The organism is Thauera sp. (assembly GCF_047601425.1).
GTDB lineage: Bacteria > Pseudomonadota > Gammaproteobacteria > Burkholderiales > Rhodocyclaceae > Thauera.
The window spans coordinates 727643-841898 of the sequence record NZ_JASGJL010000001.1; the positions used below are offsets into that span (position 1 = coordinate 727643).

The following is a 114256-nucleotide window of genomic DNA, read 5'->3' on the forward strand; positions in this document are numbered from 1 at the left end:
TACCGGGGCATCGAATTCCACCACTTCGGCCAGGCTCATCGGCCGCGGCGGCGGTGCGGTTTCGCGCTCGGGAACGATGAAGTGGCGGAAGCGCTCGCGCTCGCCCAGCGCCCAGGCGGCGTGGCGGTCGGCTTCGCGTTCGAGCAGGATCAGATGGCGGTAGGGGCGCAGGATGGCTTCAAGCGCGGCCTGCCAGGCTGGGTCGGTGACTTCGACCACTTCGGCCAGGCTGCGGTGGGCGATGCCTTCGGCGCTGAGGCGGACGCGGAAGCGGGAGACTTCGGCGTCGCCCGGCGGGCCGCCGCGGTTGCGCTCGTGGCGCAGGGTTTCGGTCCTTTCCTCGAAGGCGGCGACGAGTTCGCGCTCCCTGGTGCGCAGGCGGGTGCGGCTGGCGTCGGCTTCTTCGTGCTCCTTTTCCAGCGCGACGGCGTCGGCCCCATGTTCGCTGGCGAGCTGGGCGCGCAGGGTGTCGCGCTCGGCGAGCAGCTTTTCCAGGTCGCGCACGCGGTCGTGGGCGGCGAGGTAGGCTTGTTCGGTGCTCGTGTCGCTGTCCTTCAGGCGGGCGCGTTCGGCCTTGCCAGCCTCCTGTTCGGCCAGTACGGCGTCGAGCCGCAGGCGAGCGTCGCGCTGTTCGGCGAGCTTGTCGCTGCGTTCGCTGCCGACGCGGCGCAGGGCCTCGCGCTCGGCGGCGATGTCACGTGCGAGTTCGGCCACTTCCAGCCGCGGCACGATCTCGGCCTGCAGGGCCTGGGCTTCGTCGGCGAGCTGCTTCCATTCTAGGAAGCGGTTGGCTTCGGCCTTCTTTTCCTCGGCCTGGGTCTTCAGGCGGTCGAGGTCGATGCCGAGTTCGTCGAGTTCGCGTTCGGCGGATTTCTGCTCCTCGCGTGCGGCCTGGTAGTTGTCCAGCACTTCCTTGTCGCCGAAGACGTCGAAGACGAGTTCCAGCAGCGCCTTGGGCGAGTATTCGCACAGCTTGTCGGTATCGCCCTGTTCCAGCGCCAGCACCTTGGTGATCGCCGGCGTCAGGCCGCCCCAGGCGAGGCGGTGCTGGTAGTCGCGCAGGCCGATCCAGTCGTTGCTGGCTTCCAGCGCCTCGATGTCCTGGTTGCCGTCGACGATGGTGTAGTCGCGGATCCAGTCGCCGCCGGCCTTGCGGATGCGGCAGGCGAGGGTGACTTCGTCCGACAGGCAGGGGAAGAAGGGGCGCTTGCCGCTGCTGCCCGGCAGGTTGGCGACGATGGCGCGGATCCAGGCAAAGCTGCGGTCGGCGCGGCGCACGTAGCGGCGGAAGTCGCGCTTGCCCGAGCAGCGCAGCGCGAACAGTGTGCGCAGGGCGTCGAGCAGCGTGGTCTTGCCCGAGCCGTTGGGGCCGACGATGGTGATGATCTGGGCATCCAGCGGCAGCGAGAAGCGGCGCCAGAAGTCCCAGTGGACGAGTTCCAGGGTCTTGATGTGAAACATGTCGGGTGTTCGGCCGAAAGGGTTTGCGGCCCGGCTGCGGAGGGCGCGGGCAGGATGCGAGGCGGGGAGTGTAGCGGCGGCCCCGGGCGGCGGCAAACGCAGCGGCCATGCCGGAAGCTGCACTGGGATGGTGCGGGGCGCGAAATGAGCTGCATCAATGCCGTGCATGGCCGGCTCCGCAACACTGGGCGCCCGTGCATCGCTATACCGAGGCAGATCCGATGAGCTTTCCCGAATTCTTCCAGCGCGTGCCGCGCATTCGTGTGCATGACCCCTTGGCCGATTTCCTCGGTGCCGCCGAAGGTGGCGTGCTCGACTACGGCTACGAGGATGCCGTGAAACTGGCCGGGCATTCCTGCCCGACGGTGGCGTCGGCCTATGTGCTGGCCTGCCGTTCGATGAGCCTGCTTTACCCGGATGGCTTGCCCGAACGCGGCGGCGTCCGCGTCGATTTCGCCGAGCCGCTGGAGCAGGGCGTGATCGGCGTCGTCGCCAGCGTGCTGACGCTGATCACTGGTGCCACGCAGCAGGGTGGTTTCAAGGGCATCGCCGGCCGTTTCGTGCGCCGTGGGCTGCAGCGTTTCGAGGCCGACGCGCCGCTCGGTTTGCGGCTGACGCGCATCGATACCGGTGCCTTCGTCGATGCCGCGTCGGATCTGTCGCAGGTGCCGGCCGAGGCCGAGACGTCGGCGCTGATGGGGAAATGCCTGCATGGCGAGGCGAACGATGAAGAGCGCCGCCGCTTCGGCCAATTGTGGCAGCAACGGGTGGAACGCATTTTGCTGGATTGCTGGCATGACGACGCGGCGTTCCAGTTCCGCGTTTCCCCAACTCCTGGATGAGAAGAACGGACTCCCGATCCATGTACGCACACATCCTGCAGCACGTCGCTTTCGAGGGGCCGGGCAGCATCGGCCCCTGGCTGGAAAACGCCGGCTACGACATCGGCACTACCCGTTTCTTCGAGAAGGATGCGCTGCTGCCGGAACCCGAGTCGGTCGATCTGCTGGTGGTGATGGGCGGGCCGATGAGCGTCAACGACGAGGCCGAGCTGCCGTGGCTGGTGGCGGAAAAGCGCTTCATCGCCGACATCATCCGTCTCGGCCGGCCGGTGCTGGGTGTGTGCCTGGGGGCTCAACTGATCGCCTGCGCGCTGGGTGGGCGGGTATTCGCCAACCGCGAGCGCGAGATCGGCTGGTTTCCGGTCGAGGCGGTGGCGCAGGGCGACCTGACGCTGTTCCGCTTTCCGTCAACGGTAGAGGTCTTCCACTGGCATGGGGAGACCTTCAGCCTGCCGGATGGTGCTGCCCGCCTCGCGCGCAGCGCGGCTTGCGGCAACCAGGCGTTCCAGTTCGGCAAGGCGGTGATCGGGCTGCAGTTCCATCTGGAGACCACGCCCGAGTCGGCGCGGCAGATCGTCGAGCATTGCCGGGACGAGCTGCAGCCTGCAGCCTGGGTGCAATCCGAAGCCGAGATCCTGGCTGCGGATGAAAGCAAATACGCCGCGATCAACGGCCTGATGGCCGAGCTGCTTGCCTACCTGCATGCGGCCGGCGGCCGCTGAAGCGGAACAGGGAGAATAGGTTTGATCAGCCGTCCAGGTTTCAGCCGGTAGTGACGGCTTCGTCGTCGGCGGCTGTCTCGTCATCGTCGGCCGCTTCCGCGCCCGGCAGGTGGCGGCCGATTGCGGCCAGCACTTCACCCAGCGTGCCGTGGATGATGCGGTCGGCCATCACGCGGTAGTCGAGCGCGACGTCGAGCAGCGGCCCTTCGCCGATGATGCCGGCGCGGCGCTCGATGAAGCCCAGGCGGCTCAGCTTGCCGAGCGCGATCGCCATGCGCGTCTTGCCGCCGAGGCGGGGGCCGAAGTCGGCCAGCAGCGAGCTTTCGGTCAGGCTGCCGGAGACGGCCTCGCCGTGGGCGACCGGCTTCTCGCCGCCGAACAGGTCGGCCTGGCCGTCGTCGACGAGTTCGCGCCGGGTGACCTGGCGCTCGCGCTTGGGCAGGACGATCAGCGACCAGATCACCACTAGCAGCGCGATTTCGTCGCGGGTCAGGCCCAGGTTGCTGGCGGCGTATTCGCGGCCGGCGCCGAACACCGGCTCGGCCATGTCGGCCTGCAGCGCGACGCCGACGTGGGCGGCGTAGGGGTTGTCGAGCAGCTGCAGGCCGACGTCGGCCAGGCGGCGGTCGAGTTCGAGACGAAAGCTCTCATCGACCAGCGCGCGCCGCACCATGCGGTCGCTGCGCGGCAGCCAGCGCTGGGCGAGCAGGCGGGCGGTGAGCGTCTTCAGTTCGTGTTCCATGGGCGCACCGTTCAGGAGTGGGCTGGCGAAGCAGGGGCGTGCGGCAGGCGCGGGCTGACTTCGCCGCTGTTGATGGCCGCGATCTCGTCTTCGCCGACCGTGGTCAGTTCGTCGCCGAAACGGACGTCCAGCGGCAGGCGCATGAAGGCGCCGACCGGTCCGTCGACCGGGCTGGCGTGTTCGCCGTCGGCCAGCAGTGCGAGCAGCGACAGGCGGTAGCTGGCCGGTGCGAAGCCGCCGCCGGCGACGACCTGATGCAGCGGCTGCGCGCCGGACAGGGCGTCGAGGCGATGGGTGAAGTGCTCCAGCATCGCCAGGTCTTCAGTCTCGGGCGCGGCGTCAACTTGCGCGGCATCAGGCGGTGGCAGTGTGGTATCGGCCGCGTCCTGTGCAGCCTCGCCGCCGAGCGCGCTTTCGGCACGGTCCAGCAGTTCGTGCCCGCCAGCCAGCAGCGGCAGTTCGGGTACGGCGGCAATGCCGCCGCTGGCGAGGCCGGCCAGCGTGCTGCCGTCCAGCCGGCGCAGCCAGGCGGCGACGTCCGACGAGGAGATGCCCGAGCCGCCCAGCGTCACGCGCTGGGCTTCGATCTTGTTCAGCGCGCGCTGGAAGGACGCATCCACGCGGGCGAGCTTCGACTGCGCCAGGCCGATGCGCTGGGCGATGCGGGCGAGCTCGAAATCGGCATCGGGCTCGGCCAGCAGCTTGTTGAGGACGTCGGTGCCGCGCTCCAACCAGCGGCCGTTGGCCGACAAGCGGCGGCGGGCGTCGAGGATGCGGAATTCGGAACCGGAGGCGATCGCCTCCTCGAAGTGCCAGGTGAGGTCGGTGAGCTTGGACAGCAGGTGGCCGAGCGATTCGGCGGTGACGCCGCCCACCGCCTGCAGGCCGGCGAGTTGGGCGGTGAGGAAGCCGAGTTCGGCGTCCTCGTCGTCGCCGAAGCGCAGCAGCATGGCGATGGCCGCCACCGCGTTGCGGCCGATGTCCGACAGCGCGTACTGGCCGTCCTCGCCGATGCTCAGCAGGGCGTTGTCGCGCAGGCGCTTCAGCACCGTTTCGAGCTTCACCGGGTCGAGATAGGCGAAGCGCGCGCGCAGCGCGTCGGGCGACCAGCGCGGCACTTCGGCTTCCTGGCCGATCTCGCGTAGCACCAGCAGGCGCATCAGGACTTCGGCTTCGGTGCCGCGGAACAGCGTGATGAAGGCGTCGAGCAGCGGCCGCGCCGAGGCCAGCGCCGCCAGCTCGGGCACTTCGCCGGCATCGACGCCTGGGGCGAGGAAATCGGACAGGAAGGGATCGGTCATTTATGAGATGTCAGACCGGGTGGCTCTGGTGCAGAACTGGGTAGGAGAGGGGCGGGGTGTTCGTGGAACCGGCGAGGACTGTCCGAGCCCGCAGGGCGAGTTCCGCAGCCGGTGGAACGAATACCTCGCCCCTCTCCTGGTGAGCGCAGCCGGGGATCAAACGCCCTGCTTCAGGCTCGCCGCGATGAAGTCCGCCAGGTCGCCGTCGAGCACCGCCTGGGTGTTGCCCACTTCATAGTTGGTGCGCAGATCCTTGATGCGCGACTGGTCGAGCACGTAGCTGCGGATCTGGTGGCCCCAGCCGATGTCGCTCTTGCTGTCTTCCAGCTTCTGCTGCTCGGACTGGCGCTTGCGCAGTTCGGCCTCGTACAGCCGCGCCTTCAGCATCGACATCGCCTCGGCCTTGTTCTTGTGCTGCGAACGGTCGTTCTGGCACTGCACGACGATGCCGGTCGGCTCGTGCGTGATCCGCACCGCGGAGTCGGTCTTGTTGATGTGCTGGCCGCCGGCGCCGGAGGCGCGGTAGGTGTCGATGCGCAGGTCGGCCGGGTTGATCTCGATCTCGATCGAATCGTCAACTTCCGGGAATACGAACACCGAGGTGAAGCTGGTGTGGCGGCGGGCGTTGGAGTCGAACGGCGACTTGCGCACCAGGCGGTGGATGCCGGTTTCGGTGCGCAGGTAGCCGTAGGCGTAGTCGCCGCTGACCTTGATCGTGCAGTTCTTGATGCCGGCGACTTCGCCTTCGGTCTCTTCCATCAGCTCGACGCTGAAGCCGTTCTTCTCGGCGTAGCGCAGGTACATGCGCTCGAGCATGCCCGCCCAGTCCTGCGCCTCGGTGCCGCCGGCGCCGGCCTGGATTTCGATGAAGCAGTTGTTCGGGTCCATCGGGTTATTGAACATGCGGCGGAATTCGAGCTTCTCGATTTCCGCCGCCAGCCCGCCGAGGTCGGCCTCGACCGCTTCGAAGGTGTCGTCGTCGTCCTCGGCTTCGGCGAGATCGTACAGATCCTTCAGGTCGCGCGACTGGGCATCGATGTGCTGCAGCGTCAGCACCACGTCCTCGAGCGCGCGTTTTTCCTTGCCCAGTTCCTGCGCGCGTTTGGCGTTGTTCCAGACGGCCGGGTCTTCCAGCGCGCGATTGACTTCTTCGAGCTTCGATGCTTTCACATCGTAGTCAAAGATACCTCCGTAGTTCGCGACCCCGGGCGGCGAGGTCGGCGAGTTTCTCGGCGATGGCGTTCTGGCGTTCGGCTTCCATGCAAGGCTCCGGCTGAATCTGGAAAACCGGGAATTATACATACCGGCGACAGCTCTCTGACCCAGGCCGGGGTACTGGCCGCTGCTGGCGCGCCGGCCGTGTGTTTTTTGCCGGCGGAAGGCAGAATATGCATGAAGAATCTCTTCCGCCGAAAAGCGGTTAGCATTGCGGCGGCCCGTTCATTTCCGAGGACCCATGCATCAGAGCAAGAACACCCTCCTGCTGGCCTTGATTGCTACAGTCGTGGTGTTGAACCTGTTCGTGGGCATGGTGCTGCTGCATGCGCTGGAGGGGTCGAAGGCAAGCAAGGAGGCCGAGGTTCGCACCTCCGTCGAGAACCTGGCTCTGCTGATCGACCAGAACGTCACCTCGTCCGTGAGGGAGATCGACCTCACGCTGCAGCTGATCGGGGAGCATCTCGAGCGAGATCTGCGGCACGGCGTGCCGCTGAACGCAAACGACACGATGGCGAAGATTTCGCTGCAGCGGCGCTGGCTGGGTGAGATCGCCGAACTGCGCGTCATCGACAGGGATGGCCGGGTCATGCCGGATTCGGAGGTCGCCTCGCCCCCCTGCGCTAGCTGCACAGGCATGTCCTTTTTCGAAGAACACCGCGAACAGCCCGATCGCGGCCTGATCGTCAGCAAGCTGCTGCCCGGGAAGACGGTGCCCGGCGCGTGGGCGATGGTCTTTGCGCGGCGCTACAACCAGCCGGATGGCAGCTTCGCGGGCGTGACCCTGGCCATCGTGTATGCCCGGCACTTCGAGCGCCTGCTGTCCGGGCTCAAGCTCGGCCAGCGCGGAATCGCGCTGATGCGGGACATGGACACGAAGCTCATCGCCCGTTTCCCGCCGTCGCCCCTGGCGGCGGCACAGACGGGTGCGATTGGCGGCTCCCCCGAGCTGATCGGCATCCTCGCCTCGGGCAGCGAAGCGCAGTCCTTCTTCAGCCGCAGCACGGCGGACGGGGTCGAGCGCATCAACGCATTTCGCCGCCTCTCCCTGCTGCCTGCCTTCGTGATCGTCGGCCACGGCAAGGAGGATTACCTAGCCCCATGGTGGATCGAGGTGCGCAAGGCGGGCGAGCAGTCGGTGCTCTTCCTGCTCGTCACCACGCTGGGGGCCTGGCTGCTCTGGCGCCTGGTGAGCGCCAACCAGCTCGCCAACGAGCGCAGCCGCATCCTGCTGCAGAATGCCAGCGACGGCATCCACATCACCGATCTCGACGGCAACGTGATCGAGGCCAGCGACGCCTTCTGCCGCATGCTGGGCTATCCGCGGCAGGCGGTCATCGGCATGAACATGGCCAGATGGGAGGCATCGGAGGCGGGCAAGCAGGCCGTGGAGACGCTCAGGCGGATACATGCCGCGGGCCGGATCTTCGCTTTCGAGACGCTGCATCGGCGAGCGGATGGCGAGATCGTCCCGGTCGAGATCACTGCCTTTCCGCTCGAACTGGACGGCCAGCCGGTGGTGTTCCACTCGGCGCGGGACATCACCGCGCGCAAGATGTCGGAGGCCCAGGTCAAGCGGCTGGCCTTCTTCGATCCGCTCACAGGCCTGCCCAACCGCCGGCTCCTGATCGAGCGGCTGGAAACGGCGCTGCGCACCTGCGCCTACCACAAGGGCTGGGGGGCCCTGCTGTTCATCGATCTCGACAACTTCAAGACCGTCAATGACATCAATGGTCACCACGAGGGCGACCACCTGCTGCAGCAGGTCGCCGAAATCCTGCTGGCCTGCGTGCGCAAGGACGACAGCGTCGCGCGCCTGGGGGGCGACGAGTTCGTGATCATGCTGGAAGGCCTGGCGGGTGGGCACGCCGGGGCTGCGCGAGAGGCAGAGGCGGTCGCCAGCAAGGTGCTGCAGGCATTGTGCAGGCCGTTTCCGCTCGGCAGCACCGAATACCGCGGGTCGGCGAGCATCGGCGTGACCCTGTTCGGCGACGATCCGCAGGAAAACATCGAGGAGCCGCTGCGGCGCGCCGATCTGGCGATGTACCAGGCCAAGCTGTCGGGGCGCAACGCCGTCCGTTTCTTCGATCCGCAGATGCAGATCGAGGCCAGCCGCCGTGCCGAGCTCGATGCGGGGCTGTGGATGGCGCTCGAGCAGCAGCAGTTCGTGCTGCATTACCAGCCGCAGGTACTGGCCGAGGGCGTCGTCGTCGCCGTCGAGGCGCTGGTGCGCTGGCATCATCCCGAGCGCGGCATCGTGCCGCCGGCCGAGTTCATCGCCCTGGCCGAGGAAAACGGACTCATCGTGCCGCTGGGCCGGTGGGTGCTGGAAGAGGCCTGTGCGCAGCTTGCGCGCTGGGCGTCGGAGCCTTCGCGGGCGGGCATCGCGATCGCGGTCAATGTCAGCGCACGCCAGTTCCGGCACGAGCACTTCGTCGATGAGCTGATCGCGATCCTGGACCGCAGCGGCGTGCGGCCCTCGCTGCTGAAGATCGAGCTGACCGAAAGCATGCTGCTGACCGACGTGGAAAACGTGATCGCGCGGATGGATGTGCTGAAGGCCAGGGGCGTACGCTTCTCGCTCGACGATTTCGGCACGGGCTATTCGTCGCTGGCCTATCTCAAGCGTTTGCCGCTGGACCAGTTGAAGATCGACAAGAGCTTCGTGCGGGACATTCTCGACGATACCAACGATGCCGCCATTGCCCGGATGGTCGTCGTCCTTGCAGAAAGCCTCGGGCTGCAGGTGCTGGCCGAAGGGGTGGAGACCGAGGCCCAGCGCGAATGCCTGGCGAGGCAGGGCTGCGACGCCTACCAGGGCTATCTGTTCAGCCGTCCGCTGCCGCTGGCGGCGCTGGAGAGCTACCTCGACCGCTACCAGTCCGGCGGCTAGCATCTGCGCATGACGCTCTATCAGGACATTGCCGACAGCACCGCAAGGCTGATCGCCGGCGGCGTGCTGCGTCCCGGCGAGCGCCTGCCGTCGGTGAGGCAGGCCTGCCGCAGTCATGAAGTCAGTCCGATCACCGTCATGCAGGCCTACCAGCTGCTCGAAAGCCGGGGGCTGATCGAGGCACGGCCGAAGTCGGGCTACTTCGTCCGCGCGCAACTCGGCCGCAAGCTGCCCGAACCGGCCATGAGCCATCCGGCCGGCGGGGCGACGGCGCTGCGGGTCAGCGACTTCATCTTCCAGATCCTCGACAGCGTGCGCGATCCAGCGATCGTGCCGCTCGGCTCCAGCTTTCCAGGCCCGGAGCTGTATCCGCTGGACAAGCTGGGGCGCTTTCTCGCCGGAGCGGGGCGCAAGCTGGCGCCGCTGTCGACGGTGACCGACCTGCCGCCGGGCAACGAGGAACTGCGGCGGCAGATTGCCTTGCGCTACCTCGCCCGGGGTGCCGCGGTGTCGCCGCAGGAGATCATCGTCACCTCGGGCGCGCTGGAAGGCATCAACCTGTGCCTGCAGGCCCTGACCCGGCCGGGGGACCTGATCGCGGTGGAGTCGCCCACCTTCTATGCCGGGCTGCAGGCCAGCGAGCGGCTGGGGCTGAAGGTGGTGGAGATTCCGAGCCATCCGCGCGAGGGCGTGAGCCTGGACGCGCTGGCCGATGCGCTGCGCCGCCATCCGGTCAAGGCCTGCCTGTTCATGCTCAATTTCTCCAATCCCACCGGCAGCCGGGTATCGGACGAAAACAAGGGGAAACTGGTCGAGCTGCTGCGCAGGCACCAGGTGCCGCTGATCGAGGACGACGTCTATGCCGAACTGTATTTCGGCCGTGATGCGCCGGCCGCGACCAAGGCGCTGGATGCGGACGGCCTGGTGCTGCACGTGTCCTCGTTCTCGAAGTGCCTCGCGCCGGGCTACCGGGTGGGCTGGGTGGCGGCCGGACGCTACGCCAGGGAAGTGCAGCGGCAGAAGTTCTCCACCAGCTTGGCGACGGCGGTGCCGCTGCAGATCGCCTTGGCGGGCTACATGAAGCGCGGCGGTTTCGACGCCCATCTGCGCAACTTGCGCCGCCATCTGGCGGAGCAGGAGGCGGTGCTGGTGGCGGGCATCGAGCGGCACTTTCCGCCCGGCATCCGGCTGGCACGCCCCGACGGCGGCTATTTCCTGTGGCTGGAGCTGCCGCCGCAGGTCGATACCCTGCGCCTGCATCAGCAGGCACTGGCGTGCGGCATCAGCATCGCCCCCGGGCCGATCTTTTCGGCGATGCGCGCGTTCGGCAATTACCTGCGGCTGAACTTCGGCCATCCCCCCGGGGCCCGGCAGGATCAGGCCTTGCGCACGCTCGGTACGCTGATCGGGCAGCAGCTCGACTGATCTGTTCCTATCGGAAATCGCATCGTCTGAATCTGTTCCGGTTGCCGGCCGAGTGATGTACTGCGCTCATCGCAAGAACCGGAGTTCACCGATGAGCAAGGCCGTCAGCAAGGTGCGCGAAGCCAGGCTTGAGCTTTACCGCAGCAAGGGCACGATCCATGCCAAGGCTGTCGCGGGGCGCTTCAACACCGCGCGCTGGATCATGGTGTGGCTGACCCAGATCATCTTCTATGGCGGCTGTTGGCTGCGCTGGGATACGGGCGAAGGGGTCAGGCAGGCGATCCTGTTCGACATCGTGCATGAAAAGCTCTATCTCTTCGGTCTGGTGCTGTGGCCGCAGGACGCGCTGCTGCTGGCCTTCATGCTGATCCTGGCGGCGACCGCGCTGTTCTTCGTCACCGCCCTGGCCGGGCGGCTGTTCTGCGGCTTTGCCTGTCCGCAGACGGTGTATACCTCGATCTTCGTCTGGATCGAGGCCAGGGTCGAAGGCGACCACCTGGCGCGCCTGAAGCTGGACCGGAGCCCGATGTCGGCGCGCAAGCTGGCAACCAAGGCGGTCAAGCACGGCATCTGGGCGCTGGTGGCAATCTGGACCGCGATCACCTTCGTCGGCTATTTCACGCCGATCCGCGAGCTGCTGCCGTCGGTCGCGGCGCTGCAGACCGGTCCGTGGGAAAGCTTCTGGCTGATCTTCTACGCGTCCTTCACCTATGTGCAGGCCGGGCTGGCGCGCGAGGCGGTATGCCAGCACATGTGCCCGTATTCCCGTTTCCAGGGCGTGATGATCGATGGCGCAACGGCCAGCGTGGGCTATGAGCATCGCCGCGGCGAGCCGCGCGGGGCGCTGCGGCACGCGGGCAGTACAGGCGACTGCATCGACTGCGGCATCTGCGTGCAGGTCTGCCCGACCGGCATCGACATCCGCGACGGCCTGCAATACCAGTGCATCAACTGCGGCCTGTGTGTCAACGGCTGCAACCAGGTGATGGACAAGCTCGGCGCGCCGCGCGGGCTGATCCGCCTTGCCTCCGAGAACGAACTCGCCGGCGCGCCGAAGCGGGCCGGCGAGGGGAAGGGGCGACGGGGGCCGGGGCCGCGGGTGCTCGTTTACGCCGGCTTGCTGCTGCTGTTCTCGGTGCTCAGCGTATGGACCCTGAGCCAGCGTTCGACGCTGCGGGTCAACGTGCTCCGCGACCGCGGCCTGCTGTCGCGCGAGACCGCCGAAGGCCGCATCGAAAACGACTACACGCTGAAGCTGATCAACATGGAAGAGGCCGTGCGCACCTTCAGGGTCGAGGTCGTCGGCCTGCCGGACCTGAAGATCGAAGGCGGCAGCGAATTCACCGTCGGGCCGGGCAGCATCCACACCGTGCCGCTCGTCGTGTCGTCTCCCGCCGAAGCGGCGCCCGCGGGGGCGAGGCCGATCGAATTCCATACCGCAGCGGTGCATGATGCCGGCACGGCGAGCCGGGAGAAGAGCCGCTTCATCCTGCCTTGAGTGCCGCCTTCGGTGCATCGGGGCGATGCGTGTCACACTGCCGGGCCGCTGCGCAGGGGCGGCCCAATAAAAAAACATGGAAATGAGGTCCACTTGAGCGGCAATCACCACATGGGGCTTTCCGATACGGCCAAGGGCTTGCTGGCCGCGCTGGTCGTGGTCATCTGCTGGTCCGGCTTCAACATCGTGTCGCGCTTCGGCAGCACCGCGAGCTTCACGCCTTTCGATCTTGCGGCGCTGCGCTACGGCGTGTCCGGGGTGCTGGCGCTGCCGTTCTTCGTCCGCCTGGTGCCGCCACGCGAGTGGCCGCGCTACATGGCCCTGGCGCTGTTCGGCGGCCTGGGCTACGGGATTCTGGTCTATTCGGGTTTCGCCTTCGCGCCGAGCGCGCACGCCGGCGTGTTCGTCAATGGCGGCATTCCGTTCTGGACCGTGGCCATCGTCGCCGTCGCGGCAGGCTTCCACATTGCGCGCCAGACCGTGCTGGCACTGGTCCTGTCGACCGCCGGGCTGGTGCTGATCGGCTTCCAGAGCCTGTTCTCGCCGGCGGCTGCCGACGAGTGGGTCGGCGACTTGCTCTTTCTTGCTGCCGCGCTGTGCTGGGCCATCTTCGGGCTGCTGATGCGCCGCTGGCAGATCCGGCCTCAACTGGGCATCCTCGGCATCGCGACTTTCTCGATGCTGTCCTACATGCCGGTGTATTTCCTCTGGCTGCCGGGCCGCATCGCCCAGGCAGGCTGGGGCGAGATCGGCCTGCAGGCGGTCTATCAGGGCCTCGTCGCCGCGATGCTGGCGGCCGGCATGTACAGCTACGCCAACCAGAAAATCGGCGCCTGCCAGGCCTCGATGATGCTGGCGCTGGTCCCGGCCTTCTCGGCGGTCGGCGGTTTCCTGATCCTGGACGAGGCGCTGGGTGCCCTGACCGTGCTCGGCATCCTGGTGGTGTCGCTGGGGGCCGCACTGGGCGCTTTGCCGGCCGGAGCCTTGGGCCGCTGGCGAATTTTCGATCCGGCCGGGCGCAAGTAGCCACGCGGGTTTCGGGCTTCCGGCATGGTTGTGGGTGCCGACGCGGCTGCTCCCCAGCGTGCCGCTTTGGTGTAGCCTTCGCCCTTTTTCGCCCATCGGGCGCCGGGTCGGGGGATGACGCAGGGCTTGCCGCGTACGCGGTTCAACAGTGCAGGGCTGGTGCGGACGCTGGCTGAACTGGCGGTGGCGGATGCTGCGGAGCCTCGGCAATCGTTTGCCGAGCGCCTGGGGGCATGGCTCGACTTCAAGGAGGCGCTGGCGCTGTACGCGGCGCTGAATTCGACTGCGGCAGGTGCGCCGGAGGGACGCTCCGCAAAGGCTGCTCCGCCTGCTGCCGTGGCCATGCGCGAAGAGCTGGCCCGCGTGCGCGGCGATCTGGCGCAGTCCATCGCGGCTGTGGACGCCGCACCGGCGAGCGGGACGAGTCTTGCGGCGGATTCGGCGGCGGGGCTGCCATCCGTGCCCGATGCCTTGGCGCATGCCGCGGCTGACGCTGTGGCCAATCCCGCCGAGCCGGATTTCGCGCCGCTTCATCGCCATTACATGACGCAGCAGCGCAGGCTGGCGGCTGTCGTCGGGCCGCTGCGCGCGCGGATGCGTGCCGAACTGGGGCGGCAGTCCGCCGCGCTGAAGCAGCTTGCGGCGCTGGACGCGGTGATGGAGCAGGCCCTGGCAGCGCGCGAAGCCGGTCTGCTGGCCCAGGTGCCGGTGCTGCTGGGCGGGCGCTTCGCACGCCTGTTCGAGGCCCATGGTGGTGCGGCGGACGGCGATGCCGCCGGCTGGCTGCAGCCGGGCGGATGGCTGGCGCGCTTTTGCGCGGAGATGCAGCAGGTGCTGCTGGCCGAACTGGACCTGCGGCTGATGCCGGTGGCCGGGCTGGTGGCGGCACTGGATACGGAATCGACGGAACGCGAATGAACAGAAGCATGAGTGTGGTGGCCGGCCTGCTGGGGCTGGCCGTGGTGCTGTGGGTGGGCATGGGCTACGTCGGCCGCAGCCCGCTGGCCCTGGGCATGACCGCCCTGATCGGCGTGGTGTATCTGGTCGGCGTGGTCGAGCTGTTCCGTTTCGAGCGCGCCACGTCGTCGCTGCGCCGCGCGCTGGATGCCATCCCGGCTCCGGCTGCCGCAGGCGGGGCGATGGATGCCGCCGCCTGCAGCCGCTGGCTGTCCGGCCTGCCTGCTTCGCTGCAGAACGCGGTGCGCTTGCGCATCGACGGCGAACGTATCGGCCTGCCCGGGCCGGCGCTGACGCCTTATCTGGTGGGCATGCTGGTGCTGCTGGGCATGCTGGGCACCTTCCTCGGCATGGTGATGACGCTGGACGGCGCGGTGATCGCGCTCGAGACCACCACCGACCTGCAGACCATCCGCTCCTCGCTGGCGGCGCCGGTGAAGGGGCTGGGCGTGGCCTTCGGCACTTCGGTGGCGGGGGTGGCGGCGTCGGCCATGCTGGGCCTGATGTCGGCGCTGTGCCGCCGCGAGCGCCTGCGGGCCTCGCAGCTGCTGGACGGCCGCATCGCCGGCGAACTGCGCGGCGCTTCGCTGGCGCAGCTGCGGCAGGAGGCCTTCGTCGCCATGAAGGAGCAGGCGCGGCTGCTGCCGGCGCTGGTCGATACCCTGCAGACGATGATGGCGCAGATGGAGCGTCAGGGTAGGGACTTGAACGAACATCTGACCGGCGGGCAGCAGCGCTTCCACGACGAGGCGCGCGGCGCCTATGCGGCGCTGGCCGCATCGGTCGATGCCTCGCTGAAGGACAGCCTGAGCGAAAGCGCGCGCCTGGCGGGACAGACCATCCAGCCGGTGGTGGCCGAGACCATGGCCGGCATCGCGCGCGAGACGGCCGCGCTGCAGCAGCAGGTCGCCGATGGCGTGCAGGCCCAGCTCGACGGCGTGTCGCAGCGCCTGGATGCCGCCACGGCCAGCGTGGCCGATACCTGGACGACCGCGCTGGCCCGCCATGAGGCCGGCAGCGCGGCGCTGGGGCGCAAGCTGGAGGAATCGCTCGCCAGCTGGAACGGGGATTTCGAGCGCCGCGCGGCAAGCCTGCTGGCGACGGTCGGTGACGCGCATGCCAGCCTGCGCGACGATCTCGCGGCGACCGCCGCAGGCATCGCACGCCAGACCACCGAACTGCACACGCAGGTGGCCGGTGCGCTGGAAACCCGTTTCGACGGCCTGGCAACACGTTTCGAAGCCAGCGCCGGCCAGGTGGCCGAAGCCTGGGCTGAAGCGCTGGCGAGCCATGCGCAGGGCAGCAGGACCGCGACGGACGAGCTTCAATTGGCCCTGCGTGCCTTCGCCGACACTTTCGCGCAGCGTTCCGCCGCGCTGGTCGAGCAGGTGGAGACGCGGCTGTCCGCGCTGCAGGCCGACCTCGCCGCGCAGGATGCCGCCCGGCAGGCGGCCCAGGCACAGGCGCTGGATGCGATGGCTGCGTCGCTGCGTGAAGCCTGGGGGTTGGCGGGCGAGCAGGCCGGCCGCCGGCAGGAGGAAGTCCTCGTCCGCCTGGACGAAACCGCGCGCAGCCTGGCCAGCGCCACCCACGAACAGGCGGCCCGCACCATCGAGCAGGTCGGCGGCCTGCTGCAGACCGCTGCCGAAGCGCCCCGCGCCGCGGCCGAAGTGGTCGGCGAGCTGCGCCACGAGCTGTCGGCCAGCATCGCGCGCGACAACGCGTCGCTGGCCGAGCGCAGCCGCATCATGGAAACCCTGGGCGGCCTGCTGGATGCGATCAACCACGCATCGACCGAACAGCGCCAGGCGATCGACGCCCTGGTCGCCTCGTCGGCGTCGGCGCTGGAGCGCGCCAGCGCCGGCTTCAGCGAGCGCATCGAGGCCGAATCCACGCGGCTCACCGACACCGCCGGCCAGCTTGCCGGTGGTGCGGTCGAGGTGGCGAGCCTGGCCGAAGCCTTTGGCCTGGCGGTGCAGCTGTTCAGCGAATCGAACGACAGGCTGATGGCGAGCCTGCAGCGCATCGAAGGCGCGCTGGAAAAATCGATGGCACGCAGTGATGAGCAGCTCGCCTACTACGTGGCGCAGGCACGCGAGATCATCGACCTCAGCCTGATGTCGCAGCAGCGCATGGTCGAGGGCCTGCAGCCTCAGCCCGGTCGCGCCGCCGAGGTGTGAGCATGGAGGATATCCACGGCGGCATCGAGGATTCCGCACCGGCCTGGGGCGTGTTCGGCGACCTGATGTCAGGGCTGCTGGGTGCCTTCGTGCTGATCCTGGTCGGTGTGCTCGGTGTGCAGCTCGAACTCGCCACCACGCTGGAAGCCGAGGTGCAGAAGCGCCAGATCGAGGAGCAGCGCCGCGAGGCGCTGGAAAAGGCCCTCGCAGTGCCGCTGGCCGCAGGGCGGGTGACGCTGGAGGGCGGGCGCATCGGCATCAGCGGCAGCGTGCTGTTCGCCCACAACTCGGCCGAACTGCAGGCCGAAGGCCATCAACTGCTTCAAAGCCTGGCGGCGCCCTTGACGGCCTATCTCGGTGCGCACGAGGAAATGCTGATGGTCAGCGGCTTCACCGACGACCGGCCGGTGCTCGACAGCAACCGCCGCTTCGCCGACAACTGGGATCTGTCGGCGCAGCGCGCGCTGACGGTGACGCGGGTGCTGATCGAGGAGGGCGTGCCGTCCGCATCGGTGTTCGCCGCGGCATTCGGTTCGGAGCAGCCGGTGGCCTCGAACGACGACGCCGACGGCCGTTCGCGCAACCGGCGGGTGGAGATTGCGCCGGTGCCGAGGTCGCCGCAGAAGCCGGCCGGGAAGGCGGCTGCAGGCAATGGCTGAATCCCTGTTCTCCGGGGCGGCTGAATCGGAAGCAGACGTGGTCGCGCTCATCGATGCCATGCGCGGCAGAGGCGCAGCAAGCTTCGATCCGGTGGGCTTTTGCGTCATCGAAGCGATGTGGCGGCGGCGTGAAAGCCTGCAAGGTGCGGCGCGCGTGGCGGTGATGCGCAAGCTGGTGCGACGGCTGGCCACGCTCCGGGAGCGTTTTGAGCGCGCCGGGGGGAGAAAACCCCAAGAGCGGAACCGCAATTGGCTGCACCGAGTCTGCTTGCCGAATTGCTCGCCCATGCCGCCCGCCAGAACAGTGCTGCGCCGTCCGCCAAGGCCACGCCCGGGGCCGCCGGTGGCGAACTTAAGTCGATGCACTACTTCGGCAGCATCTGGTCGCGGCTCAGCCTGGAGCAGCAGCTTTCGCAGGCGCTGGCGCAGGCGCCGGAAAACGCCGGGCCGCTCAATTCGCATTTCCTCGTGCTGCAGGCCCTGATCCGCATGCGCGACATCGCGCCGCAGTACCTGGAAAACTTCATGTCCTACGCGGACGCGCTGCTATGGCTGGATCTGCTCGACACCGGCAAAGGGGCAGGGCAGAAGGCTGGCGCGCAAAAGGCAGCCACGCGAAAGCCGGCGACGCGCAAAGCGGGACCGAGGAAGACGCGTACCTGACGGCACCACCTGTGGGCGCTCGCCTGCCTTCCGTGGCGCCGTTTTTGCATGGCCCGCCCCGCGGCGCGCGGGCATTCAGCGCGCTGGGTTTCATGAAAAATGACACCGGATTCGTAAACCCAACATCATGCTCGCTAATCCGCTATCTCCGTGCAAAGCCATTTGTTCCAATGCCGGGGCTTGAGAGATGCGCGGGATCGCGCTGTTGAATAACAGGGGACTCAAATGAATCGTACCTATCGTCTGGTGTGGAGCTGCCGGCTCGGCGGCCTGGTGGCGGTGTCGGAAGCGACGCGCGGCCAGGGCAAGAATGGCGGCAAGGCGAAGGCAGTGCTTGTGGCGGTGGCCGGTGCGCTGCTGGCGCTGGCTGGGGGGCAGGCGCTGGCGGCGGACTGCGGCGGATCGGTGACGACGGCCGTCACGACTGCCTGCGAGGTGCCCGATAACGGCAGCCTGAGCGTCAGCGGCAGCGGTTCGATCACTTACACCGGCTCGTCCTCCAATGCGGGCGGCGCCATCTTCGACGCCATCGTAAATGTCGGCAGCGTGTTCGGGAGCATCGTCAACTCCGGCACTCTGGATGTGTCCAATCCGGGCGATCAAATGGTACACAGCGGCATCCGCCTGGTTAACGCCAGCGGCCAGTCGATACTCAACCAGGGCTTGATCAACGCCGCCGACACCGGCGGCGGCGGTTACGGGATCCAGCTGGAAGACTCGACCCTGAGCGGCGGGATTGCGAACTCGGGGTCGATCACGGGTACCCACGGGATCACCATGGGCGGTGGCCGGGTCGGCAATGTCCAGAATACGGGGGACATTACTGTCTCGGTGCAAGGGATCAACGTGGGTGTCACCTCGTCCAGCGCGGTAACTGCCGATACAACGGTGACGGGCGGCATCACCAACACGGGGCGCATCGAGTCGACGACCGACATCGGGGTCCATGTCGGATCGTATATCAGTAATACGACGGTCGGTGGGGAGGTGTTCAATTCGGGAACCATCGTTTCGGCCGGCGACGATATGAAAGAACATACCGTCCAAATCGGGACGAGCAATCCCAATATGACCATCACCGTCGGTGGCGGCGTCAGGAACGAGGGCCGGATTACCTACAACGGTACGGCTAATTTCGTGGCTGCTTTATCGCTGACTAATTTGGCGCTCAACGGCAACCTGATCAACGGCGGCATCATCGAAAATGAAAGAGGCCAGGCGGATGCGTTCGGGGTGAGGGTATTCAAATCGTCCATGTCCGGTTCGATCGTAAACGGAGGGACGATTGCCGTCGGCGGGTCTGCGGCATTGAGCCAGCGTAGGGCTTTTGGCATCTATCTGGCCGGGTCGACGGTATCGGGCGGGGTGAGCAACAGCGGTCTGATCCGCGGCGGCAGTCAGAGCTACGAAAAGGGCTACGGCATCGATGCAGGAAACGTCGTGGTGGTCAACGGCATCACCAATTCGGGCACCGTGATCGGAGAGGGAACCGCTACGGCGATCGGGATTCGCGTGGCCTCCGCTGCGCAGGTCAGCGGCGGTATTACCAATTCGGGCACCGTGATCGGAAAAACGGCTTCCATGGCGGCCGGGATTGCCGTTATCGCCGCCGGCGAACAGGGCAGCGCGACGGTCAACGGCAGCATCCACAATAGCGCCAGCGGGAAGATCGTCGGCGACCACTACGGCGTGTACCTGAAAGACAGCACGGTCAACGGCGACATCGTCAACGCCGGCAGCATTTCCGTCGTCATTGGTGGTACCTACTCTTCCGGCCCGGTCGTTGGCGGCATCATGGCATCCGGCGCGGACACGACCGTGAGTGGGCGGATTGCCAATAGCGGGACGATCAGTGCCAGCAGAGCACAGGGTATCGGGGTCATCAACGGCGCATCGGTTGCATCGGGAATAAGCAATAGCAGCACGGGCTTGATTGACGCCAGTATTTTCGGCGCAGGCGTGTTTATTCGTACCAGTGGCACGGTGGACGGCGGTTTGACCAACCACGGGACGATCAACGGCGGCGTTCCCAGCGGCACTGGCGTCGAGGTGCGGTGGGGGAGCACGCTCACGGGTGGGGTGAGCAATACAGGCGTGATCAGCGGTAATTACGGCCTTGGCGTGTTCACGTCGAGCACGCTTGCCGGCGGGCTGACCAATGCCAACGGCGGAACTATTTCCGGCAACGCGGTCGGGATCAGTCTGTATGACAGCAAATTGTTCGGCGGCATCACTAACAGCGGAGAGATCAGCACTGGCAATGATGGCATTGGTGTTGGTGTGTTCAGCGGCACATTGTTTGACGGCATCGCTAACAGCGGAGAGATCAGCGCTGGCAATAATGGCGTTGGTATTGGTGTGTTTAGCGGCACACTGTCCGGCGGCATCGCCAACAGCGGGACGATTGTCGGTGGTTCTGGAGCCAACGCCGTCGGTGTCGGTTTGATTGCTGCCAGCACCCTGACTGGCGGCATCGTCAATAGCGAGGTCATCAGCGGCGGTTCGGGTTCTTATGCTGTTGGTATCGCGCTGTGGACGCGGAGCAGGCTTGCCGGCGGCTTGATCAATGCTGGGACGATCATCGGCGGTGCTGACGGTGTTCTTGTTGCGTTGACGGGTACGCTTGCTGGGGGCTTGGTCAACAGCGGCACGATCAGTTCCGGCAGGGACGGTGTTCATGTTTCGACGTCGAGCACGCTGACCGGCGGGCTGATGAACAGCGGCACGATCTCCGCTGCGGACGACGGCATCTATCTGGGCACCAGCAGCCAGATCGACAGCATCACCAACACCAACCTGGTTTCGGGCGGCAACTATTCGCTGCGTTTGAGGAATACCGCCAATCCCCTCGTTGTCGACAACAGCGGCACCTTGCAGGGTGATGCGATGATCGGCATCAACACCCTGAACCTGAACGGCGGCACGGCGCGGGTGATCGGTGATGTTTCGGGTACCGGCGCCGTGAATGTGAATGGCACCTTCAGCAGCGAAGGCACGATGAACGTCGGCCAGATCGGCATTGCCAGCGGGGCGGTGTTCAACCTCAACCACGATGTGGCGTCGTCGTCCGCGGCCTTCGGCAACGGCGGCACGCTGAACGTGGGCATGAACGCGCCGACGGTCACGGGCGACTACACGCAAGCGTCGAACGGCATCTTCAGCCTGTGGCTGGCTGGCGCCACGCCCGGCACCTATGGCCAGCTCAACGTCAGCGGCGCGGCGACGCTGGCCTCGGGCGCGGAAGTGAACGTGAACGTGCAGGGTCGTCCGGCGATCAGCATGAACACGGTCATCGAAGGCGTGATCGCGGCAAGTTCGCTCACCGTCACGCCGGGCGACCTGCGCGTCACCGACAACAGCGCGCTGTACAACTTCACGGCCTCGACTGCGCGCAATGCGAACGAACTCGACCTGATCACGGAAGTGGATCCGGAAGGGATCATCAACGCTGTCGCACCGGTCACGCCGGCCGGCATCGGCGCGGCGCGCGAATTGCAGCGCCAGCTCAACGAGGACGACGTCTCGCCCGGCATGGCACCGGTGTTCGACAAGCTGGGGACGATGGACGAACAGCAGATCGCCAACGCGGTCACGCAGATGCTGCCGTCGCTGCTCGGGGCCGGCCCGCAGGCGATGACCAACGCGCTGCACAGCATGAACAAGGTGATCCAGTCGCGGGTGGAATCGAACCAGGGCCTGTCCTCGGGCAACGGCGCGGCCGACCAGTACCTGTGGGTGCGGGCGTTCGGCAACGAAGGCAAGCAGGAGAACCATCGCCGCGTGTCCGGGTTCAAGTCCGACACGACCGGTCTGGTGATCGGGATCGATGCGCCGGTGAACGACCGTGTTCGCGCCGGCCTGGCCTTCACCTACGCGGACAGCGACGTGAAGAGCAACTCGCGCATCGCGCCGAGCAAGGTCGAAGTCGACACCTATGAAGTGGTCGGCTACGCCAGCTACAACGTGGCCCCGAATACCGACATCAACGTCCAGTTGGACGTCGGGCAGAACAAGCTCGAGAGCCGCCGGCACATCGGCTTCATGGGCAGCACGGCGAAGGCGGACTTCGACAGCCTGACCTGGCACGGCAGTGTGGGGATCGGGCATACGCTGGAGGCGGGCGCCAAGACGATGGTGACGCCGTCGGTGCGGGTGGACTACACGCGGATGCGCACGGAAGGCTACACGGAGAAGGGCGCCGGGCCGCTGAACCTGAAGGTGTCGGGCAATACCTACCGGGAGTTCCTGCTGTTCGGTGACGTGAAGTTCGTGCATCAGCTGACGGACAGCGTGAAGCTGCTGGGGAACGCCGGGGTGGGCTATGACTTCATCAACCAGCAGGCGAAGACGGCCTCGCTCTTCACGGGGGGCGGATCGTCGTTCGTGACGCGGGGGCTGGAGGTGTCGCCGTGGGTGTATCGCGCCGGGCTGGGCCTGACCAAGGAGGACCAGCGCGGGGTGGAATACTCGGTGCGCTATGATGGTGAGGGCCGCAGTTCGGGCTACACCAACCACACCCTGTCGGCCCGCGTCCGCTGGGCGTTCTGATCGACGGGAACCGGCCGGCGCCATGGATCACTCCGTGGCGCCGGACTCGTTTATGGATAACCGCGGTTCCGGTATCTGCGAGAGCCTCCGAATTCGGAGGCTCTTTTTCATCCAGCAACGGTGTCCGTTATCGGCCCGCTGCATCGAGGCCGCGCCGGGCATTGCCCGCGATGTGTGTTTGCGGCAGGTGCTTTCTACAGATGCCGCTCGGCATCCTGCCGCTGGTGCAGGATGCGGATGACGTCTAGGTGGTCGGCGTAGTCCAGGAAATACACGACATGCGAGCCACTGGGGTATTTCTGGACATCCGGCAGGACAGAGGGCCGGCCCTGCTTCGTGCCTGCGGCTAGCCCCTCGAAGGTCGCAACCAGGTTGCGGTGGTAGCTGTCGGCCTGTTCCATCGACCAGTGCCTGAGCGTGTAGAGCCAGATTTCTTCAAGATCGGCCTCGGCCAGCGGCGACAGCCGATAGGGCTTAACCATGCTGGGCGTGCATCCGGCTCAAAAAGGCCTCGCTGTCGAACGGGCGAGGTTCACCGGATTGACGGCCAGCATTCAGCGCTTCTTGTAAGGTCTTGAGCTTGGTTTCGTGTTCCTCCAGCAGTCGCAAACCGGCCCTGACGACATCGCTGGCGCTGCCGTAGCGTCCGGCCTGGACTTGGGCATCGATGAAGCTGGTGAAGTGCTGCCCGAGGGCAACGGATGTATTTCGGCGCATGGCGTTCTCCTTTCGATGTACCAATATATCGGAAAATATTGGTACATCGCCACTGCGACAGGCCGGTCGCGTCCTGCATGACTGACAACTCCCCCTACCTGTAGCGCCTGCGGCCGGGGGAGGCGTAGGCGGCGTCTTGTCCGGGAACGATAACGGGATATCAGTTCAGGGGGAGTGTCGATGCGATTGCCCTGAAAAACAGCACTGGGCTTCGTAAAACCGCCAGCATATTCGCGAATCATATATCCCCATGTGGTGCGGTTTGTGAAAATGCGACGGTTGAAAATGTGCTTCGGTGCGTACCGTAAAAATTTCAGGGGACTCAAATGAATCGTACCTATCGTCTGGTGTGGAGCTGCCGGCTCGGCGGCCTGGTGGCGGTGTCGGAAGCGACGCGCGGCCAGGGCAAGCATGGCGGCAAGGCGAAGGCAGTGCTTACGGCGGTGGCCGGTGCGCTGCTGGCGCTGGCTGGGGGGCAGGCGCTGGCGGCGGACTGCGGCGGATCGGTGACGACGGCCGTCACGACCGCCTGCGAGGTGCCCGATAACGGCAGCCTGAGCGTCAGCGGCAGCGGTTCGATCACTTACACCGGCTCGTCCTCCAATGCGGGCGGCGCCATCTTCGACGCCATCGTAAATGTCGGCAGCGTGTTCGGGAGCATCGTCAACTCCGGCACTCTGGATGTGTCCAATCCGGGCGATCAAATGGTACACAGCGGCATCCGCCTGGTTAACGCCAGCGGCCAGTCGATACTCAACCAGGGCTTGATCAACGCCGCCGACACCGGCGGCGGCGGTTACGGGATCCAGCTGGAAGACTCGACCCTGAGCGGCGGGATTGCGAACTCGGGGTCGATCACGGGTACCCACGGGATCACCATGGGCGGTGGCCAAGTTGCCAATATCCTCAATACCGGAGGTGTTTCCGTTTCGAGAATTGGGATCAACGTGGGTGCCACTTCGTCCAGTACGGTAACTGGCGATACAACGGTGACGGGTGGCATCACCAACACGGGGCGCATCGAATCGGGTTTGAGCGCGATAAGTATCGGTTCCGGGGTGACGATCGGCGGTGAGGTGCTCAATACGGGGAGCGTTTCTTCGACGGACGACAATGTCGTGACTGTCTTGTCGTCCGTGATCAACGGCAACATCAGGAACCAGGGCCGGATCAGCTACGAGGGGTCCAGCGAGCGCTTTTCCGGTCTTTTGCTTACCTACGCCACGGTTAACGGCAGCGTGATAAACGAGGGTCAGATCGAAAATACGCAAGGTTCGGCACATGCTTACGGGGTGTATCTGTTTAGCTCGACCATGTCCGGCGGAGTCGCGAATTCGGGCACGATTTCCGCGGCAGCGCAGGGCGGTTCGAGTGCTACGAGCGGCGTGGGTATCCGACTGGATAATTCGACGATATCGGGCGGGGTTATCAATAGCGGCCTGATCCGTGGGGGCAACCAGAGCAATACGGTGGGTTACGGCATCCATCTGTATAGCGCTGTGGTTGGCGGCATCACCAATTCGGGCACCGTGATCGGAGAAGGCTCTTCCGAGGGGGCCGGGGTTTTGGTCAATGACGGTTCGACGGTCAACGGCAACATTTACAACAGTGCTGCCGGGAAGATCGTCGGCGACCACTACGGCCTGTACCTCGATGGCAGCATACTGAACGGGGACATCGTCAACGCCGGCAGCATTTCCGTCGTCACCGGCGGTGGCGGCAGTAGCGATCACTATGGCGGCATCGTGGCGTATGGTACGGGCACGACTGTGAGCGGGCGGATCGTCAATAGCGGGACGATCACCGTCAGCGATGGGGCTGCCGGCATCATGGTCGAGTCCGCGTCGGTTACCTCGGGGATAAGCAATGCGGGCACGATCAGCGTGGGAAGCGGAGGCAGCAGCGGTGGTGCCGCTGGCATAGATATCGCAAAAGCCACGGTGGACGGCGGCTTGACCAACAGCGGTACGATCATTGCATCTGCTGGCTATGCCACCGGGGTATATATTCACAGCAGCTCAACTCTGAGCGGCGGCCTGAGCAATAGCGGCCTGATTCAAGGCAGTGGCTACGGCGTTGATGTTTACGGTGGTTCAGTTCTGAACGATGGGCTCCGCAATACCGGCACCATTACCGGCGGTAACTACGGAGTCTATGTATCCGGAACGATCACGGGCGGGTTGAGCAACAGCGGCGGCGGGATTATCAGTGGTGGTTCTGCTGGTGGTGCTGCTGGTGGTGTGGTGCTGACGAGTGGTGCGACGATTGTCGGTGGACTGACCAACGGCGGGACGATCATTGGTGCTGGTACTACCACTGCTGGTGTCGGCGTGCGGAATACCAGTATGATCACCGGCGGTTTGACCAATACGGGCTTGATCAGCGGTGGTTCCACCGGGGTTTTCGTTTATTATTCGAGCGAACTTGTTGGCGGTTTGACCAACAGCGGGACGATCGTCGGTGGTGATGACGGTATCCGTGTGGAGTCCTCTAGTTCGATTAGCGGTGGTCTGATCAATGCTGGGACGATCATCGGTGGTGATTACGGTATTCGTGTGGAGTCCGCCAGTTTGATTAGCGGCGGTCTGACCAACACTGGCAAGATCATCGGTGGTGATCACGGTATTCGTGTGGAGTCCTCCAGTTTGATCAGCGATGGTCTGATCAATGCTGGGACGATCATCGGCGGTGATGACGGTATTCTTGTTGAGTCAACGAGTACGCTTGCTGGGGGCTTGATCAACAGCGGCACGATCAGTTCCGGCAGGGACGGTGTTCATGTTTCGACGTCGAGCACGCTGACCGGCGGGCTGATGAACAGCGGCACGATCTCCGCTGCGGACGACGGCATCTATCTGGGCACCAGCAGCCAGATCGACAGCATCACCAACACCAACCTGGTTTCGGGCGGCAACTATTCGCTGCGTTTGAGGAATACCGCCAATCCCCTCGTTGTCGACAACAGCGGCACCTTGCAGGGTGATGCGATGATCGGCATCAACACCCTGAACCTGAACGGCGGCACGGCGCGGGTGATCGGTGATGTTTCGGGTACCGGCGCCGTGAATGTGAATGGCACCTTCAGCAGCGAAGGCACGATGAACGTCGGCCAGATCGGCATTGCCAGCGGGGCGGTGTTCAACCTCAACCACGATGTGGCGTCGTCGTCCGCGGCCTTCGGCAACGGCGGCACGCTGAACGTGGGCATGAACGCGCCGACGGTCACGGGCGACTACACGCAAGCGTCGAACGGCATCTTCAGCCTGTGGCTGGCTGGCGCCACGCCCGGCACCTATGGCCAGCTCAACGTCAGCGGCGCGGCGACGCTGGCCTCGGGCGCGGAAGTGAACGTGAACGTGCAGGGTCGTCCGGCGATCAGCATGAACACGGTCATCGAAGGCGTGATCGCGGCAAGTTCGCTCACCGTCACGCCGGGCGACCTGCGCGTCACCGACAACAGCGCGCTGTACAACTTCACGGCCTCGACTGCGCGCAATGCGAACGAACTCGACCTGATCACGGAAGTGGATCCGGAAGGGATCATCAACGCTGTCGCACCGGTCACGCCGGCCGGCATCGGCGCGGCGCGCGAATTGCAGCGCCAGCTCAACGAGGACGACGTCTCGCCCGGCATGGCACCGGTGTTCGACAAGCTGGGGACGATGGACGAACAGCAGATCGCCAACGCGGTCACGCAGATGCTGCCGTCGCTGCTCGGGGCCGGCCCGCAGGCGATGACCAACGCGCTGCACAGCATGAACAAGGTGATCCAGTCGCGGGTGGAATCGAACCAGGGCCTGTCCTCGGGCAACGGCGCGGCCGACCAGTACCTGTGGGTGCGGGCGTTCGGCAACGAAGGCAAGCAGGAGAACCATCGCCGCGTGTCCGGGTTCAAGTCCGACACGACCGGTCTGGTGATCGGGATCGATGCGCCGGTGAACGACCGTGTTCGCGCCGGCCTGGCCTTCACCTACGCGGACAGCGACGTGAAGAGCAACTCGCGCATCGCGCCGAGCAAGGTCGAAGTCAACACCTATGAAGTGGTCGGCTACGCCAGCTACAACGTGGCCCCGAATACCGACATCAACGTCCAGTTGGACGTCGGGCAGAACAAGCTCGAGAGCCGCCGGCACATCGGCTTCATGGGCAGCACGGCGAAGGCGGACTTCGACAGCCTGACCTGGCACGGCAGTGTGGGGATCGGGCATACGCTGGAGGCGGGCGCCAAGACGATGGTGACGCCGTCGGTGCGGGTGGACTACACGCGGATGCGCACGGAAGGCTACACGGAGAAGGGCGCCGGGCCGCTGAACCTGAAGGTGTCGGGCAATACCTACCGGGAGTTCCTGCTGTTCGGTGACGTGAAGTTCGTGCATCAGCTGACGGACAGCGTGAAGCTGCTGGGGAACGCCGGGGTGGGCTATGACTTCATCAACCAGCAGGCGAAGACGGCCTCGCTCTTCACGGGGGGCGGATCGTCGTTCGTGACGCGGGGGCTGGAGGTGTCGCCGTGGGTGTATCGCGCCGGGCTGGGCCTGACCAAGGAGGACCAGCGCGGGGTGGAATACTCGGTGCGCTATGATGGCGAGGGCCGCAGTTCGGGCTACACCAACCACACCCTGTCGGCCCGCGTCCGCTGGGCGTTCTGATCGACGGGAACCGGCCGGCGCCATGGATCACTCCGTGGCGCCGGACTCGTTTATGGATGTGAGTACGCTTTGAACGAACAAGCATTGCGGGCTGCCGTGCAGTCCAACCCCAATGACCACGCGGCCTGGCATGCCCTTGGGCTGCTGGCTTTCGAGCGCGGCGACCTGCCGCTGGCCGTGCAGTGCCTGGAAGCGGCCACCGCCATCGATGGCAGGATCGGACTTTACGTCAGGAATCTCGGCGAGATGCACCGCCGGGCCGGCGCTCTGGACAAGGCCGTGGCCGCCGGCCGCAAGGCGGTGAAGCTGCTGCCGGGGGATGTCGATGCCCTGTACAACCTGGCGCTGGCGCTCTCCGACGCCGGCCGGCAGGAAGAGGCGATCAAGACTTACCGGCGGGTATTGCAGATCAACGAGCGGCACAACCTTGCCTGGAACAACCTGGGCAGCGTGCTGGAGCAGCGCGAGGATAAGGCGGCCGCGCTGGCGGCCTATGAACGGGCCGTTGCCATCGCCCCGGGCCATGCCGAGGCGCAGAACAACACCGGGGCGATCTACAGCGAGCAGGGCCGGCTGGACGATGCGCGCGAGGCCTTCGGCAAGGCCATTGCGGCGCGCCCCGATTTCGTCGAGGCGCATTACAACCTGTCGTCCCTGAAGAAATACACCCAGGACGATCCGCACCTGGCGATGCTGGAGGAAATCTCCGGGCGCGCTTCGGCGCTGCCGGCCGCCATGCGTATCCGCCACGCTTTCGCCCTGGGCAAGGCGCTGGACGATATCGGCCAATTCGACCGGGCATTTGCCGCCTACGACACGGGGAACCGGCTGCAACACGCCATGCAGCCGATGGACGAAGCGGCGGCGGATGAGATGCTGCGCGCGATCATCTCCACCTTCGACGAAGAATTCTTCGCCGAACGGCAGACCTGGCAGGGAGCCGCCGATGCGCGGCGCACGCCGGTGTTCATCGTCGGCATGCCGCGCTCCGGGACGACCCTGCTCGAACAGATTCTGTGTAGCCATCCCGATGTCTACGGCGCGGGCGAGCTGACCGACCTGAACACGGCGGTCATGCAGGCGACTGGCAAGAAAAATGCAAAACCCTTTCCGGCCGGCGTCACCCTGCTCGGCGAGGAAGATTTGCGGGCGCTCGGCGAGGCTTATCTGGCCAGCGCCTGGCGGCATGCGCCGGAGCGGCGTTTCATCACCGACAAGATGCCGGCCAATTTCTTCTACCTCGGTCTGATCCATCTGGCGCTGCCGCACGCGAAGATCATCCACGCCATGCGCGATCCGATGGATTCGTGCTTTTCGTGTTTCTCGCGGCTGTTCAACGACACCATGGCCTTTGCCTACGATCAGGGCACGCTGGGCCGTTATTACGTGCGCTATATGACCCTGATGCGCCACTGGCGCCGGGTGCTGCCGGCCGGCACGATCCTCGATCTGCCTTACGAGGAGATGGTGGCCGACACGGAAGGGCAGGCGCGGCGCGTGCTCGAATTCGCCGGCTTGCCGTGGGATGACCGCTGCCTGCGCTTCCATGAGAATCAGCGTCTGGTGAAAACGGCCAGCGTGGCGCAGGTCAGACGGCCGATCTATACGAGTTCGCTGGCGCGCTGGAAGCATTTCGCCCGCCATCTGCGCCCCTTGTTCGAGATCGTCCGGGAATTCCGGCCGCAGGACGGCGCCGAGGCGTTGTTTACCCAGCCTGCGCCGGAAGCCCCGGAGCAACTGCATGACCTGGGGATCGCGCGCTATCGCGAGGAGCGGCTCGACGAGGCGCTGGCGCTCTACGACCGGGCGCTGGCGCTGCGTCCCGACTTTCCGGCGGCGTTGAACAGCCGCGGTTTCGTGCTGCAGGACATGGACCGGATGGACGAGGCCGCGCGCGATTTCGCGCGCGCCGTCGAGCTGGCGCCGGACATGGCGATGGCGCGCCTGAATCTGGGCATGGCCCAGCTCAAGCTGGGTGATTGGGCGGCTGGTTGGGAGAACTACGAAGCGCGCTGGACGGGATCGGCCGAGGCTGGTGCCGGCAAGTTCAAGCGGCTGCCATGCCCGCTGCCTGTCTGGCGCGGCGAGGCGGGCACGAAGAACAAGCGTTTGCTGCTCGTTACCGAACAGGGCTTCGGCGACACGTTCCAGATGCTTCGTTTCCTGCCCGTGCTGGCGGAACGTTTCGCCCGGATCGGTTTTGCCTGCTCACCGCCGACCCAGCGCCTGATCGAATGGAGCTTCCCCGAAATCCTGATGACGCTGACCCGGATGCCGCCTGTGGATGCCGCCGGGCAGGATTGGGATTTCCAGTGCGCGCTGATGTCCCTGCCCGGTGCCTTGCAGATTCGTCCCGACACGGTTCCGGCAGAGGTTCCCTACCTGAAGGTGCCGCCCAAGGTGGCGCAACACTGGCGGGAGCGGCTGGAATCCGCCGCCCCCGGCCGCCTGCGGGTGGGCATTGCCTGGGCTGGCCGCCGGGAGCATCAGAGCGACAAACGGCGCAGCGTGCCTTTCGAGCGCCTGATTCCGCTGTTGGCGGGCGATGCGCGGGTGACCTGGGTGTGCCTGCAAAAGTGGGCGCCGCAGGAGACGCCGCCGGCGATTCCCGCCGGAGTCGACTGGCTGGACTGGACGGCCGAGTTGAGCGATTTCGGCGATACGGCCGCATTGCTGGGCGAACTCGATCTGGTCATCAGCGTCGATTCGGCGCTGGTGCATCTGGCCGGTGCCCTGGGTCGTCCGGTGTGGATGCTCGACCGTTTCGACAACGAATGGCGCTGGCTGCGCCAGCGGACGGACAGTCCGTGGTATCCGAGCCTGCGGATTTTCCGGCAACGGGCTTTCGGCGACTGGGATTCAGCCTTGCAGCCTTTGCGCGAAGCCTTGTCCGCGCTCCCTATGCCGCGCCCGCTCGAGGCGCCGCGGCCACGCCGGGCGCCGGCTTTGTCCGCTGGCACGCCGGATGCCGCGCCGGCGGGTCAGGGAGGCCAGATGCTGACGCCGGAGCAGGCCATGCAGCGGGCGGCGCAGTTGCAGACGGCCGGGCGCCTGCCGGAGGCGGAGCAGTTGCTCCGGCAGATCCTGCAGGGGCAGCCGGAGCACCCGCATGCGCTGCATCTGCTGGGGGTCGTCGCCTATCAGGCGGGCCATGCCGCGCGCGGCATGGCATTGATCGACAAGGCCATCGGGCTGGCCCCGAACGTTCCGCTGTTTTTCAGCAATCTAGGCGAGATGTGCCGCCAGCAGGGACAGATCGAGCGTGCGCTTGCGCTGGCCGAGCGTGCCACCGAACAGGATGCTTCGGCGGCCGCCGCCTGGTCGAATCTCGGTCTGGCCTGTTTCGACGCCGGGCAGCACGCGCGGGCGGAAAGCTGCCACGCAAGGGCGCTGGCGCTGGCGCCCGGGCTGGTGCAGTCCTTGAACAACATGGGCAGCCTGCTGCGCGTGCGCAAGGACAAGCCGGCGGCCATCGAGTGGTATCGGAAGGCGCTGGCGGTGGACTCGAGCTATCTGGAAGCCTTGTCCAATCTCGGCGCGGTGCTGGTCGAGGACAGCCGGCACGACGAAGCCATCGAGCCGCTGGAGCGGGCGCTGACGCTGCGCCCGGATTACCCGGAGGCGCTGTGCAATCTGGGGCTGGCGCGTTTCCGGCAGGAGCGCAACGAGGAGGCGACGAGCCTGTTGCAACGCTCCCTGCAACTGCGCCCGGAGTACCCCGAGGCCCTGGTCGGGCTGGCCATGGTTCTTCATCAGGAAGGGCGCGTCGAGGAAGCCATCGGCCTGCTGCGAAAGGCCGCCGCGGTGGCGCCGGACAACGTCAATGCCTGGGTCTGGCTCGGGTCGTCGCTGGTTGAAACCGACCAGCCCGAAGCTGCCGAGGCCGCTTACATGGAGGCGCTGCGGTTGGACGAGGAGAACGTCGACGGCCTGGCCGGCCTGGGCAATCTGCGCGTCGAGCAGGGCCGGCTCGACGAGGCGGAAAGCTGGCTCAAGCGGGCGCTGTCGATCGATCCCGACAACCTCGGGGCGCATTTCCAGATGGTGCAGATGCGCCGGGTGCAGCCTGACAACGTGCACGTGGATTGGCTCCTGAACCATCTGCCGTCGGAAGAAGGCCATAACAAGCGCATCTCCCTGCATTACGCCCTGGGCAAGGCCTACGACGATTTGAAGTGCTGGGATCAGGCCTTCCCCCATTTTCTCGAAGGCGCCCGCCTGAAGCGGAGCAAGCTGGATTACGACCCGCTGCTCGATCAGGAGCGGGTCGAGCGGATCATGCGCTGTATCGACAAGGCTTTCATCGAGCGTCACTGGGGCGGCGGCCACGTTTCCGAGGTGCCGATCCTGGTGCTTGGCATGCCGCGCTCGGGAACCACGCTGACGGAACAGATTCTGGCCAGCCATCCCGATGTTTTCGGGGCCGGTGAATTGCGCGATTTGTTGAGCGTTTGCCAGTCGTCGTCGAACGATGTTCCCTTTCCTGAGAATCTCGCAGGTGTCGACGGCGAAGCGCTGAGCGGCTGGGGCAGGGAATACGTGGAAAGATTGCAAAGGCGCGCGCCAGACGCCCGCCGGATCACCGACAAGATGCCGGGGAATTATCTGGTGCTCGGCCTGATTCCCCTGATGCTGCCGAAGGCCAGGATCGTTCATGTCCGCCGCAATCCGGTGGATACGTGCGTGTCCTGCTTCACGCGCCTGTTCAACCGCCATCAGGAGGCAACCTACGATCTGGCTGAATTGGGCCGGCACTACGCCATGTACGCCCGCCTGATGGCGCATTGGCGGGCGGTTCTGCCGGCCGGCAGCTTCCTGGAGGTGCAGTACGAGGAGGTGGTGGCCGATCTTCCAGGGCAGGCACGCCGCCTGCTGGATTTCGCCGGACTGCCCTGGAACGATGCCTGCCTGGACTTCCACAAGACCGAAAGAAGCGTCAGGACGGCAAGCGTGACCCAGGTTCGCCAGCCGATCTACAAGAGTTCGGTGGCGCGCTGGAAGCACTACGAGCACTATCTTGGGCCTTTGCTCGAGGCGTTGGGAGAGTACGCCGACGTGTGAGGGTGATGGATGCCGGCATGATCGTCATGGCCGCGCCATCATCCCTTTCCGGGCCGAGCGGGAAATGGCGAGGGAATGGGTTAACCCGTCAATGAAAGGGGCCGCCCGTTTGCCTTGCGGGGACTCCGGCGCTCAGGCCGCCTCGAAGTGCTCCAGCATCAACTGCACGCTCGACACGCCGTTGTATTCGTTGACGCCCAGCCGGTAGGCGGCGTGGATCTGGCCGGCGGCGCCGTCGGCATGGTTGAAGCGGATCGCTTCGTAGCGGGTGCTGCCGCGCGACAGTTCGAGCTTGAGGTGTTTGTCCTTCAGCACGCGCTGGCGCTCGACGCGGAAGACGTCGTCGAAAACCGGTTGCGGGAAGCCCTGGCCCCAGATTTCGTTTTCGAGCATGCGCACCGCGTCGAGGGCGAAATAACCGGGCTCGAGGCTGCCGTCGGTGTCGATGCGGTGTTCGAGCTGGGCGGGGTCCAGCAGTCCGCCGACGACTTCCTCGAAGGCTTCGTCGAAGCGGCGCAGGTCGGCTTCGCGGATGGTGAGGCCGGCGGCCATGGCGTGGCCGCCGAAGCGCGCGATCAGGTCTGGGTGGCGCTTGGTGACGAGGTCGAGCGCGTCGCGCAGGTGCAGGCCGGGGATCGAGCGGCCGGAGCCTTTCAGTTCGCCGTTGCTGCTGCGGGCGAAGGCAATGGTCGGGCGGTGCAGTCTTTCCTTGATGCGGCTGGCGACGAGGCCGATCACGCCCTGGTGCCAGTCGGGTTCGAACAGCGCGATGGTGGCGCGGCTGCCGGCGCTGATCCCGCCGTTGCCGGCGAGGCGGGCGAGCGCTTCTTCCTGCATGCCGGCTTCGATGCTGCGGCGCTCGCGGTTGAGCCGGTCGAGCTCCTGGGCAATCTGCATGGCGCGGCCGGCGTCGTCGGTGATCAGGCATTCGATGCCCAGGCTCATGTCCGACAGCCGGCCGGCGGCGTTCAGGCGCGGACCGATCATGAAGCCGAGGTCGGTGGTGCTGGCGCGCGCCGGGTCGCGGCCGGCGAGCGAGAACAGTGCGCGGATGCCGGGCTGCAGGCGGCCGGCGCGCATGCGGGCGAGGCCCTGGGCGACGAGGATGCGGTTATTGCGGTCGAGCTTGACGACGTCGGCGACGGTGCCGAGGGCGACGAGGTCGAGCAGGTCGGCGAGGTTGGGTTCCTTGCCGCCGGCGAAGGCGCCGCGTTCGCGCAGCTCGGCGCGCAGCGCGAGCATGGTGTAGAACATGACGCCGACGCCAGCCAGCGCCTTGCTGGGGAAGTCGCAGCCGGGCTGGTTGGGATTGACGATGACGTCGGCGTCGGGCAGTTCGTCGCCCGGCAGGTGGTGGTCGGTGACCAGCGTCGCCATGCCGTGCGCACGCGCGGCGGCGATGCCTTCGACGCTGGCGATACCGTTGTCGACGGTGATCAGCATGTCGGGTTCGAGCCGCGCGGCGATCTCGACCATTGCCGGGGTCAGGCCGTAGCCGAGGGTGACGCGGTCCGGCACCAGGTAATGCACGTCGGCGCCGAAGGCGCGCAGCGCGCGCATGCCGACGGCACAGGCGGTGGCGCCGTCGCAGTCGTAGTCGGCGACGATGACCATGCGTGCGCCGGCTTCGATGGCGTCGGCCAGCAGTTGCGCGGCTTCGCCGGTGCCGGTGAGGGCTTCGGGCGGCAGCAGGTGCTTGAGGCTGGTGTCGAGCTCGTCGGCGCGGCTGATGCCGCGGGCGGCGTAGAGGCGGGCGAGCAGCGGGTGCAGGCCGGCGTCGGCGAGGCGGCCGAATGCCTGCTGCGGGATGGGGCGGGACTGGATGCGGGTCATCGGTCGGTCGGGGAAGACGTGGGCGGCGGCGCAGTCGGAAGATCCGGTGGCGGCGGCGCGATGGATTTCAGCAGGGCGTCGAAGGCGTAGGGTTTGCGCCAGAACTTCCAGCGCTCGGCGCTGCGCACCTCGACGTCCAGCGTGCCGCGGTCGCTCGGTGCGCAAAGGCGCAGGGTCTTCACGCGGCCGTCCTGCACCGCGGCGGCCAGCAGTGCGAACCAGTCGCGCTCGATAGCCTGCAAGCCTTTGCGCCAGGCGTCGAGGTCGAGCTGCTGCGAGGGCTTGCGCAGTGTATCGAGCACGACCAGGGTGTCCTGGCGCAAGGCCTGGGCGAGATCGGGGGCGCTTGCCGGTACGTTTGCCGCACGGGCGAGGCCGAGGCTGAGCGGATCGGTGGCCTGAACCGCCTTGGCGGGCGCGCGAGGGCTGGTCTGCGGGTCGCCGGCACCCCATAGCCACAGGCTGTTCGACGGCACGTCCGCCCGCATTTTCACGCGCGCGGCTGGAGGCATGGTTGTGCAGCACGATCTGGGCTTCGTTCATGGTGCGCTGCCACAGCCGGGCGTCCTCGCCTTCGGGCAGGAAGTGCTTCACCGGCCGGCCGACGACGTCGTCCAGCGGATAAAGCGTGCTGCGGGTGGGCTTGTCGAGCCGCAGGTACCAGCGCGTCGGTGTACAGGCCTCGAAGTGGCCGAGGTCGGCAAACACTTCGTTCAGTGCGGCGACCAGCCCGCGGGCTTCGTCCGTCGTGAGTTCGCCGTCGGCGAAGGCGTACAGCAGCAGGTGTTCGCGGGCAAAGGAGAGGTTGACCGGATCGGCGCACAGCCAGTGGCTGCCGGGCGCTGGCTCCGCGGCATCCGTTTCGCCCAGGCGGCGCAGCATGCCCAACGGCAGCGCATGACCGTCCAGGCCGAACAGGCGGGCGAGTTGCCGGTCGTAGGGTTCGAATTCGCGGACCTGGCGCCGTCCGCGGCCGAGCAGCGTGGAAAGACCGTCCAGTGCAAGCCCGGAGGCCGGACCGAGCAAGGTGGCAGCGGGCCACAACAGGCCGGGAATCAGGAGCTGGATCTGCATCGGAGGCGCATGGATGAAAGCCGCGCGAGTCTAGCATGAGGCCGTTCCACGGCGCGGGCGCAGGCGGTGAAACGGCTTGGTGTTGATGGGGCAGGCGTTGGAGAGACTTGACAATCGGGCATGATGGGTGTTCACTTGATCGAAATCAGTCGATCAAGTGATCAAAGGTGGGAGCCGTGAGCAAGTTGAAGACTCTGCATGCCGCCCGTGAGCCTGGCGCCGCGTATGCGCTGGCCCACACGCCCTCAGGCGCCAGTATCGAGCACTACCTGCATGCCAAGTCCGCGCTCGAACGCGACCACATGGTACGCGAAGGCTTCGAGGTCGGTTCGCTGGACAGTTTTGCCAATCGTTTCGGCCGCAGCGGCCGCAGCCTGGCGCAATTGCTCGGCGTGGCACCCGCCACCTATGACCGCCGTGTGCGCGAGGGCAAGCCGCTGTCGCAGGATGATTCCGACCGGGTGGCGCGGCTGATAGACGTCGAGCGTGCGGCTGCACGGGTGTTCGGCGATGAAGGTGCCGCACGGGAATGGCTCGCGGCACCGGTGCCGGTCCTCGGTGGTGCGGTGCCGATCGAACTGCTCGCCACCACGCCCGGCCATCAGGCAGTCATCAATGCGCTGCGCCGGATCATGGCGGGGACCGCGGCCTGATGGCCATTCTGTGGCGGCTGGCGCAGGACTGGATCGACTTCGACACCGGCATGGTGTTGTGTGCGGCGGAGGATTTCAACTGCGCCGGCAATGGCGCGGGAACGGTGGGAGGGCGCTGGAACAGTGTCGGCACGCCGGTGATCTATCTGGCGGACAGCCTGGCACTGGCGCAGCTCGAAAAGCGTGTCCATACGCCATACCAGCCGCCGTGCGGCATGGTCGCGGTGGAGGTGGGGCTGTCTGCAGCCTTGCTGGCGGCGGCGCATGTCGTTGAGCCCCCTGCGGGCTGGGACGCAACCAATGTGGATTGGTCGGTCGGCAGTACCGAAAGCCAGGCGCTGGGTGACGAGTGGGTGAAGGAGGGCGCCACGCTGCTCATGCGGGTACCTTCGGTGGTGGTGCCGGTGGGCTGGAACTACCTGCTGAATCCGGCCCACCCCGACATGCGCAAGGTGCGTACTCGACGCATCGCCCACAGGCCCGACCCCCGCCTCTGGTAACACTCGCGGACGAGCAGGCTCGGGCAGGCATCGATACAATGGCGCCCATCATGAGTCAAAAGCCAGTTTCCGAAGCCGGATCAACGGTTTCCTGTTCGCTGTCCAGTCCGGTTTCCAGCCTGCTCGACGGTGCTGTTCCCGGCTACCGTGCCGCCCCTTTCCTGCCGATGTCGCGCAAGGAGATGGACGCGCTCGGCTGGGATGCCTGTGACGTCATCCTCGTTACCGGTGACGCCTACATCGACCATCCCAGCTTCGGCATGGCGCTGGTCGGCCGCCTGCTCGAAGCCCACGGTTTCCGCGTCGGCATCATCAGCCAGCCGGACTGGCAGTCGGCCGAGCCTTTCCGCGCGCTGGGCAAGCCGGAGCTGTACTTCGGCATCACCGCCGGCAACATGGATTCGCTGGTCAATCGCTATACCGCCGACCGCAAGATCCGCTCCGACGACGCCTACACGCCGAATGCCGAAGCCGGCAGGCGCCCCGACCGCGCGGTGACGGTGTACGCCCAGCGCGCCCGCGAGGCCTTCCCCGACGCCAACATCGTCATCGGCAGCATCGAGGCCAGCCTGCGCCGCATCGCGCATTACGACTACTGGTCGGACAAGGTGCGGCGCTCGGTGCTGCCTGACTCCAAGGCCGACATCCTGCTGTTCGGCAATGCCGAGCGTGCACTGGTGGCGCTGACGAAGCGGCTGGCAGCGGGCGAGCCGATCGAGGACATCCACGACCTGCGCGGCACCGCCTTCATGGCCAAGCCGGGCTGGCGGCCGTCGGCGGCTTGGCACGAGACGGATTCGCTGGCGCTCGACCGCCCGGGCCGCATCGACGCCCATCCCGACCCCTATGCGATGGAACCGGCTGCCGCCGCGCCCAAACCCGCCGCCGATGGCGCCCAGCCGGTGCGCATCGTGCCGGCGGCCGAGCGTGTCGCCGCCCGCCGCGCCGACCGCGCACATACCGTGATCCGCCTGCCGTCCTTCGAGCAGGTCAAGGACGACGCGGTGCTGTACGCCCACGCTTCCCGGGTGTTCCACCTCGAATCGAACCCCGGTAATGCCCGCGCGCTGGTGCAGTGCCACGGCGAAGGCCCGGGCGCGCGCGACGTCTGGATCAACCCGCCGCCCCAGCCGCTGAGCACGCCCGAGATGGACTTCGTCTATGACCGGCCCTATGCCCGCGCGCCGCATCCGGCCTATGGCGGTGCGCGCATCCCGGCCTGGGACATGATCAAGTTCTCGATCAACATCATGCGCGGCTGTTTCGGCGGCTGTACCTTCTGCTCGATCACCGAGCACGAAGGCCGCATCATCCAGAGCCGCTCGCACGAGTCGATCCTGCGCGAGATCGAGGACATCCGCGACCATTCGCCCGACTTCAAGGGCCACATCACCGATCTCGGCGGCCCTACCGCCAACATGTACCGCATGGCCTGCAAGAGCAAGGCGATCGAGGAAAACTGCCGTCGTTTGTCCTGCGTGTATCCGGGCATCTGCGAGAACCTGAACACCGATCACTCCTCGCTGGTCGAGCTGTACCGCAAGGCGAGGGCGCTGCCCGGCGTCAAGCGCATCACCATCGGCTCCGGGCTGCGCTACGACCTCGCCGTGCGTTCGCCCGAGTACGTCAAGGAACTGGTCACGCACCACGTCAGCGGCCTGCTCAAGATCGCCCCCGAGCACACCGAGGAGAACACCCTCTCCAAGATGATGAAGCCGGGCATCGGCGCCTACGAGGAGTTCCGCCGCATGTTCGAGAAGTTCTCGGCGCAGGCGGGCAAGAAGCAGCATCTGGTGCCGTACTTCATCGCCGCCCACCCCGGCACCACCGACGAGGACATGCTGAACCTGGCGCTGTGGCTGAAGAAGAACAACTTCCGCCTCGACCAGGTGCAGACCTTCATGCCCACGCCGATGGCGCTGGCGACGACGATGTACCACTCGCGCAAGAACCCGCTGAAGAAGGTGTCGGCGGACTCGGAAACGGTCGAGACTGCGCGCGCGGGCAAGATCCGCAAGCTGCACAAGGCCTTCCTGCGCTGGCACGACCCCGAGAACTGGCCGATCCTGCGCGAGGGCCTGATGCGCATGGGGCGTGCCGACCTGATCGGCAACGGGCCGAACTGCCTGGTACCGCGCCAGCAGCCCGCGCAGGTGGTGGCGAAGGGCGCGCGACCGCCCGCTGCACCGCGCGCGCCGGCCGATGGCCGGGCGCCTGGTGCTCGCAAGAGCGGCATGCCGGCGGCGAAGCGTGCGCCGAGGCCAGCCCGCTGATCCGTTCATTGCGAACGGCGGCGCACCAGCAGCACGCCTGCAAGCGCCGCCAGCAGCAGCGCAGCCGTCGGCGGTTCGGGGACGGCGAGAGCGGCGAGGAAACGGTCCGCGAGCAGGCGGTGGCCCGTGGTGGTGGGGTGGACGCCGTCGAGGAACAGGGCGCCTTCGCAGCCAGCAGGCGAGAATATGCAAGGCGTGGTGACGTCGGTGAAGCCGAAGGCGCCGGGATCTGAAATGATTTCGTCGAAGGCGGCGGCGGTATCGAAGGACATCAAGCGCAATCCGCCGGGTATGCCCGGGACGGAGCCGCTGCGGGCGAGATCGAGCGTGCCGGCGAGGGCTTCGTTGAAGCTGCGCGAAAGCACGTCGAGCGCTGCCTGCTGCTGCAAGTTCAGGCTGAGTCCGAATGGGGTCCGTGACAGATTCGGCATGTTCGGCACGAGAATGTCCGTTGCTCCGGCACCGGTGAGCAGCCCGATCGAGGTGATCAGATTCGAGACTGCGGTGCGGGCCGCAGCGGCGAGATCGGTGCCGGTGCCGAGGGCGAGGAAGAAGTCGTTGGGTGCGGCCCACAGCATGAACAGCGAGCTTGCCGGATCGAAGGCTGGCGCACCACCGACGAAACCCGCGACCTGAGCCAGTGTTCCGCTCTGGCCAAGTGCGGGCGGCAGCGGCTGCGGAGACGAAATCTCGTAGTTGTAGTTCTGCGTTCCGGTGGTGGCACCGCCGACGGCGAAGTTGGTGCCGCCGGCCGCCGAGGGCTGCAGATCGATGCCGAGCCGGCCGGCGAGACGTTCGGCGGCGGTGGGGCCGTCGGAGAACCGTCCCGCATAAGGAGGAGAGGCAGGCCAGCTACCTCCGCTGAGGGCGTAGGCATTGCCGTTGTCGGACAGGCTGTCGCCGAACACGTACATCGAGGTGTAGGCGGCGTGGCCCAGCGGTGCGAACAGCAGGCTTGCAGCGAACAGCAGGATACGGATCATGGTCGTTCTCCTTGGCGAGGCGGTCGGATTCGATGCTTGGCTCGTGCCCCTTGAGCTTGGCTTCCTCGCGCTTGAAAGCAAGGGGCCGGGCCAGCGTAGGGGCATGCGGCATGCTTTGCCATCGTGTTTTTCCCTTGCTTTCGCCGGGCAGGGTGGGGAACGTGGCGGAAGCGAAGGGCGTGCTGCCGCCGTGCCTGCTTACAGTCCGACATCGATCGGACTGGTCACGAGCGCCCGCGCGCGGGCACAATACCGGGCTTGCCGGACTGACCTGCCGAACCTTTACCGATGCTCTACGAATTTCTCGTCGGATTGCGCTACACGCGCTCGCGCAAGCGGGCGCAGGGCCGCAACCGCTTCATTTCCTTCATTTCCCTGGTGTCGATGTTCGGCATCGCGCTGGGTGTCGCGGCGCTGATCGTGGTCCTGTCGGTGATGAACGGCTTCCAGGAGGAGCTGCGCTCGCGCATCCTCGGCGTGGCTTCGCACATACAGGTGCAGAGCTTCGATGGCGGCCTCCACGACTGGCAGCAGGTGGCCGATGAGTCCATGCGCCATCCCGCGGTGAAGGCCGCTGCGCCCTACGTGCAGGAACAGGGCATGCTGTCTTTCGACGAAGGGGTGCGGGGCACCGTGGTGCGCGGCGTCATCCCGAGCGAAGAGGACAAGGTGGCGGACTTCGGCCAGTACATGAAGGCAGGCAGCTTCGATGCGCTGCAGCCGGGCCGTTTCGGCATCGTCCTCGGCCGCGACCTGGCCCAGGCGCTGCGCGTCCAGCTCGGCGACAAGATCACCCTGATCGCGCCGCAAGGCCTGGTGACGCCGGCCGCGGTGTTGCCGCGGGTGAAGCAGTTCGAGCTGGTCGGCGTGTTCGACGCCGGCATGTACGAATACGACTCCGGCCTGGCGCTGGTGCATGTGGCCGATGCCCAGGCGCTGTACCGGATGGGTGACGCGGTGAGCGGCGTGCGCCTGAAGCTCGACGACCTCTTCGCGGCGCCGCGCGTGGCGCGCGAACTGGCGATGCAGATTTCCGTGCCGGGGCTGATGATCCACGACTGGACGCGCAGCCATGCGAACTTCTTCCGCGCCGTGGCGCTGGAAAAAACCATGATGACGCTGATCCTGTTCCTGATCGTCGCGGTGGCGGCATTCAACATCGTGTCGACGCTGGTGATGGCAGTGCAGGAAAAATATGCCGATATCGCCATCCTGCGCACGCTGGGCGCCAGCCCGGCTTCGATCATGGGCATCTTCGTGCTGCAGGGCTCGATCATCGGCCTGGTCGGGCTGCTGGCCGGCGTCATCGGCGGGCTGGCGATTGCCGGCAACCTCGACGTCGTCATTCCGGCGCTGGAGACGCTGACCGGGGCGACGCTGTGGAACAAGGAAATCTACTACATCAAGGAACTGCCCTCGAAAGTGCTGGCGGCAGACGTGATCAGCATCGTCTCGGTGTCCTTCGTGCTGACCCTGCTGGCGGCGCTGTACCCAAGCTGGCGGGCATCGAAGGTGAATCCGGCGGAGGCGCTGCGCTATGAGTGAAATCGCGAGCAAGCCGGGCGGGCCGGTGCTGGCCTGCGAGGGCCTGTCCAAGCATTTCCGCGAGGGCGCGGATGCGGTGGCGGTGCTGGACAACGTGAGCCTGTCGGTCGGGCGCGGCGAGCGGGTGGCGATCGTGGGCGCTTCCGGCTCGGGCAAGAGCACGCTGCTGCACCTGCTGGGCGGACTGGACGTGCCGAGTGCCGGTTCGGTGCGGCTGATGGGACGCGATTTCTCCACGCTGTCCGAAGGCGAGCGCGGGCGGCTGCGCAATGCGGCGCTCGGCTTCGTCTATCAGTTCCATCATCTGCTGCCCGAGTTCTCCGCGCTGGAGAACGTCGCCATGCCGCTCTACATCCGCCGCGTCGGCAAGGCCGAGGCAGACGAGCAGGCGGCGGCGATGCTGCGCGAGGTTGGCCTGGGGCACCGCCTCGACCATGCGCCTGGCGAACTCTCCGGCGGAGAGCGCCAGCGTGCCGCGATCGCGCGCGCGCTGGTGACGCAGCCTGCCTGCGTGCTGGCCGACGAGCCTACGGGAAACCTCGACCGGCGCACTGCCGAAGCGGTGTTCGAGCTGATGCTGTCGCTCAACGAGCGCCTGGCGACAAGCTTCGTCATCGTGACCCATGACGAGTCACTGGCTGCACGCGCCCAGCGCAGCCTGCGGCTCGATGACGGCAGGCTCAACTGAGAATTGCGTCACACTTATGGACCCATTGGCCGAATCCCGGGCGCCGGATTGATCGTCCTCATAAAGTTACCCAGATTGGGGCCGATAGTATGAGGACCCAATCAACGGAGCCCGTGCCAATGCGGGTAGAACAACAATGAAAGCGCTCTTCGTTCCGGCCATCCGCCTGCTCGACCGCATGAACTATCCCCTCAAGTTCATGCTGATCATGTTTGTCTGCTTTGCCACCGCATTGGCGCTGCTGGCCCAGGTCTACGTCAGCCTGCGTGAAAACATGGACGTGGCCGAACGCGAGATTGCCGGCCTCACCCTGTTCGACGCTGGTTTCAACGTGGTGCTGCTGACCCAGCAGCACCGTGGACTGAGTGCTGGCGTGCTTGGCGGCAGCAGTGAAATGGCGCCTCAGCGGGACGCGAAGGCGACGGAGCTGCAGGCCGCGCTGAGCAAGCTCGATGCTGCGATCGAAGCCGATCCTCTGTGGCAGCCGCTGCAGGCGCCCTGGACCCCGATCCGCAGCGAACTGGACCGCCTGGCACGGACCTCGATCCAGCTTGGCGGGCCGGAAAGCTTCCGCGCCCATACCGAAGTGATCGCCCGCTTGCTGCACTGGCTCGGCGACGTCGGCGATGCCTCGGGTCTCGCGCTCGATCCCGAAGCGGCAAGTGCGAATCTGATCACGCCCCTGCTGACCTCGCTGCCCGAACTGAGCGAACGGCTGGGCCAGCTCCGGGCGCGCGGCACCAACATCATCGCCCGCCACGAACTGGCCCGCAGCGACGAGCACGGCGTGATCGCGCTGCTGGCAGAAATCGGCCGTACCGAAGCGGATCTGCTCGAACGCCTGGGGCGTGCAGGCAAGGCAAATGCCGGGCTCGCGGGCGGGCTCGAACGCATGCGCGGCGAGATCACCGCGGCGGTGGGCGGCGTGCGTACCGCAGTGATGCGCGACATCGTCGATCAGAAATTCACCTTGTCGGCGCCGGCCTACTTCAGCCTCGTCACCGGCGCGATCGACACGGCGGTGCGCAGCTTCAACGAGGTATTGCGCCCTCAGACCGGCAAGCTGCTGCATGAGCGGCTCGATCGCCTGTCGGGGCAACTGCGGTTGCAGATCGTGCTGTCGGTCGTGGCGATGCTGGTTGCGGGCTATCTCTTCATCGGCATCTACTTCGCCATCCTGCGTTCGGTACGGGAATTGTCGGTGGGCGCGCAGCGTTTTGCCGCCGGGGACTACCGTGAGCGTGTCGAGTTCTCGGCGCGGGACGAACTGGCGGAAGTCGCCCAGCAGTTCAACAAGATGGCGGATGAGGTTGCAGTGCTGATCCGGGAAATTCAGCAGGGCGCTTCCCAGCTCGGTTCCTCGGCGGGCGGGCTTTCGGAATCGGCCCGGCGGGTTTCCGATGGTTCGGAAGCGCAGAGCGAGTCGGCCTCCGGAGTCGCCGTGGCGGTCGAGGAAATGACCGTCAGCGTGCAGGAAATCTCCCGTCACGCGGCAACTGCGCAGGAAATGGCCGAAACTTCCGGACGCCTGTCCGAAGAGGGTGGCACGGTGATGCGCCGCTCGGTCGAGGAAATGGAGCGCATCGCCGAGGCGGTCGACCGTTCCGGCGAGGCGATCAGCGAGCTGGGCGAGAAGTCGCGCCAGATCACCACGATCGTCGATTCGATCCGCGACATCGCGGATCAGACCAATCTGCTGGCACTCAACGCGGCGATCGAAGCTGCACGGGCGGGCGAGACCGGACGCGGCTTCGCCGTGGTGGCCGACGAAGTGCGCAAGCTGGCCGAACGCACCTCGCTTGCGACGCAGGAGATCGCCAGCATGGTGCAGGCCATCCAGCAGGGCACCGAGCGTGCGGTCGATACCATGCAGCAGGGCGTGCAACGCGTGCGCGACGGCGTCGCGCTGAGCAACCAGGCTGGCGAGTCGATTGCGCAGATCCACGGTGGTGCGCAGCAGGTGCTGGACGCGGTGCGCGAGATCACGGTGGCGCTCAACGAACAGAGCCTGGCGAGCAACGAGATCGCCCAGAACGTCGAGCGCATCGCAGCGATGGCGGGCGACAACAGCGTCGCCGCGCACCAGACCACGGCCACTGCCGAAGTGCTGGAAAACCTGGCCGCGACACTGCGTCAGCAGGTCGGGCGCTTCCAGGTCTGATCCAGTCGCCGCAGGGCATGGCCGTTTGCGCCATGCCCTTCATTGCTTGCGGTGCGCGCCCTTGCGCCTGCGCCACTGCCGGATCAGCCAGATCCGCCAGCCCCAGCGGACCGCCAGATAACCGCTGATCGACAGCGTGGCGGCGAGCATCACCAGGCCGAGCGCCAGCGGCTTGCCGAGCCCGGCCATCCAGTCGATGAGGGCGGGAATCCAGGGCGAAATGCTCATGCCGTCGAGTTCGGGCGGCGCAGTGAAGCCCGCTCCGTCCAGGCCCATCACCATGCTGCCGAAACCGTAGGCGAGCACGTACAGCGGCACGATCGTCAGCGGGTTGGTGTACAGCGTGGTCAGCAGGGCCAGCGGCAGATTGACGCGGAAGGCCACGCACATGACGGCCGCGCCGAGCATCTGCAGCGGCCCCGGAATCAAGCCGCAGAAGAGCCCCACCGCCACCGCGCCGGCCGCGGAGTGGCGGTTGAGGTGCCATAGCCGGGGATGCAGCAGCGTGGACGAGAACGGCCTCAGCCAGCGGTTCTGGCGAATGCTTTCGTGGTCCGGCAGGAAGCTCTTGAGTCGTTTGCGCATGGTCTTCGAGGCGCGGAAGTGTAGCAGCGGACCGCCGATGCCGTGAGGCGGCGCGGCCGCGATTCGGTAAGCAGATGCGAAGTGCTGGCGGTGTTTGCCATTGTCATGATGACGATGGCAATATCGGGCGCCATGAGAGTGCTTGCCCTGTCCTTTGCCGGAGGCGTCTTGCTGCTGCAGGGGCAGGCGCAGCTGCCGGATGCCGTGACGGTCGCCCTGGCCGGAGCAGGCTTCGGGCTGCTGTGGGCATTCGGCAGGCACCGTGCCGATGGCAAGGCTGGCGAAGCAGGCAGGGCGCATGTGTCATGGCGCTTCGTGCGTGGTTTTGCCGCAATCGGGCTTGCCTTCATGCTGGGCTTCGCCTGGGCGGCGCTGCGTGCAGACTGGCGGCTCGCGGATGAACTGCGCAACGATCTCGAAGGCGTCGACATCGAGCTGACGGGATACGTTGCCGATCTTCCGCAGGCACTGGATGAAGGCGTGCGCTTCCGCTTCGAGCTGGACAAGGGGGCCGAAGGCGTACCCGGCAATCTGCTGCTGTCATGGTACAGGCCGCGCGGCGCGGCCCAGCCGCTTCCACTGGTGAAGCCGGGAGAGCGATGGCGCTTCACCGTCCGGCTCAAGCGCCCCCACGGTTTTTACAACCCCGGCGGTTTCGACTACGAAGCCTGGCTGCTGGAACGCGAACTGCGTGCGACCGGCCATGTGCGCGCCGGTGAGCAGTTGCCGGAAGCGGGAGCAGCCAGGCCGATGGACGCAGTGCACCGGTTGCGGAATGCCGTACGCGAGCGCTTTGGCGCCGTGCTCGGGGATGCACCCTATGGCGGCATTCTGGTGGCGCTGGTGATCGGGGATCAGCGGGGTATTCCGCCGGAGCAGTGGGAGAGCTTCCGCCGCACCTCCGTTGCTCACCTGGTTGCCATCTCGGGTATGCATATAACATTGATCGCGACGGTCGCCGGCATGGCGCTTGGCGGTGTATGGCGCAGGCTGCCCTGGCTGGCGCTGCGCTGTCCGGTGCGCAGGGCCCAGGCGCTGGCGGCGGTGCTGGCCGGTACCGGCTACGCCCTGCTGGCAGGCATGGGGATTCCGGTGCAGCGGGCGCTGGTCATGCTGTTCGTGGTCGCCATCGCACTGTTCCGCGGCCGTTCCATCCTGCCTTCCAGGGTCCTGGCGCTGGCCTTGCTCGTAGTGCTGGTCGTCGATCCCTGGGCCTGCCTGTCGGCGGGTTTCTGGCTGTCCTTCGGTGCCGTGGCAGCGATCGGCTTCGTGCTGGGCGGACGCCAGCATGGGACGATCGGCTGGCGTGCGGCGGTGCGAGTCCAGCTTGGCATCAGCCTCGCGCTGGTGCCCCTGCTGGTGCTGCTGTTCCAGTCGCTGCCGCTGCTGTCGCCGGTGGCGAATGCGCTGGCGATTCCGCTGGTGAACTTCGTCATCACGCCACTCGCGCTGCTGGCGGCACTGCTGCCGCTGGATTTCCTGCTGCACTGGGGGCACATGGCAACGGCGCTGCTGATGGTCTGGGTCGAATGGCTGGCGGCCTTCGAGCCCGGCTACTGGCGCCAGCCTGCGCCGCCGATGTGGCTCGGGGTTCTGGCGATGCTTGCGGTGGCCGGAGCGATGCTGCCGCGTGGCGCGCCGGGCAGGCTGGCGGCGCTGGCCGTCGTCGTCGCCTTGCTCGCCTGGCCGCCGCCGCGCCCTGCGGCAGGCGGTTTTGTCGTGCGGGTGCTGGATGTGGGGCAGGGGCTGGCGGTACATGTGCAGACGGCCGGACACGATCTGCTGTTCGATACCGGCCCGCCTTATGGCGCACGTGCCGATGCGGGCGGCCGGGTCGTGCTGCCCTATCTGCAGGCCCTGGGAGTGGGGCGGCTCGATGGTGTGGTGCTGTCGCATGACGACAGCGACCATGTCGGCGGCGCGCGCAGCATCGCTGCGGCGCTGCCGGTGGAGCATTGGTGGTCGTCAGGGCATGCTGCGGCAATTGCCGATGACGCGCCATTGGTGTCTCCCTGCGTGTCGGGAATGCGCTGGAACTGGGACGGTGTGGAGTTCGCCTTCCTGCACCCTGACGGCGCCACGCCACGGCCTGCCGGCAGGCGGCACGACAACGACCGTTCGTGCGTGTTGCGCGTGGTCAACCCAGGGGCGTGCTGTTGTTGCTGGGCGATGTCGAATCCACGGGCGAACAGGCGCTGCTGATGCGCCACGGCGAGGCTGCGCTGGCGGCTGATGTGGTGGTGAGCGGGCATCACGGCAGCCGCTCATCCTCGTCCGCCGCGCTGGTGGATGCGACGCTGCCGCAGGCTGTGATCCATTCGGTGGGGCACCGCAACTCTTTCGGCCATCCGCATCCCCTGGTCTGGGCGCGCTGGGCAGATGCCGGTGCGCGCAACTGGCGCACCGACAGCCAGGGGGCGGTGGAGGCGGTGTTCGCAGCCGATGCCGAGGCGGGAGTAAGCCTGACGGCACAGCGTTTGCGCGAGCCGCGCTACTGGCATGGCCGGTAAGGTGCAACCTGCGAGGGCGACCGGTGAGGGCGGCCGGCGAGGATGGTCGATCCGCAGCACGATGCTAGACTGCCTTCCGAAGCGACTATCCGAGGAAGCCATCATGTCCCTGTTCTCCGATCTCAGCCGCGCATTCGAACCGCCGACTCCGCCACGCCGTCCCCGGCATGGCGTCCGCGAACGCCATGTGCAGTGCATCGGCCCGCACGGGCTGCACCGCATGGCCTATGCCGAATGGGGCGACGCCGACAATCCGCGCGTGCTGGTCTGCGTCCATGGGCTGACGCGCAACGGCCGCGACTTCGACGATCTGGCTCAGGCACTGGCTGACGATTACCGGGTCGTCTGCCCCGATGTGGTCGGCCGTGGCCGCAGCGACTGGCTGGGCGTGAAAGGGGACTACGGTTTTCCGCTCTACGTGTCGGACATGATCGCGCTGATCGCGCGGCTGAACGTGGAACAGGTCGATTGGGTCGGCACGTCGATGGGCGGCATCATCGGCATGCTGATCGCCAGCCTGCCCCACTCGCCGATCCGCCGGCTGGTGCTCAACGACGTCGGCCCTGTGATCACCGCGGTGTCGCTGCAGCGCATCGGCCCCTATGTCGGCACGGCGCCTCGCTTTGCCACGATGGAAGAGGCGGAGGCCTATATCCGTGAGGTCAGCGCGCCGTTCGGGCCGCTGACCGACGCACAGTGGCACCACCTGACCAGCTACTCGGTGCGGCCGGTCGGCGGGCCGGATGGCGGTTTTGTCATGATCTACGATCCGGCGATCGGCGAAGTCTTCCGCGCCACGCCCGCGACCGAGGACATCGACATGTGGCCGGTGTATGAGCGCATCGGCTGCCCGACACTGGCCATCCGCGGCGCCGAATCCGATCTGCTGGAACGAGCGACGCTGGAGGCGATGGCACGGCGCGGGCCGTGCGCGAAGATCGCCGAGTTCGAAGGCGTCGGCCATGCACCGATGCTGATGGAGCCGGAACAGATCCGCGTCGTCGTCGATTTCCTGAAGTCGAACTGACGGTGCTTGCGGCGCGCTCCTCCGCGCCTCACCAGCCGGGATTCAGGCGCTTCGCTTCGGCGATCTCGCTGCGGATCGTGCGGTAGTGCTCGAAGCGGCGCGGCGCGATGCGGCCGTCGGCCAGGGCTTCGAGCAGGGCGCAGCCCGGCTCGGCTTCGTGCCGGCAGTCGCGGAAGCGGCAGCGGCCCAGCAGCGGACGGAACTCGATGAAACTCTCGGCCAGTTCGTCGGCACTCACGTGAGCGAGGCCGAACACCTGCAGGCCGGGGCTGTCGATGAGCCAGCCCGTGCCTTCCCCGGATTGCTCCAGCGGGTACAGACGGGCAAAAGTGGTGGTGTGCTTGCCCGAATCCAGCGCCTCGGAAATCTCGCGGGTGGCGGCCTGGGCATCGGGGATCAGGGCATTGGTCAGCGTTGACTTGCCCATGCCGGACTGGCCGACGAGGATGGACTGCAGGCCCGCTAGGCGATCGAGCAGGCCGGTTGCGCCTTGCATCGCGGAGACTTCGATGACCTCGTAGCCGAGGGCGCGGAAGGGCGCGAGCTGGCTGCGCGCCGCATCCAGCCTTTCGCCGAGGTCGGCCTTGTTGAGGACGATGAGGGGCGTGATGTCCTGGCTTTCCGCCGCGACGATGCAGCGCGATACCAGCAGGTCGGAGAAGCCCGGTTCGGTGGCGACGACGATCAGGATGTGGCTGAGGTTGGCCGCGATCAGCTTTTCGCGGAAGGCGTCGGAACGCCACAGCAGGTTGCGGCGCGGAACCAGCGAGTCGATGACGCCCTGGCCGTCGCCGCCCGGCGTGAGCTGGACGCGGTCGCCGCAGGCGAAGCTGCTCTTCTTGCCGCGGGTGTAGCACTGCAGCCGGCCTTCCGGGGTGAGGACTTCGTAGTGCCGGCCGAAGGCGGCGACGATGAGGCCGTCGACCGAACCGCCGCCGCCTTTCTTGCGCTGCTGTTTTCCGTGGCTCACTGAAACTTGTAATAGTGCTGGTTGAGGTAGGCGGCGAGATGCTGCTCGTCCTCCGGGAAGAGATCGAGCTTGAGCATCGTCGTACAGGTGGTGAGCTGCTGCGACAGGGCGCTGGCAGTCTTCACGCGGCGGTCGGCGCGGGTGTAGATCGCGGAGCCGTCCTCGCCGCCGAACTGCCTGGCATGGCATTCGACACACTGTGCAGCGTGCATCTTCTCGCCTTCGACAGGATCGCCATCGGGGAAGGGGTTGGCGTTAACCGTCAGTGCTGCGCTTGCCAGCAGGCTGGCAACGACACTTCTCGGCAGAGTAGCGTGCAGCGGTGATCGGATATCCATTTTTTGTCTCCTCTGGTTTGGATCGTGCTACAGGGACTGCAAGCGCGCGATGCGTATTGCCGCCGGCGGGTGCGAGTCGAAGAAGCGCGAATACAGCGGATCGGGCGTCAGCGTCGAGGCGTTGTCGCGATAGAGCTTCACCAGCGCGCTGACGAGGTCCGCGGCCTGCGTCTGCTGTGCGGCGTAGGCGTCGGCCTCGAACTCGTGCACCCGCGACCAGTGGCTCATCAGCGGCCCGAGCGGAAAGGTGAACACCGGCAGCGCCAGGAAGAACAGCGCCAGCGCGGTGGCACTGTCGGTCGCCTCGGCGCCGAGGCCGGTGAAGAACCACGGCTGCCCGGCCAGCCAGCCGAGCAGGGCGAGCAGGGCGAGGCTGGCGGGGGCGATGAGGGCGAAGCGCTTGACGATGTGGCGGTGGCGGAAATGTCCCAGTTCGTGGGCCAGCACCGCCTCGACTTCATCGGCGTTCAGCTTGTCGAGCAGGGTGTCGAAGAACACGATCCGCTTCGAGGCGCCGAAGCCGGTGAAATAGGCATTGCCGTGGGCCGAGCGGCGCGAGCCGTCCATGACGAACAGGCCCTGCGACTTGAAGCCGCAGCGCGCCAGCAGGCCCTCGACCCTTGCCTTCAGCGCCTCGTCGCCCAGCGGCGTGAAGCGGTTGAACAGCGGCGCGATGAAGGTCGGCCACACCAGCATCACGAGCAGGTTGAAGCCCATCCAGAAAACCCACACCCACAGCCACCACAGGCTGCCCATCGCCGACGCCAGCCACAGCAGCACCGCCAGCAGCGGCAGGCCGATGACCGCGGCCAGCACCGCCTCGCGCGCGGAATCGGCGGCGAACAGCGCCGGCGTCATGCGGTTGAAGCCGAAGCGCTTCTCGATGACGAAGGTGCGCAGCAGCACGAAGGGCAGGTCGATCAGCCAGCCCAGCACGCCCAGCGTGGCGAGCAGGGCCACGCCATGGACGATGCCACCGGGTACGAACGCAGCCGACCAGGCATCATGGATCGCCTGCAGGCCGCCGCCCAGCGTCAGCAGCAGCACGAACAGCGCGCTGACGGCGATCTCGGCGACCTTCAGCCGCGTGCGTGCGGCGGTGTAGTCGGCGGCACGCTGATGGGAGCCCAGCGGAATGGATCCGGCGAAGGCCGGCGGAACGTGGTCGCGGTGGGCCTGCACGTGGCGGATCTGGCGCCGCATCAGGTTCATCCTGACGGCTAGGCTCAGCAGCAGCAAGGCGACGAAGAGGACGGCAAGGCCGGTGGCGAAGGAGGGAAGGGTTTCGGCTTGCATGGGGCGGTCGTCGGTGTGTATGGAGGGCGAGGCGGCAGGGCGCAGGCCCGTTCTATGACACAATCGCGCCCTCTGATTTTTCGCATGAACACGACAGGAAGGCGCACGGATTATGGCACAGGACCCGAATACGCTGATATGGCTGGACATGGAGATGACCGGCCTCGAGCCGGACCGCGATCGCATCATCGAGATCGCCATCGTCCTCACCAACGAAAAGCTCGAAACCATCGCCGAAGCGCCGGTGATCACCGTGCATCAGCCCGACTCGGTGCTCGACGCGATGGACGACTGGAACAAGAACACCCACGGCAAGTCCGGCCTGATCGAGCGCGTGCGGGCCTCGACCGTGTCGGAAGCCGAGGCCGAGGCGCAGATGCTGGCTTTCCTGAAGGAATGGGTGCCGGCGCGGACTTCGCCGATGTGCGGCAACTCGGTATGCCAGGACCGCCGCTTCCTCGCGCGCTGGATGCCGCAGTTCGAAGCCTGGTTCCACTACCGCAACCTCGACGTGTTGACATTGAAGGAGCTGGCCAAGCGCTGGCGGCCGGAAGTGTACGCCGGCGTCAAGAAGGCAGGCGCGCACACTGCGCTGGCCGACATCCAGGAATCGATCGCCGAGCTGCGCCACTACCGGGACACTTTCCTGCGGCTGGAATGAAAGCGATGCTGCCGGGTGCCAAGCGTGCTCGGCAAGTCCTTGAATAGCCACCTCTAGCGAATTTCTTGATTTTCATGCCCCAATCTTGACCCTGTCGTCCACCGCCGATCACCATGCCTGCGCGCGGCACGGACCGCAGCGAATAACAAACAACAGCCCCGCTCAAGGAGACAAGGCATGAAGCTGATTCACGGGCTCGCTCCCATCATTCTCGGTGTATCGGCGGCCTCGGTTGCCGCCGATGCGCCAAGCCTGCAGGTCGAGGAACAGGTCGTCATCGCCGCACCTGCGGACAAGGTCTGGGGCAAGGTCAGGAACTTCAACGACCTTGGCGCTTGGCATCCTGCAGCGCAACGCACGGAAATCGTCGAAGGCAGCAACAACGCCGCCGGCGCGGTGAGGGTGATCACCTTGCCGGACGGCGGCACGATCAAGGAAAAGCTGCTTTCCTACGATGATGCGGGCAAGACCTTCAAGTACATGATCCTGGAGGGTGTATTGCCGGTCAGCAGCTACGAATCCGTCGTTGCGGTGAAGTCGGAGGGCGCGAACCAGACCAAAGTGGTCTGGCGGGGTGAGTTCAAGCGCAAGGACACCAGCGCAAACCCCGCTGCGGGGGCGACGGATGAGGATGCGACGAAGACCATGACCGCTGTCTATCGTGGCGGCCTCGACAATCTGAAGAAGATATCGGAGTAAGTATTCCGAAGGGCCAGCCGGCCGCGGTCCGGCTGGCCCGCGGCCTTGAGCAGCCGCCCGTATCACCCTTGGCCGCGTGCTGTGGGATGATCGCGGTCTCGTTCAATGGCGCTTTCATCTTGATTGCATTCACTGCTTTGCCTGCATCGTCGTGGCCGGACATTCCGCCGCCAGTTGCACCCCGCGAAGAGCGGGAAATCCGCCAACTGGGGCGCAAGCGCATCGACGCCTATGCGTGGATGAAATCCATTCCACAGTCAGGGTCGCGCATTCTGGACCTGCTGCCCTCGCCATTGCGCGAGCACTTGAAAGCGGAAATGGACTACGCGCAGGGCATTCTGCGCCCGCTGGGCCCCGAGGCCGGGCGCTTCCATCGGCGCATGGTGGAGCGGGCGTCCGAGATCAACGAGCCCTTGCCCGCTTCGTCCAGAGGCTGGCGCTACGACTTCAAGCTGCCGGCCGGCTGCTCGCACCGCATCTTCTGCCGCATGGGGCCGGACGGCGAAGAGCAGCTTCTGTTCGACGAGGCCGGCCGCGCCAGCGGCCATGCCTACTATCGTGCCACCGGCCACCAGCACAGCCCGGACGACCGCTGGTTCGCCTGGGCGGAGGACGTGGTCGGCGCGGATCGCCACCGCATCTGCGTGCTCGACATGGTGTCCGGCATCATCCGCACCGTGGTGGAGGCCGATGCCTTCGGCTACGGCGGCTTCACCTTCTCGCCGTCGTCCCGCCAGCTGTTCTGGATCTGGCGCGACGGACACAGCCGGCCGACGCGCCTGTACCGTTCGCCGGTCGAGGGCGGCGAGGCGGTGCTGGTCCATGAAGAGCATGATCCGGCGATTTTCATGCAGGTGGCGCGCACCGCGGCCGGCGGCTTCGTTGCCATGACGCTCGGCGGTCCGGATACGAGCGAGGTTCGGCTGATTGCCGCCGATGACGAAACCGGATCAGCGCGAATCGTGCGTCCGCGCCAGCGCGGCACTCGCTACGAAATCGACGAATGGGGCGATGAGCTGCTGATGCTGACGGATGCCGACGGCGCCATCGACCGCAAGCTGCTGAGCCTCGACCCGGTGAGCTTTGCCGTGCAGCGCGAGCTGGTGCCGCATCGAGCCGGCGTTCCCATCACTGCCGTGCTGCCCTTTGCCGAAGTGCTCGTGCGGCTCGAGCGGGCCGAGGGGCTGCAACGGCTGGTGCTGACCAACTCCGACGGCAAGGAGAGGACGGTCGAGTTCGACGAGCCGGCCTATTGCGTCGAACTCACACCGGCCCAGACCTATGCGGCCCGGCAGGTGCGCATCGTTCATCAGACGCCGGCCAGTCCGCCGCGCTGGATCGATGTCGATCTTGCCAGCGGTGTGTGCAGCGTCGTCGGACGGGAGCGCCTGAAGAGCTTCGACCCCGCGGCTTACCGGATTGAACGCCTGCACGCGCAGGCCGCCGATGGCGAAAGCATCCCGATCACGGTGCTGTCGCGCAAGGATGCCGCCTTCGAGACGGCGCAGCCCTTGCTGCTGACGGGCTATGGCGCCTACGGCATCGCCAGCGAAGCCCGCTTTTCCCTGCCCGCGACCGTGCTGGTGGACGCCGGCTTCCGTTACGCCATCGCCCATGTCCGCGGCGGATCGGAAAAAGGCGCGCGCTGGTATCGCGGCGGCTGCCGCATGAACAAGCGCAACTCGATGACCGACTTCATCGCCTGCGCGCAGCATTTGCTGGACACCGGCCATGCCGCGCCGGGGAAAATCGTCGCTCACGGTGTTTCGGCGGGCGGGCTGATGGTGTGCGGTGCGATGAACATCGCTCCGCAATCGTGGGCCGGCGTGATTGCGCAGGTGCCTTTCGTTGACATGCTCAACACCATGAGCGACGCCGATCACCCGCTGGTGCCGCTGCTGCGCCCGGATTGGGGCGATCCGCTCGCCGACCCCGAGGCCTATGACTGGATCGCTTCGATCTCGCCCTACGAGAACGTGAAGCGGGCGGCCTATCCGCCGCTGCTATGCACCGCCGGCCTGAAGGACGACCGCGTCCCTTACTGGGAGCCGGCAAAGCTGGTGGCGAACATCCGCCATCTATCCACAGGCGGCAATCCGGCCGTGCTGCAGCTGGACCCCGACAGCGGCCACCAGCAGAGCGACGACCTCGACCGCGAATTTGCCCAGGCGGCGTTGTTCTGGGCTTTCGCGCAGCATTGCGTGCAGCGGCCTGAGCCTGTTCAGGCTGCTTGACTCGCTGTCGTCACCGCCTGCTCGGTGCGCGCCTGCATGAAGGAACGTAGCGCGCAGAATGCCGACACCGCGAGGGCCGGAATCGCCGTTGCGGCGATCGCGTCCAGCATGCGGCCGTCGAACACCCGGTCGGACAGCGTGCCGGCCAGCAGCGGGCCGGCGGCGCTGAACACCGACACCACGAAGCTCCAGATCGCGAAGCTGCGCGCCCGAAGCGGGGCAGGGATCAGGTCCTGCAGCATGGTCGGCACCAGCGCATTGGCCGTGCAGGTGAGGAACAGGAATATCCCGACAATGAAGAAGGCCTGGTCGAGCGTCGGCGCCGAGGCCAGCAGCAGGATCGCCGGCACCGCCAGCATCACCGACACGCCCATGATCAGCGGGCGCACCGCGCGGCCAAAACGCCGTGCCATAACGCGATCCAGCAGCCCGGCAACGGGCAGGCAGCCGATGGTCGTCATCAGCACGATGACGCCCATCGCATTGCCGATATCGGCGGGCACCGCCTCGAACCGGCGTTCGAGCGCCAGCGCGATCAACTGGTTGAGCGCCTGCACGGCAACCAGCAGGCAGCCCGCGACGCCGGCGAACAGCGCAAGCGCCCGCCAGCGCTGCCGCAGGAAAAGCCGCAGCGATGCGGCCGCGGCGAGATCGGCGGGCGCGGTGCGGCGTGGCGGATCGGCGGTCAGGAGGCCGAGCAGCAGCAAGGGAGCGCCGGCAAAGGACAGCAGCAGGAAACCCTTGCGCCAGGCTTCGATGCCCAGCGGAATCAGTGCATCCGAGGTGGCCAGAATGGCGCCGCCGAAATAGAAGCCGCCGCTGGCGCCGAGCGCCATCAAGGCCGCGAAGCTGAGGTTGGCCAGCACGCGGTGCCGCTCCGGCGCCAGGTCCGGAATCATCGAATAGACCAGGGGCACCATCGCGAACTCGGTGATGCCCGCCGCCGAGCGGCCGATGAAGAACAGCGGGAAACTGGGTGCGAGCGCGCTCAATACCATCATCGCGGTCGAAGCCAGGATCAGGCACAGCAGCACGCGCTTGCGCGAAAAACGATCGGCGAAGCGCGCCAGCGGAATCGCCAGTGCACTGCCGACCAGCACGCCTGCGAGCCCCTGCAAGGCACCCAGCATGGCGTCACTGATGCCGAAGCTTTTCTGGATGGCAGAGAGCGATATGGCCTGGAGGCCCATATCGCTCATCTGCACGCCGGCGGTGATGCCCAGGAAGGCGACCGTGAACAGTGCCCGAAGCGTCCACGCCGAAGGGGCGTGGACGCCGTGGTCATGCGCTTTGCTCATCGGGCCGCCATTCGGCGCTGCGGAAGGATCAGTTCCACTGGTACTGCAACTGCACATCCACCGTCCGTTCGTTGCCGTAGTAGCAGTAGAAGTCGCAGCCGCTGACGTACTTCTTGTCGGTCAGGTTGCGGGCGTTGAGCTGCACCGCCCAGGCACGGTCGATCTGGTAGCGCGCCATGAAGTCGAGCAGGGTGTAGCTGTCGATGCGCTCGCCCGGGTAGTAGCGCTCATCCTCGGTCGAGCCGTTGTAGCGCGCGCCGGCCGCCAGCGTCAGACCCTGGCTGTTGGGAAGTTTTAGGCGATGGCTGAGCCACAGGCTGGCCTGGTGCTTGGGCAGCAGCGGCGTGCGGATGGTCTGGGTGTCGGTGACGTCCTGGCGCGAATGGTTGTGGGTGTAGGACAGCTTGAGCGCGGTATCGGGCGTCAGCTTGAAGTCGCCTTCCAGCTCCACGCCCTTGTTGGTGCGCTTGCCGGTCTGGGTCTGGATGTTGGAGGCATCCGAGACCAGCGCATTCTTCTCCTCGACGTCGAAGTAGGCCAGCGTGATGGTGCCGTCCAGCCAGCTCGGCTGCAGCTTGACGCCCACTTCCGACTGCTGGCCCTCATAAGGCCGGTAGGCCTTGCCGTAGCCGTCCACGCCGGCAACCGGCTTGAACGATTCGGAATAGCTGATGTAGGGCGAGATGCCGTTGTCGCCGATGTACATGGCACCGACGTTGACGCTGTTCTTGCTCTCGTCGTAGCTGGAGTCGGCACCATTGACGCTGCCGTCGTTCTTGACGCGGTCGTGGCGGAGGCCGGCATTGAAGTTCCAGTTCGCCCCCAGCCGAAGCTGGGCGGAGGCATAGACGCCGATTTGTTTCGAATCGATGTCGTAGGGCGTGCCCGTCACGGCGAAGGGCTGGCCGTAAACCGGTGCGAACATGTCCAGGGGCGGTACGTAGCCAAAGCCGTTGTTCCGTCCGGAGGTGTCGGATTTCAGATAGTCGATGCCGACGGTGGGCAGGATTTCCACGCTACCGTTCAGGCGCAGGCGGCCGCTGACGCGGTTGTCGATGTAGTGGGTCTTGGTCTTGCCGTCGGTGAAGGAGTAGCCGCGCCACAGTTCGCGGTTGCCGTCGGAGTTCCAGGCGAAGACGTTGATCTGGTCGAGATCCAGGTGGGAGAACTTGTAGTTCTGCGTGAAGGTCCAGTCGTTGGCGAACTTGTGGTTGAACAGCCAGCCTGCGCTGATCTGGGTGCGTTCGAGCTTGTCGACGCCGGGCTCGCCGACGTGGGTGCGCCGGTCGATGCGGCCGTAAGGCGTCTTGATGATGGTGCCGTAGGCTGGCAGGAAGCCGTTGGTCGGATTGCCGTCCTCGCGCTGGATGCTGCCCAGCAGCGTCAGCGTGGTGCGGTCGCTGAAATCGATGCTCAGGCTCGGAGCCAGGTAATGGCTCTTCATGTCGGTGCCGCGCTGCATGCCGTCTTCGTTGCGGGTCTGTGCGACGATGCGGTAATAGACCGAGCCGTCTTCGTTGGCCAGGCCGTTGTAATCGGCGCTGATGCCGCGGCGATCGCGCGTGCCGACTTCCGCGTTCAGTTGCAGCGATTCCTTCTTGTGCGGACGCTTGGTGATGAGGTTGACCACGCCGCCCGCTTCGGACGCGCCGAATACCAGGGAGTTGGGCCCCTTCAGCACTTCGACCGACTCGACGCCGAAGATCTCCGGCTTCCAGACGAAGAAGCCGTTCGGCGTCGTCGGCGTGCCGTCCAGCATCGTCGAGGCGTCGAAACCACGAATCTTGAACCACTCCACCTTGTTGTCGCCGCCGAAAGGCTCGCTGAGGATGCCGGCCTGGTACTGCAGCGCCTGGTCGAGCTTGCGCGCGCCTTGTTCCTCGATGGCCTTCTGGTCGATCACCGCGCTGGAGTTGGGGGCGTAGAAATCCAGGCTTTGCAGCTCGTCGACGGAGCCGACCACGGTCACTGCCTCCAGTGCCTGTGCCGAATCGCCTGCCGCTGCCTGCGCCTCAGAATTCCCCGATGCCGTTTTGAGCCCTTGCGCATGGATCGGCCCTGCCAGCCCCATGCTCCCCGCCGTTGCAAGAACGGCCCACATGATGGGTGTATACGTCAGTTTCCGCATGATTTTTTCTACCTACGGTTGATCGAAAAGGATGGTGTGGGGGAGGGCTGGTATGCCGTGTCCTCGAGGCCTGAGCTTTCGTCCTGCACAGCTTGCGGATTCTATATGTAATCGAGAATTATTTACAAAATCGTCAAAAAAAAGCCATATGGCAATGAACTGCATCAATCGGAATGGCTTGAAGCCCATGCTGCGTCGCTTCGGGCGTGAGGCGCTGACTTCTTCTTGGAGGAACAGGCAGGGAACGCAAGTTGGGCAATGGAGGCTCCATTGCCGCACAGGCGGGCAAGGTCTGGAATTTCAATGGCCTTGCCGCCTGGCATCCTGCGGTGCAATGCACGGGTGTTGTCGGAGGCAGCAACAATGCTGCCGGCGCGGTGCGCGCAAACGACGTGCTCCTGTTCTCCTCAGCGCAGCTCCCGCCTCAGCAGTGCAAAATGCTCCGCCCGCCGCCCCGCGCCGCGCTGGAATTCCCACACCGCCTGCCATTCCGGTGCGAGCGAGATCCGCTGCTGTGGAGCATCGTCCATCACCAGCAGCAGCGGGCAGGGCGTGCTGTCGTCGATGATGCGTTCGGTGCGCAGGCCGGCGAAATAGTAGAGCGAAGTTTTCACGTGCGCCGGCAGGCCGGTGGTGGCGATGCAGGCGCCGGGGCTGGTTTCGCGTTCGCCGGTGACGGCGATGTCGAGAGAGTGGACCATTTCGCGGTAGCTGCGGCCGTGGTCGAACCAGGGCATCAGCAGCACGACCGCCAGGCACCACAGCATGGTCAGGCCGATGGCCCAGTTCGCTGGGGCGCGTGAGCTGGAGCGCGGCAGCTTCCACAGCAGGACGATCCAGATCAGGCTGATCACAGCGCCGAGCACGGCCTGGAAGACAGGGTCGGGCAGCACGAAATCGGGAGCGTTGCGGGCGACGTGGCGGGCGAGGCCGGGCGGCCAGCCGGCGGACTGGGCGGACCAGGCGAGCCACACCAGGATGCCGAACACCGCCAGGCTCATCAGCGAGAACCAGTCGAAGGCATTGGCGGCGCCGCGCCGCAGGCTGGGTACGCCGCCGGCGGCGAGCAGCGCCATGGCGGGCAGGATGGGCAGTGCCGCGGCCTGGGAGAGGTCGCCGGCGGCGACGAAGACCGCGATCACGAGCAGGGCGCTCAGGCAAGGCAGCAGCCAGCGCAGATCGCCCAGCGTGCGTCGGCCGCGCCAAAGGCTCCACAGCGCGATGGGCCACAGCGGCCAGGTGAACCAGCCGAACAGTTCGAGCCCGCGGATGATTTCGCCCGATGCCAGCGGTTCAGTGGCGAGACGGGCCCATTCCGTGCGCAGCCACAGGCTCAGCAGCTCAGGCTGATTGAGATGGACGGCCAGCGGCCACAGCGCCGACAGCGTGAGGGCGAGGCACAAGCCCAGCAGCAGGGCGCCGCTGGCGCGCGGATTGCGGCATTCGCGGCTGAACAGCATGGTCAGCGGGAACAGCGGCGCGGTCAGCAGCAGGCCGCCAAGGCCGGTGGAGAGGAAGGCCAGCGCACTGCCGAGGCCGGCGAGCAGGGCGCCGCTGAGCGGGGAGTGCGGCACGCGCGACAGGCCGCGCAGCGTCACGGCGAGCATCGCCACCAGGGCGAGCAAGGGCTGGGTTTCGTGGGCGTGGAGGACGAGGCCGAGGGCGCCCAGCATCAGCAGCGCGCCGGGTGTGCGTGCCGGGCGGCCGTACAGCGCTTCCGCGGTGCGGGCGGAGAAATATACGCCCAGCGCGACGAAGAGCGCGCTCGCCAGGCGGGCGCCTTCGTGCAGCGCCAGAAAACTGCTGCTGGCCCATGCCAGCAGGGTGCCGGTCCAGTAATACAGCGGCGGATAGTCGGGCAGGGGTTCGCCAGCCAGCATCGGGAACAGCCAGCCTTCGCACTGCAGCATGCTCAGGATCGGCCCGAAATGGCGGGCGTCGTCGCCGCGCCAGGGATCATGCCCGGTCAGGCCTACGAGCAGGTAGAGACCGACCAGCAGTGTGATGCCGAGCGTGCCGTAGATGCGGCGCTGCAGCAGGGAGGGCGTTTCGGGTTCTCGAGTCATGCGCGCATTGTGGAGCGGAGTGCCCCGGCAGGCAAAGGCGGGGCTCGAAGCTGCTTCGAACTTCGGGCAGGGTCATGGTTTCAACGATAAAAAAAGGCAGCCGCAGCTGCCTTTTTTTGCGATGTGCCGTGGGCCCGGCTGGGCGGGAGGCACGTATCCGGCTGTGCAGCCGCGATCAGCTGGCGCGCTGGACGTTGCCGTACTTCTGGCGGAAGCGCTCGACACGGCCGGCGGTATCGACGATCTTCTGCTTGCCGGTGTAGAACGGGTGGCAGGCGGAGCACACTTCGACGTGGTACTCGGGCCGGCCGACGGTGGAACGGGTGACGAAGGTGTTGCCGCAGGAGCAAGTCACATTCACGTCGTTGTACTTCGGATGGATGTCCGCTTTCATGGTGTCTTCCTGATGCGCGCGGGCGGAGGTTGTGACCGCCCTGAGTGGTAAAGAGGCAGAATTATCCGCGACTGGGCAAGGGCTGGCAAGTGGAAATCGGCTTGTGGCCGCGACTGGATTAGAATTCCGCTCCCCGCGCGGCCTGCCGCGTTGCCGATGAGCCTTGTTTCAAGGAAGTACCTTTGCGCCTGCTGCTTGCCCCGATGGAAGGCCTGCTTGATGACGTTCTGCGTGCCGCGCTGACGGCGTCAGGCGGCTACGATCATGCGGTGACCGAATTCGCGCGCGTGTCGGGTACGCTGCTGCCCGATCGTTTTTTCTGCCGTATCGCGCCGGAACTGCGCAATGGCAGCCGTACCGAGGGCGGCACGCCGGTGCACGTGCAGTTGCTCGGCTCCGATCCGGTCTGCATGCATGACAACGCGGCGCGGCTGGCCAGACTGTCGCCGGCGGGAGTGGATCTCAACTTCGGCTGCCCGGCGCCGACGGTGAATCGCCATCGAGGCGGTGCGGCGCTGCTGAACGAGCCCGAACTGCTGAACCGTATCGCCGTCGCCGTTCGTGCCGCCGTGCCGCCATCGATTCCGCTCAGCGCCAAGATGCGGCTGGGCATCGACGATACGGGGCGGGCGATCGAATGTGCGCAGGCGCTGAGCGAAGGCGGCGCCGGCACGCTGGTCGTGCATGCACGGACCAGGGCCGACGGCTATCGCCCGCCTGCGCACTGGGAGTGGATCGCACGTATCGACGATGCCGTGACGGTGCCGGTGGTGGCCAACGGCGAAGTCTGGAGCGCGGCAGACTGGCAGCGCTGCCGGGCAGTGGCCGGCGTCGGCGATGTGATGCTGGGCCGTGGCGCGGTGGCGGACCCTTTCCTCGCCGCACGCATCCGCGCCGGCAGGCTGGAGCAGCCCGATGCCGAGGAGCGGGCGCACGAATGGGCTGCGCTGCTGCCGTTGATCGGCGCTTTCCGCGAGCGCGTCAGGCACAAGGTCGAGGCCAGACACGCGCCCGGGCGCATCAAGCAGTGGCTTCACCTGCTGGCGCGCAACTATCCGCAGGCACAACAATTGTTCGCGGCCATCCGCAGCCTGCGCACGCTGGCCGAGGTCGACGGCGTACTGCTGAGCCACGGTGTGCCGGCGCTGGCAATCAATCCATCGAGCATCGCATGAGCTACGCCAATTCCCGCATTCCGCAAAGCGCCCAGGACGGTATCCACGAACGCCTCGACGCGCTGGTACGCAAGCATCTCGCCGAGCCTTTCCGCAAGCCGGTCGCGCCTTACAACCGCGAAGCCTTCGATTTCAGCCTCGCCGGTTGGGACGGCAAGGCGCCGCTGATCCTGGACGCGGGTTGTGGCGTCGGCCACAGCAGCATCCAGATCGCGCGTGCCCATCCCGATCATTGGGTGATCGGTGTTGACCAGTCGCAGGACCGGCTCGAGCGCAGGAAGCCATACCCGGATGCACTGATGCCGCGCAACCTGGTGTTCGTCCGCGCAGACCTGGTCGATTACTGGCGCCTGCTCGACGAGGCGGGCCTGCGGCTGGCGCGGCATTACATCCTGTATCCGAACCCCTGGCCCAAGATCGGCCATCTGGCCCGGCGCTGGCATGCGCACCCGGTGTTTCCCTTCATCCCGCGTCTCGGCGGCGTGCTGGAATGCCGCAGCAACTGGGATGTCTATATCCAGGAGATGGCGGCGGCGCTGTCGATCGTGCTCGCGCGGGACGTGTCGTGGGAGAACTTCACTGCCGAAGTGCCGATCAGCCCGTTCGAGCGCAAGTACCGCGACTCCGGCCAGACGCTGTACCGGCTCGAATTCGACCTGCAAGCCGGGGCCTGTTGATTCGCTTGCCGTTCGGCGTGGCTTCGGCCACTCTTGCAGCCATTTCCGGAGAATTGCCATGACAGAGCCCCAGACCCCCGATTCACACAACCCCTGGCTGATGAGCGACGAGGATTTCGAGGCGCTCGAAGAAGTGCTGACTTCCGACATCGTGCCCGAGGACTGCATGGACCTCGAGATGCTCGACGGCTTCCTGGCGGGCGTGCTGATTTCTCCCCGGCCCATTCCGGCCGAACGCTGGCTGCCGGACGTCTGGTCCGCACATGGCGAGGAGGCGAGCTTCACGGGCGGCCGTGGATTGCAGCGCGCGATTCGCCTGGTGAAGGCCTATTACAACGAGATGGTGAGCACGCTCGGCCTCGACGACGATGACGAGGTCTGCTGGGAGCCTTTCTGCTTCGCCATCGCCGAAGGCGACACGCTGAAAGTCGGCGAGGAATGGCTGGAAGGTTTCGCCCAGGGTCTGGATCTGTGGCCGCAGGGCTGGGAGGAAGGCCTGGACGAAGAGACCGTCACCGCCGTGCGGGATACGCTGGACGAAGTACTGGCGCCGTGGGCGGAGGATGACGCTGGCGAAGCCGGCGAGGAAAAGCGCCTGGAATGGCTGGGTGCGCTCGGCGAAGCGGTCAACGACATCTATGCGCATTGGCGCGATGCCGGCCTTCCGGCACCGGCACTGCTCGAAGCGGATGCGCCGCGCCAGCCTGAAACCACCGGCCCCGGCCGCAACGACCCTTGCCCCTGCGGCAGCGGCAAGAAGTTCAAGAAGTGCTGCGGCGCGCTCGACGATGGCGGGGCAGCCTGACGACCACTGCACGCGTTGCGGCGCGTGCTGTGCCGCTTTCCGCGTCGATTTCCACCACTCCGAACTCGAGAGCGCCATGCCGGGTGGTGTTCCCGATGGCCTGACGGTGCCGGTCACGACCACGCTGGTGCGGATGCGCGGCACCGATGCCGCGCCGCCGCGCTGCGTGGCACTGGCCGGCGAGATCGGCACTGCGGTGCGCTGCACCCTGTATGCCAGCCGGCCTTCGCCCTGCAGGGATTTTGCGCCGTATGCGGCGCTGGGCATTGGCGAGGATGCCTGTGACCGCGCCCGCGCACGGCATGGCTTGCCGCCGCTGGGCTGATTGAATTTACGCAAATATTTTTGTCAGACGGCTGATAAAAAAGAGCTTTCGAGAGATTTTCGGGCGCTTTCCGTGGCGCTAGAATGCGCGCCTGCCGGAAGAACGGCAGCCCCGTGAATCCTCTTTCCACTGCCGAAAGCCCGAACATGGACGAGCCGAATCCCTGTATCACCTGTGGCATCTGCTGTACGCATTTCCGCATCTCGTTCTACTGGGCGGAGGCCGACGACGCGCCGGGAGGCTTCGTGCCGGCGGGGATGACCGAAAAGCTCAGCCACAGCATGCGCTGCATGAAAGGCAGCAACCAGGTGCCGCGGCGTTGCTCGGCCCTGTCGGGTACGGTGGGTTAACAGGTGTCCTGTACGATCTACGAGAACCGGCCGACGCCTTGTCGTGAATTCCCGGTGTATTTCGACGATGGCACACCGAACCCGAAGTGCGACGAACTGCGCGCGACGATCGGCCTGCCGCCGCTGCCGCATGCACCGATGCCCAACGCGCCTTCGCCCCACACGCCTTTGCCGAACGCCGCCTGATCAGCGCGGAAAGCCCACTGCGGCCAGCACCGCAAGCGGCCCTTCGGTGCGCAGGCGCTCGATCTGTCCGGGCGAGCGTACGAACAGCGAGCCGGCGTAGCCGAGCGAATTGACCGAAACGTCCTGCCATTTTTCCAGCCGTCTCGGCACCACCAGCAGCCAGTCGCGGTTCACGAGCAGGTTGTAGGGCGGCATCGGATCGGCCATCGGGGGCAGGGCCACGGCTTCGCAGGCGGCGGCGAAGGCGTCCTGCAGGGTCTGGCCGGCCGTCGCCGCATTGCACCAGTCGATGCCTGCCAGGCAAACGAAAGCATGGCGCCAGGGCAGGGTGCCGTTGTGCTGGGCGACACCGGGTGCGTCGACACGCAGCGGCCTGCTGAAGGCGGCAAAGCCGTCGTCGGCGCGCAGAGCTGCGTCCGGCACCCATTGCAGGTGCTTGTGCGCCTGGCTGGCGCCGGCGATGCGGCCGCCATTATAGAAGCCCAGACCGCCCTGCGGGCCGAGGACCGCTGCCAGGGCGCGGAAGTCGGCTGGGTTCAGTGGCGCCGTCTGGGCTTCGAAGGCGCGGGTCACGATCAGCAGGTGATGGTCGATGACCGGAAACTTGTTCAGCACGATGATGTGCTTGTCGCCGAGCGGAGTGACGGTCAGTGCGGGCTCGGGCGGCAGGAAGGGATTGAAGCTGGCTCGGCGCTCGCTGATGCTGGCGACGCGGGCCTGGTCCTTGAGCGCGAGCGAGGACACCCAGCGTACCGAGAAACTCAGCTCGCCTTCGGTGATCAGCGTGCTTTCGGTCGTGATCGGCTGCAGCGCGCCGGTCGCGAGCGCATTGCGGATGGTCTGGGTGGACAGGTCGAGCAAGGCGTCACTGCGGCAATCGAGCGGTGCGGCGGCGTGAAAACTGGTCATGAGAGGGCGGTACAGGCGACAATGCCGCATTCTGACATGAGCGGACGCAGGCCCGTATGGGCCGGCACCGCTCGGCCCTGGTGGAATTTTTCATGAGCATCTCCTTTGCCGTGCGCGGCGAGCACATCCAGCTCGATCAATTGCTGAAGGCCACCGCCCTGGTGGGTTCGGGCGGCGTTGCCCATGCCGTGGTCGAGGCCGGCGAGGTCAAGGTCGACGGCAAGGTGGAGAGCCGCAAGCGCGCCAAGCTGCGTCCCGGCCAGCGGGTGCAGTTCGGCGGCGAGGAAATCGTCCTGGTTGCCGGCGAGGATGCCCGTTGAACAGGGTGTGAATGCCGTTGGCGCAGTCCTCAGGGGAGCAGCGGCCTTGTCCGATTCCTGCCCTGCCGCGACAGCTTGCGCCAGATCCAGCCGCCCGGCAGGTCTTCGCCGCTCAGCAGCCAGGCGAGGGTGTGTTCGTAGGCGATGTTGAGCGCGAAGGCATCGCGGGCGCGGCGCCGGCCTGCCAGCAGCAGCTCGTCCCCCGGCCGCAGCGCGGTGTCGAGCGGCGGCATCAGCAGATGATCGTCATCGTCGCGTTCCAGGTAAAGCACTTCGCAGTCCAGCCGTGCGCCGGCTTCGGTTGCAGAGCGCAGCACTTGTTCTAGCGTGACGGTTTCGCCGCGCATCAGGCGTTGTTGCAGGGCCGGGGCGCGGCGCAGGTTGATGCGCTCGCTCCAGACTTCGGGCACTTGCCAGCCGAAGCGGCCGGTCAAGCGCTCGAGTTGTTCGGCACACCAGCCGTCGCCGTGGCCCTGGATGTCGCGCAGGAAAGGTTCGAGCAGCGGCGTGGCCAGAATGGCGAGGCATTCGTGGGCGATGATCTCGCTCGGCACGACGGTGATGTCCGATTCGAAAGTATCGAACAGCACCTGGTTCACCTGTAGGTTCTGGCGCAGGATCACGAACAGTTCCGGGTTCAGTTGCCGCGCGTTGACCGCGATCGCCAGGTTGTCGATGTCCGAACTGGTGGCGGCGACGATGCCGGTCGCCTGCTCCACGCCGGCTTCGAGCAGGGTTTCGGCGCTGCTGCCGTCGCCGTGTATCCAGCGGTGCGCGCCGTCGGGCGGTTCGATGCGGTCGATGATCGTCACCGGCAGCGCTTCCGCGTCCATCGCATCGACCATCCAGTGGCCGAAACGTCCATGTCCGCAGACGATCCATGCCCCGCGCGGCGGGTTGCGGTGGCGCTCGACGGTGGTGCCGGGCAGACCGGTCAGCCAGGCCAGCAGCTGCGAAGTGGCGGGGGCGCGAAGAGCGGTCGACAGCGTGTCGGAAAAGCGCTCGAAGGGGTTGATGATGTGACGGGTGCCGAAGGAGGCCATGTTGGCCGAAGTCGATCGATGTTCGGCGCGGCATAGCGCGGGCAGCTTCGGCGCCATCAGCCGGGTCGCGATGGCGATCGCGAGGTTGGAGGCATCGTCGTTGGTCAGTGCGATGATGCCGGCGCAGTGCGAGTGGGTGAGGCCCGCGTCGCGCAGCACTTCGGGGTTGGAGGCGTCGGCACAGAGTGCAGGCACGTCGGCGGAAAAACTGCGCAGGCCGATTTCGCCGACCCGGATCTCGTCGATTTCGACCACGACCGCCCGCAGCCGCATGCGGTCGAGCGCCTTGCAGATCAGGCGGCCGGTCTCGCCGTAGCCGCAGACGATGTAGAAGGGCTCGCGCAGGCGGCGCACCGCGCGTACGAAACGCTGGGCGGCGATCGCCTGCTGCAGGCTGCGGTCCGACAGCACGGCGAACAGCGTGCCGAGCGTGTAGGCCCAGCCGACCACCGACATGTAGATGCAGAACATCACCCACAGCCGCTGCTGCTCGGAGAAGGCATGCGGGACTTCGCCGAAACCGATGGTGGTCGCGGTGTAGCTCATGAAGTACAGCGCGTGGAAGAAGCTCAGGTGGCCGGGCTGGCCGTTTTCGTCGACGCCCGGCACCAGCGTGAGTCCGAGCACCGACACCGCCATGATGACGATCAGCAGCAGCAGCGGTGCGCGCAGCCGCCGCAGGATCAGGAAGAAGATGCCGTGGTGCCGTGCCAGCGGCCGCAGCTCTTTCATGCTCCGGAGTCAGCGCCGCTGCATGATCGTTTCGGCGATCAGGATCACAACCGAAACGAGGTTGGCGAGCAGGGCGCCGCCCGACAGCGACACCACGTTGGTCATGGCTGCGGCGGTGAGGCCGGTGCCGGCGACATGCACGGCGTAGCCCCATACCATGGCCGCGGCGATCAGCTGCAGGTCGGCGACCAGGCTGGTGGCCAGGTGGACGGCGCCGATCTGGGTGCGGTCGCCGAGCTTGAGCACCGTCGCGATCAGGCTCACCACCAGCGCGGCGAACAGTTCGTAGACGTCGTGATGCGCGGGGTTGTCGACCTCGCCGACGAAGAAGCCGAAGTTGAGCGTCGCGGCGAGCAGGATGAAGAAGCCGAAGATGACTTTCTCGAGGTTCATGGGCGAGGTTCTTCCTGAGCAGGGCTGTCACCGTCGATGTCGCCATCGACGTAGTACCAGAGGCCGCCTTCACGGATGAAGCGGCTGTTTTCGTGCAGGCGCCGGGCGCGGCCGCCGACGCGGTAGCGGGCGACGAACTCGACCGTCGCGCGATCATCGGCGGCCTGGCTGCGGGACAGGATTCTCAAGCCGATCCACCTGGGCGCCGGATTTTCATCCAGTTCGAGCGTCGCCGGGCGGGTGCCGGCGTGCCAGGTGCGCAGCAGGTAGGCCGCATCGCGCCGGCTGAAGGCGGTGTAGCGCGATCGCATCAGGGCTTCGGCGCTGCCGGCGGCGCTTTCGCCGGCGAGCAGCGGGCCGCAGCAGCGTGTGTAGGGCTGGCCCGATTCGCAAGGGCAGGGCGTCGTTTTCATCGGCTCGGGATGCTATACCTCAATCGAGGCCGCCATTCTGCTCCAAGGTGCCTGCAGGGAGTAGAATTGCTGCGCTTTTCATGCGGATACGATGTCTTTCTGCTGCGGTGCACCGCCAGTCTTATAAAAGACATATAATCCGCTCCGATCCGCGCGAGCGATCCCCGCGCGGAGCCCCGATCACCGCCACGAAAAGTGAGGAACTCACCGTGCTTGAAGCCTACCGTGCCCATGTTGCCGAACGCGCCGCTCTCGGTATCCCCCCGCTGCCGCTGAACAAGCAGCAGGTCACCGAACTGGTCGCCCTGCTCAAGAATCCCCCTGCCGGCGAGGAGGCTTTCCTCGTCGAGTTGCTGACCTACCGTGTGCCGGCCGGCGTGGATGACGCCGCCAAGGTCAAGGCCGAGTTCCTCGCCAAGGTCGCCAAGGGCGAAGAGGCCTGTGGCCTGGTGTCGCGCGCCAAGGCCACCGAGCTGCTCGGCACCATGCTCGGCGGCTTCAACATCAAGCCGATGATCGACCTGCTGGGCGACGCCGAAGTGGGGCCGGTCGCCGCCGAGGGCCTGAAGAAGACCCTGCTGATGTTCGACTACTTCCACGACGTCAAGGAACTGGCCGAGAAGGGCAACGCCAACGCCAAGGCCGTGATGCAGTCCTGGGCCGACGCCGAGTGGTTCACCAGCCGTCCGGAAGTCCCCGCCTCGCAGAAGCTGACCGTGTTCAAGGTCACCGGCGAAACCAACACCGACGACCTGTCGCCGGCACCGGACGCTTGGTCGCGCCCCGACATCCCGCTGCACGCGCTGGCGATGCTGAAGAACCCGCGTCCGGGCATCGAGCCGGAAGAAGCCGGCGTGCGCGGCCCGGTCAAGTTCCTCGAAGACCTCAAGGCCAAGGGCAATCTGGTTGCCTACGTCGGCGACGTGGTCGGCACCGGCTCCTCGCGCAAGTCCGCCACCAACTCGGTGCTGTGGTTCACCGGCGAGGACATCCCCTTCGTGCCGAACAAGCGTTTCGGCGGCGTCTGCCTCGGCTCCAAGATCGCCCCGATCTTCTTCAACACCATGGAAGACGCCGGCGCGCTGCCGATCGAGATCGACGCCGGCCAGATGGACATGGGCGACGAGATCGAGCTGAAGGTCGACCAGGCCTCCGGCAAGGTCACTGCGCTGAAGAACGGCGCCGTGATCGCCGAGTCGCAGCTCAAGACCCTGGTGATCCTCGACGAAGTGCGCGCCGGCGGCCGCATTCCGCTGATCATCGGCCGCGGCCTGACCACCAAGGCGCGTGAAGCCCTGGGCCTGCCGCCGTCGACGCTGTTCCGCCTGCCGCAGGCACCTGCCGACAGCGGCAAGGGCTTCTCGCTGGCGCAGAAGATGGTCGGCCGCGCCTGCGGCCTGCCGGAAGGCCAGGGCATCCGCCCGGGCACCTACTGCGAACCCAAGATGACCACCGTCGGCTCGCAGGACACCACTGGCCCGATGACCCGCGACGAGCTGAAGGATCTGGCCTGCCTCGGCTTCTCGGCCGACCTGGTGATGCAGTCCTTCTGCCACACCGCCGCCTATCCGAAGCTGGTCGACGTCAAGATGCACCGCGAGCTGCCGAGCTTCATCAGCACCCGCGGCGGCGTCAGCCTGCGTCCGGGCGACGGCGTGATCCACTCCTGGCTCAACCGCCTGCTGCTGCCCGACACCGTCGGCACCGGCGGCGACTCGCACACCCGTTTCCCGATCGGCATTTCCTTCCCGGCCGGCTCCGGCCTAGTGGCCTTTGCCGCCGCCACCGGCGTGATGCCGCTCGACATGCCGGAATCGGTGCTGGTGCGCTTCAAGGGCACGATGCAGCCGGGCGTCACGCTGCGTGACCTGGTCAACGCGATCCCGCTGTACGCGATCCGCCAGGGCCTGCTGACGGTCGAGAAGAAGGGCAAGAAGAACATCTTCTCCGGCCGCATCCTCGAAATCGAAGGCCTGCCCGACCTGAAGGTGGAACAGGCATTCGAGCTCACCGACGCCTCGGCCGAACGCTCCGCCGCCGGCTGCACGGTGCATCTGAACAAGGCGCCGATCGTCGAGTACATGAACTCGAACATCACGCTGATGAAGTGGATGATCGCCAACGGCTACGAGGACGCCCGCACCCTGAAGCGCCGCATCAAGGCGATGGAAGACTGGATCGCCAACGGCGAACTGCTGGCGGGCGACGCCGATGCCGAGTACGCCGCGGTCATCGACATCGACCTGGCCGACATCAGCGAACCGATCGTCGCCTGCCCGAACGACCCGGACGACGTCAAGCTGTTGTCCGAAGTCGCCGGCGACACGATCGACGAAGTCTTCATCGGCTCGTGCATGACCAACATCGGCCATTTCCGCGCCGCCGGCAAGGTGCTGGACGGCAAGACCGACATCCCGACCCGCCTGTGGATCGCCCCGCCGACCAAGATGGACGCGATGATCCTCAACGAGGAAGGCTACTACGGCGTGCTCGGCAAGTCCGGCGCTCGCATGGAGATGCCGGGCTGCTCGCTGTGCATGGGCAACCAGGCGCAGATCCGCAAGGGCAGCACCGCGATGTCGACCTCGACGCGCAACTTCCCGAACCGCCTCGGCATCGACACCCGCGTCTATCTGGGTTCGGCCGAACTGGCCGCAGTGTGCGCGCTGATGGGCAAGATCCCGACCGTGCAGGAGTACATGGCGCAGGTCGAGGTCGTCAACAAGAAGGCCGCCGACATCTACCGTTATATGAACTTCGACCAGATCGAAGAATTCCGCGCGGTGGCGGACACCGTCGAGGTGTAAGTCGAGGAAGCAGGGCGGGCGTAAGCCCGTCCGCCGACCGCAAAGCCCCCGTCCGGTTTCGTGCCGGCGGGGGCTTTTCATGCTGATGTCTCGGGAGCCGGGATGAGTGGAAAAGAAGACGTCGTCTGCGCGAAGGTCTGGCTCAAGCCCGGTAGTGAAGCGCGCGTCCGTGAATGGACGAGCTACATCAACGCGCATCGCAACGAAGCATTGCAGACCCTGCAGGAAGAAGGGGTGAGCATTGAATCGGTGTTTTTCGATGCCACGTCGGATGGTCCCTGCCTGATCTACTACATGCGTTCTGCTTCCGAGGAGCAGGCCATCGCCATTGCGCGAAAATCCACGCATGCCATCGATGCGTATCACAAGGCATTCAAGAGCGAGACTTGGCTGAAGGTCGAGCGCATGGAGTTGCTGGTGGATCTCTGTCGGTCATGATCTTGCTGCCGAGTGTCGTGACCAAGAGTGCCCGGTTTCGCGTACGCTGGGCTTCATACGGGCTGATACCAGTTTTACTGGCACGGCTTGGACCGCTGCAGACTCGCAGTTCATGAACTGCGAGCCTGTTTGGTACCCGCGCTTCAATCCCCCGGTTGGGCATTCACCGGCCCAAATTCCAGCGGCACCCATTCATAAGCCTCGCCTTCTTCACGCACATGGCCGATGCCGGGGAAGGGCAGGTGCATGCCGCCGACCAGCAGTTTTTCCTTCACCGAGCGGGCGAAGATCTGCTTGCGTGTCGCGATTGCCGCTTCGCTGTTGACGTCGAATTCGAGTGCGACCTCGGGCTGGGCGAACTGCACCGCATGGTTGTGCACGATGTCGCCCCAGATCAGCAGCTTGCGTTCGCCATTGCCGACGAGGTAGCCGCTGTGGCCCGGCGTATGGCCGGGAGCGGCGACGCTGGCGATGCCGGGCACGATGTCCTGGTCGGTGTTGAAGGTCTTCCACTGGCCGGCGGCACGGTAGGGGGCGGAGGCGTCGCGGGCCATCTTGAAGAAGGGCTGGGCATCCTGTGGGGCCTTGGCTGCCACTTCATCGTTCAGCCAGAAGTCGTTGTCGGCCTGGGCGGACCAGACTTCGGCATTGGCGAACACGGACTTGCCGTCGGCATCGATGAGCCCGTTGATGTGGTCGCCATGCAGGTGGGTCAGCAGCACGATATCCACCTGGGCGGGATCGTAGCCGGCGGCGCGCAGATTGCTGGTGACGTGACCGAGCGAGGGGCCGAACAGGTGGGCGGCGCCGGCGTCGACCAGCACCAGCTTGTCGCCCGTGTTGATCAGGTAGGCGTTGACCGCGGTCTGCACTTTCGGCGCCTGCAGGAAGTGGCGGGCGAGCAGGCGGTCGCGGTCTTCGTCGCGCAGGTTCTTCAGCAGGCTGGTGTCGATCTGGATCGGGCCGTCGTACAGCGCGGTGACCTCGATGCCGCCGAGCATCATGCGGTAGTAGCCCGGAACCTGGGTCTGGACCTGGGGGGCGGCGGCGGTGGCGAAGGCTGCGCCGGTGGCGATCAGTACTGCTGCGGCGCCATGCAGCAGCGGGCGGAGCAGGCGGGACGAGCTGTTCTTTTGCATCGGGTTTCTCCGGCGGGGTTTGAGTGTCGAGTATTCCATGGGCGTAGAGGTGCGCGGTGTCCGTTCAGGCGCCGGGCAGTTCCCAGGCTTCGGCGAGGATTTCGAAGGAGCGCAGGCGTGCGGCGTGATCGAAGATCTGCGCGGTGACGATCAGTTCGTCAGCGCCGGTTTCGGCGATCAGTTGTTCCAGGCCGCGGCGCACGGTGCCGGCGCTGCCGACCGCCGAGCAGGCGGTCGCTTCGTTCGACATATTGCCGTTCGGCCGGCGTCCAGCGCTGTTCCTCATCCAGTGCGGGCGGCTGCAGCAGGCCGCGCTCGCCGCGAGCGATGCCGCCGAAGCGGTTGCGCAGCGAGCTGAACAGGAGCCGGGCTTCGTCATCGGTGTCGGCAGCGATGGCGTTGGCGCCGACCATAACATAGGGGCGTTCGAGCGCTGCCGAGGGCCGGAAGCGGCTGCGGTAGAGGTCCACCGCGCGCAGCAGGAAGCGCGGCGCGAAGTGCGAGGCGAAGGCGAAGGGCAGGCCGAGGTGGGCGGCCAGTTCGGCGCTGAACAGGCTGGAGCCGAGCAGCCAGATCGGCACATCCAGTCCGGCGCCGGGCACGGCCTGCACTTTCTGGCCGGGCTCGGTCGGCTTGAGGTAGCCCTGCAGCTCCAGCACGTCCTGCGGGAAAGTCTCGTCGCTGTTGTTCAGGTTGCGGCGCAGCGCGCGCGCCGTCGTCTGGTCGGTGCCGGGCGCGCGGCCGAGGCCGAGGTCGATGCGGCCGGGGAACAGGGATTCGAGGGTGCCGAACTGTTCGGCGATTATCAGTGGCGCGTGGTTGGGCAGCATGATGCCGCCGGCGCCGACCCGGATGCGCCGGGTGTGCGCGGCGACGTGGCCGATGACGACCGCGGTGGCGGCGCTGGCGATGCCGGTCATGTTGTGGTGCTCGGCGAGCCAGTAGCGGTTGTAGCCGCAGCGGTCGGCGAGCTGGGCGAGTTCGCGCGTGTTGCGCAGTGCGTCGGCGGGTGTGCTGCCGGACGTGACGGGGGCGAGGTCGAGGACCGAGAGCGGGATGGCGGAGCGGGACATGGGGCAGCTGATAGAATCGCGGCCTTTCATTACGCCACAGCCCCCGATGACTGCCAAGCCGATCGACGTCGTGATCCTGACCGAGGATCGTTACGTCCACCCCGACCTCGACGATTGGTACCAGGCGCAGATCGCACGTGAGGACGGTTTGGTCGCCGCGGCCCTGCAGGCGCAGGGGCTCAGCGTGGCGCGGCATTCCTGGTCCGATCCGGCGGTGGACTGGCGTGCATGCGGCAGCCTGCTGTTCCGCACGACCTGGGATTACTTCGACCGCTTCGCCGAGTTCTCGCCCTGGCTGGACGCGGTGTCGGCGCAGACGCGGCTGTTCAACGACGCAGCCCTGATCCGCTGGAACATCGACAAGCACTACCTGGGCGAACTGGCGGCACGTGGGGTGGCGATCGCGCCGACGCGTTTCGTCGAGCGCGGCGAGGCGGCGACGCTGGCGTCGATCATGGCGGCGCAGGGCTGGGACGAGATCGTGTTCAAACCGGCGGTGTCGGGCGCGGCACGGCTGACCTACCGTGTCGATCAGGCCTCGCTGGCCGCTCACGAGCCGGTCTTCGCCCGTTGCGTGGCGCAGGAGGCGATGCTGGTGCAGCGCTTCGAGCAGGCCATCCTCGCCGACGGCGAGCTGTCGCTGATCGTGATCGACGGCCGCTGCAGCCATGCCATCCGCAAGACCGCACGAGCGGGGGATTTCCGCGTGCAGGACGATCATGGCGGAACGGTGCATGCGCACACTCCTTCAGCGGATGAGCGGGCCTTCGCCGAGGCGGCGGTCGCCGCCTGTCCGGTCCTGCCGCTCTACGCACGGGTGGATTTCGTCCGTGACGGTGGCGGTGGATTCCGGCTCATGGAGCTCGAGATGATCGAACCCGAACTGTTCTTCCGTTTCGATCCGCCAGCCGCAGACATGCTGGCTGCGGCGCTGGCCAAAAAGATGCGCTGAATCAAGGAGTTTTTTGCGCTGCAGCATCATGCTGCCAAGTGAAATCCGCGTGCGCGGGGTAGCGCTGCGGTTAGAATTGCAACATTTATCAGATTCCGAGGACTTGTGATGATCCGACGCACGCTGGTGTTCGCCGCTCTGGCCCTGTCCATGCAGGGCGCGATGGCCAAGGATTGGGACAGCATCCGTTTCGCCACCGAAGGCGCCTATCCCCCGTTCAACACCGTGGACACCAGCGGTGCCGTGCAAGGCCTCGACGTGGACATCTCCAATGCCTTGTGCGAAGAGATGAAGGTGAAGTGTACCTGGGTGAAGCAGGAGTGGGACGGCATGATCCCGGCCCTGCTGAGCCGCAAGTTCGACGCTATCTCGGCCTCGATGTCGATCACCGAGGAGCGCAAGAAACGCGTCGATTTCACCGACAAGTACTACGCCACGCCGCTCGCGCTGGTGGCGAAGAAGGGCAGCAGCCTGCTGCCCGAGCTGGATCTGCTGAAGGGCAAGCGCATCGGCGTGCAGCGCGGCACCGTGGCCGATGCCTTCGCCACGCGCTTCTGGGCTGAGAAGGGCGTGAACGTGGTGCGTTACGCGCGCCAGGAAGAGGCCTATCTCGACCTCACCTCCGGCCGCATCGACGCGGCGTGGGCGGATGCGCTGGTGGCCGATGGAGGTTTCCTGAAGCAGCCCGCGGGGGCCGAGTACACCTTCGTCGGCGGTCTCTACCACGGCCGTAGCGCCGAGGAGAAAGGCGTGATCGGCGAGGGCGTCGGCATCGCGATCCGCAAGCAGGATGCCGAGCTCAAGCACAAGCTCAACGCGGCGCTGGCGGCGATCCGGGCCAACGGCAAGTACGACGAGATCCGCAAGAAGTACTTCGACTACGACATCTACGGTGAGTGAATGCGGTGCGCGGACGCGCAGCATGAGCTGCGCGCCCGTTCGTCTCTCGTGGCGGCGGCGCCGTGCCTGCCGTCGTGGTGGCTGTCGGCCTGTTCCTGAGCGCTGCGCTCATCCCTGCCGGGCTTGAACGCACGGCCTTTCCAATGCTTCACGGTTATCTTCCTTCCCTTCTCGATGGTGCCTGGGTGACGCTGCGCGTGGCGGTGTTCTCGTTGCTGCTCGCGCTCGTCCTCGGCCTGCTCGGGGCCTCGTCGCGGCTGTCGCCCAGCCGCCTGCTGCGCCTGCCGGCGACCGCCTACACCACCATCGTGCGCGGTATTCCCGATCTGGTGATGATGCTGCTGGTTTTCTACGGCGGACAGATGGGCATCAATCTGGTGACCGACGCGCTCGGCATGGACTATGTCGACGTGAATCCCTTCGTCGCCGGTGTGCTGACGCTGGGCTTCATCTTCGGCGCCTATTTTACCGAGACCTTCCGCGGCGCCTTCATGGCGGTGCCGGCCGGCCAGCTCGAGGCCGGGCGCGCCTACGGCATGGGCCGCTGGCAGGTCTTCAGCCGCATCCTGTTCCCGCAGATGCTGCGCCATGCGCTGCCGGGCCTGGGCAACAACTGGCAGGTGATGCAGAAGAGCACCGCGCTGGTGTCGATCATCGGCCTGTCGGACATCACCTGGCTGGCCGACCAGGCCGGCCGCAGCACGCGCGAGCCTTTCCTGTTCTATGCCGTCGTGTGCGTGTTCTACCTGCTCATGACGGCAGTGTCCGGTCTGGTCTTCCGCTGGCTGGAGCGGCGCTATTCGGTGGGTGTGCGGAGGGCGCAGGTATGATCGAGTGGAGCCTGTTCGCCGAGAGCTGGCCATCGTACATGTCCGGCCTGTGGCTGACGCTGCAGCTCACCGTGCTGTCACTGGTTGCCGGCCTGCTGCTGGCGATTCCGCTCGCCGTGCTGCGGGTGTCCTCCAATCGCTGGCTGTCGGGGCCGGTGTGGGCCTACAGCTATTTCTTCCGCGGCACGCCGATGCTGGTGCAACTGCTGCTGATGTACTACGGCCTCGGCCAGTTCGAGTGGATCCAGGCGCAGTGGGATGCGGGCAGCGGATTCTGGCTGGTGTTCCGCGATCCCTACGGCTGTGCGCTGGTCACGTTCGCCCTCAACACCGGCGCCTACACCACCGAGATCATCGCCGGTGCGCTGCGGGCGATGCCGCATGGCGAGATCGAGGCCGCGCGCGCCTGCGGCATGAGCCGGTTCACGATGCTGCGCCGCATCCAGCTGCCCGGGGCGCTGCGGCGTGCGTTGCCGGCCTACAGCAACGAGATCATCTTCATGCTGCACGGCACGGCGATCGCCTCCACCGTGACCCTGGTGGATCTGACCGGCGCCGCGCGCAATGCCTATTCGCAGTTCTTCGCGCCCTTCGAGGCCTTCATCTTCGCCGGCCTGATCTACCTCGCCATCACCTTCGCCCTCGTCGGCCTGTTCCGCATCGCCGAGCGGCGCTGGCTTGCCCACCTGCAGCCGCGCAAGCCGCTGGGCAAGGGCGCCTGAGCCCGTTTCAAGGATCCGTTTTTTCATGACCCAGCTAACCGTCGAAGACCTGCACAAGCGCTACGGCGATCATGAGGTGCTGAAGGGCGTGTCGCTGTCGGCCGAGGCTGGCGACGTGATCACCATCATCGGTTCGTCCGGTTCGGGCAAGAGTACCTTCCTGCGCTGCATCAACTTCCTCGAGCAGCCCGATGCGGGGCGCATCAGCGTCGCCGGCGAGGAGATCCGCCTAGTGCCGGGCAGGGACGGGCATCTGAAGGTGGCGGACGCTAAGCAACTGCAGCGTCTGCGCACCCGGCTGGCGATGGTGTTCCAGCACTTCAACCTGTGGGCGCACATGACCGTGCTGGAGAACGTCATCGAAGCGCCGGTGCATGTGCTCGGCGTGCCGAAGAAAGAGGCGCTCGAGCGGGCGATGGCCTATCTCGACAAGGTCGGCATCAGCCGTTTCAAGGACAGCTATCCGGCCCACCTGTCGGGCGGCCAGCAGCAGCGCGTGGCGATCGCGCGGGCGCTGGCGATGGAGCCGGCGGTGCTGCTGTTCGACGAGCCGACTTCGGCGCTCGACCCGGAGCTGGTCGGCGAGGTGCTGAAAGTCATGCGTGGCCTGGCCGAAGAGGGCCGCACCATGGTCGTGGTCACCCACGAAATGGGGTTTGCGCGCGAAGTTTCCAGCCAGGTGATGTTCCTGCACCAGGGCCTGGCGGAAGAAAGCGGGCCGCCTGCGCAGCTCTTCGGCCAGCCGAAGAGCGAGCGCCTGCGCCAGTTCCTGTCGGGCAATCTCAAGTAGGCAGGCGGCGCAGCCAGAGCGCGAGCGCGCCGGTGCCCAGCACGCAGGTCCCAAGCAGCGCGGCGAGGCCGGGCCAGTGTCCGGCCGTCCATGCGGTGCCGGCGAGGCTGCCGATGACGCTGGCGCCGAGGTAGTAGCTCGACAGGTATAGCGCCGAGGCCAGCGCGCGCCGTTCGCCCGCGCGCCGTCCGACCCAGCCGCTGGCGAGCGCGTGGGTGGCGAAGAAGCCGAAGGTGAACACCCCCACGCCGCTCACGATCAGCCACAGCGGCTGAGCGAGCGTCAGTGCCAGTCCGGCGCCCATCACCGCGACCATGCGCCACGTCGCTTTCTGCCGGCCGTGGCGCTCGGCCAGGCGTCCGCTCAGGGCCGAAGCCGAGGTGCCGACGAGGTAGAGCAGGAATACCGTGCCGATCGCGGTCTGGCCGAGCAGGTAGGGCGGTTCCTGCAGACGGAAGCCGAGGAAGTTGTACAGGCCGACGAAGGCGCCCATGGCGAGGAAGGCGATCAGGAACAGCCAGGGCAGGCCGGGGTCGCGATAGATTGCGAGCGTGTCGCGCAGGATGCGCGCCGGTCTGGCGGAGCGCGGCTGGAAGTGGCGCGAGTCGGCCAGGCGGCGCCAGAACACCAGCGCCGACAGCAGGCCGAAGGCACCGATCACGGCGAGTGCCGTGCGCCAGGAGCCGAGATCGGCCAGCAGCGCGGAGACGAAGCGTCCGCTCATGCCGCCCAGCGCATTGCCGGCGATGTAGAGCCCCATCGCGCGGGCCTGGGCGTTGGCGGCGACTTCCTCGCCGATGTAGGCCATCGCCGCCGCCGGCAGCCCGGCGATCACCGCGCCGAGCAGCGCGCGCAGCACCAGCAGCGAGCGGAAATCGGGCGCAAAGGCAGTTGCCAGCGCCAATACGGCGGCGATCATCAGCGCCCATTTCATGATCCGCTGCCGGCCGAAGCGGTCGGCCAGCACACTGCCCGGGATCAGCATCAGCGCGAGTCCGGCAGTGGTGGTCGACACGGTCAGGCTGGCGCTGGCGGCGCTGACACCGAATTCGGCGGAGAGCAGTGGCAATAGCGACTGGGTGCTATACACCAGCGCGAAAGTGGCGAAGCCGCCGACGAACATCGCCAGGTTGGCACGGCGGTAGGAGGGTGTGCCGGCCTCGAGATGCGTGGAGCCGGTGAAGTCCGGCTCCTTGTTCATCGACTGCATGGAGATGATCGAAATGCTCGTGTTGCAGTGGCTTCAGGCCGCGAAGAAACGATGCCGCGCATCGGCGGGCAGCTCCATGCCGGTATTGCGCGCGCGCTGCAGCAGTTCCCAGTAATAGCGGTAGGAGGCGCGGTCGTGCAGCCGGCCGCCGTGCTGGATCGGGCCCCAGTCGGCGTCCTGGGCCGCGATCAGGATCTGGGCGGCTTCCTCGACTTCGGAGAAATCCGGCTGCATCGCGGCGACGATCGGCAGGATCTGGTTGGGATGGATGCTCCACATGCGCAGGTAGCCGAACTCGCGGCGCGCACGTTCGGCGTCGTGGCGGATGACGGCGACGTCCTGCAGCTCGGTGGTGACGTTGTGCGAAGGCACGACGCCGTTGGCGAGCGCGGCGGCGGAGATTTCGGTCTTGGCGCGGGTGACCAGCGGGTGTTCGAACTGGCCAGGGCTCTTCATCGCGCTGCCGGGAATGGCGCCGTGATGGCCGGAGACGAAATCCATCAGGCCGAAATCGAGCGATTCGACGCCGTCGAGCGCGGCGATCTCCCAGGCTTCGCGCAGCGCGCCGTGGGTCTCGACCAGCACATGCACCGGCAATGCGCGTGTGCTGCCGCAATCGGCCTCGATGCGGCGCAGTTCCCCGATCTGGGCGGCGGCATCTGCGGCCGAGCGCACCTTGGGCAGGGTGATGAAGGCCAGCCGCTGGCCGGCGCCGCGCACCAGGATGTCGAGATCCTGCTGCCAGTGCGGGTGGGTGATGTCGTGGATGCGCGCGCCGACGCGGCCGAAGTGGTTTTCGGCGCCGTTCACCACGGCCACCACCATCTGCGCATGTTCGGCCTCGGCGCCGGCGCGGGCGCCGTCCTCGCAGTCGCAGGTGATGTCGAACACCGGGCCGAGCTCCTGCTGCAGCTTGAGCGCCTTGAGCATCAGCTTCTCGGCGCCGGCATAGTGGTCGACCGCGGGCAGGGCGGGGAAGGGCTTTTCACCGGCGAACAGGACATCGGCAGGGTGCAGGCGCATGCGGGTTCTCCTCGAAGGCGGTGCGGCTGGAAAATGAAAACGGCAGGTAAAACAAAAAGGGCCACGGATTCTACCCCGTGGCCCGCTGCAGACGCGGCCCGCAGGCCGCGTTGCGGTCTTACTTCAGCATGTCGGCAACGGCGGCACGCTCTTCTTCGAGTTCCTTCAGCGTGGCGTTGATCTTGCCTTGCGAGTACTCGTCGATTTCCAGGCCCTGGATGATCTTGAACTGGCCGTTCTTGGCTTCGCAGGGGAAGCCGAACACGACGCCTTCGGGGATGCCGTAGGAACCGTCGGACGGCACGCCCATGGTGACCCAGTCGTCCGAACCCAGCACCCAGTCGCGCACGTGGTCGATGGCGGCGTTGGCGGCCGAAGCGGCCGAGGACAGGCCGCGGGCTTCGATGATGGCAGCGCCGCGCTTGCCGACGGTGGGCAGGAAGACGTCGTTGTTCCAGGCGTGGTCGTTGATCAACGCCTTGACGCTGTCGCCGTTGGATTCGCAGAAGCGGTAGTCGGCGTACATCGACGGCGAGTGGTTGCCCCACACGACCATCTTCTTCAGCGACGACACCGGACGGCCCGACTTGGCAGCCAGTTGCGACAGCGCACGGTTGTGGTCCAGGCGCAGCATGCCGTGGTAGTTGTTCGGGTTGGTGCGGCCGACCTTGATCGCGGCCGAACGGGCGATGTAGGCGTTGGTGTTGCACGGGTTGCCGACGACCAGCACGCGCACGTCTTCCTTGGCGTTCTCGGCGATGGCCTTGCCCTGCACGGTGAAGATCGCGCCGTTGGCGGTCAGCAGGTCGGCACGTTCCATGCCGGGGCCGCGCGGACGGGCACCGACCAGCAGGCAGACGTCGGCATCCTTGAAGGCGACGTTGGGGTCATCGGTGGCGACCATGCCGGCCAGCAGCGGGAAGGCGCAGTCTTCCAGCTCCATCATCACACCCTTCACAGCCTTCTGGGCCTGGGGCAGGTCGAGCAGTTGCAGGATCACGGGCTGGTCCTTGCCCAGCATTTCACCGCTGGCGATGCGGAACAGCAGGCTGTAGCCGATCTGGCCGGCAGCGCCGGTGACTGCAACGCGCATGGGGGCTTTGCTCATGTGAATACTCCCTCTATAAAAGAAGACGGTCGGTGATGGTGGTATCGAGAATTCGTGCCTCGGTTGCACGGAGCGGTGAATTCTGGCACATCATGCCGGACATTCGTGCCGCATGCATCAAGGGCGCGGAGATACTAAGAAGAAATCCAAGGGCTGTCAAATCTTGTCTTATGTCTTATATAAGATATAAGACAAGCTATGGACGAGTCTTTTTTTTTGTGATCAAATGCGCGCATGTCCCGGGAAGCCCCAACTTTCAGCCCTCTCTATCGCCAGATCAAGACCCTGATTCTTCAGGCTCTCGAGTCCGGCGAGTGGCGGCCAGGCCAGGCGATTCCTAGCGAGCAGGAACTGGCGGCGCGCTTCAGCGTGTCCCAAGGCACCGTTCGCAAGGCGATCGATGAAATGGCTGCGGAGAACCTGCTCGTTCGCAAGCAGGGGAAAGGCACCTACGTTGCCTCGCACAATGATCCGAGGGCGCTGTTCCGATTCCTGCGCCTGGTGCCGATGGATGGCGACCTGTCGCAGCCGCAGAGTGTGCCGCTGGATTGCTGGCGTGCCAAGGCCGGCCAGGAGGCCTCGCGCATGCTGGGCATCGAGCCCGGTGCGCCGATCATCATCGTCCGCCGCCTGCTGAAGTTCTCGACCAAGCCGGTGGTGATCGACGAGATCTACCTGCCCGGAGAGATTTTCCAGGGCCTGACGTCGGAAGTCCTGCAAAGCTGGAACGGCTCCCTGTACAGCCTGTTCGAAACGCGTTTCGGCCTGCGCATGATCCGGGCACAGGAGCGCATCCGCGCCGTTGCTGCCGACCGCAATGCCAGCGAGGCGCTGAAGGTGGCGGAAGGCACGCCCTTGCTGTCGGTCGAGCGGGTTACCTATACCTACGGCGACAAGCCGGTCGAATGGCGGCGCGGACTGTATTCGACGGCGGAGCACTTTTATCTGAACGAGTTGAATTGACGTAATGACGTGCCGGGCGAGGGCGCTATAATTACGAATTACGTATAACGGTGTACGTATTTTCGAAGTCGACGACGGATTTTTTCGTCGTGCATGCAAGAGGGGAGTCTTCATGTCAGAAGTGACTGTACGCAAACAGCGGCCGAAGCACTTGGCCGTGAATCAGATCCGGCTGCCGCTGCCGGGTATCGTCTCGATCCTTCACCGGGTCAGCGGCGCGGGCCTTTTCCTGCTGCTGCCTTTCCTGCTGTTCCTGCTGGATCGCAGCCTCGGCTCGCCCGAGACCTTCGAGACCTTCAGCGCGGTGGTCGGGCATCCGCTGGTCAAGCTGCTGCTGCTGGGTCTGCTGTGGGCCTACATGCACCACTTCTGTGCCGGCATCCGCTTCCTGCTGCTCGACATGCACAAGGGAACGGATCTCCAGGCCGCGCGCAATTCGTCGCGCATCGTTCTGATCGTGAGCATCGCGCTCACCGTGATCATCGGGGTGAAACTATGGTGAAGCGTCAACCTGTCGGTGCGCACTACGGCCTGAAGGACTGGATTGCGCAGCGTGCCACTGCGGTCTTCATGGCCATCTACACGATCATCTTCGCGGTCTGTACGCTGACTCTGCCCGAGTTCAGCTACGAGGCCTGGAGCGGTCTGTATGCCGGCGGCCTGTTCCGCTTCCTGAGCTTCCTGTTCTTCCTGTCGCTGTTCTACCACGCCTGGATCGGCGTGCGCGACATCTGGATGGACTACGTGAAACCGACGGGCCTGCGCCTCGCGCTGCACCTCGTCACCCTTTTCCTGCTCATCGGCTATGCCGGCTGGGCGGCTCAGATCCTTTGGAGGCTGTAAGCGTGAACGTCGCCAAGCGTACCTTTGATGCAGTCATCGTCGGCGCGGGTGGTGCAGGCCTGCGCGCCGCCCTGCAATTGTCCGAAGCCGGCCTGAAGACGGCCGTGCTGACCAAGGTCTTCCCGACGCGCTCGCACACGGTTGCGGCGCAGGGCGGCGTGGCCGCCTCGCTGGGCAACACCACCGAGGACAACTGGCACTGGCACATGTACGACACCGTGAAGGGGTCGGACTGGCTGGGCGACCAGGACGCCATCGAGTTCATGGTGAAGAAGGCCAACGAGGTCGTCATCGAACTCGAACACTACGGCATGCCCTTCGACCGTACCGACAACGGCAAGATCTACCAGCGCCCGTTCGGTGGCCACTCGATGAACTACGGCCAGTCGCCGGTGATGCGTTCCTGTGCAGCCGCCGACCGTACCGGCCACGCCATGCTGCACGCGCTGTACCAGCGCAACGTGCGTGCCAACACCCAGTTCTTCGTCGAGTGGAACGCGCTCGACCTGATCCGCAACAGCGAAGGCGACGTGCTCGGCGTCACCGCGATCGAGATGGAAACCGGCGAGGTCTCCATCTTCCACGCCAAGGCGACGATTTTCGCCACCGGCGGCGCAGGCCGCATCTTCTACAGCTCCACCAACGCCTTCATCAACACCGGCGACGGCGTGGGCATGGCCGCGCGCGCCGGCATCCCGCTGGAAGACATGGAGTTCTGGCAGTTCCACCCGACCGGCGTGGCCGGTGCGGGCGTGCTGATCACCGAAGGCGTGCGCGGCGAAGGCGGCATCCTGCGCAACGACTCCGGCGAGCGCTTCATGGAACGCTATGCGCCCAACCTGAAGGATCTGGCCTCGCGCGACGTCGTCTCGCGCTCGATGGTGACCGAGATCAACGAAGGCCGCGGCTGCGGTCCGGACAAGGATCACGTGCTGCTCGACATCACCCACCTGTCGCCCGAGACCATCATGAAGCGCCTGCCCGGCATTCGCGAGATCTCGATCCAGTTCGCCGGCGTGGACCCGATCAAGGCGCCGATTCCGGTCGTGCCGACCTGCCACTACCAGATGGGCGGCATTCCGACCAACTACAAGGGCCAGGTCGTGGTGCCGAAGGACGGCAACCCGAACGTGCCGGTGCCGGGCTTCTACGCCGCTGGCGAATGCGCCTGCGCCTCGGTGCACGGCGCCAACCGCCTGGGCACCAACTCGCTGCTCGACCTGCTGGTGTTCGGCAAGTCGGCTGGCGAGACCGTGGTCGAGGACTTCAAGGCCGGCAACCTGACGCTGAAGCCGCTGCCGGCCGACGCCGCCGACATGTCGCTGGCGCGCATCGCCCGTCTCGAGAACCAGAAGAACGGCACCGACGTGCATGAAGTGCGCCTCGCCATGCAGCGCACGATGCAGAAGCACGCCGGCGTGTTCCGCTTCAACGATCTGCTGACCGAAGGCGTCACCCGCATCCTCGAAGTGGCCGAGCAGTCGCTGCACACCGAGATCGGCGACAAGTCGAAGGTGTGGAACACCGCCCGTACCGAGGCGCTGGAACTGGACAACCTGATCGAAGTCGCCAAGGCGACCATGATCTCGGCCGAGGCGCGCAAGGAATCGCGCGGCGCCCACGTCCGCGACGACGCACCGGACACCGCAGAGAACCCCAACGGCCGCGACGACAAGAACTGGCTCAAGCACACGCTGTGGTACCGCGACGGCAACCGCCTCGACTACAAGCCGGTGAACCTGAAGCCGCTGTCCGACGACGTGGAACCCATCGCGCTCGCCAAGCGCACCTACTGAGCGCGGGAGAACAGACAACATGAGCAAGCGTACCGTTCATTTCAAGATCTATCGCTACGATCCGGACAAGGACGAGAAGCCCTACATGCAGGACATCTCGGTCGAGCTGGAGGCTTCCGACAAGAAGCTGCTCGACGCCATCGTCCGCCTCAAGACCAAGGACGACACCCTGTCGTTCCGCCGCTCCTGCCGCGAGGGCGTATGCGGTTCGGATGCGATGAACATCAACGGCAAGAACGGCCTGGCCTGCCTGACCGATGTCGACAGCCTGCAGCAGCCGATCACGCTGCGCCCGCTGCCCGGCCTGCCGGTCATCCGCGACCTGATCGTCGACATGACGCAGTTCTTCAAGCAGTACCACTCGATCAAGCCCTACCTGATCGACAACGACCCGCCGCCCGAGCGCGAGCGCCTGCAGTCGCCGGACGACCGCGAGGAGCTCAACGGCCTGTACGAGTGCATCCTGTGCGCGTGCTGCTCGACCTCCTGCCCGTCGTTCTGGTGGAACCCGGACAAGTTCGTCGGTCCGGCCGGCCTGCTTGCGGCCTATCGCTTCCTGGCCGACACCCGTGACCAGGACACCAATGCGCGTCTCGACAACCTCGAGGACCCGTACCGTCTGTTCCGCTGCCACTCCATCATGAACTGTGTCAACGTCTGTCCGAAGGGTCTGAATCCGACCCGCGCGATCGGCAAGATCAAGGATATGATGGTCCGTCGCGCGGTCTGAGGACGAGGTCGGCACATGAGCATGAACAGGGGGCGTGTCCGCTGGCAGTGTCGTCGGGCCTTGCTCGAGCTGGATCTTGTGTTCGAGCGCTTCCTGGAGCGGCATTTCGATCGTCTCAGCGACGATCAGATAGCGGATCTGGACGACCTGCTGCGTTGTGAAGACCATGACCTCTGGGCCATGGTCAATGGCAGCAAGGCATGTGAGAAGGACCGCTGGAAGGAGATGATCGGCCTGCTGCGTCAGCCCTGAAGCAGCAGGTATGATCACGATACGACAAGCAGTTAAACCGGCTAGTAGAAGGGACAATCTATGAGCACTGAACGCACTGCAACGCTGACCGTCGATGGCAAGACCGTCGAATTCCCGGTGATGACCGGCACCCATGGCAACGATGTCATCGACATCCGCACCCTGGGCGCCAAGACGGGTTTGTTCACCTACGATTCTGGTTTCCTGTTGACTGCGAGTTGCAAGTCGAACATCACCTTCATCGATGGCGACAAGGGTGAACTGCTGTATCGCGGCTATCCGATCGAGCAACTGGCCGACAACTGCAACTTCCTCGAAGTCGCTTATCTGCTGAAGAACGGCGAGCTGCCCAACGCACAGCAGAAGACCGACTTCGAAAGCATCATCAAGAATCACACGATGCTGCACGACCAGATGACCAAGTTCTACTCGGGCTTCCGCCGCGATGCACACCCGATGGCGGTCATGGTCGGCGTGGTCGGCGCGCTGTCGGCCTTCTACCATGACGCGATGGACTTTTCCGACGCGGCACACCGCAACATCTCGATCAACCGCCTGATCGCCAAGCTGCCCACCATCGTTGCGATGGCCTACAAGTACAACAGCGGCCAGCCGTTCATGTACCCGCGCAACGACCTCGACTACACCGCCAACTTCATGCACATGATGTTCGGTACGCCGTGCGAGAAGTACGAGCCGAACCCGGTGCTGGTGCGTGCGCTCGACGTCATCTTCACGCTGCACGCCGATCACGAGCAGAACGCCTCGACCTCGACCGTGCGTCTGGCCGGCTCCTCGGGCGCCAACCCCTTCGCCTGCGTCTCGGCCGGTATCGCCTGCCTGTGGGGCCCGGCTCACGGCGGCGCCAACGAGGCCTGCCTGAACATGCTGGAAGAAATCGGCGACGTCTCGCGCGTCGGCGAGTACATCAAGCGTGCCAAGGACAAGAACGACAGCTTCAAGCTGATGGGCTTCGGCCACCGCGTCTACAAGAACTTCGACCCGCGCGCCAAGCTGATGGGCAAGGTCTGCGCCGACGTGCTGGCCGAGCTGGGCCTGGAGAACGACCGTCTGTTCAAGCTCGCCAAGGAGCTCGAGAGGATCGCGCTGGAAGACGAGTACTTCGTCGAGAAGAAGCTCTATCCGAACGTGGATTTCTACTCGGGCATCGTGCAGAAGGCGCTTGGCATCCCGACCACCATGTTCACCTGCATCTTCGCCCTGGCGCGGACGGTGGGCTGGATCACCCAGTGGGAAGAGATGATCACCGATCCGGAATACAAGATCGGCCGCCCGCGCCAGCTCTACACCGGCGCAGCTCGGCGCGACGTACCGGCGATCGCACAGCGTCCGTAAGAGACGATGGAGAGGGGAGGGAGACATCGCCGAACCTGACGAACAGCGGGGTGAACGTGCGCGCGCGTTCATCCCGTTTTTCCATCCGGCCTGCGTTTCTCCGACTACCGCTTGACCTGCAAGCAGCGCAACAGTACAGAAAATACAGGTGGCTTTCACATGATGAAGCAACTCGAACAGACCTCGCACTTGTTCGGCTCGAACGCGCCGTTCATCGAAGAACAGTACGAGAACTACCTTGCCGATCCGAGTTCGGTTTCGGATGAATGGCGCAATTATTTCGACCAGCTGCAGAGCCAGCCTGGCGCCGTGGCGCGCGACGTCGCGCACGGCCCGGTGATCGCGGCCTTCGAGCAGATGGCCAAGCGCGGCCCGGTCCGCACCGTCGTCGCCGGTGACGGCGAGGACAAGCAGCAGGTCTCGGTGCTGCAACTGATCAACGCCTACCGCTTCCTGGGCAATCGCTGGGCCAACCTCGATCCGCTCAAGCGCACCGAGCGGCCGCAGATCGCCGAACTCGAGCCGTCCTACTACGGCTTCACGGAAGCCGACCTGTCGAAGACCTTCAACGTCGGCTCCTTCCACGGCTTCTCGACCGAGCGCGCCAGCCTGCGCGAGATCCTCGAAGCCCTGCGCCAGACCTACTGCAGCTCGATCGGCTCGGAGTACATGTACATCTCCGACATCACGCAGAAGCGCTGGATCCAGAGCCGTCTGGAGAGCGTGCGCGGCACGCCCAAGTTCTCCGTCGAGATCAAGAAGCGCATCCTCGAACGGACCACGGCTGCCGAAACGCTCGAACGCTACCTGCATACCCGCTACGTCGGCCAGAAGCGCTTCTCGCTTGAAGGCGGCGAGAGCGCCATCGTCGCGATGGACGAGATCGTGCGTGTGGGCGGCAGCCTGGGCGTGGCCGAAACCGTGATCGGCATGGCCCACCGTGGCCGCCTCAACGTGCTGGTCAACACCCTGGGCAAGTCGCCGTCGATGCTGTTCTCGGAGTTCGAGGGCAAGGCCGCTGCCGACCTCACCGCGGGTGACGTCAAGTACCACATGGGCTTCTCCAGTGACGTCATGACGCCGGGCGGCCCGATGCACCTGACGCTGGCCTTCAACCCGTCCCACCTGGAAATCATCAACCCGGTGGTGGCAGGCTCGGTCTATGCGCGCCAGATTCGCCGCGGCGACGCCGAGAAGGGCCAGGTCCTGCCGGTGCTGATCCACGGCGACGCCGCCGTTGCCGGCCAGGGCGTCAACCAGGAAATGCTGAACTTCTCGCAGACCCGCGGCTACGGCACGGGCGGGACGATGCACATCGTCGTCAACAACCAGATCGGCTTCACCACTTCAGATCCGCGCGACTACCGCTCTTCGCTGTACTGCACCGACATCTTCAAGATGGTCGAAGCGCCGATCTTCCACGTCAATGGCGACGATCCGGAAGCAGTGGCCTTCGTCACCGCGCTGGCGGTCGAATTCCGCCAGGAATTCAAGAAGGACGTGGTCGTCGATATCGTCTGCTTCCGCAAGCTCGGCCACAACGAGCAGGACGAGCCGATGGTCACCCAGCCGCTGATGTACCGCAACATCCAGAAGCACCCGGGCACCCGCAAGCTCTACGCCGACCGCCTGGTGGCCGAAGGCAGCATTGGCGCCGACGAACCGGAGAAGATGATCGCCGAGTACCGCGAGCACCTGGACCGCGGCGAGCTGCTGTACAACCCGGTGCTGTCGGGCCACAACCGCCAGTTCTCGGTGGACTGGACGCCCTTCCTGAAGCAGCCCTATACCGACGCCTCCGAGACCGCCATTCCGGTACAGGAGATCAAGCGTCTCGGCGAACGCCTGAGCACCGTGCCCGAAGGCTTCGCGCTGCATTCGCGGGTCAAGAAGATCATCGACGACCGTGCGGCGATGGCGCGTGGCGAATTGCCGCTCGACTGGGGCATGGGCGAGAACCTGGCCTACGCCAGCCTGCTCGCGCAGGGTTATGGCGTGCGCATCTCCGGTGAGGACGTCAACCGCGGCACCTTCTTCCACCGCCATGCGGCGCTGCACGACCAGAAGCGCGAGCGCTGGGACGAGGGCACCTACAAGCCGCTGGATTACATCCAGGACGGCCAGGCCCGCTTTCAGTGCTACGACTCCGTGCTGTCCGAAGAGGCGCTGCTGGCCTTCGAATACGGCTACTCGACCACCGAACCGAACGAGCTCGTCGTCTGGGAAGCCCAGTTCGGCGACTTCGTGAACGGTGCCCAGGTCGTCATCGACCAGTTCATCAGCTCGGGCGAAGCCAAGTGGGGCCGCCTGTCGGGTCTGGTGATGATGCTGCCGCACGGCTACGAAGGGCAGGGCCCGGAGCACTCGTCGGCCCGTCCCGAGCGCTTCATCAGCCTCGCGGCCGAGAACAACTGGCAGATTGCGGTGCCGACGACGCCGGCCCAGGTCTTCCACCTGCTGCGCCGCCAGATGGTGCGCCGCCTGCGCAAGCCGCTGATCATCATCACGCCGAAGTCGCTGCTGCGCCACAAGGAAGCGATCTCGTCGATGGACGAACTGGCCAACGGCCACTTCCAGACGGTGATCCCGGAAGTCGAGAACCTCGACCCGAAGAAGGTCAAGCGCGTGGTGCTGTGCCAGGGCAAGATCTACTACGAACTGCTGGCACACCGCCGCGACAACAACATCACCGATACCGCGCTGGTGCGTGTCGAACAGCTGTATCCCTTCCCGGCGGAAGCCTTCGCCAAGGCGATCGAGCAGTTCCCGAACGCCAAGGAAGTGGTCTGGTGCCAGGAAGAGCCGCGCAACCAGGGGGCCTGGTACTGGCTCGCTTCGCGTCAGCATCTGGTCAATGTGCTCGGCAAGCGCAAGCTGCTGCTCGTCAGCCGTCCGGCTTCGGCTTCGCCGGCGGTGGGCTACTACGCCAAGCACAACGAGCAGCAGAAGGCCGTCATCGAGCACGCCTTCGGCCCGATCCGCGACACCACGCCGCAGTCGCCGAACTGATGTCCCAGAACCGATAGAACGAATAGGGAGATAACTCCATGCTGATCGAAGTGAAAGTACCGCAGCTTTCCGAATCCGTTTCCGAAGCCACCCTCGTGTCCTGGCACAAGAAGGCAGGTGATGCCGTCTCGCGCGACGAGAACCTGATCGACATCGAGACCGACAAGGTCGTGCTCGAAACGCCGGCGCCGGCCGACGGCGTGCTGGTCGAGATCATCAAGAACAACGGCAACACCGTGACCTCGGGCGAACTGATCGCCCGCATCGACACCGAGGCCAAGGCTGCCGCCGGTGCCGCGCCTGCCGCCGAGCCGGTGCCGGCCGTGACCGCGCCGCCTGCTGCCGCTGCAGGCTCGTCGGCCGCCGGTGCCGCGAGCCCGGCCGCACGCAAGATCCTCGACGAGAAGGGCATCGCCGCTGCCGACGTCGCCGGTAGCGGCCGTGGCGGCCGCGTCACCAAGGGCGACGCCGTCGCTGCCCAGCCGAAGGCCGCTGCCGCTGCGCCTGCGCCCGCGGTGATCGCCGCCGTCGGCGACCGTCCGGAAGAGCGCGTGCCGATGACCCGCCTGCGCGCCCGCATCGCCGAGCGCCTGATCCAGTCGAAGAACGAAAACGCCATTCTGACCACGTTCAATGAAGTGAACATGGCGCCGGTGATGGCACTGCGCAAGCAGTACGGCGACAAGTTCGAGAAGGCGCACGGCGTGCGCCTGGGCTTCATGGGCTTCTTCGTCAAGGCTGCCGTGGCCGCGCTGAAGAAGTACCCGATCCTGAACGCCTCGGTCGACGGCAATGACATCGTCTACCACGGCTACATCGACATCGGCATCGCGGTCGGTTCGCCGCGCGGCCTGGTGGTGCCGATCCTGCGCAACGCCGAATCGATGTCGATCGCCGACATCGAACTCAAGATCGCCGAGTTCGGCCAGAAGGCCAAGGACGGCAAGCTGTCGCTCGACGACCTCTCCGGCGGCACCTTCTCGATCTCCAACGGCGGCGTGTTCGGCTCGATGATGTCGACCCCGATCATCAACCCGCCGCAATCGGCGATCCTCGGCATCCACGCCACCAAGGATCGTCCGGTGGCCGAGAACGGCCAGGTCGTGATCCGCCCGATCAACTATCTGGCGATGTCCTACGACCACCGCATCATCGACGGCCGCGAAGCCGTGCTGGGTCTGGTGACGATGAAGGAAGCGCTGGAAGATCCGGCCCGCCTGATCCTCGACGTCTAAACCATCCGAACCGGGGCGCGTTCCGCCGCAGGGTCTTCACCCGCGCGGCGGGGCAGCGCCCCGTTTTTCTGCAGGAGAGATGAATGTCCCAAGAATTCGACGTCCTCGTCATCGGCGGCGGCCCCGGCGGTTATGTCGCGGCCATCCGCGCGGCCCAGCTCGGCTTCAAGACCGCGTGCTGCGAATCCAACCCCTATGCCGACCCCAAGGGCGAACCCCGCCTGGGCGGCACCTGCCTGAACGTCGGCTGCATTCCGTCCAAGGCGCTGCTGCACACCTCGCACCTGTTCGAGGAAGCCGGCCACGGCTTCGAGAGCCAGGGCATCAGCGTCGGCACGCCCAAGATCGACGTCGAGAAGATGATCGCGCGCAAGAGCGGCATCGTCAACCAGCTCACCGGCGGCATCAAGGGCCTGTTCAAGAAGAACAAGGTCACGCTGCTGAACGGCCACGGCGCTTTCGCCGGCAGGGGCGACGCCGGCTGGCACGTCAAGGTCGGCGAGGAGCTGATCGTCGCCAAGCAGGTCATCGTCGCCACTGGTTCGGCGCCGCGCCACCTGCCGGGCATCCCGGTCGACAACAAGATCGTCTGCGACAACGTCGGCGCGCTCGACATCGATGCCGTGCCGAAGAAGCTCGCCGTGATCGGCGCCGGCGTGATCGGCCTGGAAATGGGTTCGGTGTGGCGCCGCGTCGGTGCGGACGTCACCGTGCTCGAAGCCATGCCCGACTTCCTTGCCGCTGCCGACCAGGACGTCGCCAAGGAAGCACTGAAGGTCTTCACCAAGCAAGGCCTCAAGATCAAGCTCGGTGTGCAGATCGGCGAGGTCAAGGTCGGCAAGAAGGGCGTCACGATCAACTACAAGGACAAGGACGGCGCCGACCAGAAGCTCGAAGCCGACCGCCTGATCGTGTCGGTCGGCCGCGTGCCGAACACCGCCGGCCTGAACCCGGAAGCCGTCGGCCTCAAGATCACCGAGCGCGGCATGATCGAAGTCGACGACCACTGCCGCACCAACCTGCCCGGCGTGTGGGCGGTGGGCGACGTGGTGCGCGGCCCGATGCTGGCGCACAAGGCGATGGAAGAGGCGGTGATGGTCGCCGAACTGATGGCGGGCCAGGCCGGCCACTGCAATTTCGACACCGTGCCGTGGGTCATCTACACCAGCCCCGAGATCGCCTGGGTCGGCAAGACCGAGCAGCAGCTCAAGGCCGCGGGCGTCGCCTACAAGGTCGGCAAGATCCCCTTCCTCGCCAACGGCCGTGCGCTCGGCATGGGCGACCCGACCGGCTTCGTCAAGATGCTGGCCGACGCCAACACCGACCGCATCCTCGGTGTGCACATCATCGGCGCCAACGCCTCGGAGCTGATCTCCGAAGCCGTGGTGGCGATGGAGTTCGCCGGCTGCAGCGAAGACCTGGCGCGCATCTGCCATGCCCACCCGACGCTGTCGGAAGTGGTGCACGAAGCAGCGCTGGCCTGCGACAAGCGCCCGCTGCACTTCTGATCGCGGCGTAGCACCACGAGGGGTGAGACGCGGGGGCTGCCTCGCACTCACCCCTTTTCCCGTCAAGCTCTCCCGGTTTCACCCATGCCCCATCGCACCCTCAACGTCCCCGAGCGCGGGATGATCGACGCCTACGAGGCCCAGCTCAAGGCGCGCGGCTTCAAGTCCGATCCCGCCCAGCGCGGCGCGGTGCAGCGCCTGCAGCAGCTCTACACCGAACTGGTGGGCTTCAAGGCCGCCCGCAGCGGTACGCTGCGCAAGCTGTTCGCGCGGCCGAAGTTGCCGCGCAGCGTGTATTTCTGGGGTGGCGTGGGGCGCGGCAAGAGCTTCCTGATGGACTGCTTCTTCGACTGCGTGCCCTACCAGCGCAAGCGCCGCGTGCATTTCCACGCCTTCATGCAGGAAGTGCAGAACGACCTCAAGCGCTTCAATAACGAGCCCGACCCGCTGCAGAAGGTCGCCGACCGCATCGCCGCGCAAACCCGCCTGCTGTGCTTCGACGAATTCCACGTCTCGGACATTGCCGATGCGATGATCCTCGGCCGTCTGCTCGAAGCGCTGTTCACCCGCGGCGTCATCTTCGTGATGACCACCAACTACCCGCCCGACGGCCTGTATCCGAACGGCCTGATGCGGGTCAATTTCCTGCCGACGATCGAGTTCATCAAGAAGAACTTCGACGTCCTCGAAGTCGATGACGGCACCGACTACCGCCTGCGCACGCTGGAAGCGCTGGAAATCTTCCTGGTGCCGCACGATGCCTCCGCCGAGCGCAAGCTCGAAGAGGATTTCGTCCGCCTTGCCGGCGGTCAGGGCGAGACCGGCGAAGTCGAGATCCTCGAGCGCAAGCTCAAGGTGGTGCGCAAGGCGCCGGGCGTGATCTGGTTCGACTTCGACACCCTGTGCCGCGGCGCGCGCTCGCAGAACGACTACCTCGAAATCGCGCGCGAACACCACACGCTGCTGCTGTCCCGGGTGCCGAAGATGTCGCCTGGCGAGGCGTCCGAGGCCAGGCGCCTGACCTGGCTGATCGACGTGCTCTACGACCATCGCGTCAAGCTCATCGTCAGCGCAGAGGCGCCGGCCTACGAACTGTATACCGAAGGCCAGAACGCGCACGAGTTCGTCCGCACCGTCAGCCGCCTGATCGAGATGCGCACGCGCGACTATCTGGCCGAGGCGCACCGGGTCGAGTAGGGAGGGGCGCAGCAGCAAGCTGGGTCGCATACGGAAACGCCCGGATCTTGCGATACGGGCGTTTTCTTTGCAGAGCGCGAATCCGTTGGCTACCGGCCAGCCGCCAGATTCGCGCGGTGCAGCCTCAGCTGCCGATCACGCCGCCGTCATCCTTGGTGATGATGATGGTCGCCGAGCGCGGTATCGAGCTGCCGCCCGCCGGCCAGTGGCTGTCGCCGTCCTCGCCCGGATGCTGGATGTTGATGAACATCGTCTTGCCGTCCGGGGTGAAGGTCTGGCCGGTCACCTCGCATTCCTTCGGGCCGACGAAGAAGCGGCGGATTTCCTTGCTGACCGGATCGGCGCACAGCATCTGGTTGTTGCCCTGGCCTGCGTATTCGCCGCTGTTGCTGTAGTTGCCGTCGGTCTCGATCCACAGCCGGCCGCCCGGGCCGAAGCCGAGGCCGTCGGGGCTGTTGAAGGTGTTGTCGGCGGTGACGTTGGCCGAGCCGGACTTCAGCTCGCTGCGGTCGGTGTATTTCACCGGGTTGCCGGCGAGCACGAAGATGTTCCATTCGAAGCTGGTCGCCTTCGGATCGTTGCCGGCTTCGCGCCAGCGCACGATCTGGCCGTAGCGGTTCTGCGCGCGCGGGTTGGCTTCGTCGGTGGTGCTGCGGCCGGAGTTGTTCGTCAGTGTGACATAGACTTCGCCGCTGTCCGGATGCACCGCGACCCATTCGGGGCGGTCCATCTTGGTCGCGCCGACCGCGTCGCCGGCGAGGCGGGCGTGGATCAGCACTTCGGCCTGGCTGGCGAAACCGGTCAGTTCCGGCGTGGCATTGCGGTCGAGCAGCACCCATTCGCCGTCGCCCATGAAGTCGCCGCTGACCGCACCGGCCTTGAATTTGGCGACATAGAGCTTGCCCGAATCGAGCAGGTTGGCATTGTTGCGGTGGTCGCCGGCCACGTACTTGCCGTCCGAGACGAACTTGTAGATGTAGTCGTCCGCCTGGTCGTCACCCATATAGACCACCACGGTGCCGTCCGCGGCGATTCGGTGGGCGGCGTTCTCGTGCTTGATGCGGCCCAGCGCGGTGCGCTTCTTCGGCGTCGATTCGGCATCGAAGGGGTCGATTTCCACGATCCAGCCGAAGCGGTTGCATTCGTTCGGCTCCTTCTTGTAGTCGAAGCGGTCGTGGAACAGCTCCCAGCCGTAGGCGGTGGCGCCGGAGGACAGGCCGTAGCGCCTCTGCGCGGCGCTGCGGCCGTCGCCGGCGATGGTGGTGCCGAAGTAGGTGTTGAAGTTTTCCTCGCAGGCGAGGTAGGTGCCCCACGGCGTCCAGCCGTTGCCGCAGTTGTTGAAAGTGCCGAGCGCGAGGGTGCCGCTGGGGTCGGCGCTGGTTTGCAGCAGCGCGTTGCCGGCAGCCGGGCCGGTGAGTTTCATCGGCGTGGCGGCGGTGATGCGGCGGTTGTAGCGCGAGCCGAGCTTGATTTCCCACTTGCCGGCGGCGTTTTTGGCGATGTGGATCACCGACACGCCGTGGGCGTTGATCGCCTTGTTGGCCTGGTCGAGCGTGGTGATGGTGGTGTCCTGGGTGCCGAACAGCCAGGTGTAGGTCGCGGCGCCGCTGGTGGTGACGTATTCGTGGTTCATCACCAGCAGGCCTTCGTCGCTGTTGCCTTCGGTCAGCGGGAAGAAGTGCATGCCGTCGTGGTTGTCGCCGACCTGGCGGGCCTGGGCGGCGGCATCGTCGAGGCCGTTCTGCCATGCCGGGTCGCCGGCGAACAGCGGCGTGCCCCAGGGCGCGAACACGGTGGCGGTATAGCCGGCGGCAATGCGCACGTCGTCGCCGGTGAAGACCGTAATTGCCTGGAAGCCGAGCAGGGGGCCCGGCTCCCGAGGCGTCTCGGTGATTTCGTCGTCATCATCGTCGTCACCGCCGTTACAGGCTGACAGCGAGCCGGCCATGAAAACGGCGGCCGACAGCCCCAGGCCGCTCTTCAGGAAGCCGCGGCGGCTGACGGCGCGTTCGACGACGGCCTGGAAGTGCTCGTTGTCGGAAGTGTTGCTCGGCAGGTCTTCGAGCATTTCAAGCTTGTTCATTGGCTTCGTTTCTCCAGGTTGGGGTCCAGCGAGCGGGGATTCTCGTCACGCTGCGTTACGGCACGGTGACGTTTTCCTTACCGGTGCGTGTTGCGGCTGCCGCGCGGGCCTGGACTGACACGTCTGCCGTCACCAGGTGAAGCTCAGGGTGCCGTCCGCTGCAGGGCGGGCGAGATCGGCGGTCATCGCACCGATCTGGCGTACCAGCTCGCGTTCGCCTCCTAGGGTGACTTCGCCCTTGCTCCGCCGATTGCCTGTCACTTCGACCCTGCCGCTGGCCGTCAGACGGTTGTGTTCGTTGCCGGCGAGTCCGATCCTCAGGGCGCCGGCGCCGGCATCGGCGTCGAGTGTGTAGCTTCCCAGACGCGCATCCGGCAGTACCTCGAGCGACAAGGCGTCCACCGAGAACCGCAGCCGACCGTCGCAGGCGAGCGCCCAGCTGCAATGTTCCAGGCTGCCGTCGGCGCGAAGCCTGCCGCTCCAGCCGAGGCGGGCGGCAGGATGAGGCAGGGTCCGCATCAGTGGAGCCAGCGGCAGGCCGGTACCGGGGAGTTCGAGGCCGAAGCCTCGTATCGAGACGGACAGCCTGGCGGGGGGCTGGCCGTCGATCGCGAGCGCCAGCACGAGCAGCCCCCGCCATGACTCGCCGAAGTCAACGCGCCAGGCGATGTCGGCCCAGGGGTGGAAATTGCCAGCCTCGCGCTCGACCAGCAGCCCGCTGCCGCGCCACAGCGTGCCCTCGCTGGAGCCCAGCCGGATGCGGCCTTCGCTCACGCGCTCCAGGCCGCGGTCCAGCAGCGAAGCCGGTGCGCAGGCGATGGCGAAGCCCAGCACCATCCCCGCCAGGCACAGCGCACGGATGGTCGGGGAAATCGCCAGGGCCCGCATCAGTGCGTGCTGCCGTCGCGATCGAGCACGGCGGTGTAGCGGCTGCCCGCTGCACCGTCGAACTGCATTTCCGCGACCCGCAGGCCGTACTCGGCGTGGATTTCTCCCAGCCAGGGCAGCAGCCGGGGGAGAGGGCCGTGGCCAGCGATATGGAAAGCCTGGTCGCCGCTGGCTTCGATGTCGACTTCCAGGCCATGCGAGGCGGCGCTGGCGTTCAGCACTGCGGCATCGGCAGCCGCGAGCGTGCGCGGCGCCTGGCGCAGGCGGGCGAGTTCGGCCGCATCGCCTTCCATGCGGGCGAGGCCTGCGGTGAGCAGCGGAAGCTGGCGGTCCAGGCGTGCGCGCTCGGCAAGCAGGCCTTCGGCACCGAGCAGCAAGGCGGCGGTCAGGACGACGGCGAATGCGGCGCGCAGCGCACGCCGTTCACGGAGAGACAGGCGCTGCGCGAGCGTGCGGCAGCGTTCGGCGACAGCGGAGTTCGTCAGCATCTTCATGGCGGCGTGGGCAGAATCCGGTTGAGGGCAGGCTTTCGTGGCGGAAATCGAGGTGCGAATGGAGGCCGTTGATGTGGGGCGGAATCAGCGTGCTGGAGACAGCAGCAGCCGGCCGCCGGCTTCCGCCTGCACATGGAAGCCGCGCCGGGTGAGGGCGGCGGCGGGCGAGGCTGGATTCGGCGCCGCCGGCAGCTCGGCGCTCAGGCGCTGTTCGCGGTAGCTGAAGACGGTGGGCAGGCTGCCGGTGGTCTCGACGACGGCGCCGAGCATCGACAGCATGTCGTCTTCGGCCAGTTCTCCCCGGATGCGGCGCGCATCGCGCAGTGCGCGCTGAAGCTGGCGTTCCGGCGCGACGGCGGGCATGCCGGGCAGGGCGCCGGCAAACACCCGTGCCTGGCGTTGCTCCAGCCGGGCGAGCTCGGTCCGGTCGGCGAACAGGCTGGCAATCGTGGCGATGCCGGCCAGTGCCAAGGCGCCAGCGGCGGTGAGGGCAGGCCAGCGCAGCCGGGTCCACAAGCCGGCGCCAGGACCGGCCTTGGGCGCGAAGCCGCCGTGCAGCAGCGTATGCGCCCGTGCGCTGCGTGCCCATACCGTAGCGAAATCGATGGGCTGCATGCCGACGCCGGTGCGTCGGGCAAGGGTGTCGCAACAGGCCGGCGGCAGCGGCGGCACGAAAGCGAGCTCGATACGCTGCGGCATGCGGCTGCCCGGGTCGGCAAGGGCGAGGGCCAGCAAATCGGCGATCGCCGCCGTCCGCCCGCCGTCGCTGCTGCCGTTCTTTTCATCCTCGCCGCTTTCAGGCTCTCCATCCTCGTCAGCGGAGTCAAGGCCGGGAGGCGGCAGATCGATGGCGATCGTGTCGCCGCCGCCAGTGCGCAACGCCATGCCGCGGCCGTCGCCGCTTGCCAGTTGCCAGCATTCGGCGCTGGCCGCGAGGCAGTCGAAGATGCTCACCGCGCGTTGCAAGGGCCGCTCGAGGGCGTCGAACTGGGCGCAGATCTGGCGCAGGCGGGCGGCATCGATCACCAGCAGCTCGAGTCGCCGTGCAGCCGGATTGATGCTGCCATGCGTCGCATCGCCTGGACTTTCACTGGTCGCGGCGCCGCTGCCCGAGGATTCGGCGATGACGGTGACGTGCTCGTGGTCAACGTCGCGCGCCAGCCGGGCTTCGAGCGCATAGGCGATCAGCGCCGGGCGGTCCTTGCGCTTGCCCGGCGGCACGGTGACGCTCAGCAGCCGGGTCTGGGCGCCGTCGAGGATGGCGACGTGTTCGTCCGCCGCCGGCCAGTGCCTGGGGGCGCTGCGGCCGTGCTGGCTGCTGCCGTCGCGCGTGTGCAGGCGCCACTCGCATTCGGGTATGCGCGGCCAGTGTTCGGGGATCAGCAGGGTGAGGCGGGACTTCATTCGTAGCGGTACCAGAGAAGAGTCGGCCAGTTCCGTTCGCGGTCGAGCAGCGCATGCAGGCGGGTCACGGCCTCGCCGTAGGCGGCGTGGATGTCGACGCGGAAGTAGCGGCTGCGTACGTCGAGCACTTCGCCTCCGGGCGGCACCGCGCCTTCGCCGAGGCGGGCGCGGAAATCGCCGGGATTGCGGTACCAGATGCGTTCGCGCTTGGCGGCGAGCAGGCGGGCCTGGTCGAGCGGAAGCCCTTCGACGACCGCGGCGAGCACTTCCGGCGTGGCGGTGTTGGCGTTGATCGGCGCGCCGGCGGGAAATGCGGCGAGATGGGGCGCCAGCGCGGTGACGATTTCGGCATCGAAACCCGGCAGGCGCAGAAGCTCATCGACGGCAGTCAGTAGCGGGCCGTATCTGACTGCCGTTTTACCGGCCGGTGTGGCGGCTGTTGGTGTGCGCAGATAGGTGTCGATCGCCTGCACCAGCCGCGCAGCGCTGCCCGCATCGCCGAGGACGAAGATGAACAGCCGTTCGCAATGTGTCCGTGCGGCCCCGTGCAGGCGCCGCGAGGGGTGCAGCGCATTGAGATCGAAGCGTCCCGACAGCTCGCTGATGTGGCCGCCGATGATGCCTGCGGCGGGGTCGCCGTCGATCGGCGTCGGCGGAATCCGGATCGCCCAGGCTTCGCCCGGGTGGTCGCTGCTGCTGTTGCGTCCGTCCTGCGCCAGCACGCTGCGCGCCCAGTCCACCGCGCCGAGGGCGAGCTGGCGCGACTGGGCCTGCTCGTGGCGGCCGGCGTGGATGTCGTAGGCGTGGCCGAAATCGGCGAGCGCAGCCGCCGCCAGCATCGCTGCCAGGCTGGTTGCCAGCAGGGCGAGGATGATGGCGGCGCCGCGCTGGCGTTTGCGCAGTCGCTCAGCGCAGCGCATAGGTCCGCACCAGGGTGCCGGCATCGGGCAGGTCCAGCTCCAGTGTGACCGCGGCGGGAAGCGGCGGCGCGGCGGGATCGTCCCGCAGCGGCCAGCTTTCGTGCCAGCGGCCCTCGTGCAGGAAGCGCCAGTGCACGGCATCGACGTCGCCCAGCAGCGTCAGCCGCTCGGGCGTGGAGCCGGAAGCATTGCCGTCCCATAGCCACCATTCGAGCCTGCGATCCGCGAGTGCAAGGCCGGCGCGAGTTGGCAAACCGTCCTGTCCGGCGAGGGGGGTGAAATGCAGCATGGCAGCGACGCCCGAAGGGCTGCCCGCCGCGCCATCGGCGTCCAGCCGCAGAGCGCCGGGGGCCGGCACGATCTGCTGCAATTCGTTGCCGATGCGATGGGCAGCGTTGGAAATTGCGTTCCAGCGTTCGAACTCGGCACCGAGATGCTGGCGCGCATCGGCAAGCTGGCTGGTGGCTTTCCAGGTCAGCACGCCCAGCACCGCGAACACGGCCAGGGCGACCATCACTTCGATCAGGGTCAGGCCGCGTTGTGCGGCGGTCGCGGTCTTCATCGCGGCGGCCTCACGGCGAAGCCGGCCATGTTTGCCAGCGGGGTGCCGTCGGCAGCGTGAACCTCGACTTTCACGCGGCGGAACAGCGGATTCGGCGTGCCGCTGACCGTTTCGGTCCAGCGGTAGCGCTGTCTTCCCATCATGCTGTCCCCGCGGCGCTGGCCGACGGCCGGCCAGGCCTGGCCGGCGCGCAGTTCGGCGAGGCGGTTTTCCGCCACCCAGGCCGCCAGCGTGTGCTCGCGCAGGCTGCCGGCAGCCGCGACGGTGCCGCCCATCGCGCGTGTCGCAGCGGTCAGCGCGAGGGCGACGATGGCGAGCGCGACCAGGGTTTCGAGCAATGTGAAGCCGGCGGCGGGATGTCTCATCGCGTTCATGCCGGCGGCCGTGCGGTGCCGTGCCGCACGCGGCCGGTGATGTCGCCGTCGAGCGTGTGCAGCGTGTTGCCGTGACGCAGTTGAAGGCGGTAGCTTGGCGGCCGGCTGCCGAAGACGATGCGGTGGTGCAGTGGCGAGGCGAGGGCGCGCTTGCCGTCGATGTACAGGCCTGCCCAGTCGAGGCCTTCGGGCAATCGTCTCGGTGCCAGCAGCGTATCGGTCTCCAGCGCGCGCCATTCGCCGTGGCGGTCGAGCTCGGCGAAGCGGTAGCCGTCGGCATCGAATTCGAGCGCCAGCCGATGGCCGCGGATTTCGGCGCGCGCGGCGGCGGTTTCCAGCGCGCGGCGCAGGTGCTCGACGGCCGCCTGCGGATCGTGCGCGCGCACGCTGTCGACCATCAGGCCGACGCCGCTGGCCGCGATGCCGAGCACCAGCAGCGTCACCATCAGTTCGACCAGCGTGAAGCCGTGCTGCTGCCTGGACATGGTTCGGGGCCGGCGTGCTCAGGGTTGCCAGGAGCCGATGTCGGCATCGAAGCCTTCGCCGCCGCTGCGGCCGTCCGCGCCCAGGCTCATGACGTCGACTTCGCCGTTGATGCCGGGGTTGAGGTACTGGTAGGGGTTGCCCCAGGGGTCGGCCGGCAGGCGTTCGACATAGGGTTTCCAGTTGTCCGGCAACGGCGCGATGGTCGGCCGCAGGACCAGCGCGTTCAGCCCTTGTTCGGTGCTCGGGTAGCGGCGGTTGTCGAGCTTGTAGAGCTTCAGCGCCTGCATCAGCGAGGCGATGTCCTGGCGGGCGGCGACGACGCGCGCTTCGTCCGGCCGGCTCATGACCCGCGGCACCACCAGCGCGGCGAGCACGCCGAGGATGACGATCACGATCATGACTTCGATCAGCGTGAAGCCGCGTGGTAAGTGCTCGCGGCGGAAAGGCAGGGCGGACGGGCGGCGCGGGATTGAAATGGCGGCAGGACTTGGGGTGGCGATGGACATGCTTACCTCATCAAGGTGTTGATTTCGATGATCGGCTGCATCACCGCGAGCACGATCAGCAGCACGACCGCGCCCATCAGCAGCAGCAGGGCGGGTTCGATCAGGCTGGTCAGCGTCGCGGTGCGGGCTTCGAGTTCCTGCTGCTGCAGGCGGGCGGCCTTGTCGAGCAGCGGCGCGATCTGGCCGGTGGCTTCACCGTTGGCGATCATGTGCAGCAGCAGCGGCGGGAAGGCGCGGGTCGCGGCCAGCGCGCGCGACAGGCCGACGCCTTCGCGCACCCTGCCGGCGGCACTGGCGATCGCCTGGCGCAGCGGGATGCGCTGCACCACGCGGCCGCCGGCTTCGAGCGCGGCCAGCAGTGGCACGCCGCTGCCGACGAGGATGGACAGGGTGCTGGCGAAGCGGGCGGCGTCGAGCGTACGCAGGTGGCGGCCTATCAGCGGCAGGCGCAGCAGCAGGCGGTCGACGCGCAGGCGGAAGGCCGGCTTGCGCAGCGCGGCGGCGAAGGTCAGGCCAAGCGCGCCCACGGCGGCGGCGAGCAGCGCGCCGTAGTGCTGGATGAAGGCGGACAGCGCGATCATGATCCGCGTCAGCGGCGGCAGGCTCTGGCGGCTCTGCTCGAACACGCCGACCACCTGCGGCACCACCCAGACCATCAGCGCGACGACGATCGCCAGCGCGACGATGGCGACCAGCACCGGGTAGATCAGCGCCTGCAGCGTCTTGCGCCGCAGCGCCTCGCTTTGTTCGAGATGGTCGGCAAGCTGCATCATCACCCGCGGCAGCTCGCCGGAGCGCTCGCCGGCGGCGACCGAGGCGCGGTACAACGGCGGAAAGGCCTTGGGGAAGCGTTCGAGCGCGGCGCTGAGGCTGTGGCCGGCGACGATCTCGCTGCGCACGCCGGCCAGGATCCGCCGTGCCGATTCCTGTTCGGCCTGCTCGATCAGCGCCGCCAGCGCATGTTCGGCGGTGAGCCCGGAAGCCAGCAGCGTGGCCCACTGGCGCGACAGCAGCGTCAGTCCGGCGGCCGGCAGGCGGGCGCCCCTGGCGCTGCTGCTCGTGCCGCTGCCGACCGGATCGGCTTGCAGCGGCGCGAGGCCGCGTTCGCGCAGCGCGGCACGGGCGGCGCGCGGGCTCTCGGCCTCGATCACGCCGCGCTGCTCGCGGCCCGAGCCGTCGAGGGCGCGGTACTGGAATGCGGCCATGCCTGAGCCCCTCTCAGTCGCGCATCACGCGCTGCAGTTCGTCGAGCGAGGTGGTGCCGGTGCGCACGTGGCGCATGCCGTCGTCCACCAGCGAGCGCGCGCCGGCAGCGCGGGCGGCGCGGCGCAGTTCGGCTTCCTGGCGGCCGTCGTGGATCAGCGCCTCGAGTTCGACCGTCGACCCGCATCAGTTCGTAGATGCCGATGCGGCCGCGGTAGCCGCCGTTGCCGCATTGGCTGCAGCCTTGCGCGCGCCAGTGCGCCAGCGCGTCGCCGAGGCCCTCGGCGGCAGCAGCAGCCAGCGTGTCCGGTGTCCTGCACGCCGGACACAGCTTGCGCACCAGGCGCTGGGCCAGCACGCCGCGCAGCGTGGAGGCGAGCAGGAAAGGCTCGACGCCCATGTCGATCAGGCGCGTCACTGCCGACGGGGCGTCGTTGGTGTGCAGCGTCGCCAGCACCAGGTGGCCGGTGAGGCTGGCCTGCACCGCGATGCGCGCGGTTTCCAGGTCACGGATCTCGCCGATCATGATCACGTCCGGGTCCTGGCGCAGGATGGCGCGCAGCGCGCGGGCGAAATCGAGTTCGATGCGCGGGTTGACCTGGATCTGGCCGACTCCGGGCAGGTCGAATTCGACCGGATCCTCGACGGTGACGATGTTCAGGCGGCTGGCGTCGAGCGTGCGCAGCGCGGCGTACAGCGTGGTGCTCTTGCCCGAGCCGGTGGGGCCGGTGACCAGCAGGATGCCGTGCGGCTGGGCGAGCAGGTCCTGGAAGGCGGCTTCGGTGTCGCCATCCATGCCGAGGGCGTCGAGGCCGAGCTGGCCGGCGGACTTGTCCAGCAGGCGCAGCACCAGGCGTTCGCCGTGGGTGGTCGGCAGCGTCGATACCCGCACGTCGATCTGCCTGCCGGCCAGGCGCAGGCCGATGCGGCCGTCCTGCGGCAGGCGCTTTTCGGCGATGTCGAGATTGGCCATGATCTTGATGCGCGAGGCCATCGCCGCATGCAGGCCGCGGTGCGGGTGGGCGATGTCCTGCAGCACGCCGTCGCGGCGCAGCCGCACCACCGAAGCCTGCTCGTAGGGTTCGATGTGCACGTCCGAGGCGCGGTCGCGCACCGCCTGCGCCAGCAGCGCGTTGATCATGCGGATGATCGGGGCGTCGTCCTGGCTGTCGAGCAGATCCTCGACCGCCGGCATCTCGGTCATCAATTGCTCGAGATCGACTTCCTGGCCGACGTCGGCGACCACGTCGGCGGCGTTGCGCTCGCCGTTGCCGTAGGCCTCGGCAAGCTGGGCATCGAACTGGGCGCGGGCGAGGGTGTGGAACTTCAGCGGCAGCGCCAGCACGCGCCGCGCTTCGGCCAGCGCGCCGAGGCCGGCATCCTCGCGCAGCGCGACTTCGGCATGGTCGGCGTGCAGGGCGCGGACCAGGATGCCGTGGCTGCGGGCGAAGCCGTAGGGCAGCGGGGCGGGGCTGCTCATCGTCGTTCGTCCGTGCCGGCGCTGCCGGTCGGCACCGGGCGGATCAGCAGTTCGGCCACCGGAGTGATCCGCGCCTCGACGATCGGCGGCAGTTCGGGCGGCGCCGGCTCGCCGCGCATCAGACCGTCAGCCGAAGCGCTCGCGCGCTGCTGGCCGATCACGTATTCGTAGCGCGACTGGCTCAGCGCGGCATGGCTGTCGCGGTCGCGCAGGATCACCGGGCGCAGGAACACCACCAGGTTGGTCTTGCTGCGCTTGCGCGTGCTGTAGCGGAACAGGCTGCCGGCGACCGGCAGGTCGCCGAGCACCGGCACTTTTTCCTCGCCGCCGGAATAGCTGTCCTCGACCAGGCCGCCGAGGGCGATGATCGAACCGTCATCGACCAGCACCATCGATTCGATCGAGCGCTTGGTGGTGACCGGGCCGTTGGCGGCTTCGGCGCTGCCGAGCAGGGCCGAGGCTTCCTGGTAGATCTGCAGCCGGATCGAGCCGCCTTCTGAAATCTGCGGCCGCACCTGCAGCGTGAGGCCGACGTCGCGGCGCTCGATGGTCTGGAAGGGGTTGGCCGGCGTCGTGCCGCCGCCGGTGTTGGTGTATTGGCCGGTGACGAAGGGCAGGTTGCGGCCGACGACGATCTTGGCTTCCTCGTTGTCCAGCGTGACGATGTTCGGCGTGGACAGGATGTTGGCGCTGACCTCGTTCTCGAGGAAGCGCGCCAGCACGCCCAGGCTGAACACTTCGCCGATGCCGGGAATGTTGACCCGGCCGCCGCCGATGGCGATGTTGAGGCCGTTGCCGGGCAGGCTGGGCGTGCCGCCCTTGGCGGTGCTGCCGATCAGCTGCAGCAGGTTGTTGCCGCCGTTGTTGAAAGCGGTACCGCCGATGACGCCGACGGCGTTGCTGCCGCTGCCGGACGAGCCGGCGCCGATCCATTGCAGGCCGAACTCGGCGGCGCGTTCGGTCGAGATTTCGGCGATCAGCGCTTCGATATAGACCTGGGCGCGGCGGCGGTCGAGCTGGTCGATGACCTGGCGCAGGTTGCGGTAGATTGCATCCGGCGCATTGATGATCAGCGCGTTGTTGATCGGATCGGCCTGTACCGCGCCGGAGCTTTCGCCCTGGAGCGGGGTGTTGCGCTGGCTGGCGGCCGTTGCCAGGCCTGCGCCGGTGGCGAGGCCGCCATCCGCTTCGGTGGATGTGGTGCGCGTCAGCGGTGTGATGCCGGTCGGGCTGTCCGTGCCGGAGCCGGTGCGCGCCTCGCCGGCGAGCGCGGCGTTCAGCGTCGCCGCGACCTGGCGGGCGTCGGCGTTGCGCAGATAGACGACGTGGATGTTGGCGCCGGCGCCGGGGCGGTCGAGCGAGGCGATCAGCTGGCGGATCGAGCTGAGGCGGCTGGGGTTGTCCACCCGCACCAGCAGCGCATTGCTGCGCGGCTCGGCCATGATGCGCGGTGCGTCCGGCCCTCCCTGCTGGCCGCCGCCAGCCTGTTCGCCCAGCAGCCGGGTCAGGATGGGGGCGAGATCGATCGCTGCGGCGTGCTGCAGCTCGAACACCGCGACGTCGCTCTGGCTGACGTCGATGGAGGAGATCACCGCGGCGATCTGCTCGATGTTCGATGCGTAGTCGGTGACCACCAGCGTGTTGTTCGAGGCGAAGGCGGTGACGGTATTGTTGGGCGACACCAGCGGCCGTACCACGCCGACCATCTGCGTCGCGGACTCGAACTTGAGCGGGAAGACCTGGGTCACCAGGCGGTCGCCGCGGGCGTCCTGGCCGCCGCGGCGGGCGGCGGACACCGGCGCGGCGTGCTGCTTGGCATCGGCCTCGGGCACGATCTTGATCACGCCTTCGCCTTCCACGGCGGTGAAGCCTTGCAGACGCAGCGCCGACAGCAGGATGGGGTAGCTGAGTTCGCGCGCGACCGGGGTGTTGGTGACGATGTTGAGCTTGCCCTTGACGCGCGGATCGATCAGGAAGTTGTGCCCGGTCAGGCGTCCGATCGCATGGATCACGTCGTCGATGTCGGCGTTCTGGAAATTGAGCGAGACCGGTTCGCCGCCGGCCTGCGGCCAGACCGCGGCGGCGTGCAGCGACAGCGCGCACAGACAGCAGGTCCGCAGCCAGCGCCCGATTGCCGAGCCGCTGGTGGTGTGCGGTGCGGTGGAAACATTGGTCTGTGCTTTGCGCGCTGAGGTCGGCTGCGGCGGAAGAAGCGTCGGGGGACAGGCAGGCATCGTGATTGGGGAAGAAGGGCTCAAGTCTTGTAGGTATCCGGAGTTCATGGCCTGGATGGGGCAGGGCCTGGCGTATCCGGGCCGGGCGCTTTGGCGAGGGGGAGTTCGACAGCCCGGCCATCACGTTCGAGCATGACGCGATCCGGGCGGATGCCGATCAGCGTCCAGCCATCCGCCATGTTTTCGCCGGCAAGAACCGTGTGACGCTGACCGTCGGCCATTTCGAACAGGGCGAAGCCGCGCTCGTTGCCGAAGCCCGTCGCCAGGCCGACCAGCGTGAATGACGGCGCGGCGGCTTGCGGCGCGGCAGGTGCCGGTGTGGAGGCGCCGCTGCCGGCATGGCGTGCGATCTTCGCCGCCACCTCGCGTGGATCGGTATCGTGCCGGGGCAGGGCGATCACCGGTGGCGTGCCCTGCCAGGCCCAGAATGCGCCGGCCGCGAGCCAGGCGACCAGGCTCAGCGCCAGCAGCCAGGCCAGCGCGGGCAGCCAGGCCGATTCCACCACTGCATTCCATCCGCGGTGGTCGCCAAGCCACTGCATGCCGTCTCCCGAGTCATTGTTGCAAGCACGTTTCTGTCACATTTCCAGACGGCTGGATCGTACAGAGCGGATATGAAGGAAATGTGATGGCGCCCGGGAGGCATCGGCTCGAGCGCGGTGATGTGTGTGCTGTCTGGATGTACAGCATGTTGTGCGCGACCGGACGGCGGTCCTGCCATACAATTGCCTCTTTTTCCCTCGCGACACTCATGACCGACATCGCCGCGGTGTTTGCCGAATCGGGGCCGCTCGCGGCCGCGATTCCCGGTTTCCGCGCCCGCCCGCAGCAGATCGAGATGGCACAGCAGATCGCCGAGGCGATCCGCGCCCATCGGGTGCTGGTGGCGGAAGCCGGCACCGGCACCGGCAAGACTTTCGCCTATCTCGCGCCGGCGCTGCTGGCGGGCGGCAAGGTCATCGTCTCCACCGGCACCAAGACGCTGCAGGACCAGCTTTTCAACCGCGACCTACCCACCGTGCGCGCGGCGCTGAAAGTGCCGGTGTCGATCGCGCTGCTGAAGGGCAGGGCGAACTACGTCTGCCACTATCACCTGGACCGCAATGCGCGCGACGGCCGCTTCCTGACCCCGCAGGACGCCGCCGACCTGCGCGCCATCGCGCGCTTCGCCCAGATCACGCAGAGCGGCGACAAGGCAGAATGCACCGACGTGCGCGAGGATTCGATGGCCTGGCTGGCGGCGACTTCGACCCGCGACAACTGCCTGGGCCAGGACTGTCCGAACAAGGAAGAGTGCTTCGTCATGCAGGCGCGGCGCAACGCGATGGAAGCGGACGTCGTCGTCGTCAACCATCACCTGTTCTTCGCCGACGTGATGCTGCGCGACGAAGGCATGGGCGAACTGCTGCCGGCCTGCAATGCGGTGATCTTCGACGAGGCCCACCAGTTGCCCGAGACCGCCAGCCTGTTCTTCGGCGAGAGCGTATCCACCGCCCAGGTGCTGGAGCTGGCGCGCGACACCCGCTCCGAGACGGTGGCCGCGGCGCGCGACTGCGTGGCGATGATCGACCAGAGCCGCAACCTGGAAAAGGCTGCGCGCGACCTGCGGCTGGTGTTCGGCAACGACAGCGCGCGCCTGTCCGCGACCCAGGCCGCCGAGCGCGAGGGCTTCGACGCCCAGGTCGAGGCGCTGGAAAAGGCCCTCGGCGAATTCCATGCCGTGCTCGAGACCCAGGCCGAACGTTCCGAAGGTCTGGCCAACTGCCTGCGCCGCAGCGAGGAGATGATGGAGCGCCTCGCGCGCTGGCGGAACCCGGAAGACAAGGAGCTGATCCGCTGGGTCGAGGTCTTCAGCCAGTCGCTGGCGCTCAACGGCACGCCGCTGCATGTGTCGGACGTGTTCAAGCGCCAGCTCGAAGGCCATCCGCGCGCATGGATCTTCACCTCGGCGACGCTGGCGGTCGGCAAGGCGGATTTCGGCCACTACTGCCGCGAACTCGGCCTGGCCTGGATGGACCCGCCGCCGATGACGTCGGTGTGGGGCAGCCCCTTCGACTACGGCGAGCAGGCGCTGCTGTACGCGCCGGCCGGGATGCCCGATCCGAATTCGCCCGACTATACCGAGCGCGTCGCCCGTGTCGCGCTGCCGCTGATCTGTGCCGCGCAGGGCCGCGCCTTCGTGCTGTGCACCTCGCTGCGGGCGATGCGGCGCATCCATGAACTGATCGTCGATGGCCTGCAGCAGAGCGGCGATAACCTGCCGGTGCTGCTGCAGGGCGAAGGTTCGCGCACCGAGCTGCTGGAGCGCTTCCGCCGCCTCGGCAACGCGGTGCTGGTCGCCAGCCAGAGCTTCTGGGAAGGCGTCGACGTGCCGGGCGATGCGTTGTCGCTGGTGGTCATCGACAAGCTGCCTTTCGCTTCGCCGGACGATCCGGTGCTGGCCGCGCGCGTCGAGCACATGCAGAAGCAGGGCCTCAGCCCTTTCATCCACCACCAGTTGCCGCGCACCGTCATCAACATGAAGCAGGGCGCCGGCCGCCTGATCCGCAGCGAGCGCGACCGCGGCGTGCTGTGCGTGTGCGATCCGCGCATGATCGAGAAGTCCTACGGCAAGGTCGTCTGGCGCAGCCTGCCGCCGATGCGCCGTACCCGCGTCGAGGACGAGGCGGTGGCCTTCCTGCACACGCTGCCGCCGCCGAAAGCGGGGGATTGAGCCCGCCGCCGTTGCCGGCTTCGTCTTTCCGATGTGCCACGCGGCAAACGGTCGGGCAGGGCAAGGGGAGGGCCTTTGTTTGGTATCCTTCCCCTTTGCCAAACCCGTCAGGCGGGCTTTTTGTCCTCGATGAAAGTATTCGGCTTTGCCGGCTGGTCCGGCTCGGGAAAGACCACGCTGGTCGAACGCTTGATCCCGGAATTCACCGCGCGCGGCTTGCGCGTGTCGGTGATCAAGCATGCCCATCACGGCTTCGATCTTGACAAACCGGGCAAGGATTCGTGGCGCCACCGCGAAGCCGGCGCGACCCAGGTGCTGATGCTGTCCAACGATCGCTGGGTGCTGATGCACGAACTGCGCGGCGCGCCCGAGCCGACGCTGGACGAGCAGCTCCGCCTGCTGGCGCCCTGCGACCTGGTGCTGATCGAGGGCTACAAGGCCGCGGCGGTGCCCAAGCTGGAAATCCATCGCCCGGCGCACGGCAAGCCGCCGCTGTGGCCGGAGAACCCGCACGTGGTGGCGGTGGCCAGCGACGTGCCGGCCGCAGCAATCGGCGTCGACTGTCCGCTGCCGCTGCTTCCGCTCAACGAGCCGGCTGTGGTTGCCGGCTTCATCCTGGATCATCTGGACCTGCAATGAACGGCAACATGCTCTCCTTCGAAGAAGCCCAGGAAAAACTGCTTGGCTTCGTCCGCCCGGTACGCGAGGTCGAAACGGTCAACACCATGATCGCCTGCGGCCGGGTGCTGGCGGCGACGCTGCATTCGACCATCGACCAGCCGCCGATGGACAACTCCGCAATGGATGGCTACGCAGTGCGCGCTGCCGAGGTGCCTGCAACGGGCACCCGCCTGCCGGTCAGCCAGCGCATTCCGGCGGGCAGCGTCGGCCATGCGCTGCAGCCTGGGACGGCTGCGCGCATCTTCACCGGCGCGCCCCTGCCCGAAGGCGCCGATGCGGTGGTGATGCAGGAGTTGTGTGAACACGACGGCGAACACGTCGTCATCAACACCGTTCCGGCCGTCGGCGAATTCGTCCGCCGCCGGGGCCATGACGTCACCGCAGGTGCCGAAGTGCTGCCGGCCGGCTTGCGCCTGACGCCCCAGGCGCTGGCGCTGGCGGCTTCGGTCGGCGTGGCGCAACTGCCGGTATATCGGCGCCTGAAAGTCGCGGTGTTCTCCACCGGCAGCGAACTGGTGATGCCGGGCGAGCCTCTGCCGCCGGGCGCGATCTACAATTCCAACCGCTTCATGCTGCGCAACCTGCTTGCCGGCCTGGGCTGCGAGGTCGAGGATTTCGGCATCATCCCGGACAGCCTCGCCGCCACCCGCGAAGCGCTGCGGCGGGCTGCCGAAGGCCACGACCTGATCCTGAGCAGCGGCGGCGTGTCGGTGGGCGAGGAGGATCACGTCAAGCCGGCGGTCGAGGCCGAAGGCAGCCTCGACCTGTGGAAGATCGCGATGAAGCCGGGCAAGCCGCTGGCTTTCGGCCGGGTGCATGGCGCGGCCTTCATCGGCCTGCCGGGCAATCCGGTGTCGGGTTTCGTGACCTTCCTGATGATGGTCCGTCCCTTCCTGCTGGCCAGCCAGGGTGCCAGCGAGATCCTGCCGCCGTCGCTGCTGCTGCGTGCCGACTTCGACTGGCCGAAGCCCGACCGGCGGCGCGAGTTCCTGCGCGCGCGCATGAATGCGCAAGGCGGAGTGGAGCTGTTCCGCAACCAGGATTCGTCGGCGCTGAACTCGACGGTGTGGGCCAACGGCCTGGTGGATATTCCGGCCGGTGCGGTCGTGGCCAGAGGAGCAGCCGTCCGCTTCCTGCCCTATGCCGAATTGCTGCATTGAGGATGAAGACGATGAAAGTGCTGTATTTCGCCAGCCTTCGCGAAGCCGTGGGCCGCGCCGACGAAGAACTCGAATTGCCCGCAGGCGTGGCGACCGTGGGTGATCTGCGCGCCCATCTGGCCGCGCGCGGCGATGGCTGGCAGGCGCTGGCCGAAGGGCGCAACGTGCGTGCGGCAGTCAATCAGCGCATGGTGAGTGCGGGCGAAGCGGTGGCGGCGGGCGATGAAGTCGCTTTCTTTCCGCCGGTGACCGGAGGCTGAGCCGTGCATACCCACATCAGCGTGCAGGAAGCGGATTTCGATCCGGGCGCCGAAATCGAGGCCTTGAGTGCTGGGCGCAAGGATGTCGGCGCGATGGCGAATTTCGTTGGCCTGGTGCGCGACGCCAATGACGGCAGCGGGGTGTCGGCGATGACGCTGGAGCACTATCCGGGCATGACCGAGAAGGCGCTGGGAGAGATCGTCGAGCAGGCAGCGCAGCGCTGGGTGCTGCTGGGCGTGCGTGTCATCCACCGGACCGGCCGGCTGGAACCGGGCGATCGCATCGTTTTCGTTGGCGTCGCCAGTGCTCACCGCGGCGATGCCTTCGCCGCCTGCGAATTCATCATGGACTATCTGAAGACCCGCGCACCGTTCTGGAAGCGTGAACAAACGCCGGCGGGTGCCCGCTGGGTCGAGGCGCGCGACAGCGATGACTCAGCGGCAGCGCGCTGGACCGAGACCGGGAAACAAGGCTGATCCCCGAAGCTGAGGGCGGGTCGGAGATTGGTAAACGAGAAACGGCGCCTCATCGGCGCCGTTTTCGTTGTCGCAGGCGTGCGCCTGGGAAACGGTATTACTTGCGGCCCTTCGGCTGCTGAGTGAAAGCCTGGAAGGCTTCGGTCGAGGCACGCGTCATCTGCTCGAAAGCGGCGCGGGTGGTGTCCATGGCGGTCTGCATGGCGCCCAGGGCGTTCTGATCGGAGATCGGCATGCCCTTGAACATCTTCTGCATGGCTTCGAACATGTCCTGGCTGCCGCTGGTGAGTTGCTCGCCGACCAGCTTGCCGAAGGCGGCCTGGGTGTTGGCGGTGATCTCGGCGATTTCGCGCGCGCAGGCCAGCATCTTCTCGGTGGTGTTCTGAGCGTACTGGGTGCGCAGGTCCATCAGCGACTTCGGGTCCTTGGCCGAGGACTGGGCCTTGGCATTTTCCACGCCTTCCTCGAACAGGGTCTTGGCGGTGGTGACCTGGATTTCCATGATGCGCTGCGAGTTCTCGATGGAGAGCTGAGCAAGGCGCATCGCAGCCTCGAGATTCTTCTTCTGGAGTTCGTTGAATTGATCTTGCTTGCTGGCCATATGTTTTCTCCACTCGCGATATGTAGTCTGAAATTTTCGCGAGGCGTCTCGTCGCCCTCCCGGAGCAATCTGAATCTGGGCCATGCTGCTGCCCAGCTTCCCCCGCCTCGGTGAGGACAATAGCACAGGCCATTCTGCAGTGCGTCGCAATTCAGGGGCCGGAAATGCAAAATCGTGATTAATGTTGCACCGCAGCAACACAGTGCAAAACGAAGACGCTCAGGTATGTAAGTAAGTGTTCAGTGCGGCCAGGTCAGCGCAGGATCGGCCGGTCAGGCAGGGTGTTTTCCCTGGCGGCGGACTCCTCGTCCGATGCCGGGTAGTGGCGTGCGAGTCTGGCGTGAACGCCGTCCAGCGCGAGCGCGAGTCCTTCTTCCAGATGGCCGGCATGCAGGCTCCTGCTGCTTTCCTTGACGACGGCCTGCCACTCCTCGTTCGGCACCAGGCGCGCGAGGCCGCGGTCGGCGAGGATCTCGAGGTGGTGCTCGGCCAGCGACAGGTAAATCAATACACCGTTGTTCTGCTCGGTGTCCCAGACCCGCTGCTTGCCGAAGGTGGTCAGGGCGCGGTCGCGCAGTACCTCGCCGATGGGCTCGCCATGCCGGAGCGCGCGCCACAGGTAGCGCAGCGGCAGGCTGGCTTCGATGCACAGACAGATCTGGCCGCTATGGGCGGATTCGCTTTCGGTGATCCGCGCTTCGAGCCGGGCGAGCCCATCGCTGCCGATGGCACGATGGGCGTCGTCGGCATCCAGCCACAAATGGCGAAACAGGTGTGTGAGCGTGTTCATTCACCACCTCCCCGAAGCACCGCCGCCGCCGAAGCTGCCACCGCCGCCAGAGCCGAAACCTCCACCAAAACCGCCGCCAAGACCGCCACGGCTACGGCCGCCGCCGCCCCAGATGATCGGTCCACCGCCGCGGTGAAAGCCGCCACCGCCACCGCCGCCGCCTCGACCGCCACCGCCGATGCCGAGCACGATCACGAACACCAGCGCCGCGATGCCGCCGAGCACGCCTATCGCCAGACTGCCGGTCAGCAGCTTGACGACGAAGCCGGTCACGCCGCCGGTCGCCACCGCGCCGAGCTTGCGGCCGAACATGCTGGTCAGGAACGAGCCTGCCACCGGCACGGCGATGAACAGCATCACGGCAAGGTCTTCCAGCGAGGGGGCATCGTTGCCGCGTTCGGCCGGGGCAGGGAGGGGCAGGTCCTCGCCGCGAATCCTTGCCATCAGGCCGTCGAGGCCGGCATCGATGCCGCCGGCGAAATCGCCCTGGCGGAAGGAGGGCGTGATCAGGCGATCGATGATCTGATGGGCAGCGAGGTCCGGCACTGCGCCTTCGAGCGCGCGCGCGACCTCGATCCGCACGCGGCGATCGTTCTTGGCCACCACCAGCAGAATGCCGTCGCCGACATCGCGGCGCCCGATCTTCCAGTTGTCGGCAACCCGCCAGGCATAGGCGGCGATGTCTTCCGGTGCGGTGGTGGGGACCAGCAGGACGACGATCTGGCTGCCGCGCTCGGCCTCGAAGCTGGCGAGCTTCTGCTCCAGTGCCTGTTGCTGGGCGTTGTCGAGCGTGCCGCTGCGGTCGATGACGCGGGCGGTGAGGGGCGGTATCGGCTGCGCTTGCTGTGCCTGGGCTGCCACGGGCCAGGTCAGGGCCAGCAATGCAAGCAGGAACAGGCGGGCAAGTAGCTGCCAGGCGAATGCGGCAGGCTGCGCCGCAGCGAAGTGCGTGGCCGGGCCGGCCTGCCGGGCGCCTGTGGTCATTGTGGCCTCGCCATGATCGTCACCCAGCCCTTACTTGCTGCCCTGGCCGGAGCTGCCGAAATCGACCTTCGGCGGGCTGGAGATCTCGGCTTCGTTGGCGACGCTGAAGCTGGCCTTGGGCGAGTAGCTGAAGATCATCGCCGTCAGGTTGGTCGGGAAGCTGCGAGCCAGCACGTTGTACTGCTGCACGGTGTCGATGTACTTGTTGCGGGCGACGGTGACACGGTTCTCGGTGCCTTCGAGCTGCACGCGCAGATCCTGGAAGCCCTGGT

General features: G+C 66.5%; 92 protein-coding genes and 5 pseudogenes (1 of these 97 only partly in view). 54 read left to right on the top strand and 43 right to left on the bottom strand.

Annotation, left to right across the window (positions count from 1 at the left end):
* Window positions 1-1326: 1326 nt before the first annotated feature.
* Window positions 1327-1437: pseudogene (locus QM748_RS03610) on the bottom strand (AAA family ATPase); the annotation flags it as partial.
* A gap of 245 nt (window positions 1438-1682) precedes the next feature.
* On the opposite strand from QM748_RS03610, the gene QM748_RS03615 reads away from it, so the two are divergent.
* Both QM748_RS03615 and QM748_RS03620 read left to right on the top strand, forming a co-directional pair.
* Window positions 1683-2303 carry a hypothetical protein gene (locus tag QM748_RS03615; RefSeq protein WP_415245688.1) on the top strand — a complete coding sequence of 207 codons (621 nt, stop codon included), beginning with the start codon at window positions 1683-1685 and terminating at the stop codon, window positions 2301-2303.
* Between the two features lie 20 nt (window positions 2304-2323).
* Entirely contained in the window at window positions 2324-3025 is a 702-nt protein-coding gene (locus QM748_RS03620) for a type 1 glutamine amidotransferase (protein WP_415245689.1), read from the top strand.
* Between the two features lie 40 nt (window positions 3026-3065).
* Here the strand turns inward: QM748_RS03620 and QM748_RS03625 are convergent, their stop codons facing one another.
* From QM748_RS03625 to prfB, 3 genes are all read right to left on the bottom strand, one after another.
* Window positions 3066-3767, bottom strand: a complete 702-nt coding sequence (locus QM748_RS03625; protein WP_415245690.1) for a hypothetical protein — start codon at window positions 3765-3767, stop codon at window positions 3066-3068.
* An 11-nt stretch (window positions 3768-3778) separates the two neighbouring features.
* Window positions 3779-5068: a hypothetical protein gene (locus QM748_RS03630; protein WP_415245691.1), complete on the bottom strand. Its 1290-nt coding sequence runs from the start codon at window positions 5066-5068 to the stop codon at window positions 3779-3781.
* A gap of 156 nt (window positions 5069-5224) precedes the next feature.
* Window positions 5225-6329 (bottom strand): peptide chain release factor 2 gene (prfB, locus tag QM748_RS03635; RefSeq protein WP_415245692.1). Its coding sequence is split into 2 segments (ribosomal slippage): window positions 5225-6247 and window positions 6249-6329, totalling 1104 coding nucleotides; the frame shifts between segments, so codons are not numbered across the junction.
* A gap of 195 nt (window positions 6330-6524) precedes the next feature.
* On the opposite strand from prfB, the gene QM748_RS03640 reads away from it, so the two are divergent.
* From QM748_RS03640 to QM748_RS03680, 9 genes and pseudogenes are all read left to right on the top strand, one after another.
* Window positions 6525-9176: an EAL domain-containing protein gene (locus tag QM748_RS03640; RefSeq protein ID WP_415245693.1), complete on the top strand. Its 2652-nt coding sequence runs from the start codon at window positions 6525-6527 to the stop codon at window positions 9174-9176.
* A 9-nt stretch (window positions 9177-9185) separates the two neighbouring features.
* Complete coding sequence (locus QM748_RS03645) at window positions 9186-10601, top strand: PLP-dependent aminotransferase family protein (protein ID WP_415245694.1); 1416 nt, start codon at window positions 9186-9188, stop codon at window positions 10599-10601.
* A 91-nt stretch (window positions 10602-10692) separates the two neighbouring features.
* The gene (gene ccoG, locus QM748_RS03650; RefSeq protein WP_415245695.1) at window positions 10693-12099 is read left to right on the top strand and encodes a cytochrome c oxidase accessory protein CcoG; all 1407 of its coding nucleotides are present in this window, start codon (window positions 10693-10695) and stop codon (window positions 12097-12099) included.
* A 111-nt stretch (window positions 12100-12210) separates the two neighbouring features.
* Complete coding sequence (locus tag QM748_RS03655) at window positions 12211-13125, top strand: DMT family transporter (RefSeq protein ID WP_415248011.1); 915 nt, start codon at window positions 12211-12213, stop codon at window positions 13123-13125.
* Between the two features lie 114 nt (window positions 13126-13239).
* Window positions 13240-14043 carry a DUF3348 family protein gene (locus QM748_RS03660; protein WP_415245696.1) on the top strand — a complete coding sequence of 268 codons (804 nt, stop codon included), beginning with the start codon at window positions 13240-13242 and terminating at the stop codon, window positions 14041-14043.
* A complete protein-coding gene (locus QM748_RS03665; protein WP_415245697.1) occupies window positions 14040-16262 on the top strand; it encodes a DUF802 domain-containing protein in 2223 nt (740 codons plus the stop codon). The genes QM748_RS03660 and QM748_RS03665 overlap by 4 nt, the downstream gene beginning before the upstream one ends.
* Before the next feature lie 2 nt (window positions 16263-16264).
* Window positions 16265-16921, top strand: a complete 657-nt coding sequence (locus tag QM748_RS03670) for an OmpA family protein (protein ID WP_415245698.1) — start codon at window positions 16265-16267, stop codon at window positions 16919-16921.
* A 58-nt stretch (window positions 16922-16979) separates the two neighbouring features.
* Window positions 16980-17584 (top strand): annotated as a pseudogene (locus tag QM748_RS03675) (DUF2894 domain-containing protein).
* A 225-nt stretch (window positions 17585-17809) separates the two neighbouring features.
* Window positions 17810-22132 (top strand): autotransporter domain-containing protein, encoded by a 4323-nt coding sequence (locus tag QM748_RS03680; RefSeq protein ID WP_415245699.1) that lies wholly within the window; start codon window positions 17810-17812, stop codon window positions 22130-22132.
* A gap of 194 nt (window positions 22133-22326) precedes the next feature.
* Here the strand turns inward: QM748_RS03680 and QM748_RS03685 are convergent, their stop codons facing one another.
* Both QM748_RS03685 and QM748_RS03690 read right to left on the bottom strand, forming a co-directional pair.
* Window positions 22327-22614 (bottom strand): type II toxin-antitoxin system RelE/ParE family toxin, encoded by a 288-nt coding sequence (locus tag QM748_RS03685; RefSeq protein ID WP_415245700.1) that lies wholly within the window; start codon window positions 22612-22614, stop codon window positions 22327-22329.
* Window positions 22607-22849 (bottom strand): type II toxin-antitoxin system ParD family antitoxin, encoded by a 243-nt coding sequence (locus tag QM748_RS03690; protein ID WP_415245701.1) that lies wholly within the window; start codon window positions 22847-22849, stop codon window positions 22607-22609. Before QM748_RS03690 ends, QM748_RS03685 begins: the two co-directional genes overlap by 8 nt.
* Before the next feature lie 326 nt (window positions 22850-23175).
* On the opposite strand from QM748_RS03690, the gene QM748_RS03695 reads away from it, so the two are divergent.
* Both QM748_RS03695 and QM748_RS03700 read left to right on the top strand, forming a co-directional pair.
* Window positions 23176-27498 carry an autotransporter domain-containing protein gene (locus QM748_RS03695; protein WP_415245702.1) on the top strand — a complete coding sequence of 1441 codons (4323 nt, stop codon included), beginning with the start codon at window positions 23176-23178 and terminating at the stop codon, window positions 27496-27498.
* A 69-nt stretch (window positions 27499-27567) separates the two neighbouring features.
* Entirely contained in the window at window positions 27568-32559 is a 4992-nt protein-coding gene (locus QM748_RS03700) for a sulfotransferase (RefSeq protein ID WP_415245703.1), read from the top strand.
* Window positions 32560-32691: 132 nt separating this feature from the next.
* On the opposite strand, the gene recJ is transcribed toward QM748_RS03700, so the two are convergent.
* Both recJ and QM748_RS03710 read right to left on the bottom strand, forming a co-directional pair.
* Complete coding sequence (recJ, locus tag QM748_RS03705) at window positions 32692-34392, bottom strand: single-stranded-DNA-specific exonuclease RecJ (RefSeq protein WP_415245704.1); 1701 nt, start codon at window positions 34390-34392, stop codon at window positions 32692-32694.
* Window positions 34389-35466 (bottom strand): annotated as a pseudogene (locus QM748_RS03710) (hypothetical protein). Before QM748_RS03710 ends, recJ begins: the two are co-directional and overlap by 4 nt.
* Window positions 35467-35642: 176 nt before the next feature.
* Here QM748_RS03710 and QM748_RS03715 point away from each other — a divergent pair.
* The 3 genes from QM748_RS03715 (at window position 35643) to QM748_RS03725 (ending at window position 38892) form a co-directional block, all read left to right on the top strand.
* The gene (locus tag QM748_RS03715; RefSeq protein ID WP_415245705.1) at window positions 35643-36119 is read left to right on the top strand and encodes an antitoxin Xre/MbcA/ParS toxin-binding domain-containing protein; all 477 of its coding nucleotides are present in this window, start codon (window positions 35643-35645) and stop codon (window positions 36117-36119) included.
* Complete coding sequence (locus QM748_RS03720) at window positions 36119-36619, top strand: RES family NAD+ phosphorylase (protein ID WP_415245706.1); 501 nt, start codon at window positions 36119-36121, stop codon at window positions 36617-36619. Before QM748_RS03715 ends, QM748_RS03720 begins: the two co-directional genes overlap by 1 nt.
* 167 nt (window positions 36620-36786) lie before the next feature.
* The gene (locus tag QM748_RS03725; protein WP_415248013.1) at window positions 36787-38892 is read left to right on the top strand and encodes a YgiQ family radical SAM protein; all 2106 of its coding nucleotides are present in this window, start codon (window positions 36787-36789) and stop codon (window positions 38890-38892) included.
* Between the two features lie 5 nt (window positions 38893-38897).
* On the opposite strand, the gene QM748_RS03730 is transcribed toward QM748_RS03725, so the two are convergent.
* Entirely contained in the window at window positions 38898-39875 is a 978-nt protein-coding gene (locus QM748_RS03730) for an SGNH/GDSL hydrolase family protein (protein ID WP_415245707.1), read from the bottom strand.
* Between the two features lie 288 nt (window positions 39876-40163).
* Here QM748_RS03730 and QM748_RS03735 point away from each other — a divergent pair, with 288 nt between their 5' ends.
* From QM748_RS03735 to QM748_RS03745, 3 genes are all read left to right on the top strand, one after another.
* On the top strand, window positions 40164-41420 hold the full coding sequence (locus QM748_RS03735; RefSeq protein ID WP_415245708.1) for a lipoprotein-releasing ABC transporter permease subunit: 1257 nt from the start codon (window positions 40164-40166) through the stop codon (window positions 41418-41420).
* Window positions 41413-42108 carry a lipoprotein-releasing ABC transporter ATP-binding protein LolD gene (lolD, locus tag QM748_RS03740; RefSeq protein ID WP_415245709.1) on the top strand — a complete coding sequence of 232 codons (696 nt, stop codon included), beginning with the start codon at window positions 41413-41415 and terminating at the stop codon, window positions 42106-42108. Before QM748_RS03735 ends, lolD begins: the two co-directional genes overlap by 8 nt.
* A 136-nt stretch (window positions 42109-42244) precedes the next feature.
* Window positions 42245-44269, top strand: coding sequence for a methyl-accepting chemotaxis protein (locus tag QM748_RS03745; protein WP_415245710.1), 2025 nt, complete (start codon window positions 42245-42247; stop codon window positions 44267-44269).
* A 39-nt stretch (window positions 44270-44308) separates the two neighbouring features.
* On the opposite strand, the gene QM748_RS03750 is transcribed toward QM748_RS03745, so the two are convergent.
* The gene (locus tag QM748_RS03750; protein ID WP_415245711.1) at window positions 44309-44854 is read right to left on the bottom strand and encodes a DUF2062 domain-containing protein; all 546 of its coding nucleotides are present in this window, start codon (window positions 44852-44854) and stop codon (window positions 44309-44311) included.
* A gap of 132 nt (window positions 44855-44986) precedes the next feature.
* On the opposite strand from QM748_RS03750, the gene QM748_RS03755 reads away from it, so the two are divergent.
* The 3 genes from QM748_RS03755 to QM748_RS03765 all read left to right on the top strand — a co-directional run bounded on the left by QM748_RS03755 (window position 44987) and on the right by QM748_RS03765 (window position 48391).
* The gene (locus QM748_RS03755; protein WP_415245712.1) at window positions 44987-47056 is read left to right on the top strand and encodes a DNA internalization-related competence protein ComEC/Rec2; all 2070 of its coding nucleotides are present in this window, start codon (window positions 44987-44989) and stop codon (window positions 47054-47056) included.
* On the top strand, window positions 47011-47364 hold the full coding sequence (locus tag QM748_RS03760) for a hypothetical protein (protein WP_415245713.1): 354 nt from the start codon (window positions 47011-47013) through the stop codon (window positions 47362-47364). Before QM748_RS03755 ends, QM748_RS03760 begins: the two co-directional genes overlap by 46 nt.
* Window positions 47365-47467: 103 nt before the next feature.
* Entirely contained in the window at window positions 47468-48391 is a 924-nt protein-coding gene (locus QM748_RS03765; protein WP_415245714.1) for an alpha/beta fold hydrolase, read from the top strand.
* Between the two features lie 28 nt (window positions 48392-48419).
* Here the strand turns inward: QM748_RS03765 and rsgA are convergent, their stop codons facing one another.
* Genes rsgA through QM748_RS03780 form a run of 3 tightly spaced genes read right to left on the bottom strand, consistent with a single transcriptional unit; the run spans window position 48420 to window position 50995 of the window.
* Window positions 48420-49361, bottom strand: coding sequence for a ribosome small subunit-dependent GTPase A (gene rsgA, locus QM748_RS03770; RefSeq protein WP_415245715.1), 942 nt, complete (start codon window positions 49359-49361; stop codon window positions 48420-48422).
* Window positions 49358-49699 (bottom strand): cytochrome c, encoded by a 342-nt coding sequence (locus QM748_RS03775; RefSeq protein WP_415245716.1) that lies wholly within the window; start codon window positions 49697-49699, stop codon window positions 49358-49360. Before QM748_RS03775 ends, rsgA begins: the two co-directional genes overlap by 4 nt.
* A gap of 27 nt (window positions 49700-49726) precedes the next feature.
* Window positions 49727-50995 carry a M48 family metallopeptidase gene (locus QM748_RS03780; RefSeq protein ID WP_415245717.1) on the bottom strand — a complete coding sequence of 423 codons (1269 nt, stop codon included), beginning with the start codon at window positions 50993-50995 and terminating at the stop codon, window positions 49727-49729.
* Between the two features lie 112 nt (window positions 50996-51107).
* Between QM748_RS03780 and orn the strand changes: the two genes are divergently transcribed.
* From orn to QM748_RS03795, 3 genes are all read left to right on the top strand, one after another.
* On the top strand, window positions 51108-51656 hold the full coding sequence (gene orn / locus QM748_RS03785; protein WP_415245718.1) for an oligoribonuclease: 549 nt from the start codon (window positions 51108-51110) through the stop codon (window positions 51654-51656).
* 177 nt (window positions 51657-51833) lie between these two features.
* Entirely contained in the window at window positions 51834-52355 is a 522-nt protein-coding gene (locus tag QM748_RS03790) for an SRPBCC family protein (RefSeq protein WP_415245719.1), read from the top strand.
* A 119-nt stretch (window positions 52356-52474) separates the two neighbouring features.
* Window positions 52475-54589, top strand: coding sequence for a S9 family peptidase (locus QM748_RS03795; RefSeq protein ID WP_415245720.1), 2115 nt, complete (start codon window positions 52475-52477; stop codon window positions 54587-54589).
* Here QM748_RS03795 and QM748_RS03800 read toward each other — a convergent pair.
* The 4 genes from QM748_RS03800 to rpmE all read right to left on the bottom strand — a co-directional run bounded on the left by QM748_RS03800 (window position 54577) and on the right by rpmE (window position 60475).
* Window positions 54577-55887: an MFS transporter gene (locus QM748_RS03800; RefSeq protein WP_415245721.1), complete on the bottom strand. Its 1311-nt coding sequence runs from the start codon at window positions 55885-55887 to the stop codon at window positions 54577-54579. The genes QM748_RS03795 and QM748_RS03800 overlap by 13 nt on opposite strands.
* Before the next feature lie 28 nt (window positions 55888-55915).
* The gene (locus QM748_RS03805; RefSeq protein ID WP_415245722.1) at window positions 55916-57850 is read right to left on the bottom strand and encodes a TonB-dependent siderophore receptor; all 1935 of its coding nucleotides are present in this window, start codon (window positions 57848-57850) and stop codon (window positions 55916-55918) included.
* Window positions 57851-58422: 572 nt separating this feature from the next.
* Window positions 58423-60081, bottom strand: a complete 1659-nt coding sequence (locus QM748_RS03810; RefSeq protein ID WP_415245723.1) for an ArnT family glycosyltransferase — start codon at window positions 60079-60081, stop codon at window positions 58423-58425.
* Window positions 60082-60256: 175 nt separating this feature from the next.
* Complete coding sequence (gene rpmE / locus QM748_RS03815; RefSeq protein ID WP_415245724.1) at window positions 60257-60475, bottom strand: 50S ribosomal protein L31; 219 nt, start codon at window positions 60473-60475, stop codon at window positions 60257-60259.
* Window positions 60476-60657: 182 nt separating this feature from the next.
* On the opposite strand from rpmE, the gene QM748_RS03820 reads away from it, so the two are divergent.
* The 5 genes and pseudogenes from QM748_RS03820 to QM748_RS03840 all read left to right on the top strand — a co-directional run bounded on the left by QM748_RS03820 (window position 60658) and on the right by QM748_RS03840 (window position 63993).
* On the top strand, window positions 60658-61650 hold the full coding sequence (locus QM748_RS03820; RefSeq protein WP_415245725.1) for a tRNA dihydrouridine synthase: 993 nt from the start codon (window positions 60658-60660) through the stop codon (window positions 61648-61650).
* Window positions 61647-62327: a tRNA (guanine(46)-N(7))-methyltransferase TrmB gene (trmB, locus tag QM748_RS03825; protein WP_415245726.1), complete on the top strand. Its 681-nt coding sequence runs from the start codon at window positions 61647-61649 to the stop codon at window positions 62325-62327. Before QM748_RS03820 ends, trmB begins: the two co-directional genes overlap by 4 nt.
* 58 nt (window positions 62328-62385) lie before the next feature.
* On the top strand, window positions 62386-63132 hold the full coding sequence (locus tag QM748_RS03830) for a UPF0149 family protein (RefSeq protein ID WP_415245727.1): 747 nt from the start codon (window positions 62386-62388) through the stop codon (window positions 63130-63132).
* Window positions 63116-63457 carry a YkgJ family cysteine cluster protein gene (locus QM748_RS03835; RefSeq protein ID WP_415245728.1) on the top strand — a complete coding sequence of 114 codons (342 nt, stop codon included), beginning with the start codon at window positions 63116-63118 and terminating at the stop codon, window positions 63455-63457. Before QM748_RS03830 ends, QM748_RS03835 begins: the two co-directional genes overlap by 17 nt.
* A gap of 146 nt (window positions 63458-63603) precedes the next feature.
* Window positions 63604-63993: pseudogene (locus tag QM748_RS03840) on the top strand (YkgJ family cysteine cluster protein).
* On the opposite strand, the gene QM748_RS03845 reads toward QM748_RS03840, so the two are convergent.
* Window positions 63994-64902, bottom strand: coding sequence for an ATP adenylyltransferase family protein (locus tag QM748_RS03845; RefSeq protein WP_415245729.1), 909 nt, complete (start codon window positions 64900-64902; stop codon window positions 63994-63996).
* 92 nt (window positions 64903-64994) lie between these two features.
* Between QM748_RS03845 and QM748_RS03850 the strand changes: the two genes are divergently transcribed.
* Window positions 64995-65222: an RNA-binding S4 domain-containing protein gene (locus QM748_RS03850; protein ID WP_415245730.1), complete on the top strand. Its 228-nt coding sequence runs from the start codon at window positions 64995-64997 to the stop codon at window positions 65220-65222.
* Window positions 65223-65251: 29 nt separating this feature from the next.
* Here QM748_RS03850 and QM748_RS03855 read toward each other — a convergent pair whose 3' ends face one another.
* From QM748_RS03855 to QM748_RS03865, 3 genes are read right to left on the bottom strand one after another with little or no spacing between them, the layout of a single operon-like run.
* Complete coding sequence (locus QM748_RS03855) at window positions 65252-66997, bottom strand: potassium channel family protein (protein WP_415245731.1); 1746 nt, start codon at window positions 66995-66997, stop codon at window positions 65252-65254.
* Window positions 66998-67006: 9 nt separating this feature from the next.
* Window positions 67007-67390, bottom strand: coding sequence for a DUF6394 family protein (locus tag QM748_RS03860; RefSeq protein WP_415245732.1), 384 nt, complete (start codon window positions 67388-67390; stop codon window positions 67007-67009).
* A complete protein-coding gene (locus QM748_RS03865) occupies window positions 67387-67803 on the bottom strand; it encodes a YchJ family protein (RefSeq protein ID WP_415245733.1) in 417 nt (138 codons plus the stop codon). The genes QM748_RS03860 and QM748_RS03865 overlap by 4 nt, the downstream gene beginning before the upstream one ends.
* Before the next feature lie 209 nt (window positions 67804-68012).
* Between QM748_RS03865 and acnB the strand changes: the two genes are divergently transcribed.
* Both acnB and QM748_RS03875 read left to right on the top strand, forming a co-directional pair.
* Window positions 68013-70610 (top strand): bifunctional aconitate hydratase 2/2-methylisocitrate dehydratase, encoded by a 2598-nt coding sequence (acnB, locus tag QM748_RS03870; protein ID WP_415245734.1) that lies wholly within the window; start codon window positions 68013-68015, stop codon window positions 70608-70610.
* A gap of 102 nt (window positions 70611-70712) precedes the next feature.
* Window positions 70713-71048 (top strand): DUF6176 family protein, encoded by a 336-nt coding sequence (locus QM748_RS03875; RefSeq protein ID WP_415245735.1) that lies wholly within the window; start codon window positions 70713-70715, stop codon window positions 71046-71048.
* 143 nt (window positions 71049-71191) lie between these two features.
* Here QM748_RS03875 and QM748_RS03880 read toward each other — a convergent pair whose 3' ends face one another.
* Together QM748_RS03880 and QM748_RS03885 are read right to left on the bottom strand one after the other, a co-directional pair.
* Window positions 71192-72187, bottom strand: a complete 996-nt coding sequence (locus tag QM748_RS03880; RefSeq protein ID WP_415245736.1) for an MBL fold metallo-hydrolase — start codon at window positions 72185-72187, stop codon at window positions 71192-71194.
* A 64-nt stretch (window positions 72188-72251) separates the two neighbouring features.
* A pseudogene (locus tag QM748_RS03885) lies at window positions 72252-73260 on the bottom strand (LLM class flavin-dependent oxidoreductase).
* Window positions 73261-73306: 46 nt separating this feature from the next.
* On the opposite strand from QM748_RS03885, the gene QM748_RS03890 reads away from it, so the two are divergent.
* The 5 genes from QM748_RS03890 to QM748_RS03910 all read left to right on the top strand — a co-directional run bounded on the left by QM748_RS03890 (window position 73307) and on the right by QM748_RS03910 (window position 77454).
* Window positions 73307-74212 (top strand): ATP-grasp domain-containing protein, encoded by a 906-nt coding sequence (locus tag QM748_RS03890; protein WP_415245737.1) that lies wholly within the window; start codon window positions 73307-73309, stop codon window positions 74210-74212.
* Window positions 74213-74320: 108 nt separating this feature from the next.
* Complete coding sequence (locus tag QM748_RS03895) at window positions 74321-75112, top strand: ABC transporter substrate-binding protein (RefSeq protein WP_415245738.1); 792 nt, start codon at window positions 74321-74323, stop codon at window positions 75110-75112.
* A 143-nt stretch (window positions 75113-75255) separates the two neighbouring features.
* Entirely contained in the window at window positions 75256-75942 is a 687-nt protein-coding gene (locus tag QM748_RS03900; RefSeq protein WP_415248014.1) for an ABC transporter permease, read from the top strand.
* Window positions 75939-76664, top strand: a complete 726-nt coding sequence (locus tag QM748_RS03905; RefSeq protein WP_415245740.1) for an ABC transporter permease — start codon at window positions 75939-75941, stop codon at window positions 76662-76664. The genes QM748_RS03900 and QM748_RS03905 overlap by 4 nt, the downstream gene beginning before the upstream one ends.
* A 25-nt stretch (window positions 76665-76689) precedes the next feature.
* Entirely contained in the window at window positions 76690-77454 is a 765-nt protein-coding gene (locus tag QM748_RS03910; protein ID WP_415245741.1) for an ABC transporter ATP-binding protein, read from the top strand.
* On the opposite strand, the gene QM748_RS03915 is transcribed toward QM748_RS03910, so the two are convergent.
* The 3 genes from QM748_RS03915 to QM748_RS03925 all read right to left on the bottom strand — a co-directional run bounded on the left by QM748_RS03915 (window position 77447) and on the right by QM748_RS03925 (window position 80795).
* Window positions 77447-78577, bottom strand: coding sequence for an MFS transporter (locus tag QM748_RS03915; RefSeq protein ID WP_415248015.1), 1131 nt, complete (start codon window positions 78575-78577; stop codon window positions 77447-77449). The genes QM748_RS03910 and QM748_RS03915 overlap by 8 nt on opposite strands.
* A gap of 120 nt (window positions 78578-78697) precedes the next feature.
* Complete coding sequence (locus QM748_RS03920; RefSeq protein WP_415245742.1) at window positions 78698-79687, bottom strand: HpcH/HpaI aldolase/citrate lyase family protein; 990 nt, start codon at window positions 79685-79687, stop codon at window positions 78698-78700.
* 118 nt (window positions 79688-79805) lie between these two features.
* Window positions 79806-80795 (bottom strand): malate dehydrogenase, encoded by a 990-nt coding sequence (locus QM748_RS03925; protein WP_415245743.1) that lies wholly within the window; start codon window positions 80793-80795, stop codon window positions 79806-79808.
* A gap of 234 nt (window positions 80796-81029) precedes the next feature.
* On the opposite strand from QM748_RS03925, the gene QM748_RS03930 reads away from it, so the two are divergent.
* From QM748_RS03930 to zapE, 11 genes are all read left to right on the top strand, one after another.
* Window positions 81030-81758 (top strand): GntR family transcriptional regulator, encoded by a 729-nt coding sequence (locus tag QM748_RS03930; protein WP_415245744.1) that lies wholly within the window; start codon window positions 81030-81032, stop codon window positions 81756-81758.
* 112 nt (window positions 81759-81870) lie between these two features.
* Entirely contained in the window at window positions 81871-82260 is a 390-nt protein-coding gene (gene sdhC / locus QM748_RS03935; protein ID WP_415245745.1) for a succinate dehydrogenase, cytochrome b556 subunit, read from the top strand.
* The gene (gene sdhD, locus QM748_RS03940) at window positions 82254-82601 is read left to right on the top strand and encodes a succinate dehydrogenase, hydrophobic membrane anchor protein (RefSeq protein WP_415245746.1); all 348 of its coding nucleotides are present in this window, start codon (window positions 82254-82256) and stop codon (window positions 82599-82601) included. The genes sdhC and sdhD overlap by 7 nt, the downstream gene beginning before the upstream one ends.
* 2 nt (window positions 82602-82603) lie before the next feature.
* Complete coding sequence (sdhA, locus tag QM748_RS03945; protein ID WP_415245747.1) at window positions 82604-84397, top strand: succinate dehydrogenase flavoprotein subunit; 1794 nt, start codon at window positions 82604-82606, stop codon at window positions 84395-84397.
* 19 nt (window positions 84398-84416) lie between these two features.
* Window positions 84417-85127 carry a succinate dehydrogenase iron-sulfur subunit gene (locus QM748_RS03950; RefSeq protein WP_415245748.1) on the top strand — a complete coding sequence of 237 codons (711 nt, stop codon included), beginning with the start codon at window positions 84417-84419 and terminating at the stop codon, window positions 85125-85127.
* 15 nt (window positions 85128-85142) lie between these two features.
* On the top strand, window positions 85143-85379 hold the full coding sequence (locus tag QM748_RS03955) for a succinate dehydrogenase assembly factor 2 (protein ID WP_415245749.1): 237 nt from the start codon (window positions 85143-85145) through the stop codon (window positions 85377-85379).
* 60 nt (window positions 85380-85439) lie between these two features.
* Window positions 85440-86735 carry a citrate synthase gene (gene gltA, locus QM748_RS03960; RefSeq protein ID WP_415245750.1) on the top strand — a complete coding sequence of 432 codons (1296 nt, stop codon included), beginning with the start codon at window positions 85440-85442 and terminating at the stop codon, window positions 86733-86735.
* Window positions 86736-86894: 159 nt separating this feature from the next.
* Complete coding sequence (locus tag QM748_RS03965; RefSeq protein WP_415245751.1) at window positions 86895-89744, top strand: 2-oxoglutarate dehydrogenase E1 component; 2850 nt, start codon at window positions 86895-86897, stop codon at window positions 89742-89744.
* Window positions 89745-89782: 38 nt separating this feature from the next.
* Entirely contained in the window at window positions 89783-90979 is a 1197-nt protein-coding gene (gene odhB, locus QM748_RS03970; RefSeq protein WP_415245752.1) for a 2-oxoglutarate dehydrogenase complex dihydrolipoyllysine-residue succinyltransferase, read from the top strand.
* Between the two features lie 83 nt (window positions 90980-91062).
* Window positions 91063-92487, top strand: coding sequence for a dihydrolipoyl dehydrogenase (gene lpdA, locus QM748_RS03975; RefSeq protein ID WP_415245753.1), 1425 nt, complete (start codon window positions 91063-91065; stop codon window positions 92485-92487).
* 84 nt (window positions 92488-92571) lie between these two features.
* Window positions 92572-93684: a cell division protein ZapE gene (gene zapE / locus QM748_RS03980; RefSeq protein WP_415245754.1), complete on the top strand. Its 1113-nt coding sequence runs from the start codon at window positions 92572-92574 to the stop codon at window positions 93682-93684.
* A 124-nt stretch (window positions 93685-93808) separates the two neighbouring features.
* Here zapE and QM748_RS03985 read toward each other — a convergent pair whose 3' ends face one another.
* The 13 genes from QM748_RS03985 to QM748_RS04045 form a co-directional block, all read right to left on the bottom strand.
* On the bottom strand, window positions 93809-95767 hold the full coding sequence (locus QM748_RS03985; RefSeq protein WP_415245755.1) for a PhoX family protein: 1959 nt from the start codon (window positions 95765-95767) through the stop codon (window positions 93809-93811).
* Window positions 95768-95896: 129 nt separating this feature from the next.
* Entirely contained in the window at window positions 95897-96655 is a 759-nt protein-coding gene (gene gspN / locus QM748_RS03990) for a type II secretion system protein N (protein ID WP_415245756.1), read from the bottom strand.
* The gene (gene gspM, locus QM748_RS03995; RefSeq protein ID WP_415245757.1) at window positions 96655-97149 is read right to left on the bottom strand and encodes a type II secretion system protein GspM; all 495 of its coding nucleotides are present in this window, start codon (window positions 97147-97149) and stop codon (window positions 96655-96657) included. Before gspM ends, gspN begins: the two co-directional genes overlap by 1 nt.
* Window positions 97150-97233: 84 nt before the next feature.
* Entirely contained in the window at window positions 97234-98553 is a 1320-nt protein-coding gene (gene gspL, locus QM748_RS04000; RefSeq protein ID WP_415245758.1) for a type II secretion system protein GspL, read from the bottom strand.
* Window positions 98550-99473 (bottom strand): type II secretion system minor pseudopilin GspK, encoded by a 924-nt coding sequence (gene gspK / locus QM748_RS04005; protein WP_415245759.1) that lies wholly within the window; start codon window positions 99471-99473, stop codon window positions 98550-98552. The genes gspL and gspK overlap by 4 nt, the downstream gene beginning before the upstream one ends.
* Window positions 99460-100035 (bottom strand): type II secretion system protein GspJ, encoded by a 576-nt coding sequence (locus QM748_RS04010; RefSeq protein ID WP_415245760.1) that lies wholly within the window; start codon window positions 100033-100035, stop codon window positions 99460-99462. The genes gspK and QM748_RS04010 overlap by 14 nt, the downstream gene beginning before the upstream one ends.
* Complete coding sequence (gene gspI, locus QM748_RS04015; RefSeq protein WP_415245761.1) at window positions 100032-100409, bottom strand: type II secretion system minor pseudopilin GspI; 378 nt, start codon at window positions 100407-100409, stop codon at window positions 100032-100034. The genes QM748_RS04010 and gspI overlap by 4 nt, the downstream gene beginning before the upstream one ends.
* The gene (locus QM748_RS04020; protein ID WP_415245762.1) at window positions 100406-100894 is read right to left on the bottom strand and encodes a Tfp pilus assembly protein FimT/FimU; all 489 of its coding nucleotides are present in this window, start codon (window positions 100892-100894) and stop codon (window positions 100406-100408) included. The genes gspI and QM748_RS04020 overlap by 4 nt, the downstream gene beginning before the upstream one ends.
* A gap of 18 nt (window positions 100895-100912) precedes the next feature.
* Entirely contained in the window at window positions 100913-101401 is a 489-nt protein-coding gene (gspG, locus tag QM748_RS04025) for a type II secretion system major pseudopilin GspG (RefSeq protein WP_415245763.1), read from the bottom strand.
* A gap of 2 nt (window positions 101402-101403) precedes the next feature.
* Window positions 101404-102606, bottom strand: coding sequence for a type II secretion system inner membrane protein GspF (gspF, locus tag QM748_RS04030; RefSeq protein ID WP_415245764.1), 1203 nt, complete (start codon window positions 102604-102606; stop codon window positions 101404-101406).
* Window positions 102549-104084, bottom strand: a complete 1536-nt coding sequence (gene gspE / locus QM748_RS04035; RefSeq protein WP_415245765.1) for a type II secretion system ATPase GspE — start codon at window positions 104082-104084, stop codon at window positions 102549-102551. The genes gspF and gspE overlap by 58 nt, the downstream gene beginning before the upstream one ends.
* Window positions 104081-106318 carry a type II secretion system secretin GspD gene (gene gspD / locus QM748_RS04040; protein WP_415245766.1) on the bottom strand — a complete coding sequence of 746 codons (2238 nt, stop codon included), beginning with the start codon at window positions 106316-106318 and terminating at the stop codon, window positions 104081-104083. Before gspD ends, gspE begins: the two co-directional genes overlap by 4 nt.
* Window positions 106319-106362: 44 nt before the next feature.
* Complete coding sequence (locus QM748_RS04045) at window positions 106363-106860, bottom strand: type II secretion system protein N (protein WP_415245767.1); 498 nt, start codon at window positions 106858-106860, stop codon at window positions 106363-106365.
* 209 nt (window positions 106861-107069) lie between these two features.
* Here QM748_RS04045 and QM748_RS04050 point away from each other — a divergent pair, with 209 nt between their 5' ends.
* From QM748_RS04050 to moaE, 5 genes are all read left to right on the top strand, one after another.
* Window positions 107070-109031 (top strand): ATP-dependent DNA helicase, encoded by a 1962-nt coding sequence (locus tag QM748_RS04050; protein WP_415245768.1) that lies wholly within the window; start codon window positions 107070-107072, stop codon window positions 109029-109031.
* 129 nt (window positions 109032-109160) lie between these two features.
* Window positions 109161-109670, top strand: a complete 510-nt coding sequence (gene mobB, locus QM748_RS04055; protein ID WP_415245769.1) for a molybdopterin-guanine dinucleotide biosynthesis protein B — start codon at window positions 109161-109163, stop codon at window positions 109668-109670.
* Window positions 109667-110872 carry a gephyrin-like molybdotransferase Glp gene (gene glp / locus QM748_RS04060; protein ID WP_415245770.1) on the top strand — a complete coding sequence of 402 codons (1206 nt, stop codon included), beginning with the start codon at window positions 109667-109669 and terminating at the stop codon, window positions 110870-110872. The genes mobB and glp overlap by 4 nt, the downstream gene beginning before the upstream one ends.
* Before the next feature lie 11 nt (window positions 110873-110883).
* Entirely contained in the window at window positions 110884-111132 is a 249-nt protein-coding gene (moaD, locus tag QM748_RS04065; protein WP_415245771.1) for a molybdopterin converting factor subunit 1, read from the top strand.
* 3 nt (window positions 111133-111135) lie between these two features.
* A complete protein-coding gene (moaE, locus tag QM748_RS04070) occupies window positions 111136-111609 on the top strand; it encodes a molybdopterin synthase catalytic subunit MoaE (protein WP_415245772.1) in 474 nt (157 codons plus the stop codon).
* 97 nt (window positions 111610-111706) lie between these two features.
* On the opposite strand, the gene QM748_RS04075 is transcribed toward moaE, so the two are convergent.
* The 4 genes from QM748_RS04075 to QM748_RS04090 form a co-directional block, all read right to left on the bottom strand.
* Complete coding sequence (locus QM748_RS04075; protein ID WP_415245773.1) at window positions 111707-112210, bottom strand: phasin family protein; 504 nt, start codon at window positions 112208-112210, stop codon at window positions 111707-111709.
* Between the two features lie 253 nt (window positions 112211-112463).
* Complete coding sequence (locus QM748_RS04080) at window positions 112464-113000, bottom strand: TPM domain-containing protein (RefSeq protein ID WP_415245774.1); 537 nt, start codon at window positions 112998-113000, stop codon at window positions 112464-112466.
* Window positions 113001-113984: a TPM domain-containing protein gene (locus QM748_RS04085; protein WP_415245775.1), complete on the bottom strand. Its 984-nt coding sequence runs from the start codon at window positions 113982-113984 to the stop codon at window positions 113001-113003.
* A gap of 30 nt (window positions 113985-114014) precedes the next feature.
* Window positions 114015-114256 carry the 3' end of a LemA family protein gene (locus QM748_RS04090; RefSeq protein ID WP_415245776.1) on the bottom strand. Its footprint extends 382 nt past the window's final position, so 242 of the gene's 624 nt are visible here — the last part of the coding sequence; its start codon lies beyond the right edge, outside the window — the gene reads right to left on this strand; the stop codon is at window positions 114015-114017.

What these genes read in the sequence shown, in the direction of transcription:
- gspM (WP_415245757.1), bottom strand. Translation starts at nt 97,149, where the DNA reads ATGAAGATGCTGACGAACTCCGCTGTCGCCGAACGCTGCCGCACGCTC.
- QM748_RS03730 (WP_415245707.1), bottom strand. Translation starts at nt 39,875, where the DNA reads ATGATCCGTATCCTGCTGTTCGCTGCAAGCCTGCTGTTCGCACCGCTG.
- lolD (WP_415245709.1), top strand. Translation starts at nt 41,413, where the DNA reads ATGAGTGAAATCGCGAGCAAGCCGGGCGGGCCGGTGCTGGCCTGCGAG.
- QM748_RS03790 (WP_415245719.1), top strand. Translation starts at nt 51,834, where the DNA reads ATGAAGCTGATTCACGGGCTCGCTCCCATCATTCTCGGTGTATCGGCG.
- sdhC (WP_415245745.1), top strand. Translation starts at nt 81,871, where the DNA reads ATGTCAGAAGTGACTGTACGCAAACAGCGGCCGAAGCACTTGGCCGTG.
- QM748_RS03640 (WP_415245693.1), top strand. Translation starts at nt 6,525, where the DNA reads ATGCATCAGAGCAAGAACACCCTCCTGCTGGCCTTGATTGCTACAGTC.
- QM748_RS03810 (WP_415245723.1), bottom strand. Translation starts at nt 60,081, where the DNA reads ATGACTCGAGAACCCGAAACGCCCTCCCTGCTGCAGCGCCGCATCTAC.
- QM748_RS04085 (WP_415245775.1), bottom strand. Translation starts at nt 113,984, where the DNA reads ATGACCACAGGCGCCCGGCAGGCCGGCCCGGCCACGCACTTCGCTGCG.
- QM748_RS03725 (WP_415248013.1), top strand. Translation starts at nt 36,787, where the DNA reads ATGTCGCGCAAGGAGATGGACGCGCTCGGCTGGGATGCCTGTGACGTC.
- QM748_RS03755 (WP_415245712.1), top strand. Translation starts at nt 44,987, where the DNA reads ATGAGAGTGCTTGCCCTGTCCTTTGCCGGAGGCGTCTTGCTGCTGCAG.
- QM748_RS03915 (WP_415248015.1), bottom strand. Translation starts at nt 78,577, where the DNA reads ATGTTCGTCGGCGGCTTCGCCACTTTCGCGCTGGTGTATAGCACCCAG.
- moaD (WP_415245771.1), top strand. Translation starts at nt 110,884, where the DNA reads ATGAAAGTGCTGTATTTCGCCAGCCTTCGCGAAGCCGTGGGCCGCGCC.
- odhB (WP_415245752.1), top strand. Translation starts at nt 89,783, where the DNA reads ATGCTGATCGAAGTGAAAGTACCGCAGCTTTCCGAATCCGTTTCCGAA.
- QM748_RS03735 (WP_415245708.1), top strand. Translation starts at nt 40,164, where the DNA reads ATGCTCTACGAATTTCTCGTCGGATTGCGCTACACGCGCTCGCGCAAG.
- mobB (WP_415245769.1), top strand. Translation starts at nt 109,161, where the DNA reads ATGAAAGTATTCGGCTTTGCCGGCTGGTCCGGCTCGGGAAAGACCACG.
- QM748_RS03880 (WP_415245736.1), bottom strand. Translation starts at nt 72,187, where the DNA reads ATGCAAAAGAACAGCTCGTCCCGCCTGCTCCGCCCGCTGCTGCATGGC.
- QM748_RS03895 (WP_415245738.1), top strand. Translation starts at nt 74,321, where the DNA reads ATGATCCGACGCACGCTGGTGTTCGCCGCTCTGGCCCTGTCCATGCAG.
- QM748_RS03890 (WP_415245737.1), top strand. Translation starts at nt 73,307, where the DNA reads ATGACTGCCAAGCCGATCGACGTCGTGATCCTGACCGAGGATCGTTAC.
- QM748_RS03985 (WP_415245755.1), bottom strand. Translation starts at nt 95,767, where the DNA reads ATGAACAAGCTTGAAATGCTCGAAGACCTGCCGAGCAACACTTCCGAC.
- QM748_RS03965 (WP_415245751.1), top strand. Translation starts at nt 86,895, where the DNA reads ATGATGAAGCAACTCGAACAGACCTCGCACTTGTTCGGCTCGAACGCG.
- gspG (WP_415245763.1), bottom strand. Translation starts at nt 101,401, where the DNA reads ATGTCCATCGCCACCCCAAGTCCTGCCGCCATTTCAATCCCGCGCCGC.
- QM748_RS03865 (WP_415245733.1), bottom strand. Translation starts at nt 67,803, where the DNA reads ATGAAAACGACGCCCTGCCCTTGCGAATCGGGCCAGCCCTACACACGC.
- gspK (WP_415245759.1), bottom strand. Translation starts at nt 99,473, where the DNA reads ATGCGCTGCGCTGAGCGACTGCGCAAACGCCAGCGCGGCGCCGCCATC.
- QM748_RS03625 (WP_415245690.1), bottom strand. Translation starts at nt 3,767, where the DNA reads ATGGAACACGAACTGAAGACGCTCACCGCCCGCCTGCTCGCCCAGCGC.
- gspN (WP_415245756.1), bottom strand. Translation starts at nt 96,655, where the DNA reads ATGCGGGCCCTGGCGATTTCCCCGACCATCCGTGCGCTGTGCCTGGCG.
- QM748_RS03630 (WP_415245691.1), bottom strand. Translation starts at nt 5,068, where the DNA reads ATGACCGATCCCTTCCTGTCCGATTTCCTCGCCCCAGGCGTCGATGCC.
- zapE (WP_415245754.1), top strand. Translation starts at nt 92,572, where the DNA reads ATGCCCCATCGCACCCTCAACGTCCCCGAGCGCGGGATGATCGACGCC.
- QM748_RS03845 (WP_415245729.1), bottom strand. Translation starts at nt 64,902, where the DNA reads ATGACCAGTTTTCACGCCGCCGCACCGCTCGATTGCCGCAGTGACGCC.
- QM748_RS03920 (WP_415245742.1), bottom strand. Translation starts at nt 79,687, where the DNA reads ATGCGCCTGCACCCTGCCGATGTCCTGTTCGCCGGTGAAAAGCCCTTC.
- QM748_RS04020 (WP_415245762.1), bottom strand. Translation starts at nt 100,894, where the DNA reads ATGTCCAGGCAGCAGCACGGCTTCACGCTGGTCGAACTGATGGTGACG.
- gspL (WP_415245758.1), bottom strand. Translation starts at nt 98,553, where the DNA reads ATGAAGTCCCGCCTCACCCTGCTGATCCCCGAACACTGGCCGCGCATA.
- QM748_RS03860 (WP_415245732.1), bottom strand. Translation starts at nt 67,390, where the DNA reads ATGAACCTCGAGAAAGTCATCTTCGGCTTCTTCATCCTGCTCGCCGCG.
- gspF (WP_415245764.1), bottom strand. Translation starts at nt 102,606, where the DNA reads ATGGCCGCATTCCAGTACCGCGCCCTCGACGGCTCGGGCCGCGAGCAG.
- lpdA (WP_415245753.1), top strand. Translation starts at nt 91,063, where the DNA reads ATGTCCCAAGAATTCGACGTCCTCGTCATCGGCGGCGGCCCCGGCGGT.
- QM748_RS04010 (WP_415245760.1), bottom strand. Translation starts at nt 100,035, where the DNA reads ATGAAGACCGCGACCGCCGCACAACGCGGCCTGACCCTGATCGAAGTG.
- rpmE (WP_415245724.1), bottom strand. Translation starts at nt 60,475, where the DNA reads ATGAAAGCGGACATCCATCCGAAGTACAACGACGTGAATGTGACTTGC.
- QM748_RS03875 (WP_415245735.1), top strand. Translation starts at nt 70,713, where the DNA reads ATGAGTGGAAAAGAAGACGTCGTCTGCGCGAAGGTCTGGCTCAAGCCC.
- QM748_RS03685 (WP_415245700.1), bottom strand. Translation starts at nt 22,614, where the DNA reads ATGGTTAAGCCCTATCGGCTGTCGCCGCTGGCCGAGGCCGATCTTGAA.
- QM748_RS03720 (WP_415245706.1), top strand. Translation starts at nt 36,119, where the DNA reads ATGGCCATTCTGTGGCGGCTGGCGCAGGACTGGATCGACTTCGACACC.
- QM748_RS03850 (WP_415245730.1), top strand. Translation starts at nt 64,995, where the DNA reads ATGAGCATCTCCTTTGCCGTGCGCGGCGAGCACATCCAGCTCGATCAA.
- QM748_RS04080 (WP_415245774.1), bottom strand. Translation starts at nt 113,000, where the DNA reads ATGAACACGCTCACACACCTGTTTCGCCATTTGTGGCTGGATGCCGAC.
- QM748_RS03620 (WP_415245689.1), top strand. Translation starts at nt 2,324, where the DNA reads ATGTACGCACACATCCTGCAGCACGTCGCTTTCGAGGGGCCGGGCAGC.
- QM748_RS03615 (WP_415245688.1), top strand. Translation starts at nt 1,683, where the DNA reads ATGAGCTTTCCCGAATTCTTCCAGCGCGTGCCGCGCATTCGTGTGCAT.
- QM748_RS03680 (WP_415245699.1), top strand. Translation starts at nt 17,810, where the DNA reads ATGAATCGTACCTATCGTCTGGTGTGGAGCTGCCGGCTCGGCGGCCTG.
- QM748_RS03955 (WP_415245749.1), top strand. Translation starts at nt 85,143, where the DNA reads ATGAGCATGAACAGGGGGCGTGTCCGCTGGCAGTGTCGTCGGGCCTTG.
- gspD (WP_415245766.1), bottom strand. Translation starts at nt 106,318, where the DNA reads ATGCCTGCCTGTCCCCCGACGCTTCTTCCGCCGCAGCCGACCTCAGCG.
- sdhD (WP_415245746.1), top strand. Translation starts at nt 82,254, where the DNA reads ATGGTGAAGCGTCAACCTGTCGGTGCGCACTACGGCCTGAAGGACTGG.
- QM748_RS03695 (WP_415245702.1), top strand. Translation starts at nt 23,176, where the DNA reads ATGAATCGTACCTATCGTCTGGTGTGGAGCTGCCGGCTCGGCGGCCTG.
- orn (WP_415245718.1), top strand. Translation starts at nt 51,108, where the DNA reads ATGGCACAGGACCCGAATACGCTGATATGGCTGGACATGGAGATGACC.
- QM748_RS03745 (WP_415245710.1), top strand. Translation starts at nt 42,245, where the DNA reads ATGAAAGCGCTCTTCGTTCCGGCCATCCGCCTGCTCGACCGCATGAAC.
- QM748_RS03800 (WP_415245721.1), bottom strand. Translation starts at nt 55,887, where the DNA reads ATGAGCAAAGCGCATGACCACGGCGTCCACGCCCCTTCGGCGTGGACG.
- QM748_RS03660 (WP_415245696.1), top strand. Translation starts at nt 13,240, where the DNA reads ATGACGCAGGGCTTGCCGCGTACGCGGTTCAACAGTGCAGGGCTGGTG.
- QM748_RS03775 (WP_415245716.1), bottom strand. Translation starts at nt 49,699, where the DNA reads ATGGATATCCGATCACCGCTGCACGCTACTCTGCCGAGAAGTGTCGTT.
- QM748_RS04045 (WP_415245767.1), bottom strand. Translation starts at nt 106,860, where the DNA reads ATGCAGTGGCTTGGCGACCACCGCGGATGGAATGCAGTGGTGGAATCG.
- glp (WP_415245770.1), top strand. Translation starts at nt 109,667, where the DNA reads ATGAACGGCAACATGCTCTCCTTCGAAGAAGCCCAGGAAAAACTGCTT.
- QM748_RS03900 (WP_415248014.1), top strand. Translation starts at nt 75,256, where the DNA reads ATGCTTCACGGTTATCTTCCTTCCCTTCTCGATGGTGCCTGGGTGACG.
- QM748_RS03905 (WP_415245740.1), top strand. Translation starts at nt 75,939, where the DNA reads ATGATCGAGTGGAGCCTGTTCGCCGAGAGCTGGCCATCGTACATGTCC.
- gspE (WP_415245765.1), bottom strand. Translation starts at nt 104,084, where the DNA reads ATGAGCAGCCCCGCCCCGCTGCCCTACGGCTTCGCCCGCAGCCACGGC.
- QM748_RS03670 (WP_415245698.1), top strand. Translation starts at nt 16,265, where the DNA reads ATGGAGGATATCCACGGCGGCATCGAGGATTCCGCACCGGCCTGGGGC.
- QM748_RS04075 (WP_415245773.1), bottom strand. Translation starts at nt 112,210, where the DNA reads ATGGCCAGCAAGCAAGATCAATTCAACGAACTCCAGAAGAAGAATCTC.
- QM748_RS03830 (WP_415245727.1), top strand. Translation starts at nt 62,386, where the DNA reads ATGACAGAGCCCCAGACCCCCGATTCACACAACCCCTGGCTGATGAGC.
- QM748_RS03645 (WP_415245694.1), top strand. Translation starts at nt 9,186, where the DNA reads ATGACGCTCTATCAGGACATTGCCGACAGCACCGCAAGGCTGATCGCC.
- trmB (WP_415245726.1), top strand. Translation starts at nt 61,647, where the DNA reads ATGAGCTACGCCAATTCCCGCATTCCGCAAAGCGCCCAGGACGGTATC.
- QM748_RS03780 (WP_415245717.1), bottom strand. Translation starts at nt 50,995, where the DNA reads ATGCAAGCCGAAACCCTTCCCTCCTTCGCCACCGGCCTTGCCGTCCTC.
- QM748_RS03750 (WP_415245711.1), bottom strand. Translation starts at nt 44,854, where the DNA reads ATGCGCAAACGACTCAAGAGCTTCCTGCCGGACCACGAAAGCATTCGC.
- QM748_RS03690 (WP_415245701.1), bottom strand. Translation starts at nt 22,849, where the DNA reads ATGCGCCGAAATACATCCGTTGCCCTCGGGCAGCACTTCACCAGCTTC.
- QM748_RS03950 (WP_415245748.1), top strand. Translation starts at nt 84,417, where the DNA reads ATGAGCAAGCGTACCGTTCATTTCAAGATCTATCGCTACGATCCGGAC.
- recJ (WP_415245704.1), bottom strand. Translation starts at nt 34,392, where the DNA reads ATGACCCGCATCCAGTCCCGCCCCATCCCGCAGCAGGCATTCGGCCGC.
- QM748_RS04050 (WP_415245768.1), top strand. Translation starts at nt 107,070, where the DNA reads ATGACCGACATCGCCGCGGTGTTTGCCGAATCGGGGCCGCTCGCGGCC.
- gspI (WP_415245761.1), bottom strand. Translation starts at nt 100,409, where the DNA reads ATGAACGCGATGAGACATCCCGCCGCCGGCTTCACATTGCTCGAAACC.
- QM748_RS03855 (WP_415245731.1), bottom strand. Translation starts at nt 66,997, where the DNA reads ATGAAAGAGCTGCGGCCGCTGGCACGGCACCACGGCATCTTCTTCCTG.
- QM748_RS03925 (WP_415245743.1), bottom strand. Translation starts at nt 80,795, where the DNA reads ATGAGCAAAGCCCCCATGCGCGTTGCAGTCACCGGCGCTGCCGGCCAG.
- QM748_RS03835 (WP_415245728.1), top strand. Translation starts at nt 63,116, where the DNA reads ATGGCGGGGCAGCCTGACGACCACTGCACGCGTTGCGGCGCGTGCTGT.
- ccoG (WP_415245695.1), top strand. Translation starts at nt 10,693, where the DNA reads ATGAGCAAGGCCGTCAGCAAGGTGCGCGAAGCCAGGCTTGAGCTTTAC.
- QM748_RS03910 (WP_415245741.1), top strand. Translation starts at nt 76,690, where the DNA reads ATGACCCAGCTAACCGTCGAAGACCTGCACAAGCGCTACGGCGATCAT.
- gltA (WP_415245750.1), top strand. Translation starts at nt 85,440, where the DNA reads ATGAGCACTGAACGCACTGCAACGCTGACCGTCGATGGCAAGACCGTC.
- QM748_RS03655 (WP_415248011.1), top strand. Translation starts at nt 12,211, where the DNA reads ATGGGGCTTTCCGATACGGCCAAGGGCTTGCTGGCCGCGCTGGTCGTG.
- QM748_RS03930 (WP_415245744.1), top strand. Translation starts at nt 81,030, where the DNA reads ATGTCCCGGGAAGCCCCAACTTTCAGCCCTCTCTATCGCCAGATCAAG.
- QM748_RS03765 (WP_415245714.1), top strand. Translation starts at nt 47,468, where the DNA reads ATGTCCCTGTTCTCCGATCTCAGCCGCGCATTCGAACCGCCGACTCCG.
- QM748_RS03665 (WP_415245697.1), top strand. Translation starts at nt 14,040, where the DNA reads ATGAACAGAAGCATGAGTGTGGTGGCCGGCCTGCTGGGGCTGGCCGTG.